General features: G+C 74.8%; 109 protein-coding genes and 3 rRNA genes (2 of these 112 cut by a window edge). 65 read left to right on the top strand and 47 right to left on the bottom strand.

Features of this window, described 5'->3' with window-relative positions; translation table 11 throughout:
* A protein-coding gene (locus JOD57_RS13505) for an HNH endonuclease signature motif containing protein (protein WP_204692494.1) crosses the window boundary here: on the top strand, positions 1–714 show its 3' portion. It extends 432 nt beyond the left edge of the window; the window shows 714 of its 1,146 coding nt (coding positions 433–1,146); its start codon lies beyond the left edge, outside the window; the stop codon is at positions 712–714.
* Between the two features lie 24 nt (positions 715–738).
* On the opposite strand, the gene JOD57_RS13500 is transcribed toward JOD57_RS13505, so the two are convergent.
* The 3 genes from JOD57_RS13500 to JOD57_RS13490 form a co-directional block, all read right to left on the bottom strand.
* Positions 739–1,527 (bottom strand): SDR family oxidoreductase, encoded by a 789-nt coding sequence (locus tag JOD57_RS13500; protein WP_204692493.1) that lies wholly within the window; start codon positions 1,525–1,527, stop codon positions 739–741.
* Entirely contained in the window at positions 1,524–3,857 is a 2,334-nt protein-coding gene (locus tag JOD57_RS13495; protein ID WP_204692492.1) for a glycoside hydrolase family 65 protein, read from the bottom strand. Before JOD57_RS13495 ends, JOD57_RS13500 begins: the two co-directional genes overlap by 4 nt.
* A 325-nt stretch (positions 3,858–4,182) precedes the next feature.
* Complete coding sequence (locus JOD57_RS13490; protein WP_204692491.1) at positions 4,183–5,763, bottom strand: glycerol-3-phosphate dehydrogenase/oxidase; 1,581 nt, start codon at positions 5,761–5,763, stop codon at positions 4,183–4,185.
* A gap of 38 nt (positions 5,764–5,801) precedes the next feature.
* Here JOD57_RS13490 and JOD57_RS13485 point away from each other — a divergent pair, with 38 nt between their 5' ends.
* Together JOD57_RS13485 and JOD57_RS13480 are read left to right on the top strand one after the other, a co-directional pair.
* Positions 5,802–7,505 (top strand): FAD-binding oxidoreductase, encoded by a 1,704-nt coding sequence (locus tag JOD57_RS13485; RefSeq protein ID WP_204692490.1) that lies wholly within the window; start codon positions 5,802–5,804, stop codon positions 7,503–7,505.
* A gap of 357 nt (positions 7,506–7,862) precedes the next feature.
* Positions 7,863–11,243 (top strand): ATP-binding protein, encoded by a 3,381-nt coding sequence (locus JOD57_RS13480; protein ID WP_204692489.1) that lies wholly within the window; start codon positions 7,863–7,865, stop codon positions 11,241–11,243.
* Between the two features lie 48 nt (positions 11,244–11,291).
* On the opposite strand, the gene JOD57_RS13475 is transcribed toward JOD57_RS13480, so the two are convergent.
* The gene (locus JOD57_RS13475) at positions 11,292–12,059 is read right to left on the bottom strand and encodes an SDR family oxidoreductase (protein ID WP_204692488.1); all 768 of its coding nucleotides are present in this window, start codon (positions 12,057–12,059) and stop codon (positions 11,292–11,294) included.
* Positions 12,060–12,186: 127 nt separating this feature from the next.
* Between JOD57_RS13475 and JOD57_RS13470 the strand changes: the two genes are divergently transcribed.
* Positions 12,187–13,407, top strand: a complete 1,221-nt coding sequence (locus tag JOD57_RS13470) for an arginine deiminase (protein WP_204692487.1) — start codon at positions 12,187–12,189, stop codon at positions 13,405–13,407.
* Between the two features lie 158 nt (positions 13,408–13,565).
* Here the strand turns inward: JOD57_RS13470 and JOD57_RS13465 are convergent, their stop codons facing one another.
* On the bottom strand, positions 13,566–14,501 hold the full coding sequence (locus JOD57_RS13465; protein ID WP_204692486.1) for a DUF5926 family protein: 936 nt from the start codon (positions 14,499–14,501) through the stop codon (positions 13,566–13,568).
* 56 nt (positions 14,502–14,557) lie between these two features.
* Here JOD57_RS13465 and JOD57_RS13460 point away from each other — a divergent pair, with 56 nt between their 5' ends.
* Genes JOD57_RS13460 through JOD57_RS13450 form a run of 3 tightly spaced genes read left to right on the top strand, consistent with a single transcriptional unit; the run spans position 14,558 to position 18,064 of the window.
* On the top strand, positions 14,558–15,754 hold the full coding sequence (locus JOD57_RS13460) for a cytochrome P450 (RefSeq protein ID WP_204692485.1): 1,197 nt from the start codon (positions 14,558–14,560) through the stop codon (positions 15,752–15,754).
* Entirely contained in the window at positions 15,754–16,422 is a 669-nt protein-coding gene (locus JOD57_RS13455) for a DNA alkylation repair protein (RefSeq protein WP_204692484.1), read from the top strand. The genes JOD57_RS13460 and JOD57_RS13455 overlap by 1 nt, the downstream gene beginning before the upstream one ends.
* Positions 16,423–16,447: 25 nt before the next feature.
* Complete coding sequence (locus JOD57_RS13450; RefSeq protein WP_204692483.1) at positions 16,448–18,064, top strand: long-chain fatty acid--CoA ligase; 1,617 nt, start codon at positions 16,448–16,450, stop codon at positions 18,062–18,064.
* Positions 18,065–18,091: 27 nt separating this feature from the next.
* On the opposite strand, the gene JOD57_RS13445 is transcribed toward JOD57_RS13450, so the two are convergent.
* Complete coding sequence (locus tag JOD57_RS13445; RefSeq protein WP_204692482.1) at positions 18,092–18,421, bottom strand: rhodanese-like domain-containing protein; 330 nt, start codon at positions 18,419–18,421, stop codon at positions 18,092–18,094.
* 68 nt (positions 18,422–18,489) lie between these two features.
* Here JOD57_RS13445 and JOD57_RS13440 point away from each other — a divergent pair, with 68 nt between their 5' ends.
* Both JOD57_RS13440 and JOD57_RS13435 read left to right on the top strand, forming a co-directional pair.
* Positions 18,490–19,005 (top strand): PH domain-containing protein, encoded by a 516-nt coding sequence (locus JOD57_RS13440; RefSeq protein WP_204692481.1) that lies wholly within the window; start codon positions 18,490–18,492, stop codon positions 19,003–19,005.
* Positions 19,002–20,531, top strand: coding sequence for a PH domain-containing protein (locus tag JOD57_RS13435; protein WP_307824668.1), 1,530 nt, complete (start codon positions 19,002–19,004; stop codon positions 20,529–20,531). Before JOD57_RS13440 ends, JOD57_RS13435 begins: the two co-directional genes overlap by 4 nt.
* A gap of 104 nt (positions 20,532–20,635) precedes the next feature.
* On the opposite strand, the gene JOD57_RS13430 is transcribed toward JOD57_RS13435, so the two are convergent.
* A complete protein-coding gene (locus JOD57_RS13430) occupies positions 20,636–21,328 on the bottom strand; it encodes a response regulator (RefSeq protein ID WP_307824667.1) in 693 nt (230 codons plus the stop codon).
* Positions 21,329–21,390: 62 nt separating this feature from the next.
* Here JOD57_RS13430 and JOD57_RS13425 point away from each other — a divergent pair, with 62 nt between their 5' ends.
* The 3 genes from JOD57_RS13425 to JOD57_RS13415 all read left to right on the top strand — a co-directional run bounded on the left by JOD57_RS13425 (position 21,391) and on the right by JOD57_RS13415 (position 23,493).
* Entirely contained in the window at positions 21,391–22,134 is a 744-nt protein-coding gene (locus tag JOD57_RS13425; RefSeq protein WP_204692480.1) for a sensor histidine kinase, read from the top strand.
* A gap of 134 nt (positions 22,135–22,268) precedes the next feature.
* Positions 22,269–23,129 (top strand): manganese catalase, encoded by an 861-nt coding sequence (locus tag JOD57_RS13420; protein ID WP_204692479.1) that lies wholly within the window; start codon positions 22,269–22,271, stop codon positions 23,127–23,129.
* Between the two features lie 97 nt (positions 23,130–23,226).
* Positions 23,227–23,493, top strand: a complete 267-nt coding sequence (locus JOD57_RS13415; RefSeq protein WP_204692478.1) for a hypothetical protein — start codon at positions 23,227–23,229, stop codon at positions 23,491–23,493.
* A gap of 254 nt (positions 23,494–23,747) precedes the next feature.
* On the opposite strand, the gene JOD57_RS13410 is transcribed toward JOD57_RS13415, so the two are convergent.
* The gene (locus tag JOD57_RS13410; protein WP_204692477.1) at positions 23,748–25,391 is read right to left on the bottom strand and encodes a monocarboxylic acid transporter; all 1,644 of its coding nucleotides are present in this window, start codon (positions 25,389–25,391) and stop codon (positions 23,748–23,750) included.
* The gene (locus JOD57_RS13405; protein WP_307824666.1) at positions 25,384–25,800 is read right to left on the bottom strand and encodes a DUF485 domain-containing protein; all 417 of its coding nucleotides are present in this window, start codon (positions 25,798–25,800) and stop codon (positions 25,384–25,386) included. Before JOD57_RS13405 ends, JOD57_RS13410 begins: the two co-directional genes overlap by 8 nt.
* 163 nt (positions 25,801–25,963) lie before the next feature.
* On the opposite strand from JOD57_RS13405, the gene JOD57_RS13400 reads away from it, so the two are divergent.
* Positions 25,964–27,250, top strand: coding sequence for a Rieske 2Fe-2S domain-containing protein (locus JOD57_RS13400; protein ID WP_204692476.1), 1,287 nt, complete (start codon positions 25,964–25,966; stop codon positions 27,248–27,250).
* 126 nt (positions 27,251–27,376) lie between these two features.
* Here JOD57_RS13400 and JOD57_RS13395 read toward each other — a convergent pair whose 3' ends face one another.
* Positions 27,377–27,967: a MarR family winged helix-turn-helix transcriptional regulator gene (locus tag JOD57_RS13395; protein WP_204692475.1), complete on the bottom strand. Its 591-nt coding sequence runs from the start codon at positions 27,965–27,967 to the stop codon at positions 27,377–27,379.
* A gap of 80 nt (positions 27,968–28,047) precedes the next feature.
* On the opposite strand from JOD57_RS13395, the gene JOD57_RS13390 reads away from it, so the two are divergent.
* On the top strand, positions 28,048–28,617 hold the full coding sequence (locus JOD57_RS13390; protein WP_204692474.1) for a copper chaperone PCu(A)C domain-containing protein: 570 nt from the start codon (positions 28,048–28,050) through the stop codon (positions 28,615–28,617).
* Between the two features lie 58 nt (positions 28,618–28,675).
* The gene (locus JOD57_RS13385; RefSeq protein WP_307824665.1) at positions 28,676–29,896 is read left to right on the top strand and encodes an MBL fold metallo-hydrolase; all 1,221 of its coding nucleotides are present in this window, start codon (positions 28,676–28,678) and stop codon (positions 29,894–29,896) included.
* Between the two features lie 41 nt (positions 29,897–29,937).
* Here JOD57_RS13385 and JOD57_RS13380 read toward each other — a convergent pair whose 3' ends face one another.
* On the bottom strand, positions 29,938–30,792 hold the full coding sequence (locus JOD57_RS13380; protein WP_204692472.1) for an Fpg/Nei family DNA glycosylase: 855 nt from the start codon (positions 30,790–30,792) through the stop codon (positions 29,938–29,940).
* A gap of 151 nt (positions 30,793–30,943) precedes the next feature.
* Here JOD57_RS13380 and JOD57_RS13375 point away from each other — a divergent pair, with 151 nt between their 5' ends.
* A complete protein-coding gene (locus JOD57_RS13375) occupies positions 30,944–31,120 on the top strand; it encodes a hypothetical protein (RefSeq protein WP_204692471.1) in 177 nt (58 codons plus the stop codon).
* Positions 31,121–31,153: 33 nt separating this feature from the next.
* On the opposite strand, the gene JOD57_RS13370 is transcribed toward JOD57_RS13375, so the two are convergent.
* Positions 31,154–32,662: an NAD-dependent malic enzyme gene (locus JOD57_RS13370; RefSeq protein WP_307824664.1), complete on the bottom strand. Its 1,509-nt coding sequence runs from the start codon at positions 32,660–32,662 to the stop codon at positions 31,154–31,156.
* Positions 32,663–32,725: 63 nt separating this feature from the next.
* Here JOD57_RS13370 and JOD57_RS13365 point away from each other — a divergent pair, with 63 nt between their 5' ends.
* Complete coding sequence (locus tag JOD57_RS13365; protein WP_204692470.1) at positions 32,726–32,869, top strand: hypothetical protein; 144 nt, start codon at positions 32,726–32,728, stop codon at positions 32,867–32,869.
* Between the two features lie 15 nt (positions 32,870–32,884).
* Here the strand turns inward: JOD57_RS13365 and JOD57_RS13360 are convergent, their stop codons facing one another.
* A complete protein-coding gene (locus tag JOD57_RS13360; protein ID WP_204692469.1) occupies positions 32,885–33,325 on the bottom strand; it encodes an SRPBCC domain-containing protein in 441 nt (146 codons plus the stop codon).
* 79 nt (positions 33,326–33,404) lie between these two features.
* A complete protein-coding gene (locus JOD57_RS13355; RefSeq protein ID WP_204692468.1) occupies positions 33,405–33,866 on the bottom strand; it encodes a DUF309 domain-containing protein in 462 nt (153 codons plus the stop codon).
* Between the two features lie 173 nt (positions 33,867–34,039).
* Between JOD57_RS13355 and egtA the strand changes: the two genes are divergently transcribed.
* From egtA to egtE, 9 genes are all read left to right on the top strand, one after another.
* Positions 34,040–35,302 carry an ergothioneine biosynthesis glutamate--cysteine ligase EgtA gene (egtA, locus tag JOD57_RS13350; protein WP_204692467.1) on the top strand — a complete coding sequence of 421 codons (1,263 nt, stop codon included), beginning with the start codon at positions 34,040–34,042 and terminating at the stop codon, positions 35,300–35,302.
* Positions 35,299–36,582 carry an ergothioneine biosynthesis protein EgtB gene (gene egtB / locus JOD57_RS13345; protein WP_204692466.1) on the top strand — a complete coding sequence of 428 codons (1,284 nt, stop codon included), beginning with the start codon at positions 35,299–35,301 and terminating at the stop codon, positions 36,580–36,582. Before egtA ends, egtB begins: the two co-directional genes overlap by 4 nt.
* A gap of 1 nt (position 36,583) precedes the next feature.
* Positions 36,584–37,288: an ergothioneine biosynthesis protein EgtC gene (gene egtC / locus JOD57_RS13340; protein ID WP_204692465.1), complete on the top strand. Its 705-nt coding sequence runs from the start codon at positions 36,584–36,586 to the stop codon at positions 37,286–37,288.
* Positions 37,289–37,296: 8 nt separating this feature from the next.
* Positions 37,297–38,268 carry an L-histidine N(alpha)-methyltransferase gene (gene egtD, locus JOD57_RS13335; protein ID WP_204692464.1) on the top strand — a complete coding sequence of 324 codons (972 nt, stop codon included), beginning with the start codon at positions 37,297–37,299 and terminating at the stop codon, positions 38,266–38,268.
* Between the two features lie 72 nt (positions 38,269–38,340).
* Entirely contained in the window at positions 38,341–39,153 is an 813-nt protein-coding gene (locus tag JOD57_RS13330; RefSeq protein ID WP_204692463.1) for a DUF4397 domain-containing protein, read from the top strand.
* A gap of 13 nt (positions 39,154–39,166) precedes the next feature.
* Positions 39,167–39,814 (top strand): class F sortase, encoded by a 648-nt coding sequence (locus tag JOD57_RS13325; RefSeq protein ID WP_204692462.1) that lies wholly within the window; start codon positions 39,167–39,169, stop codon positions 39,812–39,814.
* A 50-nt stretch (positions 39,815–39,864) separates the two neighbouring features.
* On the top strand, positions 39,865–40,464 hold the full coding sequence (locus tag JOD57_RS13320) for a sigma-70 family RNA polymerase sigma factor (RefSeq protein WP_307824663.1): 600 nt from the start codon (positions 39,865–39,867) through the stop codon (positions 40,462–40,464).
* Positions 40,445–41,263 (top strand): anti-sigma factor, encoded by an 819-nt coding sequence (locus tag JOD57_RS13315; RefSeq protein WP_204692461.1) that lies wholly within the window; start codon positions 40,445–40,447, stop codon positions 41,261–41,263. The genes JOD57_RS13320 and JOD57_RS13315 overlap by 20 nt, the downstream gene beginning before the upstream one ends.
* Positions 41,264–41,286: 23 nt before the next feature.
* Positions 41,287–42,417 (top strand): ergothioneine biosynthesis PLP-dependent enzyme EgtE, encoded by a 1,131-nt coding sequence (gene egtE, locus JOD57_RS13310; RefSeq protein WP_204692460.1) that lies wholly within the window; start codon positions 41,287–41,289, stop codon positions 42,415–42,417.
* Here the strand turns inward: egtE and JOD57_RS13305 are convergent.
* Complete coding sequence (locus JOD57_RS13305) at positions 42,414–43,847, bottom strand: 8-oxoguanine deaminase (RefSeq protein ID WP_204692459.1); 1,434 nt, start codon at positions 43,845–43,847, stop codon at positions 42,414–42,416. The genes egtE and JOD57_RS13305 overlap by 4 nt on opposite strands.
* 157 nt (positions 43,848–44,004) lie before the next feature.
* Here JOD57_RS13305 and JOD57_RS13300 point away from each other — a divergent pair, with 157 nt between their 5' ends.
* Genes JOD57_RS13300 through pucD form a run of 3 tightly spaced genes read left to right on the top strand, consistent with a single transcriptional unit; the run spans position 44,005 to position 47,772 of the window.
* The gene (locus JOD57_RS13300) at positions 44,005–44,880 is read left to right on the top strand and encodes an FAD binding domain-containing protein (protein WP_204692458.1); all 876 of its coding nucleotides are present in this window, start codon (positions 44,005–44,007) and stop codon (positions 44,878–44,880) included.
* Position 44,881: 1 nt separating this feature from the next.
* The gene (locus tag JOD57_RS13295; protein ID WP_204692457.1) at positions 44,882–45,376 is read left to right on the top strand and encodes a (2Fe-2S)-binding protein; all 495 of its coding nucleotides are present in this window, start codon (positions 44,882–44,884) and stop codon (positions 45,374–45,376) included.
* Positions 45,373–47,772: a xanthine dehydrogenase subunit D gene (pucD, locus tag JOD57_RS13290; protein ID WP_204692456.1), complete on the top strand. Its 2,400-nt coding sequence runs from the start codon at positions 45,373–45,375 to the stop codon at positions 47,770–47,772. Before JOD57_RS13295 ends, pucD begins: the two co-directional genes overlap by 4 nt.
* Positions 47,773–47,823: 51 nt before the next feature.
* Here pucD and map read toward each other — a convergent pair whose 3' ends face one another.
* Positions 47,824–48,618, bottom strand: coding sequence for a type I methionyl aminopeptidase (gene map / locus JOD57_RS13285; protein WP_204692455.1), 795 nt, complete (start codon positions 48,616–48,618; stop codon positions 47,824–47,826).
* 63 nt (positions 48,619–48,681) lie between these two features.
* Here map and JOD57_RS13280 point away from each other — a divergent pair, with 63 nt between their 5' ends.
* Positions 48,682–48,984: a helix-turn-helix domain-containing protein gene (locus tag JOD57_RS13280; RefSeq protein WP_204692454.1), complete on the top strand. Its 303-nt coding sequence runs from the start codon at positions 48,682–48,684 to the stop codon at positions 48,982–48,984.
* Positions 48,985–49,023: 39 nt separating this feature from the next.
* On the opposite strand, the gene JOD57_RS13275 is transcribed toward JOD57_RS13280, so the two are convergent.
* Together JOD57_RS13275 and alc are read right to left on the bottom strand one after the other, a co-directional pair.
* Positions 49,024–49,776, bottom strand: coding sequence for an SDR family NAD(P)-dependent oxidoreductase (locus JOD57_RS13275; RefSeq protein WP_204692453.1), 753 nt, complete (start codon positions 49,774–49,776; stop codon positions 49,024–49,026).
* 9 nt (positions 49,777–49,785) lie between these two features.
* A complete protein-coding gene (gene alc / locus JOD57_RS13270) occupies positions 49,786–50,796 on the bottom strand; it encodes an allantoicase (RefSeq protein ID WP_204692452.1) in 1,011 nt (336 codons plus the stop codon).
* A gap of 81 nt (positions 50,797–50,877) precedes the next feature.
* On the opposite strand from alc, the gene JOD57_RS13265 reads away from it, so the two are divergent.
* Positions 50,878–51,033, top strand: a complete 156-nt coding sequence (locus JOD57_RS13265; RefSeq protein ID WP_204692451.1) for a hypothetical protein — start codon at positions 50,878–50,880, stop codon at positions 51,031–51,033.
* A 1-nt stretch (position 51,034) separates the two neighbouring features.
* On the opposite strand, the gene allB is transcribed toward JOD57_RS13265, so the two are convergent.
* Genes allB through JOD57_RS13225 form a run of 8 tightly spaced genes read right to left on the bottom strand, consistent with a single transcriptional unit; the run spans position 51,035 to position 57,976 of the window.
* Positions 51,035–52,363: an allantoinase AllB gene (allB, locus tag JOD57_RS13260; RefSeq protein ID WP_204692450.1), complete on the bottom strand. Its 1,329-nt coding sequence runs from the start codon at positions 52,361–52,363 to the stop codon at positions 51,035–51,037.
* On the bottom strand, positions 52,360–53,043 hold the full coding sequence (locus tag JOD57_RS26305) for an urease accessory protein UreD (RefSeq protein WP_204692449.1): 684 nt from the start codon (positions 53,041–53,043) through the stop codon (positions 52,360–52,362). Before JOD57_RS26305 ends, allB begins: the two co-directional genes overlap by 4 nt.
* On the bottom strand, positions 53,040–53,717 hold the full coding sequence (ureG, locus tag JOD57_RS13250; protein ID WP_204692448.1) for an urease accessory protein UreG: 678 nt from the start codon (positions 53,715–53,717) through the stop codon (positions 53,040–53,042). The genes JOD57_RS26305 and ureG overlap by 4 nt, the downstream gene beginning before the upstream one ends.
* Before the next feature lie 18 nt (positions 53,718–53,735).
* Positions 53,736–54,470 carry an urease accessory protein UreF gene (locus JOD57_RS13245; RefSeq protein ID WP_204692447.1) on the bottom strand — a complete coding sequence of 245 codons (735 nt, stop codon included), beginning with the start codon at positions 54,468–54,470 and terminating at the stop codon, positions 53,736–53,738.
* Positions 54,470–56,191 carry an urease subunit alpha gene (locus JOD57_RS13240; protein ID WP_204692446.1) on the bottom strand — a complete coding sequence of 574 codons (1,722 nt, stop codon included), beginning with the start codon at positions 56,189–56,191 and terminating at the stop codon, positions 54,470–54,472. Before JOD57_RS13240 ends, JOD57_RS13245 begins: the two co-directional genes overlap by 1 nt.
* Positions 56,191–56,493 (bottom strand): urease subunit beta, encoded by a 303-nt coding sequence (locus tag JOD57_RS13235; protein ID WP_204692445.1) that lies wholly within the window; start codon positions 56,491–56,493, stop codon positions 56,191–56,193. The genes JOD57_RS13240 and JOD57_RS13235 overlap by 1 nt, the downstream gene beginning before the upstream one ends.
* A complete protein-coding gene (locus tag JOD57_RS13230; RefSeq protein WP_204692444.1) occupies positions 56,490–56,792 on the bottom strand; it encodes an urease subunit gamma in 303 nt (100 codons plus the stop codon). Before JOD57_RS13230 ends, JOD57_RS13235 begins: the two co-directional genes overlap by 4 nt.
* Before the next feature lie 59 nt (positions 56,793–56,851).
* A complete protein-coding gene (locus tag JOD57_RS13225; RefSeq protein WP_307824662.1) occupies positions 56,852–57,976 on the bottom strand; it encodes an epoxide hydrolase family protein in 1,125 nt (374 codons plus the stop codon).
* A gap of 109 nt (positions 57,977–58,085) precedes the next feature.
* Here JOD57_RS13225 and JOD57_RS13220 point away from each other — a divergent pair, with 109 nt between their 5' ends.
* From JOD57_RS13220 to JOD57_RS13210, 3 genes are read left to right on the top strand one after another with little or no spacing between them, the layout of a single operon-like run.
* The gene (locus tag JOD57_RS13220; RefSeq protein ID WP_204692443.1) at positions 58,086–58,448 is read left to right on the top strand and encodes a GntR family transcriptional regulator; all 363 of its coding nucleotides are present in this window, start codon (positions 58,086–58,088) and stop codon (positions 58,446–58,448) included.
* Complete coding sequence (locus JOD57_RS13215; RefSeq protein ID WP_204692442.1) at positions 58,445–59,362, top strand: ATP-binding cassette domain-containing protein; 918 nt, start codon at positions 58,445–58,447, stop codon at positions 59,360–59,362. Before JOD57_RS13220 ends, JOD57_RS13215 begins: the two co-directional genes overlap by 4 nt.
* Positions 59,359–60,057 (top strand): hypothetical protein, encoded by a 699-nt coding sequence (locus tag JOD57_RS13210; protein WP_204692441.1) that lies wholly within the window; start codon positions 59,359–59,361, stop codon positions 60,055–60,057. The genes JOD57_RS13215 and JOD57_RS13210 overlap by 4 nt, the downstream gene beginning before the upstream one ends.
* A gap of 117 nt (positions 60,058–60,174) precedes the next feature.
* Here the strand turns inward: JOD57_RS13210 and rrf are convergent.
* The 5 genes from rrf to JOD57_RS13185 all read right to left on the bottom strand — a co-directional run bounded on the left by rrf (position 60,175) and on the right by JOD57_RS13185 (position 68,930).
* Positions 60,175–60,291 (bottom strand): 5S ribosomal RNA (rrf, locus tag JOD57_RS13205).
* A gap of 148 nt (positions 60,292–60,439) precedes the next feature.
* A 23S ribosomal RNA gene (locus JOD57_RS13200) occupies positions 60,440–63,597 on the bottom strand.
* Positions 63,598–64,151: 554 nt separating this feature from the next.
* Positions 64,152–65,676, bottom strand: a 16S ribosomal RNA gene (locus JOD57_RS13195).
* Together the 16S, 23S and 5S rRNA genes form the textbook arrangement of a ribosomal RNA operon.
* A 365-nt stretch (positions 65,677–66,041) precedes the next feature.
* Positions 66,042–66,665: an alpha-ketoglutarate-dependent dioxygenase AlkB gene (locus JOD57_RS13190; RefSeq protein ID WP_204692440.1), complete on the bottom strand. Its 624-nt coding sequence runs from the start codon at positions 66,663–66,665 to the stop codon at positions 66,042–66,044.
* A 39-nt stretch (positions 66,666–66,704) separates the two neighbouring features.
* The gene (locus JOD57_RS13185) at positions 66,705–68,930 is read right to left on the bottom strand and encodes a RecQ family ATP-dependent DNA helicase (protein WP_204692439.1); all 2,226 of its coding nucleotides are present in this window, start codon (positions 68,928–68,930) and stop codon (positions 66,705–66,707) included.
* 79 nt (positions 68,931–69,009) lie between these two features.
* On the opposite strand from JOD57_RS13185, the gene JOD57_RS13180 reads away from it, so the two are divergent.
* From JOD57_RS13180 to JOD57_RS13155, 6 genes are all read left to right on the top strand, one after another.
* Positions 69,010–69,828, top strand: a complete 819-nt coding sequence (locus tag JOD57_RS13180) for a PHP domain-containing protein (RefSeq protein ID WP_204692438.1) — start codon at positions 69,010–69,012, stop codon at positions 69,826–69,828.
* A 91-nt stretch (positions 69,829–69,919) separates the two neighbouring features.
* On the top strand, positions 69,920–70,876 hold the full coding sequence (locus JOD57_RS13175; RefSeq protein WP_204692437.1) for a carbamate kinase: 957 nt from the start codon (positions 69,920–69,922) through the stop codon (positions 70,874–70,876).
* 10 nt (positions 70,877–70,886) lie between these two features.
* Positions 70,887–71,990: a barbiturase gene (gene bar / locus JOD57_RS13170; RefSeq protein WP_204692436.1), complete on the top strand. Its 1,104-nt coding sequence runs from the start codon at positions 70,887–70,889 to the stop codon at positions 71,988–71,990.
* A gap of 105 nt (positions 71,991–72,095) precedes the next feature.
* Positions 72,096–72,308, top strand: a complete 213-nt coding sequence (locus JOD57_RS13165; protein ID WP_204692435.1) for a hypothetical protein — start codon at positions 72,096–72,098, stop codon at positions 72,306–72,308.
* Positions 72,309–72,376: 68 nt separating this feature from the next.
* On the top strand, positions 72,377–73,045 hold the full coding sequence (locus JOD57_RS13160; protein WP_204692434.1) for a 3-oxoacid CoA-transferase subunit A: 669 nt from the start codon (positions 72,377–72,379) through the stop codon (positions 73,043–73,045).
* Complete coding sequence (locus JOD57_RS13155) at positions 73,042–73,713, top strand: 3-oxoacid CoA-transferase subunit B (protein WP_204692433.1); 672 nt, start codon at positions 73,042–73,044, stop codon at positions 73,711–73,713. Before JOD57_RS13160 ends, JOD57_RS13155 begins: the two co-directional genes overlap by 4 nt.
* Here JOD57_RS13155 and rpsD read toward each other — a convergent pair.
* Positions 73,701–74,303, bottom strand: a complete 603-nt coding sequence (gene rpsD / locus JOD57_RS13150) for a 30S ribosomal protein S4 (protein ID WP_204692432.1) — start codon at positions 74,301–74,303, stop codon at positions 73,701–73,703. The two genes, JOD57_RS13155 and rpsD, sit on opposite strands and share 13 nt — an antisense overlap.
* Before the next feature lie 66 nt (positions 74,304–74,369).
* On the opposite strand from rpsD, the gene JOD57_RS13145 reads away from it, so the two are divergent.
* Entirely contained in the window at positions 74,370–75,152 is a 783-nt protein-coding gene (locus JOD57_RS13145; protein ID WP_204692431.1) for a DUF2470 domain-containing protein, read from the top strand.
* A gap of 31 nt (positions 75,153–75,183) precedes the next feature.
* On the opposite strand, the gene JOD57_RS13140 is transcribed toward JOD57_RS13145, so the two are convergent.
* Together JOD57_RS13140 and JOD57_RS13135 are read right to left on the bottom strand one after the other, a co-directional pair.
* Positions 75,184–76,587 (bottom strand): YlbE family protein, encoded by a 1,404-nt coding sequence (locus JOD57_RS13140; protein ID WP_204692430.1) that lies wholly within the window; start codon positions 76,585–76,587, stop codon positions 75,184–75,186.
* Entirely contained in the window at positions 76,584–78,083 is a 1,500-nt protein-coding gene (locus JOD57_RS13135; RefSeq protein WP_307824661.1) for an AllF/FdrA family protein, read from the bottom strand. The genes JOD57_RS13140 and JOD57_RS13135 overlap by 4 nt, the downstream gene beginning before the upstream one ends.
* A 168-nt stretch (positions 78,084–78,251) precedes the next feature.
* On the opposite strand from JOD57_RS13135, the gene JOD57_RS13130 reads away from it, so the two are divergent.
* The 5 genes from JOD57_RS13130 to JOD57_RS13110 are packed head-to-tail and all read left to right on the top strand — an operon-like array spanning position 78,252 to position 84,235.
* Positions 78,252–79,772, top strand: a complete 1,521-nt coding sequence (locus tag JOD57_RS13130) for a uracil-xanthine permease family protein (RefSeq protein ID WP_204692429.1) — start codon at positions 78,252–78,254, stop codon at positions 79,770–79,772.
* Positions 79,769–80,647, top strand: a complete 879-nt coding sequence (locus JOD57_RS26890) for an FAD binding domain-containing protein (protein ID WP_204692428.1) — start codon at positions 79,769–79,771, stop codon at positions 80,645–80,647. Before JOD57_RS13130 ends, JOD57_RS26890 begins: the two co-directional genes overlap by 4 nt.
* Positions 80,644–81,165, top strand: coding sequence for a (2Fe-2S)-binding protein (locus tag JOD57_RS13120; protein ID WP_204692427.1), 522 nt, complete (start codon positions 80,644–80,646; stop codon positions 81,163–81,165). The genes JOD57_RS26890 and JOD57_RS13120 overlap by 4 nt, the downstream gene beginning before the upstream one ends.
* A complete protein-coding gene (cutA, locus tag JOD57_RS13115; protein WP_204692426.1) occupies positions 81,162–83,579 on the top strand; it encodes an aerobic carbon-monoxide dehydrogenase large subunit in 2,418 nt (805 codons plus the stop codon). Before JOD57_RS13120 ends, cutA begins: the two co-directional genes overlap by 4 nt.
* Entirely contained in the window at positions 83,576–84,235 is a 660-nt protein-coding gene (locus JOD57_RS13110; RefSeq protein ID WP_204692425.1) for an SRPBCC family protein, read from the top strand. Before cutA ends, JOD57_RS13110 begins: the two co-directional genes overlap by 4 nt.
* 57 nt (positions 84,236–84,292) lie before the next feature.
* Here the strand turns inward: JOD57_RS13110 and JOD57_RS27285 are convergent, their stop codons facing one another.
* The 4 genes from JOD57_RS27285 to JOD57_RS13090 all read right to left on the bottom strand — a co-directional run bounded on the left by JOD57_RS27285 (position 84,293) and on the right by JOD57_RS13090 (position 88,894).
* Positions 84,293–84,796, bottom strand: coding sequence for an ASCH domain-containing protein (locus JOD57_RS27285; protein ID WP_372440301.1), 504 nt, complete (start codon positions 84,794–84,796; stop codon positions 84,293–84,295).
* Positions 84,796–86,292, bottom strand: coding sequence for a GNAT family N-acetyltransferase (locus JOD57_RS13100; protein WP_204692423.1), 1,497 nt, complete (start codon positions 86,290–86,292; stop codon positions 84,796–84,798). The genes JOD57_RS27285 and JOD57_RS13100 overlap by 1 nt, the downstream gene beginning before the upstream one ends.
* Positions 86,293–87,179: 887 nt before the next feature.
* Positions 87,180–87,980, bottom strand: a complete 801-nt coding sequence (locus JOD57_RS13095; protein ID WP_204692422.1) for a hypothetical protein — start codon at positions 87,978–87,980, stop codon at positions 87,180–87,182.
* A 41-nt stretch (positions 87,981–88,021) separates the two neighbouring features.
* Positions 88,022–88,894: an ATP-binding cassette domain-containing protein gene (locus JOD57_RS13090; protein ID WP_204692421.1), complete on the bottom strand. Its 873-nt coding sequence runs from the start codon at positions 88,892–88,894 to the stop codon at positions 88,022–88,024.
* A 187-nt stretch (positions 88,895–89,081) separates the two neighbouring features.
* Here JOD57_RS13090 and JOD57_RS13085 point away from each other — a divergent pair, with 187 nt between their 5' ends.
* Positions 89,082–90,224, top strand: a complete 1,143-nt coding sequence (locus tag JOD57_RS13085) for a sensor histidine kinase (RefSeq protein ID WP_204692420.1) — start codon at positions 89,082–89,084, stop codon at positions 90,222–90,224.
* The gene (locus JOD57_RS13080) at positions 90,221–90,889 is read left to right on the top strand and encodes a response regulator transcription factor (protein ID WP_204692419.1); all 669 of its coding nucleotides are present in this window, start codon (positions 90,221–90,223) and stop codon (positions 90,887–90,889) included. The genes JOD57_RS13085 and JOD57_RS13080 overlap by 4 nt, the downstream gene beginning before the upstream one ends.
* 24 nt (positions 90,890–90,913) lie before the next feature.
* Here the strand turns inward: JOD57_RS13080 and JOD57_RS13075 are convergent, their stop codons facing one another.
* From JOD57_RS13075 to JOD57_RS13065, 3 genes are read right to left on the bottom strand one after another with little or no spacing between them, the layout of a single operon-like run.
* The gene (locus tag JOD57_RS13075) at positions 90,914–91,852 is read right to left on the bottom strand and encodes an oxidoreductase (protein ID WP_204692418.1); all 939 of its coding nucleotides are present in this window, start codon (positions 91,850–91,852) and stop codon (positions 90,914–90,916) included.
* 9 nt (positions 91,853–91,861) lie between these two features.
* A complete protein-coding gene (locus JOD57_RS13070) occupies positions 91,862–92,419 on the bottom strand; it encodes a hypothetical protein (RefSeq protein ID WP_204692417.1) in 558 nt (185 codons plus the stop codon).
* A gap of 19 nt (positions 92,420–92,438) precedes the next feature.
* Complete coding sequence (locus tag JOD57_RS13065; protein ID WP_204692416.1) at positions 92,439–93,572, bottom strand: serine hydrolase domain-containing protein; 1,134 nt, start codon at positions 93,570–93,572, stop codon at positions 92,439–92,441.
* Between the two features lie 169 nt (positions 93,573–93,741).
* On the opposite strand from JOD57_RS13065, the gene JOD57_RS13060 reads away from it, so the two are divergent.
* Positions 93,742–94,572, top strand: a complete 831-nt coding sequence (locus JOD57_RS13060; RefSeq protein ID WP_204692415.1) for an SDR family oxidoreductase — start codon at positions 93,742–93,744, stop codon at positions 94,570–94,572.
* A 63-nt stretch (positions 94,573–94,635) separates the two neighbouring features.
* Here the strand turns inward: JOD57_RS13060 and JOD57_RS13055 are convergent, their stop codons facing one another.
* Entirely contained in the window at positions 94,636–95,007 is a 372-nt protein-coding gene (locus JOD57_RS13055; protein ID WP_204692414.1) for a PPOX class F420-dependent oxidoreductase, read from the bottom strand.
* Between the two features lie 144 nt (positions 95,008–95,151).
* Between JOD57_RS13055 and JOD57_RS13050 the strand changes: the two genes are divergently transcribed.
* The gene (locus JOD57_RS13050) at positions 95,152–95,583 is read left to right on the top strand and encodes a MarR family winged helix-turn-helix transcriptional regulator (protein WP_204692413.1); all 432 of its coding nucleotides are present in this window, start codon (positions 95,152–95,154) and stop codon (positions 95,581–95,583) included.
* 68 nt (positions 95,584–95,651) lie between these two features.
* Positions 95,652–95,804, top strand: a complete 153-nt coding sequence (locus tag JOD57_RS13045) for a hypothetical protein (RefSeq protein ID WP_204692412.1) — start codon at positions 95,652–95,654, stop codon at positions 95,802–95,804.
* Positions 95,805–95,877: 73 nt separating this feature from the next.
* Here JOD57_RS13045 and JOD57_RS13040 read toward each other — a convergent pair whose 3' ends face one another.
* Positions 95,878–96,954 carry an alkene reductase gene (locus JOD57_RS13040; RefSeq protein ID WP_204692411.1) on the bottom strand — a complete coding sequence of 359 codons (1,077 nt, stop codon included), beginning with the start codon at positions 96,952–96,954 and terminating at the stop codon, positions 95,878–95,880.
* A gap of 129 nt (positions 96,955–97,083) precedes the next feature.
* Here JOD57_RS13040 and JOD57_RS13035 point away from each other — a divergent pair, with 129 nt between their 5' ends.
* Positions 97,084–97,956: an HTD2 family dehydratase gene (locus JOD57_RS13035; protein WP_204692410.1), complete on the top strand. Its 873-nt coding sequence runs from the start codon at positions 97,084–97,086 to the stop codon at positions 97,954–97,956.
* Complete coding sequence (locus tag JOD57_RS13030; RefSeq protein ID WP_204692409.1) at positions 97,953–99,107, top strand: acyl-CoA dehydrogenase family protein; 1,155 nt, start codon at positions 97,953–97,955, stop codon at positions 99,105–99,107. The genes JOD57_RS13035 and JOD57_RS13030 overlap by 4 nt, the downstream gene beginning before the upstream one ends.
* A 45-nt stretch (positions 99,108–99,152) precedes the next feature.
* Here the strand turns inward: JOD57_RS13030 and JOD57_RS13025 are convergent, their stop codons facing one another.
* From JOD57_RS13025 to JOD57_RS13010, 4 genes are all read right to left on the bottom strand, one after another.
* A complete protein-coding gene (locus JOD57_RS13025) occupies positions 99,153–99,779 on the bottom strand; it encodes a dihydrofolate reductase family protein (RefSeq protein WP_204692408.1) in 627 nt (208 codons plus the stop codon).
* 163 nt (positions 99,780–99,942) lie between these two features.
* Positions 99,943–101,241 carry a right-handed parallel beta-helix repeat-containing protein gene (locus JOD57_RS13020; protein ID WP_204692407.1) on the bottom strand — a complete coding sequence of 433 codons (1,299 nt, stop codon included), beginning with the start codon at positions 101,239–101,241 and terminating at the stop codon, positions 99,943–99,945.
* A 319-nt stretch (positions 101,242–101,560) separates the two neighbouring features.
* The gene (locus tag JOD57_RS13015) at positions 101,561–102,211 is read right to left on the bottom strand and encodes a response regulator transcription factor (RefSeq protein ID WP_307824660.1); all 651 of its coding nucleotides are present in this window, start codon (positions 102,209–102,211) and stop codon (positions 101,561–101,563) included.
* Positions 102,212–102,596: 385 nt separating this feature from the next.
* Positions 102,597–103,319 (bottom strand): LuxR C-terminal-related transcriptional regulator, encoded by a 723-nt coding sequence (locus JOD57_RS13010; RefSeq protein WP_204692406.1) that lies wholly within the window; start codon positions 103,317–103,319, stop codon positions 102,597–102,599.
* A gap of 390 nt (positions 103,320–103,709) precedes the next feature.
* Between JOD57_RS13010 and JOD57_RS13005 the strand changes: the two genes are divergently transcribed.
* From JOD57_RS13005 to JOD57_RS26300, 12 genes are all read left to right on the top strand, one after another.
* Positions 103,710–104,036 carry a TcmI family type II polyketide cyclase gene (locus JOD57_RS13005; RefSeq protein ID WP_204692405.1) on the top strand — a complete coding sequence of 109 codons (327 nt, stop codon included), beginning with the start codon at positions 103,710–103,712 and terminating at the stop codon, positions 104,034–104,036.
* 28 nt (positions 104,037–104,064) lie between these two features.
* Positions 104,065–105,825, top strand: coding sequence for an acetyl-CoA carboxylase carboxyl transferase subunit alpha (gene accA / locus JOD57_RS13000; RefSeq protein WP_204692404.1), 1,761 nt, complete (start codon positions 104,065–104,067; stop codon positions 105,823–105,825).
* Positions 105,825–106,358 carry an acetyl-CoA carboxylase biotin carboxyl carrier protein gene (gene accB / locus JOD57_RS12995; protein WP_239568438.1) on the top strand — a complete coding sequence of 178 codons (534 nt, stop codon included), beginning with the start codon at positions 105,825–105,827 and terminating at the stop codon, positions 106,356–106,358. The genes accA and accB overlap by 1 nt, the downstream gene beginning before the upstream one ends.
* Positions 106,355–107,872 carry an acetyl-CoA carboxylase biotin carboxylase subunit gene (locus tag JOD57_RS12990; protein ID WP_307824659.1) on the top strand — a complete coding sequence of 506 codons (1,518 nt, stop codon included), beginning with the start codon at positions 106,355–106,357 and terminating at the stop codon, positions 107,870–107,872. Before accB ends, JOD57_RS12990 begins: the two co-directional genes overlap by 4 nt.
* A complete protein-coding gene (locus JOD57_RS12985) occupies positions 107,839–108,102 on the top strand; it encodes an acyl carrier protein (protein ID WP_204692403.1) in 264 nt (87 codons plus the stop codon). The genes JOD57_RS12990 and JOD57_RS12985 overlap by 34 nt, the downstream gene beginning before the upstream one ends.
* Before the next feature lie 106 nt (positions 108,103–108,208).
* Positions 108,209–108,706 (top strand): SRPBCC family protein, encoded by a 498-nt coding sequence (locus JOD57_RS12980; protein ID WP_204692402.1) that lies wholly within the window; start codon positions 108,209–108,211, stop codon positions 108,704–108,706.
* Positions 108,703–109,671 carry an ACP S-malonyltransferase gene (locus JOD57_RS12975; protein WP_204692401.1) on the top strand — a complete coding sequence of 323 codons (969 nt, stop codon included), beginning with the start codon at positions 108,703–108,705 and terminating at the stop codon, positions 109,669–109,671. The genes JOD57_RS12980 and JOD57_RS12975 overlap by 4 nt, the downstream gene beginning before the upstream one ends.
* Positions 109,668–110,090, top strand: a complete 423-nt coding sequence (locus JOD57_RS12970) for a cupin domain-containing protein (RefSeq protein ID WP_204692400.1) — start codon at positions 109,668–109,670, stop codon at positions 110,088–110,090. The genes JOD57_RS12975 and JOD57_RS12970 overlap by 4 nt, the downstream gene beginning before the upstream one ends.
* The gene (locus JOD57_RS12965; protein WP_204692399.1) at positions 110,087–111,382 is read left to right on the top strand and encodes a beta-ketoacyl-[acyl-carrier-protein] synthase family protein; all 1,296 of its coding nucleotides are present in this window, start codon (positions 110,087–110,089) and stop codon (positions 111,380–111,382) included. The genes JOD57_RS12970 and JOD57_RS12965 overlap by 4 nt, the downstream gene beginning before the upstream one ends.
* Positions 111,383–111,432: 50 nt before the next feature.
* Positions 111,433–112,782, top strand: a complete 1,350-nt coding sequence (locus JOD57_RS12960) for a beta-ketoacyl synthase N-terminal-like domain-containing protein (RefSeq protein ID WP_204692398.1) — start codon at positions 111,433–111,435, stop codon at positions 112,780–112,782.
* Positions 112,779–113,120 (top strand): putative quinol monooxygenase, encoded by a 342-nt coding sequence (locus tag JOD57_RS12955; protein WP_307824658.1) that lies wholly within the window; start codon positions 112,779–112,781, stop codon positions 113,118–113,120. The genes JOD57_RS12960 and JOD57_RS12955 overlap by 4 nt, the downstream gene beginning before the upstream one ends.
* Positions 113,117–113,452, top strand: partial view of an FAD-dependent monooxygenase gene (locus tag JOD57_RS26300; RefSeq protein ID WP_204692397.1) — the 5' end (the start) only. The gene runs 2,574 nt beyond the window's last position; 336 of the gene's 2,910 nt are visible here — the first part of the coding sequence; the start codon lies at positions 113,117–113,119; the stop codon falls past the right edge of the window. The genes JOD57_RS12955 and JOD57_RS26300 overlap by 4 nt, the downstream gene beginning before the upstream one ends.

The raw sequence follows: 113,452 nt of genomic DNA, 5'->3' as shown, positions 1-113,452 counted from the left end.
CCCGACCCGACCGGGGGCCGGGCGCTGACCCTGGCCCGGCACGCCGACGGATCACTGTCCATCCGCGGCCACCTCGACGCCGTCGGCGGCGAGAAGCTGCAGGCCGCGCTGGAAGCCCACGTGCAGGCCGACCGGCCCGCCGGCGACGACCGCACCCGCGCCCAGCGCCTCGGCGACGCCCTGGTGCAGCTGTGCGACAACCGACTGGCCGCCAGCGACCTGCCGGTGCTGCGCACGGTCAAGCCGCACGTCGCCGTCGTCATCGACCTCGAGGACCTGACCGACCCCGCCACCGGGCACGGGACCGGGCGGATGGAGTTCGGCGCGGTCGTCTCCGCGGCCCGCGCCCGCTGGCTGGCCTGCGACGGCGCGGTCAGCCGGGTGGTGTTCGGCCCCGACGGCGCACCGCTGGACCTCGGCCGCGAGCACCGGCTGGCCGACCGCCACCTGCGGCGGGCGGTGGAGCTGCGCGACGGCGGCTGCGTGTTCACCGGCTGTGCTGCGCCGACGTGGTGGGCCGAGGTGCACCACCTGGTGCACTGGCTCGACGGCGGCGAGACCAACCTGCAGAACTCCGCGCTGCTGTGCGAGCGGCACCACAGCAAGGTCCACCACGGCTTCCGCGTCGAACGACAACCGACCGGCACCTGGCGCACGTACATACCGGACGGCACCGAGATCACCGTCCCGGCACCACTGGCCCCTGGTGCCTGACCCGGGGAAGCGGGTCGTCGGCGGTCAACCGACGGCCGACCAGCCTCCGTCCGAGGCGATGGTCTGGCCGGTGACCCACTCGGCCTCGTCGCTCACCAGCCAGGCCACCAGCTTGGCCGTGTCCTCGGGGGTGCTCCAGCGCCGACCGGGGTTGCGGGCGGTGACGGCGGCGCGGGTCGCCTCGTCGGCGTAGCCGGTGTCGTTGGGGCCGGGGTCCACACAGTTGACCGTGATGCCCCGGGGCATCAGGTGTGCGGCGAGGGACGGGGTCAGCTCGTGCAGCGCGGCCTTGGAGGCGATGTAGGGCAGCTCGCCGGGCATCGCACCGTGGTACTGGCCCGACGTGAACAGCACCACCCGTCCTCCCGGGCGACCGTCGTGCTGGGCGGCGAGGGCCTGCGTCAGCAGCAGCACCGCACGGGTGTTCACGGCGTAGCAGAGGTCGATCTCCTCGGCGGTCACCTGCTCCAGGGACTGGGCGCTGGAGCGGGCGTGGTTGGCGATCAGCACGTCCAGGTGCCCGAACGCCTCCCGGGCCGCCGCGACCAGCCGCGCCGGAGCACCGGGGTCGGCGAGGTCCACGGACACGTGCTCCGCCCGTCCGCCACCGGCACGGATCTCGTCGACCAGCGACGCGGGGCCCTCGGGATCGGCACCCCACGGCTGCTCGGCGTCGTGCGGCGACCAGGAGTGCACCAGCACCGCGGCGCCCTCGGCGGCCAGCCGGCGCACGACGGCCGCTCCGATCGCGATCCGGCGGCCCGCGCCGGTCACCAGGACGGCGCGGCCCCGCATCGACCCGGCCGCCGTCACGTGTGCGGTTCGCGGCCGGCCGGCTGCCGGGGCTCGCCGAGCAGCGGGGCCGGGGCGCGCAGCGGCGCGGACGCCGGTGCGGAGGCCGTGACCTGCAGGGCTGCGCCGTCCACGACGACGGTCACCGGCCCCTCGCCGCGCACCAGCGTCACCGTGGTGCCCTCGCGCGTCGTCTCGACGCGGAGCAGCCGGCCGCGCCAGGTGACCGACCAGGCGGTGCGCGAGAGCGAGGAGGGCAGCAGCGGCGCGAGCTCGAGGTCCTCGCGGTCCTCCCGCAGCCCGCCCAGGCCGGCGACGAGTGCCAGCCACGACCCCGCCACCGCGGCCAGGTGCAGGCCCTTGGCGGTGTCGCCCTGGACGTCGCGGAGGTCCACGAGGGCGCACTCCCGCAGGTAGCGCAGGGCGAGGTCGGGGTGCTGCGCGTGGGCGCACACGACCGCCTGGACGGCGGCCGACAGGGAGGAGTCCCGGACGGTGCGCGCCTCGTAGTAGTCGAGGTCCCGCGCCACCTGCTCGGCGGTGAACTCGTCACGGCACCACCACAGCGCCTGGACGAGGTCGGCCTGCTTGACCACCTGGCGTCGGTAGAACGTCGCGTAGTGCTGGTGCTCCTGCACCGGGTAGGCGTCCCGCTGGTCCTCGAACGGCCACTCCCGGTAGGCGGTGAAGTTCGCGTTGGCGGGGTGCACGCCCAGGCCCTCGTCCCACGGGACGTGCACGGCGTCGGCCGCGGACCGCCACGCGGAGGTCTCGGCGTGGTCCACCCCGAGCTCCGCCGCGCGCGCCTCCAGCCGCCGGCACGCGTCGGCGGCGCGCAGGAGGTTGCCCCGGGCCATGAGGTTGGTGAAGACGTTGTCGTCGACGACGCCGGTGTACTCGTCCGGCCCGGTCGTGCCGAACAGGTGCCAACCGCCGGCGGCGTCCTCGTGGCCGACGGACATCCACAGTCGCGCCGTCTCGACGAGCACCTCCAGGCCGCCGACGGAGTCGAGCTCCTCGCCGGTGACGTCCCGGTAGAGCCAGAAGGCGCGGGAGACGTCGGCGTTGACGTGCAGCGCCGCCGTGCTCGCGGGCCAGTACGCGGACACCTCGCGCCCGCTGATCGTGCGCCACGCGAAGGACGCGCCGGCCAGCCCCAGCGTCCGGGCCCGCTCGCGGGCGAGGCCGAGGGTGGCGGCGCGCCAGCGCAGCAGCCGGGCCGCCGAGTCGGGGCGCAGCAGCGTCAGGGCGGGCACGACGAACCCCTCGACGTCCCAGAAGGTGTGGCCGCTGTAGCCCACGCCGGTCAGCCCCTTGGCGCCGACGGGGGCACCGGAGATGCAGGCGGCCGAGCAGTGGAGCTGGAAGGCGGCGTAGCGCAGTGCCTGCTGGAGCTCGGGGTCGCCGTCGATCTCGACGTCCGCCGTCGCCCACAGCTCGTCGAGCGCCGCACGCTGGGCGGCGAGCAGGCCGTCCCACCCGAGGTCGGAGGCCGAGGCCACGGCTGCCGTGGCCTGCTCGAGGAGGGAGTCGGCGCCGGCGTCGTCCGACCAGGCGTAACCGACGGCCTTGACGAGCGCGAGGCCCTCCCCGGACCTCAGGTCGGCGGCGACCGTGGTGACGACCTGGTGCCGGCCGGCGTCCGTGCTCACCCGGCCGCCGTCGACCTCGTGGCCGACGGCGGCGGCGACCGTGAGGCCCGACCGGTGCGTCCGTGACACCAGCGCTCCGCCGGTCGCCCAGCCACGGTGGTCGAGCGCCTCGAAGGCGTCGTCCAGGGCCTCCTCGACGCGCGGGTCGTCGTTGTACACGCCGGTGGGCGTGATGTCCGCGGTGGCGAGCTCCGACCGGACGACGACGTGCGCGGGCCCGTCCAGGGCGCGGACCTCGTACCGCACGGCGCAGACCGCCCGCTCCACGAGGGAGACGACCCGTTGCGAGGTCACCTCCAGCGACGTGCCGGACGGCGCCGTCCAGCGGACGCGGCGGTCGAGGGTGCCGGTCCGCAGGTCCAGCGTGCGTTCGTGGACCTGTGGGCAGGCCTCGCGCACGTCGAACGGGATCCCGTCGACCAGCAGGCGCAGCGGCGTGCCGTCGGCGACGGTGAGCAGCGCCTCCCCCTGCTCGGGCTGGCCGTAGCCGCCCTCGGGATAGGACAGCGGGTGGAACTCGTAGACCCCGGACAGGTGGGTGCCGCGCGCGGCCTGCGGCTCGACCTCGTCGAGCGTCCCCCGGATCCCGACGTAGCCGTTCGAGAGGCTGAAGACGGACTCGCTGACGGCGAGCGCCTCGGGGTCGACGCGCGGCTCGCGGACCGTCCACGGGTCGACGTCGAGGGTCGGGGCGGTCACGTGGGGTCCTCGCGTCGTCGGTGGTCGGGCGCCCGGGACGGCGTCCCTCCTCCCGTCCTACCGGTCGGCACGCTCCGACGCGACACCAGCGGGTGGACGCCGTCCCCGGACCGCCGCTGGCGCGCCGACCACGCCGGGAGGCGGTCCGCCGGCTCAAGGGGGTGAGGGCCGCATGGAACGGCCGGGCGACTGGCCGGTGGGCGGGCTCCTGGTCCACGCCGCGGGACAGGCCCGGACGGCTTCCGGGTCGTCGACGTCCGGGGATCCGAGGAGTCGTGCCGGCGCTCCGGGGAGCAGCTCGGACCCGTGATGCCGGGGATCGGCATCACCGACCCCCCCGGAGGTCTACCCGGCGCACGCCTTCGTCCCCGCGGCCCTCGGCCACGCCTGACCTGCCCCACGCCTCCTCGAGGACCGCCTCGGCGGCGGGGACGGCGGCGGCGCGGTCGGCGGGCACCAGGCCGAGGCGCACCCGGCGGTCGAGCAGGTCGGACACGCTGCGGGCACCCTCGGCCAGCACCCCGAACCGCAGCTCCCCCACCGTCTCCGGCCGGCCCTCGACCAGCGCCTCGGTGCCCAGCGCGGCCACCCGCGGCGCCTCGGTGCCGTAGCGGGCGACCAGCCGGGCGGGGGCGTCCACCCGCGCCAGCGCGGCGGGCGACGCCGCGCCCACCAGCGGCAGCCGGGCGGTCGGGGAGCGCCGGGCACCCCGGCCCAGGCGCGTGACGACGGCGTCCACCGTCTCCTCGGCCATCGCCCGGTAGGTGGTCAGCTTGCCGCCGACGACGGACAGGACCGGTCCGTCCTCCCGCAGCAGGTGCCGGCGCGAGAGGTCCGCGGTGGCGTCCCCGGGCCCGGCGCCGGCCGGCTCCGGCAGCACCAGCGGGCGCAGCCCCGCGTACGCGCCGACGACGTCGTCCCGGGTCAGCGGCTCGGCCAGCACCCGGTTGACCGTCGTCAGCAGCTGCTCGACCTCGGCGTCGCCGGGCAGCGGGTCGTCGTCGGGCACCGGCCCGGTCACCGGCTCGTCGGTGAGGCCGAGGTGCACCAGCCCGCCGGGCTGGGGCAGCGCGAAGACGAACCGGGACCGCGAGCCGGGCAGCGGCACGGTGAGCGCGGCGGCCGGGTCCCCGAGCCGGCCCGCGCGGACGACCAGGTGCGAGCCGCGCGAGGGCGCCAGCCGGATGCCCGGCGCGAGCGCCTGCGCCCAGACGCCGGTCGCGTTGACCACCGCGCCGGCCCGGACCACCACGGGCGAGCCGTCGACGAGCGCGGCCACCTCCCGCCCGTCGACGCCGGTGACGCGGGCCCCGGTCAGCACCCGCGCGCCGTGTGCGGCGGCGGTGCGGGCCAGCGCGACCACGAGCCGGGCGTCGTCGGCGAGCTGCCCGTCCCAGAACACCGCTCCCCCGCCGCCGGGCCGCACCGCCGGGGTCAGCCGCGCGACCTCCGCCGGCCCGACCCGGCGGGTGCGCGGCAGCGAGCGCCGGCCGCCGCGCACCGAGGAGCGCACCGCGTCGCCCAGCCGGCCGCCGAGCGCGCCGAGGGCGCTGACGTCGCGGCCGGCGGCGTCGGGCACGAGGAAGGGCAGCGGCCGCACCAGGTGCGGCGCCGTGGCGGTCATGAGGACGGCGCGCTCGCGGGCGCTCTCCCGCGCCAGGCCGACCTCGCCGTGCGCCAGGTAGCGCAGCCCGCCGTGCACCAGCTTGCTCGACCACCGGCTGGTGCCGCTGGCGAGGTCGGCCCGCTCGAGCAGCACCACCGACAGCCCGCGGGCCGCCGCGTCGAGGGCGACGCCCGCGCCGGTCACTCCCCCGCCGACCACCACCACGTCGACGTCCCCGCCGGTCAGCGCCTCGAGGTCGGCCGCGCGGCGGGCCGCGGTGAGATCGGCACCACCGCTCACGGAACGGCTCCGGAGCGCAGCACCGGCAGACTGTAGCCGTGCCCGAGCAGCCCGAACTGACCATCCAGGGGTGGGGGCCCGGCAGCTCCCGCGTGGCCACCGTCCGCGCGGACGGGGACTCCGGTGACGGCGGTCTCGAGCTCGCGCCCGACCCCGACCTGGGCACCGCGCTGCCCAAGGCCGCCCGCCGCCACCTGGTCAGGGAGCTGGGCTGGACGCCGCGGCCCACGCCGCCGATCGCCGTCCCGGAGATCCGGCTGGCGCCCTCCCGCCTGCCCGGCGACGTCCGCGCGGCGCTGGCCGGCCTGCTCGGCGAGGAGCACGTGCACACCGACCGCGAGACCCGGCTGCGGCGCACCGGCGGCAAGAGCTACCTCGACCTGCTCCGCCGGCGGGCGGGCGACGCCTCCGACGCACCCGACGCGGTCGTGCTGCCCGGGACCACCGAGGAGACCGCCGCCCTGCTGCGGCTGTGCAGCGAGCACGACGTCGTCGTCGTCCCGTTCGGCGGCGGCACCAGCGTCGTCGGCGGCCTGTCGGGCACCGACCCCGACGACCGGCCGTCGGTGTCGGTGGACCTCGGGCGCATGGCGTCGGTCGTCGACGTCGACATCGCCTCCTCGCTGGTCACCGTGGGCCCCGGCCTGCGCGGCCCGGCCCTGGAGGAGACGCTCGGCCGGCAGGGCCTGACGCTGGGGCACCTGCCGCAGAGCTGGGAGTTCGCCACCCTCGGCGGCTACGCGGCGACCCGCTCGGCCGGGCAGGCCTCCACCGGCGTCGGCCGCTTCGACGACCTGGTGGCCGGGCTGACGCTGGCCACGCCGTCCGGGGTGCTGGAGCTGGGCTCCCCGCCGGCGTCCGCGGCCGGGCCCGACCTGCTCGGCCTGGCGCTGGGGTCGGAGGGCGCGCTCGGCGTCGTCACCGAGCTGCGGCTGCGGGTGCGGCCGCAGCCGCAGGTCACCCGCTACGAGGGCTGGTCGTTCCGCACCTGGGCCGACGGGCTGGCCGGCCTGCAGCGGCTGGCGCGGCACGACCTGCTGCCCGACGTCGTCCGGCTGTCCGACCCCGACGAGACCCGGGCCAACCTGCTCAACGCCGGCGGCACCGGCGCCCGGCTGCTGCGCGGCTCGCTGCGCGCCCGCCGCCGGGCCGAGGGCTGCCTGCTCGTCGTCGGCTGGGAGGGGCTGCCGCCGCTGGTGCGCGCCCGCCGCCGGGCGGCGGTGCCGGTGCTGGGCGAGCACGGCGCCGTCCCGGTCGGCCGCCGGGTCGGCGAGTCGTGGCGGGCGCACCGGTACGCCGCCCCCTACCTGCGCGACCGCCTCCTGGACGCCGGCCTGCTGGTCGAGACGCTGGAGACCGCGGCCACCTGGACGGCGCTGCCGACCGTGTACGACGCCGTCCGCGCGGCACTGCGCCGGTCGCTGGGCCGCCCGGGGAGGGAGCCGCTGGTGATGAGCCACGTCTCGCACGGCTACGCCACCGGGGCCTCCCTGTACGTCACCGTGCTCGCCGACCGCGACGACGACCTGCCGCTGCAGCAGTGGCTCACCGCCAAGCGGGCGGCCACCGACGCGCTGCTGGCCGCCGGCGGCACGCTGACCCACCACCACGCCGTCGGCGCCGACCACCGCCCGTGGCTGGAGCGCGAGGTCGGGCCGCTCGGCGTCGAGGTGCTGCGGGCGGTCAAGCAGCGCCTGGACCCGCGCGGCATCTGCAACCCCGGCGTCCTGCTGCCCGACTGAGCCCCGCCGCGATCAGGGGACCTGATCGTGGCGCGTCCTACCGGACCGTGGGACGTCGGGGAGGACGCTCGACGATCAGGGAGGCTGATCGTCGCGCGGGCACGCGGTGGGTCGGGGCGTCCAACCCGACGGGGGCGCGGCCGGTGGGACGGCGGCGCGCCGGCGCAGGTTCCGGGGCAGCCGGCGCCGCATCGGGTCGGCGGGAACGCTCATGCGGGAACCCCTCGGACGGGACGGCGGCCGGGACGACGCCGACCCTGGCGGCGGCCGCTTGACCTCGGCTTGCGGGCGGCTTGGCACCTCCCGCCGACCCCGGCCCCCTCCCGCTCCCCGTGCGGACCTGCCAGGATCCGGCCCGTGCGGTACCGCGTCCTCGGACCCCTCGAGGTCACGGGCCCCGACGGGCGACCCCTCGACCTCGGGGGCGCCAAGCCCCGCGCACTGCTCGCCCTGCTGCTCGCCGAGGCCGGCCGGGTGGTGCCGGTCGACCGCATCGTGGCCACCCTCTGGGGCGACGAGCCGCCGCCCACGGTCACCGGCACCCTGCAGGCCTACGTCTCCCACCTGCGCCGCGTGCTGGAGCCCGAGCGCGGGCCGCGGCAGGCCGCCCGCGTCCTGCTGACCCGCGCGCCGGGCTACCTCGTGCAGGTCGACGCCGCCGACCTCGACAGCCTGCGCTTCGCCGCGCTCGTCGAGGACGGCGACCGCGCCCTCGACACCGGCGACCCCGCCCGCGCCGTGTCCGTCCTCGACCGCGCGCTGGAGCTGTGGCGCGGCGAGCCGCTGCCCGAGCTCGGTGACGGCCCGGGTGCCGCCGAGCGGCTGCGGCTGGCCGAGCTGCACGTGCACGGCCGCGAGCGCCGCGCCGAGGCGCTGACCGGGGTGGGCCGCGCCGACGCCGCCGTCCCGGAGCTGCAGCGCCTCGTGGCCGAGCACCCGCTGCGCGAGCGGCTGTGGGCCCGGCTGGTCACCGCCCTCTACGCCGCCGACCGGCAGGCCGACGCGCTCGACGCGCTGCGCCGCTGCACCGCCCTGCTGCGCGACGAGCTGGGCATCGACCCCGGCCCGGAGCTGCGCGACCTGGAGCAGGCGGTGCTGCGGCAGGACCCGGGGCTGACCCACCGGACGCCGCGGCCGGTGCTGTCGGTCGCGCCCCCGCCGGCCCCGGCGCCGCTGGCCGTCCCGGACGACGCGACGCTGGTCGGCCGCAGCGCCGAGCTGTCCCGGCTGCGGGCGGTCGCCGAGCAGGCCGCCGCCGGCCGGGCCGCCGTCGTCGTCGTGGGCGGGGAGGCCGGCATCGGCAAGACCCGGCTGGCCGAGGCCGTGGTCGCGATGACCCGCGCCGCCGGCTGGTCGGTGGCCGAGGGCCGCTGCGCCGACGACGGTGGCGCCCCGCCGCTGTGGCCCTGGACGCAGGTGCTCGAGCAGCTCGGCCAGGACCCGGTCGCGCCCGCGGACGGCGGGACCGACGCCGACGCCGCGCGTTTCCGGCTGTTCCAGGACGTGCGCGCCCGGCTGGTCGCCGCCACCTCCCCCCGCCCGGCGCTGGTCGTGCTGGAGGACCTGCAGGGCGCCGACGCCACCTCGGTGCAGCTGCTCGGCCTGCTGGCCCGCCACCTGCCGCGGGTGCCGCTGCTGGTGCTCGCCACGGTGCGCAGCGTCGGGGAGGACCTGCCCGCCGCGGTCGCCGACGGCCTGGCCCGGCTGGCCCGCGAGCCCGCCGTCACCACGCTGACGCTGGGCGGCCTGGACGCCGGCGACGTCGGCCGGCTGCTCGCCGCGCAGCCGGGTGCGGACGGCGACCCGACGCTGGCCGCGGCCGTGCACGACCGCACCGCCGGCAACCCCTTCTTCGTCGTCGAGCTGTCGCGGTGGATGCGCGGCACCGGCGACGTGACGCGGGTGCCGGTGCCGCCGTCGGTGGTCGAGGTGCTGCGCACCCGCCTCGCCCGGCTGCCCGCGGGCGCGCGCCCGGTGCTGGAACTGGCCGCCCTGGCCGGCCGCGAGGTCCCCCTCGACCTGCTGGAGGCCGCCGGGGAGCCGGCCGAGACGGCGCTCGGGGCGCTGGACGCCGCGGTCGCCGCCGGTCTGCTCGTCGAGGGCGGCGCCCCCTGGAGCTGGCGGTTCCCGCACGCCCTCGTGCAGGAGGTGCTCGCCGACGGCCTGCCGGCGCTGCGGCGGGCCCACCTGCACGCCCGGCTGGCCGCCGCCCTCGAGCAGCGCGCACCCGGCGGCCGCGCCGACGACGCCCTGGTCGAGCGGCTGGCGCACCACGCGGTCGCGGCCGCGCCGGTGACCGGGCCGGGGCCGGCGCTGCGCTGGTCGACCGCCGCCGCCGCGGTGGCCCGCGCCCGGCTGGCCGACGGCGAGGCGGCCGCGCACACCCGGCGGGCGCTGCGGCTGCTCGACCCGGCGCAGCCGGGCGCGGCCCGCACGCGGCACGACCTGCTCACCGCGCTGGGCAACGACCTGCTGCGCAGCGGCCGGCGCACCGAGGCACAGGAGGTGGTGGCCCAGGCCGTCGCCGTCGCCCAGGAGCTCGGTGACCGGCGCCGCCTGCTGGAGTCGGCGGCCGTCTGGGGGTCGGTCACGCTGGAGAACTGGCGGCCGCACGGCGTGGTCGACACCGGGATGGTGGCGCTGCTGGAGGACCTGCTCGAGCACCGCGACGAGATCGCGCCGGACTCCGACGACGCCGAGCGCGACCGGCTCACCGCGCGGCTGCTGGGCACCCTCGGGGTGGAGCTGGCCTTCAGCGAGGACCCGCGGCGCGGCGTCCGGTACGCCGAGCGGGCGGTCGCGCTGGCCCGCGGCGTCGGCGACCCGGAGCTGCTGGGCCGGGTGCTGAACAACTACTCGCTGGCGGTGTGGGGCCGGCCGGGCGCCGCGGAGCTGCGGCTGGCCGCCACCGACGAGGCGCTGGCGCTGGCCGGCCGGGGGCTGGCGCGGCGCACCGAGTTCTACGCCCGCCTGCACCGGGCGGCGATCCGACTGCACCTCACCGACCGGGCCGGCTTCGAGGCCGACCTGGAGGCGGGGCGGCGGCTGGCGTCCGCCCTGTCGGGACCGGAGGTGCGCCCGCACGTGCTGTGGCAGCAGGCCGGCGCGGCCTGGCTGGCCGGCGACGCCCCGCGCGCCGAGGAGCTGACCACCGAGGCCCACGAGCTCTACCGCCGGGTCACCCCGCACGCGCGGCACGCCCACGCCGCGCACCTGTTCGCGCTGCGCCGCGCGGACGGCCGGCTGCCCGAGGCGGTCGACCTGCTCGTCGCGGCCGGCGACGAGGGCAACCCGCTGCCGCAGCTCATGGCCGTGCTGGCCGCCGCGGAGTCCGGCGACCCGGCCGAGGCCCGCCGGCTGCGCGCCCGCTGGGGCCGCACGCAGATCCGCGACTGGGCCAGCGACGTGCTGGTCCTGCTGCAGGCCGAGACGGCGCTGCACCTCGGCGACGAGGCCGAGGTGACGACGGCCACGGTGCGGCTGCTGCCCTTCCGCGGCCGGCAGGCGGTCCTCGGGACGGCGGCCTTCAGCCTGGGCGCCTACGACGAGCTGCTCGGCCGGATCGCCGAGCAGACCGGCGACACCGTGGCCGCGCGCGACTGGTGGGCCGCCGCCCGCGAGCAGGGCCGCCGGGTCGGCTCGCCGTGGCAGGTGGCGCTGGCCGAGGCACACCTCGCCCGGGTGCCCGCGCAGACCGCGCAGCGCCCGCCGCGCCGCCGTCCGGCCCACTCGGCCTGAGGCGGGTCCTCGGCGCAGCCGCAGCGCCCGAACCGCAGGGGTCGTGTCTCAGAGGGTGGTGGCGCGGCCGCCGTCGACCGGGATGACCGCGCCGGTGACGTACGCGCCGGCCCGGCTGGCCAGGTAGACGACGACTCCGGCCATGTCGTCGGGACGGCCGATGCGGCCCAGGGGCGAGCTGGCGGCGATCTCGTCGCCGCGGGCGGCCAGCGTGGCGGCCATCATCTTCGACTCGAACGGCCCCGGGGCGACGGCGTTGACGGTGATCCGCCGCGGTCCGAGCTCCTTGGCCAGGTGCCGGGTCAGCTGGTGCACCGCGGCCTTGCTCGACGAGTACGAGTAGGTGGGCAGCTGTGGCACGTGCAGTCCGTCGATGCTGCCGACGTTGACCACGCGCGCCGGGTCGTCGTCGCCGGCCGCGGCCTCGAGCAGCGGGAGCATCGCGCGGGTGAGGAAGAAGGGCGCCTTGACGTTGAGGTCGAGCACCTTGTCCCACGCCGAGGCCGGGAAGGTCTCGAACGGCTCGCCCCAGGTGGCGCCGGCGTTGTTGACCAGCACGTGCACCCGCTCCTCGCGCCGGCCCACCTCCTCGGCCAGGCGGAGGCACTCGGCCTCGGTGGAGACGTCGGCCGGGATGGACTCGACCCGGCCGAACTGCGCCAGCTCCGCGGCGGCCTGCTCCCCGGCGTCGGGCTTGCGCGAGGAGACGTAGACCGAGGCGCCGGCCTGCAGCAGGCCGCGGGCCATCATCAGGCCGATGCCGCGGGTGCCGCCGGTGACGACGGCGACCTTCCCGGTGAGGTCAAACAGGTCCACGCGGAGCCTCCTGGGAGCGACGTGTGACGGCTGGGGGCGGTGCGGGCCCCGGCCCGGCACCCTAGCCAGGCCCGATCGGGTGGTCCCGACCGGCAACGGGGCCCCGGCTGTGCCAGCCTCGGGTGCCGTGGACCCCCGGCGCGTGGGCGCGACCAGCGAGGTCGGCCGGCTGCGGACGGTCGTCCTGCACCGGCCGGGCGCGGAGCTGCGCCGGCTCACCCCGCGCAACAACGACCAGCTGCTCTTCGACGGCGTCCCGTGGGTGGCCCGCGCGCAGGAGGAGCACGACGCGTTCGCCGCCGAGCTGACCGGCCGCGGCGTGGAGGTGCTCTACCTCGACGCGCTGCTCACCGAGGTGCTCGCCGAGCCGGCGGCGCGCGAGGAGCTGGTGGCCGCGGCCGTCGACGACCCGCGGCTGGGCGCCACCCTGCAGCGCGCCGCCGTGTCGCACCTGTCCGGGCTGGCGCCGCAGGACCTGGCCACCACGCTGATGGCCGGCCTGGCCCACGACGAGCTGCGCGGCGGGCGCGGGCTGGCCTACCAGATCATGGGCCGCGGGGACTTCGTGGTGCCGCCGCTGCCCAACCTGCTGTTCACCCGCGACTCGTCGGTGTGGGTGGGCGACCAGGTGGCCATCACGTCGCTGGCCATGCCCGCGCGGCACCGGGAGAGCACCATCACCCGGGCCGTCGCGACCCACCACCCGCGCTTCGCCGGCACCGGGCAGCTCTACGACGCCTCGCTGGAGCACCTGGAGGGCGGCGACGTCCTGCTGCTGGCCCCCGGGGTGCTGGCCGTGGGCGTCGGCGAGCGGACGACGCCGGGCGGGGCCGAGCGGCTGGCCCGCCGCGTGTTCGCCCGCGGCCTGGCGCACACGGTGCTCGTCGTCCCCATCGCGCAGGAGCGGGCGACCATGCACCTGGACACCATCGCCACGATGGTCGACACCGACGCCATGGTCATGTACCCGGCGGTCGCGGACTCCCTGGTGGCCTGGACGGTCACCGTCGGCGACGAGCTCCCGGACGACGCCGACACCGTCGAGCTCGCCGTCTCCGGGCCGCGGCCGTTCGTGCTCGCGGCGGCCGAGGCGATGGGGATCGACCGGCTGCGGGTGATCGACACGGGTCTGGACCCGGTGACCGCCGAGCGCGAGCAGTGGGACGACGGCAACAACACCCTGGCGCTGGCCCCGCGCCTGACCGTGGCCTACGAGCGCAACACCGTCACCAACGCCGCGCTCGAGGCGGCCGGCATCGAGGTGGTGCCGATCCCGGGGTCGGAGCTGGGCAGCGGCCGCGGCGGACCCCGCTGCATGTCCTGCCCGGTGTCCCGCGACCCGCTGTAGGCACTCCGCCCGGTAGGCACTCCGCCCGCCTCCCCGGCCGGCCCGTGCCCCGGGAACCCACAGCGGAGCACAGTCGTGCCCTGCCCACAGTGGTGGGCAGAGCACGAGGACGGCGGAGGTGACGCGCACTGCCGACCCCCGCCACCGGGGTCAGCCGGTCAGCGGAGCGTGACCTGGCGGGAGAGCAGGCCGGCGCGGGCGCGGCGCTCGTCGGCGCCGAGCTCACCGGTCGCGGCCAGCGCCTGCTCCAGCCGGGTGCCGAACTCCGCGGCCGGGCCGGCCCACTCCTGCGCCGGGGTGTCGGCGGGCAGGTCCCACACCGGCACGACCAGCCCGTGGGCGCGGAAGGCCCCGGCGTACCGGGTGCCCTCGCCGAGCAGCAGCTGCTCGGACGCGGAGAGCCGGGCGAGCGCGTCCAGCAGCCGCTCCTCGGCCTCGGGGCGCACCCAGCGCAGGTGCGCGCGCTCGTTGCCGGGCCGCACCCAGTAGGCGGCTCCGAGCCCCTCGAGCCGCTCGGTGGGCAGCACCGCCTCGTTGGCGCGCTGCAGCCCGGCCCGGGCGGCGGCGCCGGCGTCGGTGCCCTCCAGCCAGAAGCCGAAGTCCTCGTGCACGGTCACGTCGAGCGGCGCGGAGAGGTCGAGCAGCTCCTGCAGCCGCGGGCCGGCCGAGCCGGCGGCACCGATCGGGCCCGGGTCCACCGGCGCACCGGCCGGGGACTGCAGCGCGGCGGCCAGGGCGGTGCCGATGTCGCGGCTGACGTCGTCGGAGGAGGCCTGCAGCTGGACGCCGAGCAGGATCTCGCCGTTGCTGCGCACCAGCGCCGGCGCGCCGCCGGGCAGCACGCTGGCCAGCGTCACCTCGCGGCCGTCCGCCGTCCTCAGCGGCGCGGTGGCGGCGGGCACCAGCTCGCGCAGGGCCACCCAGTCGGCCTCGCCGGGCAGGCCCTCGAACGGGCGGGTCACCGGCGGCGCGTAGCCCGAGCCGTGGCAGTGCTTGTAGCGGCGGCCCGACCCGCACGGGCAGGGGGCCTTGGGGTTGGTCGTGCCGTCGGTGGCGGCGGGCGCGGGACGGCGGCGGGTCGCGGATCGGGCCATGCGGCCCAGCGTAGGTGGGGCCCGGTGGCGGTCCGTGCCACCTAGGCTCGGCAGCCGTGACGCCGCTGGACCTCACCGACCCGGCCGTCGTCGCCGACCCCTACCCGGCCTTCGCGCACGCCCGGACGCGGGCACCGGTGCAGTGGCACGAGGAGCTGGGCCTGTGGCTGGCGTTCACCCACGCGGAGAGCAACGCCGTGCTGCGCGACCGGCGGCTGGGCCGGATCTGGCGGGACCGGGAGCCGGCCGAGCGCTTCGGCAGCTTCAACCTGATCCACCGCAACGCGATCCTCGAGATGGAGCCGCCCGACCACACCCGGCTGCGGCGCCTGGTGAGCGCCGCCTTCGCCCGCGGGCACGTCGAGCGGCTGCGGCCGTGGGTGCAGGCGTACGCGCGGGACCTGGTCGACGGCCTCGTCGAGCGCTCCGCCGGTGGGCAGCCGGTCGACGTCCTGTCGGGGATGGCCGAGGAGCTCCCGGTCGGCGTCATCGCCGAGCTGCTCGGGGTGCCGCAGGCCGACCGGCCGCTGCTGCGGCCGTGGTCCAACGCGATCGTGAAGATGTACGAGTACGGCCGGACGGCGGAGGTCGAGGACGCCGCCGAGCGCGCGGCCGCGGAGTTCGTCGCCCACCTGCGCGGGCTGGCCGCCGAGCGGCGCCGCGCGCCGGGCGAGGACCTGCTCACCCACCTGGTCACCGTGCGCGACGCCGAGGGCGACCGGCTCACCGAGGACGAGCTGGTCACCACCTGCATCCTGCTACTCAACGCCGGCCACGAGGCGACGGTCAACGTCAGCGGGAACGGCCTGCTGGCGCTGCTCGAGCACCCGGACCAGCTGCGGCGGTTGCGCGAGGACCCCGGCCTGCTGCCGACGGCGATCGAGGAGCTCATGCGCTTCGACTCGCCGCTGCAGCTGTTCGAGCGCACCGCCACCGCGGACGTCGAGGTCGGCGGCGTGACCGTGCGCCAGGGGCAGAAGGTCGCGGCCCTGCTCGGGTCCGCCAACCGCGACCCCGCCGTCTTCGCCGACCCCGACACCCTCGACGTCGGCCGCACCGACAACCCGCACGTCTCCTTCGGCGCCGGCGTGCACTTCTGCATCGGCGCCCCGCTGGCCCGCGTCGAGCTGCAGGCGTCCTTCGGCGCGCTGCTGGCGCGGACGTCGTCCATCGAGCCGGCCGCCCCGGCACGGCGCCGTCCGGAGTTCGTCATCCGCGGCCTGGCCGAGCTGCCCGTCGTCCTGAACCGGTAGTGGCCGACGTCGCCGACGTGCTCGGCCGGCTGCGCGGGCTGGCCGACCCGGCACGGCTGGAGGGGATGGCCCGCCACGGCGTCGGCGGCGCGGACGTGCTGGGCGTGACGGTCGCCGAGCTGCGCGCGCTGGCGGAGGAGCTGGGCCGCTCGCACGAGCTCGCCGCGGGGCTGTGGCGCTCCGGCGTCCACGAGGCCCGCATCCTGGCCGGCCTGGTCGAGGAACCGGCAGCGGTGGACGAGCGGCAGCTCGACGAGTGGACGGCCGGGTTCGACTCGTGGGACGTGTGCGACCAGGTGTGCCAGAACCTGGTCCGGCACACCCCGTTCGCCTGGGCCCGGGCGCTGGCGTGGAGCGGGCGTCCGGAGCCGTTCGTCAAGCGGGCCGGGTTCGCCGTCATGGCCGGGCTCGCGGTGGCGGACAGGGGGTCGGACGACGACCGGTTCGAGCCGTTCCTGCGCGCGGTCGCCGAGCGGGCGGACGACGACCGGCCGGTCGTCCGCAAGGGCGTGAGCTGGGCGCTGCGGCAGATGGGCAAGCGCAGCCCCGGCCTGCACGCCCGCGCCGTGCAGACGGCGCAGGGGCTGAGGTCGGGGGGCCGGGGCGCCCGCTGGGTGGGTGCCGACGTCCTGCGGGAGCTCGAACGACGGCGCCCCGCTGGAGAGTGAGCGGCGTCACTGGCACGATGCGGCCATGCGCGGCCTCATGCAGGACTTCCCTCTCACCATCGACGCGATCTTCCGGCACGTCGAGCAGCACTACGGCGACGGGACGATCGTCACCGGCAGCCCGACCGGCCCGGTGCGCAGCAACTACGCCGAGTGGGCCGACCGCACCCGCCGGCTCGGCGGCGTCCTCGACACGCTGGGCATCAGCGCCGACGGCCGGGTGGGCACGTTCGGCTGGAACAGCCAGCGCCACCTCGAGCTGTACTTCGCCGCGCCGTCCAGCGGTCGCGTGCTGCACACCCTCAACATCCGGCTGTTCCCCGAGCAGCTGACCTACATCGCCAACCACGCCGAGGACGAGGTCGTCTTCGTCGACCGCACGGTGCTGCCGCTGTTCTGGCCGCTGGTCGACACGATGAAGACCGTCCGGCACGTCGTGGTCATGGACGACGGCGGGGACAACGAGATCCCCGACGACCCCCGCGTCTCGGACTACGAGGTGCTGCTCGCCGAGGCGTCCCCGGTCGACTTCCACGTCACCGACGAGAACAGCGCCGCCTCGATGTGCTACACGTCGGGCACCACCGGCAACCCCAAGGGCGTCGTCTACTCGCACCGCTCGACGTTCCTGCACACGATGGGCGTGCTGATGCCCAACGCCTTCGGGCTGGGCATCCGCGACGTCGCCATGCCGGTCGTGCCGATGTTCCACGCCAACGCCTGGGGCATCGCCCAGGCCGCCCCGGCCGCGGGCGCCTCGCTGGTCATGCCCGGCCCGATGATGCAGCCCGAGGCGCTGGCGAAGCTCATCGTGGAGGAGGGCGTCACCTTCACCGCCGGCGTCCCGACCATCTGGCAGGGCGTGCTGCCGCACCTGGCCGGCAAGCCGCACAAGCTGCGCGACATCGGCTGCGGCGGGTCCGCGGTGCCCAAGGCGCTGTCGGAGGCCTACCGCGAGCAGGTGGGCCTGCCGATCCTGCAGGCCTGGGGCATGACCGAGACCCACCCGGTCGCCTCCTCGGGCATCCTGCCGCCCCGCTTCGACGACCTCGACGACGAGGGCAAGGCCGCGCAGCGCGCCCGCGCCGGCATCCCGTTCCTCGGCGTGGAGGCCCGCATCGTCGACGCCGACTCCCTCGAGCCGCAGCCGTGGGACGACAAGGCCACCGGCGAGCTGCAGGTCCGCGGCCCGTGGTGCGCGCAGGACTACTACAACCCCGACGCCGGCGTGGAGCTGACCACCGAGGACGGCTGGATGCGCACCGGCGACGTCGCGGCGATGGACGCCTTCGGCTCCATCCGCATCGCCGACCGCACCAAGGACCTCATCAAGTCCGGCGGCGAGTGGATCAGCTCGGTCGACCTCGAGAACGCGATCATGAGCCACCCGAAGGTCAAGGAGGCCGCCGTCGTCGGCATCCCGCACCCCAAGTGGGACGAGCGGCCGCTGGCCTGCGTCGTCCTCCGGGAGGGCGAGACGATGACGGAGGAGGAGGTCCTCGACCACCTCCGGCCACAGGTGGCGAAGTGGTGGATGCCCGACGCCGTCGAGTTCATCGACGAGGTGCCCAAGACCAGCGTCGGCAAGTTCTCCAAGAAGGACCTGCGCAACCGCTTCGCGGACCACCCGGTCAGCCAGTAGCGGAGACCGTCCCGGGGACGCGGGGTCTCAGACGACGGTCGGGGGCCGGCCGGTCTCGCTCACCAGGGGCCGGCCGGCCGCCTCCCACTCGCCCATCCCGCCGCCGACGTTCACCGCGTCGTAGCCGTTGTGGTTGAGCCAGGCGGCCACCCGCGCCGAGCGGCCACCGCTGCGGCAGACGACGTAGAGCGGGTCGGCCTCGGGGACCTCGTCGAGCCGCGCCGGGACGTCGCCCATCGGGATGTGGGTGGCGCCCTCGGCGTGGCCGGCGACCCACTCCCCGTCCTCGCGGACGTCGAGCAGCACGGCGTCCTCGGGCACCTCGGCGGCGGGCACGGTCGGCACCTGCTGGGGCATCACGTCCCCATCCTCGCAGCCCGGCAGGCGCGCGCCACCCCTCGTGCGGGCTGGGAGGATGGACGGCGATGTCCGCTCCCCCCGCGCCCCCGGTCCGCGAGCCGGCCTGGTCGGTGTCCCGCTCGGCGATCTGGCTCTGGGTCACCGAGGGCGTGATCGGCACGCTCGTCTACGGCGCCCTCGTGGCGGTCGCGGTGCTGGCCGTGCCGACGTCGGCGGGCGGCCCGGTGCCCGTGCTGCGCTGGCTGCTGCCCACCCTCGTCGCCGTCTACGCGGTGGTGGCCATCGGCGTCCGGCCGTGGATCCGCTACCGGGTGCACCGCTGGGAGGTCACCGCGGAGACGGTGCACGCCCTCACCGGCTGGCTGACCCGCACCTGGACGCTGGTGCCGGTCGCGCGCATCCAGACCGTCGACGTCACCCGCGGCGTCCTCCAGCAGATGTACGGCCTGGCCAGCGTCGCGGTGCTCACCGCCTCCTCGCAGGGCACCGTGCGGGTGCCGCACCTGGAGATCGCGGTCGCCGAGCGGGTGGCCGACGACCTCGCCCGCCGGGCCGAGCAGGTCCGCGACGAGGCCACGTGACCGCTCCCGGCACGCCACTGCCCCCCGCCCCGGTGAGCGCCCCGCCGCCCGCGGCCCGCCGCAGCTCGCCGCTCGTCGTGCTGGTGCACACGGTGACGTTCCGGCAGGCCCGGCAGGTGGTGCCCGCGGCGATCCCGATCATCGCCGCGGTCGGGCCCGACGGCCCGGGGGTGGTCGTCGCCCTGGTCGGGGTGGTGACGGCACTGTCGCTGCTGTTCGCCGCGCTGTCGTGGTGGCGGACCACCTACGCCGACACCCCGGCGGCGGTCGTGGTCACCCGCGGCCTGCTCGCCCGCTCGGTGCGCACGGTGCCCAACGACCGCATCCGCGGCGTGGAGGTCGAGGCGCCCGTGCTGCACCGCCTCTTCGGCCTGGTGCGGGTGCGCGTCGACGCCGCCGCCGGGTCGATGACCGGCGGTGACGAGGAGGTCGTCGTCGACGGCGTCCCGCGCGCCGAGGGCGACCGGCTGCGGGCCTCGGTCCTCACCCACCGGCGGTCGGCCGGGAGGGGCGGAACGGACCCGTCCGCCGCGGTCCTGCCGGAGGAGGCGCCGGCCGAGGTGGAGCTGGCCCGCTTCTCCCCGCGCTGGCTGCTCTACGCGCCGCTGGTGGCCGGCTACCTCGCGGTGCCGCTGGCCGCGGTCGGCGCGCTGTCCCGGCTGCTGCAGGAGCTGCCGCGCGGCCTGCAGCCCGACCTCACCGGCCCCGACCTGTCCGACGCCCGCGTCCTCGCCGTCGCCGTCGTCGCCGCGCTGCTGCTGCTCGCCGCGGGGGCCGTCCTGGGCGCCGCGGTGGTCAACTGGGGTTTCCGGCTGGTGCGCCGCGGGGGCTCGCTGGTCGCCGTCCGCGGGCTGGTCACCCGCCGGCACACCGAGCTCGAGGTCGACCGCGTCCGCGGCGGCACGCTGGCGGAGGGACTGGGCATGCGCCTGGTGCGCGCCGCCCGCGTCAACGCGCTGGTCACCGGGCTGGGCGCGGCCAACCGCCGGGGGCAGGTGCTCCCGCTCGGGCCGCGCGTGGAGGCCGTGCGGCTGCTGGGGGTGCTGGTCGACGACCCCGGCCCGCTGCGCCCGCACCCCCCGGCCGCCCGGCGCCGGCGGCTGGCCCGCGCGGTGGGCTCGGGCCTGGTCGTGACGGCGGCCGGTGCGGCGCTGACCGCGGCCACCGGCTGGTGGGGGCTGCTGGCAGCCGGCGTGGTCCTCACCGTCCTGGGCGTGCCGCTCGGGCTCGGGCGGTACGCGGCACTCGGCCACGCGGTCGGGCCGCGGTCGTTCACCGTGCGCAGCGGGCTGCTGGTACGGGAGCAGGCCGTGCTGCAGCGGCGGGCCGTCGTCGGCTGGCAGGTCCGGCAGAGCGTCGTCCAGCGGCGCGCGGGCCTGGCCACCGTCGTGGCCTGCGTCGGCGCCGGTGTGGGCGGCTACGCGGCGGTGGACATGGCCGCCGCCGACGTCGGCCTGTTCACCCAGGCGGCGTCGGGCCGGTGGGCCACCGCGCCCGGCGGCGAGGGCACCGTCCCCGCGGGCTGACCGCCGCTGGCCCGTCGGGGCCAGATCAACGGAACTGGAGCGTGTCGATCTCCGGGCCGGGTAGCGGGCCCGCGATGCCGACCGCTCCGCGGCGCGTCCGCCGCTCAGCCCGGCCCGCCGGTCCCCTTCCCCAGGCCGACGCGGCCGGCGAGCGCCGCGGCCTCGACGCGGGTGGCCACCCCGAGGCTGCGCAGCAGCGCGGCCACCAGCCGCTTGGCGGTGCGCTCGGAGACGTGCAGCGTGGTGGCGATGTCGACGGTGCTCGTGCCGTCGGCCACCAGCCGCCACAGCCGCCGCTCGTCGCTGGTCAGCCGGTCGGCGACGGTCTGCTCACCGGTCGGCGCGGCCTCGTCGAGCAGCTGGCGCAGCAGCGACTCGGGGACCACCGACCAGCCGTCCAGCACCGCCAGCAGCGGGCGGACCAGCGTCTCGGGATCGGCGGTCTTGGGCAGGAAGCCGGCCGCCCCGGCCCGGAGCGCCTCCAGGGCGGCGTCGGCCTCGGCCAGCCCGGAGAGGGCCACGACCCGCACCATCGGGTCGGCCCGGCGGATCGCCGCGATCGCCCGGACGCCGCCCGGCGGCGGCATGTGCAGGTCCACGACGGCGACGTCGGCGTGGTGGCGGCGCACCAGCGCCGCGGCGGCCGACGCGTCGTCGGTGGTGGCCACGACGCGCACCCGGCCCTCGCTCACCCCCGGGAGCAGCAGGGACAGCCCCCGGCTGAACAACGGGTGGTCGTCGACGACGACCACGTCCACGTGCGTCTGGCGCTGAGCCCCGGCGTCGGTCGACCCCACGACCCTCCTCGTCCGGCCCGTCGCGCCCGGCGGAGCTGGCCGAGTGCACCCAGGAGGTGCCCGTGACCCTGGCTCCCGACACCCCCGCAGCCGACCGGCCCGGCGGACTGCTCACCGACCTGGCCCGCGTGCTGCGCACCCACCTCGCCCGCGGACCCCGCCCCGAGCAGGAACCGCAGCCCACACCCGAGAGCGCGCTCCTGCGGGCGATGTGCCACGACATGCGCAGCCCGCTGGCCTCGCTCGAGGCCGTGCTGCGGACGCTGGACCCCTCCGCGCCCGACCCCGCGGCCGGGCGCGGTGAGTTGCTCGACCTGGCCCGCGCGCAGACCGCCCACCTGTCCTCGATGCTGCGTACCGCCGACGCGAGTGGCGGTGCGGTGCGCCGCGGCCCGTCCCGGAGGCTGCTCGGCGACGTCCTCCGCGCCTCGGCGGCCGCCGCCGGCCTGCCCGCGGACCGGCTCACGGTGGCGGTGCAGGACTGCGCCTCCGACGTGACCGTGGGCGACGCCCGGGTGCAGCGGATCCTCACCAACCTGCTCGAGAACGCCCACCGGCACGGCGACGGCGCCCCGGTGCTGCTGACGGCGACCTGCCGGGGCGGCCTCGTCCGCCTGGCGCTCACGCAGGACGTCGCCCGTCCCGAGCGGGTGGTGCAGTACCTCCGCGACGACACCCCGCCGGTCGACCTGACCGGCCTGGGCCTGTGGTCGGTGCAGCGGCACGCCCGCGACCTCGGGGGCCGGGTGTCCTGGGCGGTGAGCGACGCCGGCCTGACGCTGACGGTCACCCTCCCCGACCGCTGAGGATGGCCTGGGGGGGCCACGGGACGGCACGGGTGGGCCACCGGGCGCGGGCAGATCCGGGGTGTCACCGCAGCAGGCGGTGGCCGCGACGACAGCGCAGCGCCCGCCGTACCCGACTCCCCGAGGGAGAGCCCGTGTTCACCCACACCCACGCCCTGCAGTACGAGGCCAAGCCCGACGGCCCCGACCCGGACTTCGCCCGCAAGATGCAGGAGATCCTCGGCGGTCAGTGGGGCGAGATGACCGTCGCCACCCAGTACCTGCTGCAGGGCTGGAACTGCCGGCTGCCCGGCAAGTACAAGGACATGCTCCTCTCGATCGGCACCGAGGAGCTGGCCCACGTCGAGATGATCATCACGATGATCGACCGGCTGCTCGACCACGCGCCGCTCAAGCCCGACTCGGCCGACCGCACCAAGGAGGCCGCCGCCGGCTACGGGCAGCACAACCCGCAACACCTGATCGTCAACGGCCAGGCGGCGTCCTACATGGACAGCATGGGCAACCCGTGGACCGGCGCGTACGTGACCGCCAGCGGCAACCTCATGGCGGACTTCTACTACAACGCGACGGCGGAGATGCAGGGCCGGCTGCAGGTGGCCCGCATCTACAACATGACCGACGACCCGGGCGTCAAGGACATGCTCCGCTTCCTCATCACCCGCGACCACATGCACCAGCAGCAGTGGCTGGCCGCGGTGGAGCAGCTCAAGGAGGACGGCCTCGAGGGGCTGCCCGTGCCCGAGGCCTTCCCGCTCGACGAGGAGGTCGGCGACCTGGGCTACACCTTCATCCAGGCCTCCGACGGCCCCGAGGCCGCCAACGGCCGCTGGGCCTCCGGTCCCTCGATCGACGGGCGCAGCCAGTTCCGTGCCGCGGCGATCGAGGCCACGGCCGACGGCCCGACGCTGCCCCCGGGCGACCCGCGGCTCTACAGCACGCCGCAGACCGAGGCGCACACGCTGCTGCAGAAGGCCAAGGACCTCCTGAAGTGAGGCACTGACCCTCGCCCACCCGCGCCGTCGCCGCGCCGGTGGCCGGGCTCCCGCAGCCCGGCCGCCGGCCCGGCGGGCGCCTCCCCCGGAGGTCCCCGTGCACCTGCCCGTCCCCGCCGTCCTGCTCACCGCCGTCTACGCCGCGGCCGTCGCCGTCGCCGTGGCCACGACCGTCACCGCTCCCGGACCGCAGACCCTGGCCGGTCTGGTCGTCCTCGCCGCCCTGGTCGCCCGCTGGGCCGTGCGCCGCTCGCGCCGGACCGTCCCGACCACCGCCGCCGCCGTCCGCGCTGTCGACGCGGCGCTCCCCACCGAGGCCGCGCTGGTCCCCGAGGCCCCGGCTCCCGCCGTCCGCACCGCCTGAGACCGCCGCGCCGCCGCGCCGCCGCGCGACGATCAGGGGACCTGATCGTCGCGCGTCCTCCCCGACGTCCCACGGTCAGGGAGGACGCGCTGCGGTGAGGGAGGACGCGCCCGGACCGGCGACCGCGCCCGGCCGTCGAACGCGCCAGGCGCGCGCCCCGGTGGGGGACGCGCGCCTGGCGACGTGCTGGAACCGGCCCCTGCGCAGGGCCCCGCCGCGAGCGTGCGAGCGGTGGGGGGCGCAGGGGTCCTTCCTCAGTGCTGGACGGCCTTCTCCGCCCCGATGCCGGTGAGGGAGCGCACCTCGAGCTCGGCGTTCTTGTCGAGGTCGGGCTTCTCCTTGGACAGGATCGTGCCGAGCCAGCCGAGGAAGAACGACAGCGGGATCGACACGATGCCGGGGTTGTTCAGCGGGAACCAGTGGAAGTCCACGTCCTGGAACAGCGACGGGGACAGGCCCGTGGCCGGGTTGACCGGCGCACCCGACACGACCGGCGAGAAGATGATCAGCACGAGGCAGGTGATCAGCCCGCCGTACATCGACCACAGCGCGCCCTGGGTGGTGAACCGCTTCCAGAACAGCGTGTAGAGGATGGTCGGCAGGTTGGCCGACGCCGCGACGGCGAAGGCCAGCGCCACCAGGAAGGCGATGTTCAGCCCGGCCTGCAGCGCCAGGATGCCCAGGCCGATCGAGATCGCGCCGATCACGACGGCGGTGATGCGGGCGACCCGCACCTCGCCGTTGGGCGACACCTGCCCCTTCTTGATCACCGACGCGTAGACGTCGTGCGCGAAGGAGGCCGACGCGGTGATCGTCAGGCCGGCGACCACCGCGAGGATCGTGGCGAACGCGACGCCGGCGATGATGCCGAGCAGCACCGTGCCGCCCAGCTCGAAGGCGAGCAGCGGGGCGGCGGAGTTGACCGCACCGGGGGCGCCGAGGATGGTCTCCGGCCCGACCAGTGCGCCGGCGCCGTAGCCGATCACCAGGCTGAACAGGTAGAAGATGCCGATCAGCCAGATCGCCCAGACCACCGAGCGGCGGGCGTCCTTCGCCGTCGGCACGGTGTAGAAGCGCATCAGCACGTGCGGCAGGCCCGCCGTCCCGAAGACCAGGGCCAGCGCCAGCGAGATGAAGTCGAGCTGGGAGATGCTGGTCGCGCCGTACTGCGCACCCGGCGCGAGGACGTCGCGGCCCTCCACGGCGTTGGCCACCGAGTCGCCGAGCAGCGCCGAGAGGTTGAAGCCGTACAGCGCCAGGACCCAGAGCGTCATCACCAGCGCGCCGGCGATGAGCAGCGTGGCCTTGATGATCTGCACGTACGTGGTGCCGCGCATGCCGCCGACCAGCACGTAGACGATCATCAGCGCGCCGACCAGGACGACGACCAGCGCCTGCGCGGCCTCACCGGTGACGCCCAGCAGCAGCGTGACCAGACCGCCGGCGCCGGCCATCTGCGCCAGCAGGTAGAACAGCGAGACCGCCAGCGTCGAGATCGCCGCGGCCGTGCGCACCGGGCCCTGCCGCATCCGGAAGGCCAGGACGTCGGCCATTGTGTACCGGGCCGTGTTGCGCATGAGCTCGGCGACCAGCAGCAGCGCCACCAGCCAGGCGACGAGGAAGCCGATCGAGTAGAGGAAGCCGTCGTACCCGTAGACGGCGATGGCCCCGGCGATGCCGAGGAACGACGCCGCCGAGAGGTAGTCGCCGGCGATGGCCAGACCGTTCTGGGTGCCGCTGATGTTGCGGCCGGCCGCGTAGTAGTCGGCGGCGCTGGTGTTGTTCCGGCTGGCCCGGAAGGTGATCACCAGCGTGATCAGGACGAAGACGCCGAAGATCGAGATGTTGACGGCCGGGCTGCCGATGGTCGCGTCGGCGGCGAGGAGTTCGTCAGGCACGCGTGGCCCCCTTGCCGAGGTCCGCGCCAGTGGTGCCGGTGCCCGCGGAGGTCCCGTGGCGACCGGCGGCGTACTCGTGGTGCTCGAGCCGCTCGCGCATCTCGTCGGCGATCGGGTCCGTGCGCCGGTTGGCGTGCGCCACGTAGAGGTGGGTGATCACGAACGTCGAGACGAACTGCGCCAGCCCCAGCAGGATGCCGAGGTTGACGTTGCCGAAGACCCGGGTCGCCATGAAGTCCGGGGCGTAGGTCGAGAGCAGGACGTAGAGCAGGTACCAGGCCAGGAAGGCCACCGTCATCGGGAACGCGAAGCGGCGGAAGCGCCGTCGCAACTCGGTGAACTCCGGTGAGTCCTGCGCCTGCCGGTACTCCTCCGGCGTCAGCAGCCGCCGCTCGGCGGGTGGTGTCACGGGTCGCTCCCTCGTCGTCGTGGACGTGTGTCGAACTGTTGCCATGGTGAGCGGAGTCACTATAGGGCGCCGAGTCGTCCGATTGTGCACAACGGGATGAATACGTGACCTGACCTTCCACCAGGCGTAACGCCGCGGTAGCGCACCGGCGCTGCAATGGGTCATGGGCACGACGGGGACGACGACCGCACGGTCGACGGGCTGGTTCCCGGTGGCGCGCGCCACCGAGGTCGGGACGACGCCGGTGCCGGTGGGCGCCGCCGGTCGCGCGTACGTCGTCGTCCGGCTGCGGCCGGGCGCGGAGGTCAGCGCCTTCCCGGCCCGCTGTCCGCACCGGCTGGTGCCGCTGGCGGCGGCCACCGTCGTCGAGGGCCGCCTGCAGTGCCCGTACCACGGCTGGCGGTTCGACGGCGAGGGCCGCTGCGTCGACGTCCCCTCCCTCGGTCCCGACGGGACGGCGCCGCCACGGGCGGACCTCTCCGTGCCGTGGGCGGTGGAGGAGCGGCACGGGTGGGTCTGGCTGGCGCCCGAGCGCACCGCCGCCACCCTGCCGGCGACACCTGCGGGCGACCCGCTGCCGGAGCCGGCGCCGGACCCCGAGCCGCCGGCGGGACCGGTGTTCGGCAACCTCGACCCCTCGCTCGAGCACGCCTGGCACCCGGTCGCGCTCGCCCGTGAGCTGCGCCCGGGCGGCTGGCTGCAGGTCCGGCTGCTCGGGCGCACCTGGTCGCTCCGCCGCACGCGGGAGGGCTTGTCCGCCGACCCGCCGGCGTGGGGCGTGCGCGAGCGGTTCGGCGTCGTCTGGCTGGCGCCGGCCGAGCCGCGCGACGTCCCCCTGGAGCTGCCCGAGGACGAGGACCGGAGGTTCGTCCGCGGCTGGCTCCCGCCCACCCGCTCACCGGGCCCCGCCGGGCCGCTGGCCGACGGCTTCCTCGACGTCGCGCACGCCCCGTTCGTGCACGCGGCCACCTGGGGTGCGGGCGGGCGGGTGGAGGTCCCCGCCCCCGACGTCGCCCCGGAGCCGGGCGGGTTCACCAGCGTGCAGGAGCCGTGGTCGGACGACGTCGGGGACCCCGGGGAGCGACCGCCGCGGCAGCGGGCCACCTACGTGTACCGGGCGCCGTTCCAGCTGCGGCTGCGGCTGGACCTCCTCGACTCGGGGGCGGCGACGACGATCCTGTTCCTGCTGCAGCCCGAGGACCCCGACTCCACGCGCGTCTACACCTGCCTGCTGCTGTCGGCCGGACCCGGGCGGCCGCTGCCCTCCCCCGACGCCGTGGCCGTGGCCGTCGCCGCCGAGCAGCGGGTGCTCGCCGAGGACCTCGAGCTGCAGGCGCAGATGGCCAGCACCGGCCTGCCGCTGACCCTGCGCGACGAGCTGCACGTGCGCGCGGACCGGCCGGGTGTGGCGCTGCGCCGCGCCCTGGCCGACTTCGCCGCCGCCCGCTGAGGCGCGCCACGATCAGGTGACCTGATCGTGGGCCGTCCTCCCCGACCGCCCACGGTGAGGGAGGACGCGCTGCGGTGAGGGAGGACGCGCGGCGGGGCGGTGGGACGACGGCGGTGCGGTCCGTGCTCAGTCGACGGCGAGCTCCTCGCCGCACGCGGCGCAGCGGGTCGGCGGGTCCTCGTCGGCGAGACGACCGCAGGCCGGGCAGACCCGGTGCAGCCAGCACGCCGGGTCACCGCCGCCCCCGCCCCCGCCCTCGTGCACGGCGGGCCGGACGTCGTCGGCCGGGACCGGCGTCGGGGCCGCCGCGACACGGCCGGCGGCCGCGGTGAACTCGCCGAGCGCCGCCAGCACCGCGTCCCGGCGGTCGCCGGGCACCTCGGCCAGGACGGCCCGCAGCTCGGTCAGCCGCAGCCGGTCGTAGCGGTCGAGCAGGTCCTCGCCGGCCGGGGTGAGCCGCAGACTGACCGATCGCCGGCTGGCCGGGGAGGGACGGCGGTCGGCCAGGCCCGCGGTGACCAGGCGGTCGACGAGCCGGCTGGTCGTCGAGACGCTCCCGCCCACCCCCCGGGCGAGCTCGGCCAGCGACGCGTCGGGACGCTCGTGCAGCACGGTCAGGGCGCGCAGCTGCACCAGCGAGACCCCGCCGAGCCGGGCTGCCGCGCGGGTGGACACCCCGACGGCGGTGCGGACCAGCCCGAGCAGCACGTCGTCCACCCCGACCTCCTCGGTGTTGCATCACGGCAACAGTTGGCATCGCTCAAGAGCAGGGGGTAACCGTACGGCACCGCTGCCCGATGCCGAGGAGGACGAGCACGTCCCGCACGCCCCACCGCCGTCGCGCCCGGCTGGCCGCGCCGGCCGCTCTGGCCCTGGCCCTGCCCGTCTGCGCCGCGGAGGAGCCGCTGTCGGTCCCCGGACCCGAGGTCCGAGGCGGGGCGGTGGGCCCGGACGAGGCGGTCACCGGCGACCTGTCGGTGCTGCAGGTCCAGGTCGAGTACCCGCTGGACGGGGTCCACGAGGAGAGCGAGGACGCCCGGCTCTTCCTGGGCATCGCCAACAGCGGTCCCACCGAGGACGTGCTGGTCGACGTCACCGGGCCCTTCGCCGAGGCCGTCGACGGGGACGGCGGGGACTTCGCGATCCCCGTGGCCGCGGACGACAACGTCTACGTCGGCGCGGAGGGCGCCCCGACGATCACCCTCACCGGCCTGGAGCGGTCGCTGCGCTCGTCCCAGTCGATCCCGGTCACGTTCACCTTCGAGCAGGCCGGCGAGGTGACGATCGACGCCGTGGTCGCCGCCGAGGGGCAGGACCCGACGCCGCCCTTCGACTCCCCCGACCCCGCCGAGGACCCGACGCCGTGACCGCCGCCTCACCCGCGCTCCCGGCCGCCCTCCGGCCGCGACTGGGATGCTGGTGGGCGTGCCGTCCCCCGCTCAGCCCCCCGGCCGGGTCCGCCGCGCCGCCCTGACCGCCGCCGCCGTCGCCCTGCCCGCGGGCTGGATCGCCCGTGCCGCCTGGGGACTCCCGACCGCCATCGGCGCCGGCCGGCGCGAGCTCCGGCCGACCGTGGCCGGGTCGCCCCAGTGGTCGGAGGGCCGGTTCCACAACACCCTGCCCACCCCGTCGGTGCCGCCGCCCAACGCCCGGCGCGGCCTGCTGCGGCAGTGGCACGACGACCGGCACGTCGGGCTGCCCGCGCGGCCCATCCCGCTGGCCCGGCCGGAGCTGCCCGCCCAGCCCGGGGAGCTCGCCGTCACCTGGTTCGGGCACTCGAGCGCGCTGCTCGAGGTCGACGGCGCGCGCGTGCTGGTCGACCCGGTGTGGGCGCACCGCGTCTCGCCGTCGCCGGTGTTCGGGCCGACCCGGCTGCACGAGCCGCCGGTGCCGCTGGAGACCCTCCCGCGGGTCGACGCGATCCTGGTCAGCCACGACCACTACGACCACCTCGACCTGCCCACGGTGCGGGCGCTCGTCGAGCAGCAGGACGCGCCGTTCGTCGTGCCGCTCGGGGTGGGCGTCCACCTGCGGCACTGGGGCGTCCCCGAGGACCGCGTCGTCGAGCTGGACTGGGACGGCGCCACCCGGGTCGGCGACCTCACCGTCACGTGCACCGAGGCGCGGCACTTCTCCGGCCGGTACCTCACCCGCGACACCACGCTGTGGTCGTCGTGGGTGGTGGCCGGGCCGCGGCACCGCGTCTTCTTCGGCGGCGACACCGGGTACACGCCGGCCTTCGCCGGGATCGGCGCCCGGCTGGGCCCCTTCGACCTCGCCCTGCTGCCGATCGGCGCCTACAACGAGGCGTGGCGGACCATCCACATGGACCCCGAGGAGGCGGTGCGCGCGCACGGCGACCTCGGCGGCCGCGTGCTGCTGCCGGTCCACTGGGCCACCTTCAACCTGGCCTTCCACCGCTGGGCCGAGCCGGTGCAGCGGCTGCTGGCCGCCGCGGAGCGCTCCGGCGTCCAGGTGGTCGTGCCGCGGCCGGGGCAGCGGGTCGACGTCCTCGCCCCGCCCCCGCTGGAGGACTGGTGGACCGCCGTCGGGTCCGCCGAGGCCGGCACCGTGGACGACGGCGGTTCCGGCAGCGCGGCGATCGCCCGCCTGGCGGCCTGGCGGGCCTCCCGCGCAGCACGCTGAGCGTCGGCCCTCCTGCGGGGTGGGGGGCAGGAGGGGCGCCCTCAGCGCAGGAGCTTCGACATCCGCCGGTCGGCCAGCGGCTTGCCGCCGGTCTGGCAGGTCGGGCAGTACTGCAGCGAGGTGTCGGCGAAGCTGACCTCGCGGACGGTGTCGCCGCACACCGGGCACGGCAGGCCGGTGCGCGCGTGCACCTGCAGCCCGGAGCGCTTCTCGCCCGTGAGCGTGGCCGCCCGCTGCCCGACCTGGCGCTCGAGGGCGTCGGTGAGCGTGGCCCGCACCGCGTCGTGCAGCCGGACCAGCTCGGCGTCGGTGAGCTTGTCGGCCGTCTTGAACGGCGAGAGACGGGCGGTGTGCAGGATCTCGTCGGAGTAGGCGTTGCCGATGCCGGCGATCAGCGTCTGGTCGGTGAGGGCGCCCTTGAGCTGGCCGGACCGCCCGGCCATCAGCCGGGCGAGGGTCTCCCGGTCGACGGCGAGGGCGTCGGGACCCAGCCGGGCGATGCCGGGGACGTCGGCCGGCGTCCGGACGACGTAGACCGCCAGGCCCTTGCGGGTCCCCTGCTCGGTGAGGTCGAAGCCGTTGCCGTCGTCGAGGTGCACGCGCAGCGCCAGCGGCCCCCTGCCCGGCTTGGGCGGCGCGGCCGGCAGGCCGGTGCGCCAGTGCAGCCACCCGGCGCGGGCCAGGTGCACCACCAGGTGCAGCCCGGAGACGTCGAGGTCGAGGAACTTGCCCAGCCGCGCGGCGCCGGTGACCTCCAGGCCGGCCAGCGCCGACAGCGGCGGGTCGAAGGTCTTGATCGCCTGGACGGCGGCCAGGTCGGCGCGCGCGACCACGCGGCCGACGGCGTTCTCGCGGAGGAACGCCGCCAGCGCCTCCACCTCGGGCAACTCGGGCACGCGGCCATGATCCCCGCCGCGCCCGCGCCCCGCCCTCCCCGATCGGGTGGAGCCGCCGCGCCGGCGGCACGGACGGCGGCGCGGCCCCGCCTTGCCCCGGGCGCCCGCCGTGCCTAGCGTCCGGGCCAGTCGTCGTGGGGGAGGCTCGGACATGACCGAGAGCGCGCAGGGCCGGCCGCCGGTGGACGAGACCCGTCCGTCGGCGCCCGAGCAGGACCAGGGCGGCGGACCGTCGGTCCCGACCGACAGCGGCGTCGGCGTGGGCCTCGGCGAGGCCGACACCTTCGAGCCGGAGGAGTCGGGACCGGCCGAGCCGGAGACGGAGTAGCCCTGCCGGTCCCCGACGGGACCGGCGGGGACCTCAGTCGATCAGCCCCGTCCGGTCGGTGACCTCCACGGTCGCGCCGGGCTCGGTGCGGGCCTGCTCGGCGACGGCGGCGGCGACGGCGGGCGTGACCGCCGGGTCGAACACGCTCGGGATGATGTAGTTGGCGTTGAGCTGGTCGTCGCGGACCACGGCCCCGAGCGCCTCGGCCGCCGCCAGCAGCATCCCGTCGCTGATCTCCGTGGCCCGGGCGTCGAGCAGGCCGCGGAAGACGCCGGGGAAGGCCAGCACGTTGTTGATCTGGTTGGGCAGGTCCGACCGGCCCGAGGCCACGACGGCGGCGTGCTGCCGCGCCCGCACCGGGTCGACCTCCGGCGTGGGGTTGGCCATCGGGAAGACCACCGCCCGCTCGGCCATGCCCGCCAGCGCCTCGACCGGCAGCACGTTGCCCGCGCTCACGCCGATGAAGACGTCGGCGCCGACCAGCGCGTCGGGCAGCTCGCCGCGCACGCACGCGGGGTTCGTCAGCTCGGCCAGCGACCGCTTGGCCGGGGACAGCCGGTCGTCGTCGGGCGAGAGGACGCCCTCGCGGTCCCACACCAGCACCTGTCCGGCGCCGGCCTCCAGCAGCAGGTGCACGATCGCCGTCCCGGCCGCGCCGGCCCCGGCGACGACGATCCGCACGTCCGGCAGCTGCTTGTCGACCACCCGCAGGGCGTTGCGCAGCGCGGCCAGCGCCACGATCGCCGTCCCGTGCTGGTCGTCGTGGAAGACCGGGATGTCGAGCTTCTCGCGCAGCCGGGCCTCGATCTCGAAGCAGCGCGGCGCGGCGATGTCCTCGAGGTTGATCCCGCCGAAGCCGGGGGCCAGCAGCTCGACGGTGCGCACGATCTCGTCGACGTCCTGGGTGTCGAGGCAGATCGGCCAGGCGTCGATGTCGGCGAACCGCTTGAACAAGGCCGCCTTGCCCTCCATCACCGGCAGGGCCGCGCCCGGTCCGAGGTCGCCGAGGCCGAGGACCGCCGACCCGTCGGTGACGACGGCGACGGTGTTGCCCTTGATGGTCAGCCGGCGCACGTCCTCGGGGTGCTCGGCCAGCGCCAGGCAGACCCGCGCCACACCCGGCGTGTAGGCCATCGAGAGGTCGTCGCGGGTGCGCAGCGGGACCTTCGAGGCCACCTCGAGCTTGCCGCCCAGGTGCAGCAGGAACGTGCGATCGCTGACCTTGCGCACGGTCACGCCGGAGACGGCGCGCAGCGCGGCGACCATCTCCTCGGAGTGCGTGGCGTCGGCGGCCGAGCAGGTGACGTCGACGGTCAGCCCGTCGGACCGCGACTCGACGACGTCGATCGCGGTCACCGCCCCGCCGGCCTGGCCCACCGCGGTGGCGATGCGGCCGATGCTGGCCGGGTCGCCGTCGGCGGTGAGCCGGACGGTGATCGAGTAGGACGCCGAGGTGACCGGCCCGCGGGGCACGGCGGCCGGGTCGCCCGGTGACGCGTCGCCGCTGGCAGGTGCGGGGCCGGTGCTCGTGACGGTGCTCACGGGTTCCCATCCTGCCCTGGGCACGTCCCGGCGGCGTGGTTGCGGTCACAGTGTTCGCGCACGGTGCGGCGCAACGCCCCGGTCAGGGACCCGCGGACCGGCCGGTCCCTGACCCCCGGCCGGGGTCGGGTGGTGCTCGTCACGACCCTGTTCCTGGCGGCGCTGATGGCGGTCGCCTTCCTGCTCGCCGCGCTGACCAACGCCTGAGCGGGTCTCCGGCGCTCAGCCCGCGGAGCGCGCGGCGCCGGCCTCGGCGCGGGCCTTGATCCCGGCGCAGAACTGGCGGAACGAGGGGTTGAGGTCGGGTGTGGCACGCTCGGTCACCCAGGCCAGCGGGCCGGTCTGGTCCTCGCGGATGGTCAGCACCGTCGAGCCGTCCTCCTGCGCGTCGAGGCCGTACGTGCGCTCGATGACCGCCAGCCCGAGCGGCAGGCCGGCGCGCCAGCGCATCGCCTCCCGCGGCCGGAGCTCGGTCACGGTGACCGTGAACGGCCGGCTGCGGATCATGGTCGCGTAGAGGGTGAGCCGCTCGCCGAGGGCGACCCGGCCCTCGACCCGGTCGACGCCGGAGTCCCAGTCCCGCCAGGTGCCGACGTCGACCAGGTGCCGCCAGACCTCCTCCGCGCTCGCGTCGATGCGCGTGACCGCCTCGTAGCTCCTCATCGTTCCCCTCCCGTGGGCCCGCTCCGCAGTCTGCTCCGGGTCGGCGGGCCGGGGCCAGGGTCAGCGGGCCGGGTCGGGGTCACCGGGCGGGCCGGCGCAGTCGCGGCGGCGCGGCGGCGTCGGCCCGCGCCGGCCCGGTCGCCCAGGCCACCAGCCCGGCGACGTCGAGACCGTGCGGCGGCGCGCCCGCGTAGGGCGCCACGTTGCCCGCCCCCCGCTCCAGCAGCCGGGCCGCGCCCCGGGCGTTGCCGCGGGCGGCGTGGGTCAACCCCACGGCCAGCTGGGCCAGCCCGCGCCACAGCTGCCGCTCGGGCTCCGGCGCGGCCTTCCAGGCGTCCTCCAGCACCTCGTGGGCGTGGAAGGGGCGGCCGGCGTCGAGCAGCCGCTGGGCCTCGGCCAGCGCCTCGTCCGGCGTCCGCGGCACGCCCTCCGGCGCCCGCTCCTCCCCCTGCGCACCGTGCGGCAGCGGCCGGCCCAGCGCGTCGCGCGGGCGGGCGTTGCGCGCCCGCCCCTCGGCGTCCCGGTCGCGGAGGGGATCCACCCGGTGATCCTCTCCCGAACACCTCGGGACGGCACGGGACCGGCCGCCGGCGGGGGTTGTCAGCGGCGCCGTGACGTGCATTGATGGAGACGAGGACGGCCCCGCACGAGGAGTCGCCCCCGCACCGACCCGCGGTCGACGTCGACCGGTCCGGACCTGGAGGGGGTGGACCCGTGGCGCCTGCCGTGGAGGAGCGCACGGTGCTCGACCTGGACGCCGCCGTCACCGCCGTCACCGCCGCCGCGCTGCGGCCGGGACCCCTGGGCAGGGTCGGGCTGGAGCTCGAGGCGCACCTGGTCGACCTCGACACCCCCGCCGCCCGCGTGCCCTGGGCCCGGGTGACCGCCGTCCTGGAGTCGCTGCCGGCGCTGCCCGGCGGCAGCCGGGTGACCCTGGAGCCCGGCGGGCAGGTGGAGCTGTCCGGGCCGCCGGCGCCGGACGCGGGCGGCGCGGTCGCCGCGCTGCGCGCCGACCGCGCCGTCGTCGCCACCGTCCTGGCCGGCGCCGGGCTGGGCCTGGCCCCGGTGGGCGCCGACCCGCTGCGGCCACCGGCGCGGGTGTGCCCGGCGCCGCGCTACCGGGCCATGGAGCGGCACTTCGCCGCCGTCGGCTGCGGCGGGCCCGGGACGGCGATGATGACCGCCACCGCGTCCCTGCAGGTCAACCTGGACGCCGGCCCGCCCGGCGGGTGGAGCCGCCGGGTGGCGCTGGCCCACCAGCTCGGCCCGGTGCTGGTGGCCGTGTCGGCCTACTCCCCCCTGCTCGGCGGGTCGGCCACCGGCTGGCGCTCGTCGCGGCAGCGCGTGTGGGGCGCGCTGGACCAGGCCCGCTGCGGCCCCCTGCTCGGCGGCGCCGACCCGGCCGGTGAGTGGGCGGCCTACGCCCTCTCCGCGCCCGTGATGCTCGTGCGCGACCCCGACACCGGCGCGGCCGAGCCCGTCCTCACCCGCACCACCTTCGCCGACTGGGTGACCGGCGCGGCTCCGCTGGCCGGACGCCGGCCGACGGCGGCCGACCTCGAGTACCACCTGTCCACGCTGTTCCCCCCGGTGCGCCCCCGCGGCTACCTGGAGATCCGCTACCTCGACGCCACCCCCGAGCCCTGGTGGCCGGCGCTGGCCGCGGTCACCGCCGCGCTGCTCGACGACCCGGTGGCCGCCGACGCCGCGGCCGACGTCACCGCCCCGGTCGCCGGCGCCTGGGACCGCGCCGCCCGTGACGGGCTGGCCGACGCCGGCCTGCGGACGGCGGCGCTGCGCTGCCTGGCCGCCGCCCTCCCCGCCGTCGCGGCGACCCTGCGGCCGGCGGTGGAGGCGCTGGCCGAGCTCGCCGCCGCCGGCCGCTGCCCCGGGGACGCCCTGCTCGCCGCCGCCCGCGCCGGCGGCCCGGAGGCCGCCCTCCTGTCCGCCACCGAGACCCCGGAGGTGTCCCCGTGACCGCTCTGCGCGAGCAGCTGGCCCGGGAGCTGGAGGCCGCCCGGCAGCGGACCCTGCTGCTGACCGACCACGACGACCCCGACCTGCTGCGCCAGCACAGCCCGCTGATGAGCCCGCTGGTGTGGGACCTCGCGCACGTGGGCCAGCAGGAGGACCTGTGGCTGCTGCGCCGCGGCGACGGCCGCCGCCCGGGACTGCTGCCGCCGTCGGTCGAGGCGCTCTACGACGCCTTCACCTACCCGCGCGCCGTCCGCGACCGGCTGCCGCTGCTGCCGCCGGTGGAGGCCCGGGCGTTCTGCCGGGAGGTCCGCGGCCGGGTGCTCGACCGGCTCGACTCGTCCGGCGCGGACGACGACCCGTTCGACGTCGCGATGGTCGTCAGCCACGAGCAGCAGCACGACGAGACGATGCTGCAGACCCTCCAGCTGCGCGTGGGCCCACCGCTGCTCGGCGAGGGCACCCCGCTGCCGCCCGGCCGGCCGGGGGTGGCCGGGACGTCGGTGCTCGTCCCCGGCGGCCCCTTCGTGCTGGGCGTGGACGCCGAGGACGAGCCCTTCTCGCTGGACAACGAGCGGCCGGCGCACGTCGTCGACGTCCCCGCCTTCCGCATCGGCCGGGTGCCGGTGACCAACGCCGAGTACGCGGCCTTCGTCGCCGACGGCGGCTACGACACCCCGCGCTGGTGGTCCGACCGCGGCTGGGCCCACCGGCAGGAGGCCGGCCTGGAGCGGCCGCTGTACTGGGGTCCCGACGGCACGGTGCGCACCCGCTTCGGCGTCCTCGAGCAGCTGCCGCCCGACGAGCCGGTGCAGCACGTCACGTTCTTCGAGGCCGAGGCCTACGCCGCCTGGGCGGGGGCCCGGCTGCCCACCGAGGCCGAGTGGGAGAAGGCCGCCGTCTGGGACCCGGCCACCGGCCGCCGGCGGCGCTGGCCGTGGGGGTCGGCCGACCCGACGCCGGCGCTGGCCAACCTGGACGGGACGGCGCTGCGGCCCGCCCCCGTGGGCGCCTACCCGGCCGGCGCCTCGGCCTGCGGGGCCGAGCAGATGGTGGGTGACGTCTGGGAGTGGACGTCGTCGGGCTTCGAGCCGTGGCCGGGGTTCACGCCGATGCTCTACGCCGACTACTCCGCGCCCTTCTTCGGCGGCGACTACCGGGTGCTGCGCGGCGGGGCGTGGTCGGTGGCGAGCTCGATCCTGCGGCCGAGCTTCCGCAACTGGGACCACCCCGTGCGCCGGCAGGTCTTCAGCGGCGTCCGGCTGGCCTGGTCGGTGGACTGAGGTGTGCCGCCACCTGGCCTGGCTCGGCCGGCCGCGGTCCCTGGCCGAGCTGGTGCTCGAGCCGCCGTCCTCGCTGCTCGTGCAGTCCTACGCGCCGCGGCGGCAGCGGTACGGCACCGTGAACGCCGACGGCTGGGGGGTCGGCTTCTTCGCCGCCGGCCGGCCGCAGCCGGCGCGCTGGCGCTCGGCCCGGCCGCTGTGGGGCGACCCGTCCTTCGCCTCGGTGGCGCCGGTGCTGCACTCGGGCTGCGTCGTCGCCGCCGTCCGCTCGGCGACGGTGGGCATGCCGCTGGAGGAGAGCGCCGTCGCCCCGTTCACCGACGGCCGCTGGCTGCTGTCGCACAACGGCCGGGTCGACCGGGCGGTGCTCCCCGCCGTGCGCGACGCCGAGTCGACGGTGGACAGCGCGCTGCTGGCGGCGCTGGTGTTCGCCCGCGGCGCCGACCGGCTCGGCGACGTCGTCCGCGAGGTGGGCGCCGCCGACCCCGCCGCCCGGCTCAACCTGCTCGCCGCCGACGGCACCCGGCTGCTGGCCACCACCTGGGGCGACACGCTGTCGGCCCTGGTCACCGACGAGGGGACCGCGCTGGCCAGCGAGCCGTGGGACGACGACCCGGCCTGGACCGACGTCCCCGACCGCTCGCTGGTCGAGGTGACCCCCGACGGCCTGACCGTCACCCCGCTGGACCGACCTGCCCGCCGCTGAGGAGCTCCGTGACCGACTCGCTGACCTCGTACCTGGCCCCGGACGACGCCGCGGCCGCCCTGCGCGCCGACGCGCTCGCCGGGCTGACGGCGACGCCGAAGTCGCTGCCGCCGCGCTGGTTCTACGACGCCCGCGGCAGCGAGCTGTTCGACGCGATCACCCGGCTGCCCGAGTACTACCCGACCCGCGCGGAGCGGGCGGTGCTGGAGGCGCACGCGGACGAGATGGCGCGGGCCTCGGGCGCCGACGTCCTGGTGGAGCTCGGCAGCGGCACCTCGGAGAAGACCCGGCTGCTGCTCACCGCGCTGTCGCGGGCCGGCACGCTGCGGCGGTTCGTGCCCTGCGACGTCGACCCGTCGGTGCTGGAGGCGGCCGGCGCGGCGATCACCGCCGAGTACCCGGGCGTGTCCGTCGACGCCGTCGTCGGGGACTTCACGCAGCACCTGGGCCTGCTGCCGCGCTCGGGCCGGCGGCTGGTGGCCTTCCTCGGCTCGACGATCGGCAACCTCGAGCCCGGCCCGCGCGCGGACTTCCTGCGCGACCTGGCCGCCACCCTGCAGCCCGGCGACTCGTTCCTGCTGGGCACCGACCTGGTCAAGGACCCGGCCCGGCTGGTGCGGGCCTACGACGACGCCGCCGGCGTGACCGCGGAGTTCAACCGCAACGTGCTGGCCGTGCTCGACCGCGAGCTGGGCGCCGACTTCGACCCGGCCGCCTTCGACCACGTCGCGGTGTGGGACGCCGAGGCCGAGTGGATCGAGATGCGGCTGCGCTCGCGGGTCGAGCAGGTGGTGCGGGTGGCCGCGCTCGACCTCGAGGTCGCCTTCGCCGCCGGCGAGGAGATGCGCACCGAGGTGTCGGCGAAGTTCCGCCGCGAGCGGGTCGAGGCCGAGCTGGCCGGCGCCGGCCTGCGGCTGACGCACTGGTGGACCGACCCCGACGGCGACTTCGGCGTCTCCCTGTCGCGCAAGGACGTCTGAGGGGCCTGCATCCGGACCTGCGGCGACGCCGGAAGAGGGGGTGTCAGCACGTCCCCGATCCCGGAGGAACTCGTGACCAGGACCCGCACCCTCGGCCTCACCGCCGTGGCAGGAACCGGCGCACTGCTCGCGCTCGGCGCCGCCCCGGCCGCCGCGGCCGACACCGCCACCGTCTCGGTGCTGCACGCCGTGCCCGACACCCCCGTCGACGTCTACGCCAACGGCGAGCGGCTGATCGACGACTTCCAGCCCGGCACGCTCACCGACCCGCTGTCGCTGCCGGCCGGCTCCTACGACCTGGCGCTGTTCCCCGCCGACGCCGCCGACGGGTCGGGCACGCCGCTGCTCTCCGCGGACGGCGTCGCGGTCCCGGCCGGTGCCGACGCCACCGTCGTCGCGCACCTCACCGAGGCAGGCCAGCCGGCGCTCACGCCGTTCGTCAACGACACCTCGGCGGTGCCGGCCGGTCAGGGACGGGTCGTGGTCCGGCACGCCGCGGCCGCACCGGCGGTCGACGTCCGCGCCGGCGGGCAGGTCGTCGCGCCGGGCCTGACCAACCCGGACGAGGCGACGCTCACCGTCCCGGCCGGCACGGTCAGTGCCGACGTCGTCCTCGCCGGGACCGGCACCGTCGCGCTCGGCCCGGCCGACCTGACCGTGACCGAGGGCGCCACCACCGTCGTCTACGCGTGGGGCTCGGGGGACGCCGGCTACGAGCTCGCCGTCCAGACGATCAGCGGCTCGGGCTCGGCGCCGTCCGGCGTCCCGGGCGGCACCGCCGGCCTGGCCGACGACGGCCTGCCCCTGCCGCTGCTCGGCCTGTCCGCCCTGGGCCTCGTCGGCGCCGGGCTGGCCGCCCGCCGGCTGGCCGCGACCCGCGCCTGACGGGCTGACCGACGTGCGACCCGCCGCCGCCGGCGTGGCCCTGGGCCTGGCTCTCGCCGTGGGCGTGCCCACCGCGTGGGAGCTGACCCGGCCCGCCGCGGCGGCGGGCGCACCGGTCGAGCAGGTCCTGGGGACCGCGCCCGTCCCGACCGCACCGCCGGCGCCAGGCCCGGAGGTGACCGCCCGCGACGCCGCACCGGCGCCCGCGGCCGAGGTCGCGCCGCCGGTCCGGCTCGCCGTCCCGGCGCGGGGTGTCGACGTCGCCGTCGACGCGGTGGGCGTCACCGACGACGGGCAGATGGCGCTGCCCGGCGACGTCGACCGGGCCGGCTGGTACCGCTTCGGCCCGGTCCCCGGGGCGCCCGGCTCGGCGGTGGTCGCCGGACACGTCGACGACGTCGAGCAGGGCCTCGGGGAGCTGGCGCCGCTGCGGGAGGCCGCACCCGGCGACGAGGTCGTGGTGACCGACGCCGCCGGGGCGAGCACCCGCTGGGTGGTGGTCGGCCGCGAGCTGGTCGACAAGCAGGCGCTGCCGGTGGACGCCCTGTTCCGCCGCGACGGGCCCCCGCGGCTGACCCTGGTGACCTGCGGCGGACCGTTCCTCCCCGAGGTCGGCGGGTACCGCGACAACGTCGTCGTCGTGGCGGAGCCGACACCGTGACCGACCTGCTCGGCCGCCGCACCGGCCGTGGGCGTCCTATGGTCGATCGGGTGACCACCGAGGCCGAGCGGGCGCCCCAGGGCCCGGCCGGGCCCGACGACGCCGAGGTCGCCCGGCGCTTCGCCGCCGGCGAGGAGCAGGCGATGGCCTGGGCCTACGAGCGGTGGGCCGCCCAGGTGCACGGCATGGCGGTGCGCGCCTTCGGCCCCGGCCCCGACGCCGAGGACGTCACCCAGCAGACCTTCGTGTCGGCCTGGACCGGCCGCGCCGGGTTCCGCCCCGAGCAGGGCCCGCTGCCGGCCTGGCTGGTCGGCGTGGCCCGCCACAAGATCGCCGACACGTGGGCGCGGCGGGACAGGCAGCGCCGCGCCGCCGAGGCCGCCGCGGCCGAGGCGCGGCGGGCGCCCGCCACCGGACCGGCCCCCGTCGACGCCACCGTCGCCGACCGGGTGCTGCTGCTCGGCGAGCTGGACCGCCTCGGCCAGCCCCAGCGCGGCATCATCGAGCTGGCCTTCTACGCCGACCTCACGCACACGCAGATCGCCGAGCGCACCGGCCTGCCGCTGGGGACCGTCAAGAGCCACATCCGGCGCACCCTCGAGCGCCTGCGCGACCGGTTGGAGGTGGACGGTGCAGCACTGCACGCCTGAGGAGCTGGCGCTGGCCGCCCTCCGCGAGCCGCTCGCCGACGACGACGCCGCGCACCTGGCCGGCTGCGCGCACTGCCGCGCGGAGGTCACCCGGCTGCGCCGCCCGGTCGAGGCGCTGTCGGTGCCGGAGCTGGCCGACCCCGGCCCGCCGGTCGCCCCGCCGCCGGGACTGTGGGCCGGCATCGCCGCGGCCACCGGGGTGGGCGCCGTCCCCCGCCCGGACGTCGTCGCCGCGTCGGCGCTGCCGGCCGGACCGGTGCCCGACGTCCCGCCCGTGCCGCAGTCACCCGTGCCGGAGTCACCGGAGCGGGCCGTGACCCCGGCCGGTGCGGGGGTCGCCCCGGTGGTGCCGCTGCGGCCGCGCCGGTCGCGGCTGCTGCTCGCCGCCGCGGCAGCGCTGGTGGCCGGGCTGGCCATCGGCGCCGGCGCGGTGGCCCTGGGCGGGGACGACCCCGAGGACGCAGGCGTGCCCGTGGCCGACGCCGTCCTCGACCCGCTGGAGGGCAGCGGCGCCTCCGGCCGCGCCGCGGTGGTGGAGCGCCCCGACGGCACGCTGGTCCTCCGGGTCGAGCTGGATGCCGACGCGCCGCGCGAGGGCTACCTCGAGGCCTGGCTGCTCGACGAGTCGGTGTCCGGGCTGATCCCGCTCGGCGTCGTCCGGCCCGGCACCGAGGAGTTCGAGCTGCCCGCCGGGGTGGACATCGGGGAGTACCCGGTCGTCGACGTCTCGGTCGAGCAGCTGGACGGCGACCCGACGCACTCGGGCCTCTCGGTGGCGCGCGGCCAGCTCGACACCTGACCCGCGTCGCTACCGTCGGGGGCGTGACCACGCTCGACGTGCTGCTCCCCCACGAGGACCTCGGCGACTCCTGGCGCGCCGCGCGCCCCCGGCCGGCCGGGCGGCACCTGGACACCGCCGCTTGCAGCCGGCAGAGCAACCGGGTGCTGGAGGCCGTGGCGCACCACGCGCGGCACGAGGCCGAGCTCGGCGGCTACGTCGCCGAGGCGACCGCCGGCGACCTGCTGCAGCAGGGCCGCAGCGTGCTCGGCGGCCTGGTCGGGATGGCCGCCGCCGACGTCGTCTTCGTCGAGTCGGCGCAGGCCGCGCTCGGGGCACTGCTGGCCGCCTGGCGGCTGCCCGCCGGTGCCCGGGTGGCCCGCCTCCCCGGCGAGTACGCGCCCAACGCCGCCCAGCTGCGCGACGCCGGCCTCGAGGCGGTGCCGATGGCCGTGGACGGCGACGGCCGGGCCGACGTCGGGGCGCTGGGCCGGCTGCTGGCCACCGACCCGCCGCGGCTGGTGCACCTCACGCACGTGGCCAGCCACCGCGGCGTCGTCCAGCCCGCCGCGGAGGTCGCCGCGCTGTGCCGCGAGCACGGCGTGCCGCTGGTGCTGGACGCCGCCCAGTCGCTGGGGCACGTCGACGTCGACCTCGGCGCCGACGTCGTCTACTCGACCTCGCGCAAGTGGCTGGCCGGGCCCCGCGGCGTCGGCGTGCTGTGCGTGCGCCCGTCGGTGACCGCGCAGCTGAGGCCGGTGCTGCCCGGCCCGGCCGACCTGCCGCCGCTGCGCGCGCTGGAGAGCGGCGAGGCGCACGTGGCCGGCCGGGTGGGGCTGGTGCTCGCCGTCGGGGAGCACCTGGCCGCCGGACCCGACCGGGTGCGGGCCCGCCTGGCCGCGCTGGGCCGCGCCACGCGCGAGGTGCTCGACGGCGCGGCGGGCTGGCGGGTGGTCGAGCCGCGTGACGAGCCGACGGCCACCACCACGCTGCGCCCGCCGGACGGCGTCGACGTCGTCGCCACCCGCGCCCGGCTGCTCGGCGAGCACGGCATCGTGACGACCGCGATCGGGGTCGAGCGCGCGCCGGAGGAGATGACCGGCCCGGTGCTGCGGGTGTCGCCGCACCTGGACGGCACCGTCGAGGACCTCGATGCCCTCGCCGCCGCCCTCTAACGGCCCCGCTGCAGGGGCCCGCCGCGAGCTCGCGAGCGGTGGGGGGCAGCGGGGTCCTCCAGCTGGATGCGCTGCGACACCCGGCGGTGGACGGCGAGCTGCTCGTCGAGGCCCGGGTGCACCGGGACGCCGTCCTCCACCACCAGCCGCCCGCCGACGACGGTGTGCCGCGCGGCCACCGGCCCGCACCGCAGCCAGGCCTCCACCGGGTCCGACAGCGCGCCGGCGAAGGCCGGCCCCGTCAGCGGCCAGACGGCGAGGTCGCCGCACGCCCCGACCGACAGCTGCCCGATCTCGCCGGTCCGCCCGAGGCAGGCCGCGCCGCCGCGGGTGGCGATCTCCAGCGCGTCCCGGGCGGTGAACGACCCGGCGCCGTGCCGGAGCTTGCCCTGCAGCATCGCCGTGCGGGCCTCCAGCCACAGCGACGCGGCGTCGGCCGACGACGACCCGTCCACGCCCAGCCCCACCGGCGCCCCGGCCGCCCGCAGCTCGGCCACCGGCGCCAGCCCGCTGCCCAGCACCATGTTCGACGACGGGCAGTGCGCCGCCCCGACCCGCGCGGCACCGAGCCGGCGCACCTCGTCGGGCGAGGGCCAGACGACGTGCGCCAGCCACACCCGGTCGCTCATCCACCCGACGTCGGCCAGGTAGTCGACCGGACGGCGGCCGAAGCGCTCCAGGCAGAACGCGTCCTCGTCCTGCGTCTCGGCGAGGTGGGTGTGCAGCCGGACGTCGAGCTGCTCGGCCAGCTCCGCCGTCCGCGTCATGAGCGACGTCGACACGCTGAACGGCGAGCACGGCGCCAGCGCGATGCGGGTCAGCGCCGTCGGCGAGCGGTCGTGGTGGGCGGCCACCAGCCGCTGCGACTCGGCCAGGATCTCGTCGTCGTCCTGGACGACGGTGTCCGGCGGCAGCCCGCCGTCCTTGGCCGACAGCGACATCGAGCCGCGGGTGAAGTGCGACCGCACCCCCAGGTCCTGGGCGGCCCGCACCTGCGCGCCGATCAGGTCGCCGGCCCCGCGCGGGTGCACGTAGAGGTGGTCGGTCGAGGTGGTGCAGCCGGCCAGCGCCAGCTCGGTCAGGCCCACGTACGCCGAGACGTGGGCGGCCTCCTCGTCCAGCCGCGCCCACAGCGGGTAGAGGGTGACCAGCCAGTCGAACAGGCCGCCGGTCAGCGCGGGGGCGAAGGAGCGGGTGAGGTTCTGGTAGAGGTGGTGGTGGGTGTTGACCAGCCCGGGCGTCACCAGGCAGCCGCGCGCGTCGACCGTGCGGACGGCGGCCGGCCGCGGGTCACCGGGTCCGCCGATCCCGCTGACCACGCCGCCGGTCACCGCCACCCAGCCGCCGGCGACCTCCCGCCGGTCGTCGTCGACGGTGGCCACGAGGTCGGCGTCGGTCACGAGCAGGTCGGCGGGCGCGGTCGTCTCCACGCGGGCATCCTGCCCAGGCCGGGTGGACGGCACGTGCCGCCACACCCGCGCGCGCAACCTCCCCGTGACGATCCGGGGCTACCGTGACCGTCCCCGGCACCCCGCGGACCTGCTGCTGCGGCGGGGGCGGCGGCCGGCCCACCGACGAGGAGCGACGATGCACTTCCTGCAGCCCGCGACGTGGGCGGAGGCGCTGGAGGCCAGGGCCGCCCACCCCGACGCCGTCGCGATCGCGGGGGGCACCGACGTCATGGTCGCGGTCAACTTCGGCCGGCTGCGGCCCGCGCGGCTCCTGGACCTCACCCGGGTCGAGGACCTCCGGCAGTGGGGTCCCGAGGACGGCGCCGTCCGGCTCGGTGCCGGCGTCCCCTACGCCCGGGTGATCACCGAGCTGGGCGACCGGCTGCCCGGCCTGGCGATGGCCGCCCGCACCATCGGCTCGCCGCAGATCCGCAACCGGGGCACCGTCGGCGGCAACCTGGCCACCGCCTCGCCGGCCGGCGACGCGCACCCGGCCCTGCTGGCCGCCGACGCCGAGGTCGAGGTGGCGTCGGTCCGCGGCAGCCGCCGAATCCCGGTCGCCGACTTCTACACCGGCGTCAAGCGCACGGCGATGGCCGACGACGAGCTCATCGCCGCCGTCCGGATCGTCCCGCCGAGCGGCCCGCAGCAGTACAGCAAGATCGGCACCCGCAACGCGATGGTCATCGCCGTCGCCGCGTTCGGGCTGGCGCTGCACCCCGCCCGGCGGGCCGTCGGCACCGGCATCGGGTCGGCCGCGCCGACGCCGCGCCGCGCCCCCGCCGCCGAGGAGTTCCTCGCCGCCGAGCTCGACGGCCTGTGGGACTCCCGCGCCGAGCTCCCGGCCGCCACCGCCACCCGCTTCGGCGAGCTGGTCGCCGCGGCGGCGGCACCGATCGACGACGTCCGCGGCACCGCCCGCTACCGCGTCCACGCGCTGTCGGTCATGGCCCGCCGCGCGCTGACCTGGGCCTGGTCCGACTACCGCAACGACTCCGTGAGGGAGGCCTGAGGTGCGCCTGACCTGCACCGTCAACGGCACCGAGCAGCAGGTGGACGACGTCTGGGAGGGCGAGAGCCTGCTCTACGTCCTCCGCGAGCGGATGGGCCTGCCCGGGTCGAAGAACGCCTGCGAGCAGGGCGAGTGCGGCTCGTGCACCGTCTACCTCGACGGGCTGCCGGTCTGCGCCTGCCTGGTCGCCGCGGGACAGGCCGAGGGCCGCGCGATCGGCACCGTCGAGGGCCTGACCGACGGGGACACCGGTCAGCTGCACCCGGTGCAGCAGGCCTTCCTCGACGCCGGCGCCGTCCAGTGCGGCTTCTGCACCCCCGGGCTGCTGGTGGCCACCGACGACCTGGTCGGCCGCTCCCTGGCCGAGGGGCGCAAGCCGGCGGACGCCGAGATCCGCGAGGCGCTGGCCGGCAACCTCTGCCGGTGCACCGGCTACGAGAAGATCCTCGACGCCGTCCGGCTCGCCGCCGACCGGATGAGCGAGGCCGGGCGGTGAGCGCCCCCACCCGCACCCCGAGCGGGGCGCCGGCCCACCTCACCGGCGCGGGCGGCGGACGGGTCGGCGACGACGCGCAGCGCCCCGACGGCGTCCTCAAGGTCCGCGGCGAGTTCGCCTACGGCAGCGACCTGTGGATGGAGGACATGCTCTGGGGCGTCACGCTGCGCAGCCCGCACCCCTACGCCCGCATCCGGTCCGTCGACCTCGGCGCGGCGCTGGCCGTCCCCGGCGTGCACGCCGTCCTCACCTCCGACGACGTGCCGGGCGAGAAGGTCTACGGCCTCGAGCTCGCCGACCAGCCGGTCCTCGCGGTCGACGTCGTCCGCTACCAGGGCGAGCCGGTCGCGCTGGTCGCCGCCGACCACCCGGAGACCGCCCGTCTGGCCGCCTCCCGGATCCAGGTCGACTACGAGGTGTGGGAGCCGGTCACCGACGCGCGTGTGGCCCTGGGTCACCCGACACCCGACCGCCCGGACACGTCCCCACCCAGGGACCAGGTGCACGACGCCCCGGCGGAGGTCACGGAGCTGAGCCGGGAGAGCGCCCACCTGCACCCGCAGGGCAACCTGGTGCGCCACCTCAAGGTCCGCAAGGGCGACCCGGAGCCGGCCGCCGACGTCGTGGTGGTAGGCGAGTACGAGGTCGGCATGCAGGACCAGGCGTTCCTCGGCCCCGAGTCCGGGCTGGCCGTCCCCGCCGAGGACGGCGGCGTCGAGCTCTACGTCGCCACCCAGTGGCTGCACGTCGACCAGCGCCAGATCTGCTCGGCCCTCGGCCTGCCGCCCGAGCGGGTGCGGCTGACCCTGGCCGGCGTGGGCGGGGCCTTCGGCGGCCGCGAGGACCTCTCGATGCACGTGCACGCCTGCCTCCTGGCGCTGCACACCGGCCGGCCGGTGAAGATGTCCTACAACCGCGAGGAGTCCTTCTTCGGCCACGTGCACCGCCACCCGGCGACCATGCGCTACGAGCACGGCGCGACCCGGGACGGCGACCTGGTCTACGTGCGGGCGGCGATCTACTTCGACGGCGGGGCCTACGCCTCCAGCACCCCGGCGGTCGTGGGCAACGGCGGCACGATGGGCGTGGGCCCCTACGTCGTCCCGAACGTGCACGTCGACTGCTACGGCGCCTACACCAACAACCCGCCGTGCGGCGCCATGCGCGGCTTCGGGTCGGTGCAGACCGCGTTCGCCTACGAGTCGCAGATGGACGCGCTCGCCGCCGAGCTGGGCATGGACCCGGTCGAGCTGCGCTGCCGCAACGCCATGGAGGAGGGGTCGCCGACCCCCACCGGCCAGGTGATCGACAGCCCGGCCCCCGTCGCCGAGCTGCTCCGCCGGCTGCAGGCCATGCCGCTGCCGCCGGAGGCCGCGACCGGCGACGACGTCGACCTGCGCGACATGCCGGGTGGGGTCTCCAACACCACGCACGGCGAGGGCGTGCGGCGCGGCGTCGGGTACGCCGTCGCGTACAAGAACGTGGCCTTCTCCGAGGGCTACGACGACCACTCCACCGCGCGGGTGCGCCTGGAGGTCGTCGGCGGCGAGGCGGTCGCGACCGTGCACACCGCCGCGGCCGAGGTGGGCCAGGGGCTGGTGACCGTCGAGCAGCAGATCGCCCGCACCGAGCTGGGCGTCGAGCAGGTCACCGTGCACCCCAAGGACACCTCCGTCGGGTCGGCCGGGTCCACCTCGGCGTCCCGGCAGACCTACGTCACCGGCGGGGCGGTCAAGGCCGCGTGCGAGGCGGTCCGCGCCCGGGTGCTGGAGCGGGCGCGGACCGTCGTCGGGCGGCCGGTGGCCGACCTGCGGCTGGACGGCGGCGAGGTGGTGTCCGACGCCGAGGGCATCGCGGTCCCGCTGGCCGACGTGCTCGGCGACGAGGCGGTCGAGGAGACCCTGGAGTGGCGGCACCGCCCCACCGAGGCGGTCGACCCCGAGACCGGCCAGGGCTTCGCGCACGTGCAGTACGCGTTCTCCGCGCACCGGGCGGTGGTCGACGTCGACACCGAGCTCGGGCTGGTCAAGGTCGTGGAGATGGCCTGCACCCAGGACGTCGGCAAGGCGATCAACCCGCAGGCGGTCGTCGGCCAGATCCAGGGCGGCACCGCGCAGGGGCTCGGGCTGGCGGTCATGGAGGAGATCCTGATCCGGGACGGCCGGGTGCAGAACCCGTCGTTCACCGACTACCTGATCCCGACCGTCCTCGACATGCCGCCGATGCGCATCGAGGTGCTGGAGTGCGCCGACCCGCACGCCCCCTACGGCCTGCGCGGGGTCGGCGAGGCGCCCAACATCTCCTCCGGCCCGGCGGTGCTGGCCGCGATCCGCGCCGCGACCGGCCTCCCGCTCACCCGCGTGCCGGTCCGCCCGGAGCACCTGACGGGGACGTGAGGGCGGACCTCCGCCCGAGGTCGCGGGAGGCGTCCGGACCGGGGACGTCGGTCATCGCGTGGCGGACGGCCGCGCCCGCTCCGGCGAGGTGAGGACCTCGGCCCCGTCGTCGGTGACGGCGATCGTGTGCTCGCTGTGCGCGGTCCGGCAGCCCGTTGCGCTCCGCAGCGTCCAGCCGTCGGGATCGGTGACGAGCTCGGCGGTGTCGGCCATGACCCACGGCTCCAGCGCCAGCAGGAGCCCGGGGCGCAGCCGGTACCCGCGACCGGGTCGCCCGGTGTTCGGGACGTGCGGGTCCTGGTGCATCGTCGAGCCGACGCCGTGACCGCCGAACTCGGTGTTGACCCGGTACCCCGCCTCGCCGAGGACCGCGCCGATGGCGGAGGAGACGTCCCCGATGCGGGCTCCGGGGCGGGCCGCGGCGATCCCCGCGCTCAGCGCGCGCTCCGTCGCACCGATCAGCGCGACGCTCTCCGGGGACGCCGACTCCCCCACGACGAAGCTGATGGCGGAGTCCGCGACGACCCCGCCCAGGGAGACGGCGAGGTCCAGCGTCAGCAGGTCACCGTCGGCGAGCGCGTAGGGGTGGGGCAGCCCGTGCAGCACGGCGTCGTTGACCGACGTGCAGACGTGGTGACCGAACCGCCCGCGCCCGAAGGACGGCGCGTAGTCGACGTAGCAGGACTGCGCTCCGGCCTCGGTGATCATGGCCCGGGCCCACGCGTCGATCTCCAGCAGGTCGGTGCCCACCTCGCAGCGGCTCCTCAGCGTCTGCAGGATGCCGGCGACGAGGGCACCCGCCTCCCTCGCCCGGGGCAGCTCCGTCGGGTCGAAGACCTCGATCACCGTGCATCCTCCTTCGACCGACGACCACCCCGGTAAGACTATCCCGGTACTAGAATCGGCACCGTGGTCCGGTTGCCGCTCACCCCCGCCGAGGTCGAACGCGGACGGCGCCTCGGCGCCCTCCTGCGACGTGCCCGGGGACAGCGGTCGATGCTCCACACCGCACTGGAGGCGGGGGTCTCCCCCGAGACGCTCCGGAAGATCGAGTCCGGGCGCGTGGCCACGCCCGCCTTCCCGACCGTCGCGGCGATCGCCGGCGTCCTCGGCCTCTCCCTCGACGCGCTGTGGGCGGAGGTCGACCAGCGGGACGGCGGGGTCGGACCCGCGGGACCTGCTCGCCACGCAGGTGAGCGGTGGGTCTCGTAGGGCTCGACGCCGTGGCCCCGTCGGAGGGCGCGGACGCGCTCAGCCCGTGAGCCCGGCCAGACGGTCCATGGCGGCCACCACCCGGTCCTGCAGCCCGGGGTCCTCCAGCGCGCGCGGGATCCGCGCCCGGGAGCTCCCGGCGGTGTAGCCGCCGGCCCACTCACCGGCCGCGGCCCGCGCCACCCGCCCGCCACCGTCCTCGACGTCCCCCGGCGCCCCCGGTGAGGCCAGCTTGGTGCGCACCCAGCCCGGGTCGACCGCGCCCACGCGCAGGGAGGGCAGGCGGCGGGCCCAGGCCAGCGCCAGGACGACGTCGAGCGCCTTGGAGTCGGCGTAGGCGCGCCGCGGCGGGCGCGGGCTGCCGAGGTCGTCGGCGTCGACGCGGCCCGAGCCGACCATGCCGCTGCCGAGGAAGACCAGGCGCTCGCGCACCCGCTCGTGCAGCAGCGCGGTGAGCAGGTGCGGGGCGAGCGCGTTGACGGCGAAGGCGAGCTCGTGTCCCTGCCGGCTGGGCGGCGCCCCCTCCGGCGGCCACACGCCGGCGTTGTGGACGAGCACGTCGAGGTCCCCCTGCCGCCCCAGTGCACCGGCGAGCGAGCGCACCTGGTCGAGGTCGGCCAGGTCGCCGGTGACCAACCGGACGCTGCCGAGCCGGCCGAGCTCGTCGGCGACCGGCGCGCCGCGGGCCTCGGTGCGGGCGTGCAGGACGACGGTGTGCCCGCCGGCCACCAGCCGCCGCGCGGCCGCGCGGCCGATGCCGTCGGTGGAGCCGGTGATCGCGATCGTCGCCACGGACGGGACCTACCCGCTCCGGCGCGACCCGAGCGCGGTCTCCTCCCAGCGCCGGTGCAGCGCGGCGCGGCCGGCCCCGGTCGGGCGGCCCCACAGCCGCAGCCGGGCCATGCCGCCGTCGGGGAAGACGTCCATGCGCACCCGGGTGACGCCGGGACCGCCGGGCAGCAGGAAGCGGTGGCGGGTGTCGGGCTGCAGCGGCGTGCGCGGCAGCAGCCCGACCTCCGCACCGCCGGCGGTGGTGCCGGTCAGCGACGCCGCACCGGGCGCGTTGCCCAGGAAGTAGGAGGTGTCGAGCTCGGCCAGGGTCACCTCGCCCTCGCAGGCCAGCGCCACCTCGACCCAGTCGTTGCCGTCGTCGCGGCGGCGGGCGTTCTCCCAGCCCTCGCCCATGGACCGGGCCACGCCGCGGCCGATGAGCTGGTGCGGGCTGCCGTAGAAGTCGTTGCTCACGCCGGTGACCACGCCGCCGTTCTCCAGCGCCGCGAGGTCGAGCGGGCCGGCGTCGAGCAGCCGCGGGTCGGGCACCACCTCGCCGTGCACCCGCAGCCGCGCCACCCCGCCGTCGGGGTGGATGCTCAGCCGCACGTGGGTCACCCGCGGTCCCGCCTCGACGGGGAAGGCGTTGGCCGTGCCGCCCTCCAGCGGGGAGAGCGGCAGCAGCGGCACCCACTCGGTGTCCGCCAGTGCCGAGGCCGGCGGGTGCCCCTCCACCGAGGCACCCTCCAGCGACGCCTGCAGCGGGTAGTTGCCGAGGAAGAACGCGGTGTCGACGACGACGCCGCGCACGACCCCGGGCATCCCGAGCCGCACGACCGCCCAGTCGCTGCCCGGCTCGCGGCGCCGGCGGGTCTCCCAGCCGTCGTACTCCTTGCCGCGGTGCCCGAAGTCCGGGCGCGCCTGCGCCGGCCCGGGCAGCACGAGGTTCTCCTTGGCGGCGAAGGACTCGTCGTTGGCGCTGACGACGGCGCCGCCCTGCGTGCGGACGGCCAGGTCGGCCAGGCGCAGGAAGTCGGTCACGGGGCTCCTCGGGGTCGGCGCGGGTCACTGTCGCACGGGCGGGTAGGGCAGCCGGTGTCCGTCGCCGATCGAGGAGGACCCGTGTCCGAGCCCACTGACGACCTGCGCGAGCGCGCCCGCGAGCACGTGCAGCAGATGCCCGCCGAGACCGCGCTGGGCAACGCCGACCCCGCCGGTGGCTCCACCGACGACCCGGAGATCATGGACCAGGCCGCCCGGGAGGAACCCCAGAGCTGACCTAGCGGCCCCCTCGGCGCAGCAGCCGGCCGAGGGGGCTGCCGTCGGCCTCCCGGCCGCCCAGCCAGGTCCGCCGGACGACGCCGGTGAGCTCGCGGCCCGCGTAGGGCGTCACCGGGTTGCGGTGCTCGAGCCGGCCGACCGTGAAGCGCTCGTCGGGCGCGAACGCCACCAGGTCGGCGTCCTTCCCGACGGCGATCGCACCCTTGCCCGGCAGCCCGGCCAGCCGCGCCGGCGCCGCGGACATCCAGCGGGTCAGGTCCACCAGCCCGATCCCGCGCGCCCGCGCGCCGGTCCACACCGCCGGCAGCGCGACCTGCAGTCCCGCGATGCCGCCCCAGGCCAACCCGAAGTCGCCGACGTCGAGCCGCTTGAGCTCCGGCGTGCACGGCGAGTGGTCGCTGACCACCATGTCGATCACGGGCCGGCCGCCGTCCCCGGCCTCCAGCGCGGCCCACAGCGCCTCGCGGTGCGCCGCCTCGCGGATCGGCGGGCAGCACTTGAACGCGGTGTCGCCGTCGGGCACGTCCTCGGCGGCGAAGGTCAGGTAGTGCGGGCAGGTCTCCACGGTGATCCGCACGCCGCCGGCCCGCGCCGCCCGCAGCAGCGGCAGGGCCTCGCCGTCGGCCAGGTGGACGACGTGGCTGCGCGCGCCGGTGTCCCGCGTGGCCGCGACCAGCCGGCCGATCGCCGTCTCCTCCGCCGCGGGCGGCCGCGAGGCCAGGAACGCCGCGTAGCTCGCGCCTCCCGGTCCCGGCGCCGCCTCGATGACCGCCTCGTCCTCAGCGTGCGCGACGAGCAGCGCGTCGAAGGACGCCAGCTCGGTCAGGGCCGTGCGCAGCCCGGCGTCGTCCAGCGGCGGGAACTCCGGCACCCCGGAGTCGAGCAGGAAGCACTTGAACCCGACGACGCCGGCCTCGTGCATCGCCCACAGCTCACCGGCGTTGCCGGGGACGGCGCCGCCCCAGAACGCCACGTCGACGGCGACCTGCCCGGCGGCGACCGCCCGCTTGACCTGCAGCGCCTCGAGCGTGGTGGTCGCCGGGACGGAGTTCAGCGGCATGTCCACGATCGTGGTGATCCCGCCGGCGGCCGCGGCGCGGGTGGCGGTGGCGAAGCCCTCCCACGCGGTGCGGCCGGGCTCGTTGACGTGCACGTGGCTGTCGACCAGGCCGGGCAGCAGCACCTCGTCGTCGGCGAGGGTGACCGCGCCGGCCGGGACGTCGTCGAACCCGGTGACCGCGGTGACCACGCCGTCGGCGGTGTGCACGGCGGCCGCGCGCTCGCCGTCGGGCAGCACCACCCGCCGGGCACGGACGACGAGGGTCACGCGACCGCCTCCGCCGCCCGCACGACCCGGTGCAGCTCGGCGCCCCACGCGGTGGCCACCCAGCCGCCCTCCAGCGGCAGGCGGACGGCGTCCTCCCCGGTCAGCACCCCCGCAGCCTGCCCGACGTGCACGGTGGACGCGTAGGCGCGCGGCGCCACCGGCGGCAGCCAGGCCGGCGCCCCGGGGCCGAGGCCGACGGTCGTGTGCAGCAGCGGCCGACCGTCGACCACCACCCGCGTCGTGCCGGTCCAGCGCCCGGGCTCCTCGCCGCTGCGGCCGAGCAGCACCTGCTCGCTCGCGGTGAGGACGGCGCCGGCCGCGAGCGTCGCCGAGAGCTCCGCCCGGTGGTGCGCGCCGCGCGCGACGACGGTGGGCTCCGGGCGCAGGTCGAGCCCCCCGGCCACCTCGGCGACGACGCGCTGCACCGAGGGGCGGTCGCCGTCGCGGGCGGGCAGCGCCACGGCGGCGGCCACCGAGCGCACCGCCAGCGTGGCGCCCTCCTCCACCACGAGCCGGACCTCGGCGTCGTCGCCGCCGAGCGGGCCGAACGCCGTCGCCACCAGGTGGACCGACGCCGGGCCGGTGCGCCGCACCGCCAGCTGCCCGCTCGCCCGGACCACCGGCAGCACGGTGCGCCCGCCGGGCCCGCGCCGCGCGACGACCTCGACCCGGGTGATCACGCCTGCTGCAGCGCCCGCGCCCGCACCTGCTCGCGCACCCACCCGGCCACCTCGGTGGCGGCCGGGTCCTCCCGCAGCGAGATGAGCAGCGTCGGCTTCTCCCCGCGGACCGTCGCCGAGTCGCGCCGCATGACGTCGAGGTCGGCGCCCACCAGTGGCGCGAGGTCGGTCTTGTTGACCACCAGCAGGTCCGAGGCGGTCACCCCGGGGCCGCCCTTGCGCGGCACCTTGTCCCCGCCGGCGACGTCGACGACGAACACCTGCACGTCGACCAGGCCGTAGCTGAAGCTCGCCGTCAGGTTGTCCCCGCCGGACTCGACGAACACCAGCTCCAGTCCCGGGTGGCGGGCCTCGAGCAGCTCGACGGCGTCGAGGTTGGCGGTGATGTCGTCGCGGATGGCGGTGTGCGGGCAGCAGCCGGTCTGCACCGCCTCGATCCGGTCGTCGGGGAGGACGGCGTTGCGGCGCAGGAAGTCGGCGTCCTCGGTCGTGTAGATGTCGTTGGTGACGACGGCGAGGTCGTACTCGGCGCCCAGCGTGCGGCACAGCGCCGCGGCCAGCGCCGTCTTGCCCGAGCCGACCGGGCCGCCGAGCCCGACGCGCAGCGGCCCACCGTGCCGGTGCCCGTGCTCGTACGGGTCCACGTAGTCGTCCAGGCGGTGGTCAGGTGGCATGAGGACTCCCGGTGACGGTCACGAGGCGAAGAAACGGTCCTTCCGTGCGGCGTGCACCTCGGCGAGGAGGTCGAGGAGCGGGTCGGTGTCGGCGGGCAGTCCGTCCCGGGTCGCGGCCGCGGCGACGGCGTCGACCTCGGGGGCCAGCCGCGCGGTGACGGCGGCGACGGTGAGCGGGTCCATGGCGAGCAGCCGCTGGGCCGCCGTCGCCGGGCCGCTGACCGACAGGTAGGCGGCGGCCGCGGCGGCGTCCCGGGGCGTCAGGCCCCCGGCGGCCGCGGCGACGCCGAGCGCGACGGGGTGGTGCGGCGCGGCCGGCAGCGCGTCCCACAGCGGGGACGGCCAGGCGCGCCGGCCCACCCGCACCAGCCCGCGGCCCTGCTGCCGGGAGGCCGCCCGCAGCGCCGGCGACGGCGTCCGCGCGTCCGCCTCGTGGTCCAGGTGGCCGAGCGCAGCGACGAGCTCTGACGAGGCGGGGGCCGGAGGCTCCCCCGAGGAGGAGCTGGCAGGGCTGCACGCTCCAGGGGACGGCACGTGGCCGCGGTGTCGTCCGGAGGACGACAGTGTGGTCGCGGCAGCAGCGAGACCGGCAGCGACGGCACCGGAGGTCGTGAGCCGGCGCAGCAGGAACCCCGCCAGCGAGGACGGGTCGGACACCAGCCCGGCCGCGATCGCCTGCTCCACCCCGCCGGAGTGCGTGTGCCCGCCGGCCGGCAGCCGCGAGTCGGCCAGCGTGAGGAGTGCGGCGGTCATCAGAAGAGGAAGTACCGCTGCGCCATCGGCAGCTCGCGCACCGGCTCGGGCTCCCACACCTCGCCGTCCACGGTCACCGTGAAGGTGTCCGGGTCGACGCGGATCTCCGGCAGCGCGGTGTTCTGCGGCATGTCCGCCTTGGTCAGCCGGGTGGTGTCGGTGACCGCGGCCAGCCGCCGGTCGACCGCCAGCCGGTCGCCCAGCCCCGCCTCGAGCGCCACCGGCGCGACGAAGTGCAGCGAGGTCCGCGCGGGGACGCGACCGTACGCGCCGAACATCGGCCGCGGCAGCTGCGGCTGCGGGGTGGGGATGGAGGCGTTGGCGTCGCCCATCTGCGCCCAGGCGACCATCCCGCCCTTGAGCACCGCGTGCGGCCGGACGCCGAAGAACCGCGGGTCCCACAGCACCAGGTCGGCGAGCTTTCCCGGCTCCACCGAGCCGACCTCGCCGTCGATCCCGTGCGCCACGGCCGGGCAGATCGTGTACTTGGCGACGTAGCGGCGGGCCCGCAGGTTGTCCGCCGCGCCGTCCCCGGCCAGTGACCCGCGCTTGCGCTTCATCACGTGCGCCGTCTGCCAGGTGCGCAGCACGACCTCGCCCACGCGGCCCATCGCCTGCGCGTCGGAGCCGATCATCGAGATGGCGCCGAGGTCGTGCAGCAGGTCCTCCGCGGCGATCGTCGTCGGCCGGATCCGGCTCTCGGCGAAGGCGAGGTCCTCCGGCACGGAGGAGTCCAGGTGGTGGCAGACCATGAGCATGTCGAGGTGCTCGTCGAGGGTGTTGACCGTGTGCGGCCGGGTCGGGTTGGTGCTGCTCGGGAGCACGTTCGGGTGCCCGGCGACGGTGATGACGTCCGGCGCGTGACCGCCCCCGGCCCCCTCGGTGTGGTACGCGTGGATGCTCCGCCCGGCGATGGCGGCGAGGGTGTCCTCGACGAAGCCGGCCTCGTTGAGGGTGTCGGAGTGCAGCGCCACCGGGACGCCGTTGCGCCCGGCCACCGTCAGGCAGGCGTCGATCGCCGCGGGCGTGGAGCCCCAGTCCTCGTGCAGCTTGAACCCGCTGGCGCCGCCGCGCAGCTGCTCCTCCATCGACTCCTGCGAGACCGTGTTGCCCTTGCCCAGCAGCGCCACGTTCACCGGCCACGGGTCCATCGCCTCGAGCATCCGGGCCAGGTGCCAGTCGCCCGGGGTGATCGTGGTGGCCTTGGACCCCTCGGCGGGGCCGGTGCCGCCGCCGATGAGCGTGGTGACGCCCGAGCCCAGCGCCGTCGGCACGATCTGCGGGCAGATGAAGTGCACGTGGCAGTCGATGCCGCCGGCGGTGACGACCTTCCCGTTGCCGGCCATCACCTCGGTGCCGGGGCCGATGACCAGGTCCGGGTGGACGCCGTCCATCGTGTCGGGGTTGCCGGCCTTGCCCAGCGCGACGACCCGTCCGTCGCGGACGCCGACGTCGGCCTTCACGACCCCCCAGTGGTCGAGGACGACGGCGCCGGTGATCACCAGGTCGGGCGCGCCCTCGGCGCGGGTGGCGCGGCCCTGGCCCATCGACTCGCGGATGACCTTGCCGCCGCCGAACACCGCCTCCTCGCCGGCGCGGCCCGGGCCGCCGCAGCGGTCCTCCTCGACCTCGATCAGCAGGTCGGTGTCGGCCAGCCGGACCCGGTCGCCCGTCGTCGGGCCGTAGAGCTGGGCGTAGCGCTCGCGGGACAGCCGGACCACTAGGAGAGTCCCCCCTCGGCGGTCAGACCGGGGACGACGCGCGCGCCGGCCAGCGGCACCAGCGTCACGGTGCGGGTGATGCCCGGCTCGAAGCGGACGGCGGTGCCGGCGGCGACGTCGAGCCGGTGCCCGTGCGCGGCCGCCCGGTCGAAGTGCAGCGCCCGGTTGGTCTGCGCGAAGTGGAAGTGGGAGCCGACCTGCACCGGCCGGTCGCCGGTGTTGGTCACCTCGAGCTCGACCCGCGGCGCGCCCTCCAGCGTCTCGATGACCCCGTCGCCCGGGATGACCTCGCCGGGGGTCACGGGATGGGCTGGTGGACCGTGACCAGCTTGGTCCCGTCCGGGAAGGTCGCCTCCACCTGCACCTCCCCCAGCAGCTCGGGGACGCCGTCCATCACGTCGTCGCGGGTGAGGACCGTGCGGCCGGACTGCATCAGCTCGGCCACCGGGACGCCGTCGCGCGCGCCCTCGAGGACGTGGTCGGTGACGATCGCCGTCGCCTCCGGGAGGTTGAGCCGCAACCCCCGCGTGCGCCGCCGGCGGGCCAGCTCGGCGGCGTAGGAGAGCAGCAGGCGTTCCTGCTCGTGCGGGGAGAGGTGCACGCGGGGTCCTCCGGGGGTCGGCCGAGCCCGGACGCTAACCGCCGGATGTGTCCGGGCCGTTACCGGAGCGGGCGGAAGAACTCCCGGACGTCGGCCACCAGCTCCTGCGGCCGCTCCATCGCCGCGAAGTGGCCGCCACTGTCGTGCTCGCGCCACAGCCGGATGTCGGTCAGCTGCCGCTCCACCCACGCGCGGGGCGGCAGGAAGATCTCCTCCGGGAACACCGAGACGCCGGTGGGCACGTCCACCTGCGGTGCTCGCTCCGCGGGCGCCCGCGCCATCTCCCAGTACATCCGCGCCGACGACGTCGCCGTCGCGGTGAACCAGTACACCGAGACGTCGTCGAGGAGCCGGTCGAGGCCGATGACGGCGAGCGGGTCGCCGTCGGTCCACGCGTCGAACTTCTCGAGGATCCACGCGCACTGCCCGGCCGGTGAGTCGGTGAGCCCGTAGCCGAGGGTCTGCGGCCGGGTGCGGTGCTGGTTGCTGTAGGCCGAGCCGGTGTCGCGGAAGGTCCGCAGCCGGTCCATCGCCCGCTGCTCGCGCTCGCCGAACTCCGTCTGCCCCTCGGGCGGCCCGGTCACCACCATGTTGAGGTGCACGCCGACGACCCGGTCGGGGTGACGCGCCCCCAGGTTGGCCGACACGAACGAGCCGATGTCCCCGCCCTGGGCGCCGAAGCGCTCGTGGCCGAGCCGGCGCATGAGCTCGGCCCACGCGTCGGCCGTGCGCCCGGGCCCCCAGCCGGGGGCGGTGGGCTTGCCGCTCCAGCCGTAGCCCGGCAGGGAGGGGACGACGACGGAGAAGGCGTCGCGCGGGTCCTCGGGCTCGGTGAGCGGGCCGAGGAGGTCCAGGAACTCGACCACCGACCCGGGCCAGCCGTGGGTGAGCACCAGGGGCAGGGCGTCCTCGTGCGGCGAGCGGACGTGCAGGAAGTGGACCGGCAGGCCGTCGACCACCGTCGTCGCCTGCGGGATCGCGTTCAGCCGCGCCTGGAGCGCCGCCCAGTCGTACTCCTCGGCCCAGTACCGGCAGACCTCCTGCAGCCAGTCGAGCGGCACGCCCTGCGACCAGTCCTCGACGGTCGCCGGCCCGGGCCATCGGGTGTCGCGCAGCCGGCGGCGCAGGTCGGCGACCGCCCCGTCCGGCACGTCGACGGTGAAGGGCGTGATGACGTCGTCCACGGCGTCACCGTAGCGGCGCTTGACGCCCGGATCCGCCAGCCTCTACGGTTCACTACATGAGTAATGAACCCAGGGACCGGGACGGCCCTGGCGGAGTCCGGCGCCCCCGGTGAACGAGGACGCCGGCCCGATCTTCCGGCAGGTCGCCGCGCAGATCGAGAACGCGATCGTCGACGGCTCCCTCCCCGAGGAGGGCCAGGCGCCCTCGTCCAACGAGCTCAGCGCCTTCCACCGCATCAACCCCGCCACCGCGGCCAAGGGCCTCAACCAGCTGGTGGCCGACGGGGTCCTCTACAAGAGACGAGGAGTCGGGATGTTCGTCGCCACCGGCGCCCGCGAGCAGCTGCTCAAGCGGCGGCGCAGCGAGTTCGCCGACCAGTACGTCCGCCCCCTGATGGCCGAGGCGCAGAAGCTCGGCATCTCCGTCCGCGAGCTGGCCTCGATGATCGACCGCTGGGAGGACGAGCGATGACCGCCGCCGCCACGCTCACCGACGTCACCGTCCGCTTCCGGGAGCACACCGCCCTCGCCGGCGTGACCGCCTCGTTCGCGCGCGACGGCATCACCGGCCTGCTGGGTCGCAACGGCGCCGGCAAGACGACGCTGCTGCAGCTGCTCACCGGGCACCGGGTGCCGACCAGCGGCCGGGTGGAGGTGCTCGGCGCGGCCCCGTACGAGAACGACGACGTGCTCCGGCGCGTCTGCTTCGTCAAGGAGGGGCAGCGCTACCCCGACCACTTCCGGGTGCGCGACGCCCTCACGGCGGCAGCCACGCTCTTCCCCGAGTGGGACGAGGACCTGGCCCGCTCGCTGGTCGCCGACTTCGACCTGCCGCCCCGGCGGCCGGTCAAGAAGCTGTCGCGCGGCATGGTGTCGGCGGTCGGCATCACGATCGGCCTCGCCTCGCGGGCGCCGGTGACGCTCTTCGACGAGCCCTACCTGGGGCTGGACGCCGTCGCCCGGCAGCTCTTCTACGACCGGCTCCTGGCCGACTACGCCGAGAACCCCCGCACCGTCGTCCTCTCGACGCACCTCATCGAGGAGATCAGTGGCCTGCTCGAGCACGTCCTGGTCCTCGACTCCGGCCAGGTCCTCCTGGACGACGACGCCGACGGCCTGCGTGCCACGGCGTTGACGGTGACCGGTCCGGCCGACCGCGTCGCGGCACTGGCCGCCGAGCACGAGGCGCTGTCCGTCGAGACGCTGGGCGGCGCCGGCCGCGCGGTCCTGCGCCTGCGCCGGCCGGTCGAGCCCGCCGAGCTCGCCCCCGCGGGGCTGACGGCCGAGCCCACGCCCCTGCAGCAGCTCGTCGTGGCGATGAGCCTGCGCCGTCCACCGGCCGCCGCGGTCCGCACGGCCGACCCGCTCGAGGAGGTCTCCCGATGAACCGCGTCGCGGCCGCCGGCCGCCTGCACCTGATGAACCCGCTGCTCACCTTCGGGGTCCCGTGGGCGATCGTCGCCTCGAGCTTCGGGATCAACCTCGCGGTCTGGGTGCTCACCGACGCCGGGCAGCAGCCGCGCGGCGGCGTCGCCGGAGGCGTGGCGTCGCTGTACTTCACCGTCCTGGTCATCTACGTGCAGTCGGTGACCCAGGTGCTGCCGTTCGCGATGGGCATGAGCCTCACCCGCCGGACCTTCTGGTCGGGCACCGCGCTGGTCGCCGCCGTCCAGGCGCTCGGCTACGGCATCGTCCTGTCGGCGCTGACGGCGATCGAGGGCGCGACGGGCGGCTGGGGCGTGCGCCTGCACTTCTGGGCACCCGGCCCCCTGGACGTCGACAACGCTGCGCTCCAGGTCCTGGTGTCCGGCGCGCCGATGCTCGCCTTCGCCTTCCTCGGCGTGGGCATCGGTGTGGTGATGAAGCGCTGGGGGCCGGCCGGGACGTGGACCCTCGCCCTGACGACGCTCCTGGTGACCGGTGGCCTGGCCATCCTGGTCACCTGGCGCCGGGCCTGGGGCGACCTCGGCGCCTGGCTGGGCGACCAGTCCGTCGTGACCCTCGCCGTCGCCCTCCCGCTGGCACTGGCGGTGGTGATCGCAGGGTTGTCCCTCGCCGGCCTGCGCCGGCTGGTCCCGTAGCGCTCGCGACGCGTCACGGGGACGCTCGCCCCGGGCGGGTGTCGGCGGCGAGTGCATCGTGGCGGGAATGCCTGAAGGGCCCCGGCCGTGGTGGCGGGGGCCCTTCAGGGAATGGTTGTCCGGCGGTGTCCTACTCTCCCACCCCGTCTCCAGGGCAGTACCATCGGCGCTGAGAGGCTTAGCTTCCGGGTTCGGAAAGGGACCGGGCGTTTCCCTCTCGCCATGACCGCCGTAACACGACGAACGACCAACCGTCCGCCCCCGGGCCGCCACCGGGAAGGCGGGGGGGGGTGGTTGGGTGCGTTCAGAACCGCACAGTGGACGCGAGACACCCTCGATGAGCCTGTCCGGCCCATGAGTCTGCTTGACAGGAGTGGTGTGTGTGGTCAAGCCCTCGGCCTGTTAGTACCGGTCAGCTCCACACCTCGCGGTGCTTCCACTTCCGGCCTATCAACCCGCTGGTCTGGGCGGGGGCCTTACCCCATTGACTGGGTGAGAGACCTCATCTCGAAGCGAGCTTCCCGCTTAGATGCTTTCAGCGGTTATCCCTGCCGAACGTAGCCAACCAGCAGTGCACCTGGCGGTACAACTGGCACACCAGAGGTTCGTCCGTCCCGGTCCTCTCGTACTAGGGACAGCTCTTCTCAAGTCTCTTACGCGCACGGCGGATAGGGACCGAACTGTCTCACGACGTTCTAAACCCAGCTCGCGTACCGCTTTAATGGGCGAACAGCCCAACCCTTGGGACCTACTCCAGCCCCAGGATGCGACGAGCCGACATCGAGGTGCCAAACCATCCCGTCGATATGGACTCTTGGGGAAGATCAGCCTGTTATCCCCGGGGTACCTTTTATCCGTTGAGCGACACCGCTTCCACCTGCCGGTGCCGGGTCACTAGTCCCAGCTTTCGCTCCTGCTCGACCCGTCGGTCTCACAGTCAAGCTCCCTTGTGCACTTGCACTCGACACCTGATTGCCAACCAGGCTGAGGGAACCTTTGGGCGCCTCCGTTACATTTTGGGAGGCAACCGCCCCAGTTAAACTACCCACCTGACACTGTTCCTGATCCGGATCACGGACCGAGGTTAGACATCCAATTCGACCAGAGTGGTATTTCAACGGCGACTCCACGAACACTGGCGTGCCCGCTTCACGGTCTCCCACCTATCCTACACAAGCCGAACCGAACACCAATATCAAGCTGTAGTGAAGGTCCCGGGGTCTTTCCGTCCTGCCGCGCGTAACGAGCATCTTTACTCGTAGTGCAATTTCGCCGAGCCTGTGGTTGAGACAGCTGAGAAGTCGTTACGCCATTCGTGCAGGTCGGAACTTACCCGACAAGGAATTTCGCTACCTTAGGATGGTTATAGTTACCACCGCCGTTTACTGGCGCTTGAGTTCTGAGCTTCGCACACCCGAAGGGCGCACTAACCCGTCCCCTTAACGTTCCAGCACCGGGCAGGCGTCAGTCCGTATACATCGTCTTACGACTTCGCACGGACCTGTGTTTTTAGTAAACAGTCGCTTCTCACTGGTCTCTGCGGCCGGCCGGTGCTGCCCACTGCAAGAGTGTTCACACCCACCGGCCCCCCTTCTCCCGAAGTTACGGGGGCATTTTGCCGAGTTCCTTAACCACAGTTCGCTCGATCGCCTCGGTATTCTCTACCTGACCACCTGAGTTGGTTTGGGGTACGGGCCGCTCGGAACTCGCTAGAGGCTTTTCTCGGCAGCATAGGATCATCGGATTCGCCTCATTCGGCTATGCGTCAGGCCTCACCCTGCGTGCGGCGCGGATTTACCTACGCCACGGGCCACACCCTTGCACCGGTACTACCACTCACCGGCCCGACTACCTTCCTGCGTCACCCCATCGCTTGCCTACTACCAGTCCGGGTCCCCAGCTACTCCCACCCCACACCCGAAGGCGTGGAGCGGTTTCGGTGGGTCAGCATCGCTGGCCTGAGCATGGGCGTTCCTTCGCGGGTACGGGAATATCAACCCGTTGTCCATCGACTACGCCTGTCGGCCTCGCCTTAGGTCCCGACTCACCCTGGGCGGATTAGCCTGGCCCAGGAACCCTTGGTCTTCCGGCGGGGGAGGTTCTCACTCCCCTCTCGCTACTCATGCCTGCATTCTCACTCGCATGGCGTCCACGGCTGGATTCCTCCGCCGCTTCACCCGCCACACGACGCTCCCCTACCCACCCCACCACCTGGCCTCCGGTCCGAAGACAGAAGACGGGTGCACGGCGGAGTGCCACGGCTTCGGCGGTGTGCTTGAGCCCCGCTACATTGTCGGCGCGGAACCACTTGACCAGTGAGCTATTACGCACTCTTTCAAGGATGGCTGCTTCTAAGCCAACCTCCTGGTTGTCTCTGCGATCCCACATCCTTTTCCACTTAGCACACGCTTAGGGGCCTTAGCCGATGATCTGGGCTGTTTCCCTCTCGACTACGAACCTTATCGCCCGCAGTCTCACTGCCGCGCTCTCACTTACCGGCATTCGGAGTTTGGTTGACGTCAGTAACCTTGTGGGGCCCATCGGCCATCCAGTGCTCTACCTCCGGCAAGAAACACGCGACGCTGCACCTAAATGCATTTCGGGGAGAACCAGCTATCACCGAGTTTGATTGGCCTTTCACCCCTACCCACAGCTCATCCCCCAGGTTTTCAACCCTGGTGGGTTCGGTCCTCCACGCGGTCTTACCCGCGCTTCAACCTGGCCATGGGTAGATCACTCGGCTTCGGGTCTAGGACACGCGACTGTCGACACCGAAGTGCCACCGCCCTGTTCGGACTCGCTTTCGCTACGGCTACCCCCCACGGGTTAACCTCGCCACGTACCACTAACTCGCAGGCTCATTCTTCAAAAGGCACGCAATCACCGCCGCACACCCCAAGGTGCGCGCTTCACGGCTCTCACGGCTTGTAGGCACACGGTTTCAGGTACTATTTCACTCCCCTCCCGGGGTACTTTTCACCTTTCCCTCACGGTACTCGTCCGCTATCGGTCACCAGGGAGTATTCAGGCTTAGCGGGTGGTCCCGCCAGATTCACACCGAATTCCACGGGCTCGGTGCTACTTGGGATACGACTCGGGAGACGCAGCGTTTTCGGGTACGGGGCTCTCACCCTCTGCGGCGACCCCTTCCAGAGGCCTTCCCCTAACACTGACGCTTTCTCACTCCCCGCCCGGGCGGCAGCCCCGACAGAATCGTCCCACGACCCCGACCACACAACGCCTGCCGGCTATCACATGCGATCGGTTTAGCCTCATCCGCTTTCGCTCGCCACTACTCACGGAATCACGGTTGTTTTCTCTTCCTGTGGGTACTGAGATGTTTCACTTCCCCACGTTCCCTCCACACGCCCTATGTGTTCAGGCGCGGGTCACACCACATGACTGGTGCGGGGTTCCCCCATTCGGACACCCTCGGATCAACGCTCGGTTGGCAGCTCCCCGAGGCATATCGCAGCCTCCCACGTCCTTCATCGGCTCCTGGTGCCCAGGCATCCACCGTGTGCCCTCAACATCTTGGCCACACAAAAACCCACTCCAACCACCCACGAGGGGCAACCGGAGCGGGACACCTACAAGAAACTCGACCCCGCACGGACACTCCGGACGAACCGGAACCCCCGCGCGGGTCAAAAGATGCTCGCGTCCACTGTGCAGTTCTCAACGACCAACCAGTCACCTTCCGCACGACCCCACCAGACCCCACCCCACCGACCCGCCCACCGGCGGACCAACGAGACGAGCGATGTGAGACCAGGAAGGCCCCGGACCAGAGACAACCACCCCCCGCCCGCACCCGGCACACACCGGACACGACCACGGGGGCCCGTTCCCTCAGGACCCAACAGCGTGCCTACGACCGACCCACCCGCACCCACCCCGTTCCTCACCCCGTCCCCCCGCCAGGGGGCACGACGCCGTACTAGGAGCAGCCACCGGCTGCCGGCCGAACTGGTCAGCGTTCCACCCTCGAGCACCACCCCAACCACCCGCGGTTCCCCACAGTCGAGGACCCGTCGCGGGCCGGGCGCGGCTCTGCACCCACCGGCACAACCGATGAGCGAGATGCTCCTTAGAAAGGAGGTGATCCAGCCGCACCTTCCGGTACGGCTACCTTGTTACGACTTCGTCCCAATCGCCGATCCCGCCTTCGACGGCTCCCTCCCACGAGGGGTTGGGCCACCGGCTTCGGGCGTTACCGACTTTCGTGACGTGACGGGCGGTGTGTACAAGGCCCGGGAACGTATTCACCGCAGCGTTGCTGATCTGCGATTACTAGCGACTCCAACTTCATGGGGTCGAGTTGCAGACCCCAATCCGAACTGAGACCGGCTTTTTGGGATTCGCTCCACCTCGCGGTATCGCAGCCCTTTGTACCGGCCATTGTAGCATGTTTGCAGCCCTAGACATAAGGGGCATGATGATTTGACGTCATCCCCACCTTCCTCCGAGTTGACCCCGGCAGTCTCCCATGAGTCCCCACCATCACGTGCTGGCAACATGGAACGAGGGTTGCGCTCGTTGCGGGACTTAACCCAACATCTCACGACACGAGCTGACGACAACCATGCACCACCTGTGCACGACGCCAAAGGCACCCCGTATCTCTACGAGATTTCCGTGCATGTCAAGCCTAGGTAAGGTTCTTCGCGTTGCATCGAATTAAGCAACATGCTCCGCCGCTTGTGCGGGCCCCCGTCAATTCCTTTGAGTTTTAGCCTTGCGGCCGTACTCCCCAGGCGGGGCGCTTAATGCGTTAGCTGCGGCACGGAGACCGTGGAATGGCCCCCACACCTAGCGCCCAACGTTTACGGCGTGGACTACCAGGGTATCTAATCCTGTTCGCTCCCCACGCTTTCGCTCCTCAGCGTCAGTATCGGCCCAGAGACCCGCCTTCGCCACCGGTGTTCCTCCTGATATCTGCGCATTTCACCGCTACACCAGGAATTCCAGTCTCCCCTGCCGAACTCCAGTCCGCCCGTATCGACTGCAGGCCTGAGGTTGAGCCTCAGGTTTTCACAGCCGACGCGACGAACCGCCTACGAGCTCTTTACGCCCAATAATTCCGGACAACGCTTGCACCCTACGTATTACCGCGGCTGCTGGCACGTAGTTGGCCGGTGCTTCTTCTGCAGGTACCGTCACCTTCCGGCTTCGTCCCTGCTGAAAGAGGTTTACAACCCGAAGGCCGTCATCCCCCACGCGGCGTCGCTGCGTCAGGCTTCCGCCCATTGCGCAATATTCCCCACTGCTGCCTCCCGTAGGAGTCTGGGCCGTGTCTCAGTCCCAGTGTGGCCGGTCACCCTCTCAGGCCGGCTACCCGTCGTCGCCTTGGTAGGCCACTACCCCACCAACAAGCTGATAGGCCGCGGGCCCATCCCCAGCCGGAAACCCTTTCCACCACCAGACCATGCGGCCAGCAGAGGACATCCGGTATTAGCCCCAATTTCTTGGAGTTATCCCAGAGCCGGGGGCAGGTTGCCCACGTGTTACTCACCCGTTCGCCACTCATCACCACCCGAAGATGGATCAGCGTTCGACTTGCATGTGTTAAGCACGCCGCCAGCGTTCGTCCTGAGCCAGGATCAAACTCTCCGTAGATGATTTGACACCAGGCCGAGAACCGAGACCTGACAGATCTCGGACACACAACCTCAAAGAAACCCACAGCCCGACCGGACAAACCGACCAGACCACGAGGATTGTTACTTGGCACTGACTTTCGGCACGCTGTTGAGTTCTCAAGGAACGGACGCGCTCGTACTCCGGCCTTGTGGGCCGTTGTCCGAGGCGGTGTCCTCACTGTACACCCGCTCCGCAGCAGTCGGGCCTCGAGGGCCTGTCCGGCGGTTGACCAGGCTGGCGGCCCGGTCCGTTCTCGCGTGGTGCAGAGAGAAAGATACACGCTCCCGGAGGGGTCGTGCAGGGGGGTCCCCTGGCACCGTCCCGAGCCTCCCCGATGCCCGTCAGGCCACGCCCGCTGGACGGAACTGCACGCTCACCCGTGGCCCCACCGGCTTCGCCGTCTTCGGGATGCAGTGCTCCCACGTGCGCTGGCAGGAGCCGCCCATGACGACGAGGTCGCCGTGGCCGAGGGGGAAGCGGAGCGTCTCCCCGCCACCGACCGGACGCAGCAGCAGCGGCCGCGGGGAACCGAACGACACGATGGCGACCACCGTGTCCTGCGTCCGGCTGCGCCCCAGCCGGTCCCCGTGCCAGGCGACGCTGTCCCGGCCGTCCCGGTACAGGCACATGCCGGCCGTGACGAAGGGCTCGCCCAGCTCCGGTGCGTAGTGCGCGCCGAGCGCCTCGCGGGCCTGCGTCAGCAGCGGGTGCGGGAGCGTCTCCTCACGGCCGTACCACCGCAGCAGCCGGGGCACGGCCACCTCGCGGTCGTACATCTGCCGCCGGTCGGCCCGCCAGCCGATGTCCCCGAGCAGCACCTCGAGGACGGCGTCGGAGCCCTGCACCCACCCGGGCAGGTGGTCCACCCACGCCCTCCGGCTCAGCCGGTGCCGGGTGGGGGTGAGCGGTGCCAGCGAGGGCTCCTCGGCGACGTCCCACATCGACGGCTGGTGCGCGAGCGTCATGGCGGCAGGCTACGCGGGATCGAACGTGTGTACGACCCCTCAGGCGGTGAGGGCCAGGGCGAAGGGCAGCACCCGCGAGGCGCCGGCCAGCCGCAGCTCCCGGCCGGCCACCGTCATCGTCCAGCGTGAGTCGGCGAGGTCGTCGACCAGCAGCACCGGCACCGGGCCGAGCTCGTCGAGGCGGGCCCGCAGCTCGGGGCCGACGACGATCCGCTGCCACACCCCCGCCAGCCGGAAGGCGCTGTTGCCGCCGGGTCCGCCGGTCGGTCCCCCGTGGGCGAGCGACAGCTCGCCCAGGTAGGGCAGCCGGCCCAAGCGCGCCAGCCCCTGCGCGACCCCGGCCACCAGCCGCGGCCGGCGACGCGAGGGGACCCCCACCACGGCGGCGGGCCGCTCGGCCCAGTCCCAGGCGGCGAGCACCCGCCCGCACGCCCGCAGCAGGTCGTCGTCCGGGGGGACGTCGGAGACCGAGCGCTGGACCGGGACATCGAAGGCGGCGTCCGGGTCCTCCTCCAGGCCGGGGGCCTCGAGGTCGAGGGTCACCGTGCCGCCCACGCCGTCGTCACCGAGCAGGGTGCGCAGCCGCTGGCCCCAGCCGAGGTCGGTGAGGCGGGCGACGGCCCGGCCCGGGTCGAGCTGCTCGCCCGGCGCGATCCTGCCCTTGACGGTGACGCCGAGGCGGTCGGCACCGGTGGGCCACTGGGCGCGCGGCGCCAGCTCGACGCCGGGGCGGTCGAGGACGGCGGAGGCGGCCTGCGCGGCACCCTCCGGGACCTCGGTCGGGTACCAGGGGCCGGCGCAGACGTCGCAGCGGCCGCAGGGCGCGGCGGTCGGGTCGTCGAGCGCCTCCTGGAGGAAGGCCATGCGGCACCGCGCCTCGTCCACCGGCCTCGCGTAGGCGATCATCGCCCGCTGCTCGGCCTCCCGGGTGCGGGCCACCCGGGCGTAGCGGTCGGCGTCGTAGACCCACGGCCGTCCGGTGGACCGCCAGCCGCCCTGCACCCGCTCCACCGCGCCGTCGACGGCGAGCACCTTGAGCAGCAGCTCCAGCCGGGAGCGGCGGACGTCGGCAACGGTCTCCAGCCGGGCCACCGACCACGCCCTGCCGTCGGCCATCGCGGTGAGGACGGCGGCGGCGTGGTCCTCCCGCGGCATGGAGGAGGTGGCGAACCACTGCCAGATGGCGAGGTCCTCCGGCCCGGGCAGGAGCAGCACGTCGGCGTGCTCGACGGCGCGGCCGGCGCGGCCGACCTGCTGGTAGTAGCTGACCGGCGACGACGGCGCGCCCAGGTGGACGACGAAGCCGAGGTCGGGCTTGTCGAAGCCCATGCCCAGCGCCGAGGTGGCGACCAGCGCCTTCACCCGGTTCTCCCGCAGCGCCTCCTCGGCGTCCTTGCGGTCGGCGTCGTCGAGGCGGCCGGTGTAGGCGCGCACGTCGTGACCGGCGTCGCGCAGCAGGGACGCCGTCTCCTCGGCCGCGGAGACGGTGAGCGTGTAGACGATGCCGCTGCCCGGCAGGTCGCCGAGGTGGGCGGCCAGCCAGGCCAGCCGCGCCCGGTCGGTGGGCAGGCGGAGGACGCCGAGGCGCAGCGAGTCGCGCGCCAGCGGCCCGCGGACCGTGGTCACCCCGACGCCGCCCGCGCCGAGCTGCTCGGCGACGTCGGCGACCACGCGCTCGTTGGCCGTGGCCGTCGTCGCCAGGACCGGTGTGCCGGCCGGCAGCGTGCCGAGCAGGTCGCGGATGCGGCGGTAGTCGGGGCGGAAGTCGTGCCCCCAGTCGGAGACGCAGTGCGCCTCGTCCACGACCAGCAGGCCGCAGCGGGCGACCAGGCCGGGCAGCTGCTCCTCGCGGAAGCGCGGGTTGGTCAGCCGCTCGGGCGAGACGAGCAGGACGTCGACGTCGTCGGCGGCCAGGCGCGCGGCGACGTCGTCCCACTCGGTGGCGTTGGCGCTGGAGATCTCCACCGCCCGGATGCCGGCGCGGGCCGCGGCGGCCACCTGGTCGCGCATCAGCGCCAGCAGCGGGCTGACCAGCAGCGTCGGCCCGGCGCCGCGGCGGCGCAGCAGCGCGGTGGAGACGAAGTAGACCGCCGACTTGCCCCACCCGGTGCGCTGCACGACCAGCGCGCGCTCGGAGCGCTCGACGAGCGCGGCGACGGCGGCGTCCTGCCCCTCGCGGAAGCCCGCGTCGGGCCGGCCGGTCAGCTCCCGGAGGACGGTGAGCGCCTCGACGGCGAGGTCGGACGTCGGCGCGGCGGTGGTCATGGGTCCCGACAGTAGGTGCGGCCGCCGACAGCGCGGCCCTCGCGCGCGGGAGCTGGGGACGGCGGGCAGGATGGGGACGATGCGGCCGCCGGACAACCACGTGCACACCGGGTGGTCGTGGGACACGCCCAGCTCGGTGACGATGGCCCGCGCCTGCGAGAAGGCGGTGGCGCTCGGGCTGCCGGCGATCGCCTTCACCGAGCACCTCGACTTCACCGTGTGGGGACCCGACGACCGCGCCACCACGCTCGGGCTGGTCGACCGGCACGCCTCCCGCCACCAGCCGATCGACACCGAGGGCTACTGGGCCGAGCTGGCCGAGGTCCGCGAGCGGTTCCCCGAGCTGCGCGTCTGGTCCGGCGTCGAGGCCGGCGAGCCGCACCTGTTCTCCGCCAGCGTCGCCGCCCACCTGCGCGACGCCCCGGTGGACCGCGTCCTCGGCTCGCTGCACTCCCTGCACGACGGTGACCGGCTCTACGGCGTCGGGCAGCTGCTCTACCAGGACGCCGACGGCACGATGCGCCGCTACCTCGCCGAGGTCGTGGACATGGTGGAGAGCAGCGACGTCTTCCAGGTCCTCGCGCACGTGGACTTCCCGCGGCGCTACTGGCCCGGCGGCTCGCACCGGTACGTGGAGAAGGACTACGAGGAGGAGTACCGGGCGGTGTTCCGCGCCCTGGCCGGCACCGGGCGGGCGCTCGAGGTGAACACCAGCAGCCCGCTGGCCTCGGCCGACCAGGTGCGCTGGTTCCGCGAGGAGGGCGGCGAGGCGGTGAGCTTCGGCAGCGACGCCCACCAGTCGGCCGCGGTGGGCCAGCGCTTCGACCTCGCGGTCGACGTCGTCGAGGCGGCCGGCTTCCGCCCGGGCCGGGACCGCTTCGACTTCTGGCGCCGCTGAGGCCCCCGGCGCCGCCGGTCTCCGCGGTGCACCTCCGCGGACGTGCACACGGGTACTTCAGCGCTGAGACATCTCCCGCTACCGTGCGCGGGTGACCTCCCGCCGCGTCGTGATCGCGCTCGGGGGCAACGCCATGACCGGCCCGGACGGATCGGCGACGCCGGTCGCCCAGCGGGAGGCCATCGCCGTCGCCGCGCAGCACGTGGCCGAGGTCGTGGCGACCGGCGCGCACGTCGTCCTCACCCACGGCAACGGGCCGCAGGTCGGCAACCTGCTGGTCAAGAACGAGCTGGCCGCGCACGAGGTCCCGCCCGTGCCGCTGGACTGGAACGTCGCCCAGACCCAGGCGACGATCGGCTTCACGCTGGCCGACGAGCTCGACGCGGCGCTGGCCGCCCGGGGGCTGCCGCAGCGCACGGCGGCGCTGGTCACCCGCACGCTGGTCGACCCCGCCGACCCCGGGTTCGCGTCCCCGGCCAAGCCGGTCGGCCGCTACCTGCCCGCCGAGCAGGCCGCCCGCTTCGTCGCGCTCGGCCAGACCTGGGAGGACCGCGGCCCGCGCGGGTGGCGTCGGGTGGTCGCCTCCCCCGAGCCGCGGTCGGTCGTCGACACGCCGGCGATCGCCGCCCTCGCCGGCGCCGGGTTCGTCGTCGTCTGCGCCGGTGGCGGCGGCGTGCCGGTGGTCGACGACGGTGCCGACGGCGCGGCCCTGCGCGGGGTGGAGGCCGTCGTCGACAAGGACCTGACCGCCGCGCTGCTGGCCCGCGAGCTGATCGCCGACACCCTGGTCATCGCCACCGACGTCGCCTCCGTGATGGTCGACTTCGGGACGCCGTCGGCCCGGCCGCTGCGCCGGGTCACCGCCGCCGAGCTGCGGGGGCACGCGGCGGCCGGCCAGTTCGCCCGCGGCAGCATGGGCCCCAAGGTCGAGGCCGCGCTGCGCTTCGTCGACGGGCACCCCGGCGGCCGCGCCGTCATCACCTGCCTCGAGTCCATCTCCGACGCCGTCCGCGGTGACGACGTCGGCACCGTCATCACCGCCAGCTAGAGGAGTACCCGTGCCCGCACCGATCGAGGTCCGCAAGGTCCCGCTGCACAACGTCAGCGACGCCTCCGAGCTGGCGAAGCTCGTCGACGAGGGCGTCATGGAGGCCGACCGGGTCGTCGCCGTCATCGGCAAGACCGAGGGCAACGGCGGGGTCAACGACTACACCCGGATCATCGCCGACCGCGCCTTCCGCGAGGTGCTGCTGGAGAAGGGCAGCCGGTCGAAGGAGGAGGTGGGGGAGATCCCGATCGTGTGGTCGGGCGGCACGGACGGCGTCATCAGCCCGCACGCGACGGTCTTCGCCACGCTGCCGGGGGACGCCGTCGAGGAGACCGACGAGCCGCGGCTGACCGTGGGCTTCGCGATGAGCGACGTGCTGCTGCCCGAGGACATCGGCCGGATCACGATGGTGGAGAAGGTGGCCGAGGGCGTGCGGCGGGCGATGGCCGAGGCGGGCATCACCGACCCGGCCGACGTCCACTACGTGCAGACCAAGACGCCGCTGCTGACCATCGAGACGATCCGCGACGCCAGGGCCCGCGGCCAGCAGACCTACTACGACGAGCCGCACGGCTCGATGGACCTGTCCAACGGGACGACGGCGCTGGGCATCGCGGTGGCCCTCGGCGAGATCGAGATGCCGAGGCAGGAGCAGGTCATGCGCGACCTGTCGCTGTTCAGCGCGGTGGCGTCGTGCTCGTCGGGCGTGGAGCTGGACCGGGCGCAGATCGTCGTCGTCGGCAACGCGCGCGGGCACGGCGGGGCCTACCGGATCGGCCACTCGGTGATGCGCGACGCCCTGGACCAGGACGGCATCTGGAACGCCATCCGGGACGCCGGCCTCGAGCTGCCCGAGCGGCCGCACCCCTCCGACCTCGGCGACCGGCTGGTCAACGTCTTCCTCAAGTGCGAGGCCGACCCGACCGGCTACGTCCGCGGCCGGCGCAACGCGATGCTCGACGACTCCGACGTCTTCTGGCACCGGCAGATCAAGGCCACCGTCGGCGGGGTGGCGGCCTCGGTGACCGGCGACCCGGCGGTGTTCGTCTCGGTGGCCGCGGTGCACCAGGGCCCCTCGGGCGGCGGCCCGGTGGCCGCGATCGTCCGGGCCTGAGGGAGGCCGCCCGGCTCAGTAGCGGAAGCGGCCGACCAGGGCGGTGAACTCCCCCGCCATCCGGGACAGCTCCTCGGCGGCCTGCGCGGTCTGCCCCGCCCCGCCGTGGGGCACCACGCCGTCCGTCCTCGGCCGGGCCCGCACCCGCGGCACGCCGGGCCGACACGCTGGACGCTGGACGACGGCAGCACCTGGCTGGTCGGGGAGCTCGGTCGGCGGGCGGGGGTCCCGCCGGACGACCTGCGCGACGGCCTCGCCGAGCTCGCCGGCACGGGCCACGACGACGTCGCGGTGCTCGCCGTCCGCGTGCCGGGCTGACCGGTCGCCGAGGACGAGCCGCGCGCCCGCCACCCGGTTAGCGTCAGGCCGACCGATCGGAGGTGCGGATGATCGACAAGCGGGTCGCGTCGCTGGCCGACGCCGTCGCGGGCATCGAGGACGGCGCCACCGTGCTGGTCGGCGGGTTCGGCGCCTCCGGCGTCCCGGTCGAGCTGGTGCACGCGCTGCTCGACCAGGGCACCACCGACCTCACCGTCGTCACGAACAACGCCGGGTCCGGCGAGACCGACGTCGCCGCGCTGCTGCGCGAGCGGCGGGTGCGCAGGATCGTCTGCTCGTACCCGCGGTCGGCCGGCTCGATCTGGTTCGAGGAGCGCTGGCGGGCCGGCGAGGTGGAGCTGGAGCTGGTGCCGCAGGGGACGCTGAGCGAGCGGATGCGGGCCGCGGCGGCCGGGCTGGGCGGGTTCTTCACCCCCACCGGCGCCGACAGCCGGCTGGCCGAGGGCAAGGAGGTGCGGGTCATCGACGGACGACGGCACGTGTTCGAGGAGCCGCTGCCCGGCGACGTCGCGCTGGTCAAGGCCGCGCGCGCCGACCGCTGGGGCAACCTCGTCTACCGCACCGCGGCGCGGAACTTCGGCCCGACGATGGCCGCGGCCGCCGCGCTCACCGTCGTCCAGGTCGACGAGTTCGTGGAGCTCGGCGAGCTGGACCCGGAGGCGATCGTGACGCCGGGGATCTTCGTCGACCGCGTCGTCCGGGTGAGTGCGGCGTGAGCCTGGACCTGCGGGACGTCGCCCGCCGGGTCGCCCGCGACATCCCCGACGGCGCCTACGTCAACCTCGGCATCGGCCTGCCGACGCTGGTCGCCGACTGCGTGGGCCACGACAAGGAGGTCGTCTACCACTCGGAGAACGGCATCCTCGGGATGGGCCCGGCGCCCGCGCCGGGCGAGGAGGACCCGGAGCTGATCAACGCCGGGAAGCAGCCGGTCACCCTGCTGCCCGGCGGGGCGTTCTTCCACCACACCGACGCCTTCCTGATGATGCGCGGCGGGCACGTCGACGTGACGGTGCTCGGCGCCTTCCAGGTGTCGGAGACCGGCGACCTCGCCAACTGGGCCACCGACGACGCCACGCACCCACCGGCCGTCGGCGGCGCGATGGACCTCGCCGTCGGCGCCAGGCGGGTGCTGGTGCTGACGACGCACACCACGCGGGCCGGCGAGCCGAAGCTGCTGCCGCGCTGCACCTACCCGCTGACGGCGGCCGGCGTGGTCGACCGCGTCTACACCGACCTCGCCGTCCTCGACGTCACCGGCAGCGGGTTCCTGGTGCGCGAGATGGTGGCCGGGCTCTCTCGCGAGGACCTGCAGGGCCGCACGGCCGCGCGGCTGGCCTTCGCCGACGACCTGGCCGTGCTGGAGCCGGGTCAGCGGGAGTAGTACTCCACGACCAGCTGCTCCTCGCACACGACCGGGACCTCGTCGCGGGTGGGCACGCGGTCGACGCGGCAGGTGAGGTCGGCCAGGCGGACCTCGAGGTAGCCCGGGGCAGTGGCGTGCGCGCCGGCGGCGGCGACCCGGAACGGCTCCTTCGTGCGCGACCCCTCGGCGACCTGCACGACGTCGCCGGGGCGCAGCCGGTAGGAGGGCCGGTCGACCCGCCTGCCGTTGACCAGCACGTGCTGGTGGGTGACGAACTGGCGCGCCTGGTAGACGGTGCGGGCGAAGCCGGCGCGCAGCACCGTGGCGTCCAGCCGCGACTCCAGGTCCTGCAGCAGCGCCTCGCCGGTCTTGCCGCCGGTCCGCCGGGCCCGGTCGAAGGCGGCGCGCAGCTGGGTCTCGCTGACGTCGTACTGCGCGCGCAGCCGCTGCTTCTCCAGCAGCCGGGTCGAGTAGTCGCTCTGCTGCTTGCGCTTGCGGCCGTGCTCGCCCGGCGGGTAGGGCCGCCGCTCGAAGTAGCCGACCGCCTTGGGGGTGAGCGCCAGGCCGAGCCGGCGGCTGAGGCGGACCTTCGGGCGCGGGGTGTTCACACGGACCTCCGTTGTTTGGTTAGGCTCACCTTACAATCCCCTCCACGGTCTCCCTGAGGTGATCCGATGAGCACCGGCCGCCCCTCCCGTGCCGAGTCCGGTCCCGGATCCGGAGCCGGCGGCACCGGCATCCCGCAGCCTCCGCCGGCCGAGCGCGCCCGCACGGTGGCCGCCCGCGCCTCCGCGACGCTGCACGCGGTCGGCGTGGGCGCGGTCGCGCTGTCCGTCGCCGGCACGACGGCCGCCGGGCAGGTGCTGGTCGTCGTCCCGGCGGACGGGCGGCTGGCGGCGGCGCTGCGGACCTCTCCGCTCGGCGACCTGCCGGCCCGCCTCACCGTGGTCGACCGCTCGCCGTTCGCCGTGCGGCACCCGGTGCGCGGGCAGGTGGAGCTCTCCGGCTGGCTCACGCCGGTGCACCCGGCCGACGTGCAGCGCTGCCTGCTCGACCTCGCCGACGTCCACCCCTCCGACGTCCTGCTCGACGTGGGGCTGCGCGCCGTGCTGCTGCGGCTCGACCTGGCCGAGGTGCTGCTCACCGACGCCGGCACGACGTCCGAGGTCGACCCCGACGACTTCGCCGCCGCCCGGCCGGACCCGCTGGGCCCGGGCGAGGTGGACCTGGCGACCGGCCACGGGGAGCCGCTGGACCGCCTGCTCGGGCGGGTGCAGGCCTGGGCCGGCCGCCGCGACGACGTCCGCCTGCTCGGCCTGGACCGCTTCGGGGTGCGGTTCCGCGTCGAGGGCCACGGCAGCTGCTACGACCTGCGCGTGCCCTTCGCCGAGCCGCTGACCACGGGCACCGGCCTCGGCGCGGCGCTGGACACGCTGCTCACCCGCGGCCCCGCCTAGCGCTCGCCGGCCGCTCCCCGCGCCGCCGTCGTCAGCGGGGGGTGCGGGCCTCCTGGGCCAGGGCGGCCAGCGCCTGCTCGAAGCACTCCCGCGGCGGCTGCACCAGCCCGGCGCCCACCTGACCGGTGCCGGCGACCCGCCCGGCCATGCCGGTGTTGATCTGCGGCAGCCAGCCGGTGCGCGCGACCGACAGCACGTCGATGCCGGTCGGCGCGCCGCGGAAGCCGAGGACCGGGATCGCCATCGCCGGGTTCTCGGCCAGCGTGAGCTGGTACATCCGCTCCGTGGTGGCCAGCGCGTCGGGCACCGTGCCACCGACGAACCGCACGATCGCCGGGGCCGCGGCCATGGAGAACCCGCCGACGCCGTAGGTCTCCATGATCGCCGAGTCACCGATGTCGGGGTTGGCGTCGTCGGGGCCGTAGTCGCCGAGGAACAGGCCCACCGGCGTCTGCGCGGGGCCGGTGAACCAGCGGTCGCCGGTGCCGGCGGTCTGGACGCCGAACTCCGTGCCGTTGCGGCTCATCACCGTGACCATCGTCGAGCCGGGGACGTCGCGGGCGGCGTCCATCGCGAGCTTCGCCGTCGGCATGCCGAGGTTGAGGAAGAAGTGCTCGTTGCCGCCGATGAACCGCAGCGCGGCGGCGACGTCGTCCCCCGGCGCGTGCAGCGCGACGAGGGCCGGCGCGAGGTCCCGCAGCGCCATGAGCGAGCCGGCGCGGTTGCGGTTGTGCCCCTCGTCGCCCATCTGCAGCATCTGCGCGAGCACCGCCTTGACGTCGAGCGGCTCGGGCATCGAGCGCACCGCCCGGGCGAGCAGCGGGCCGAGGACGTCGCGCATCCAGGCCAGCCGGGTGAGCACCTCCTCGTCGAAGGCGCCCATCCGCAGCACCTTGCCCAGGCCCTCGTTGAGGTTGCAGTACGCGCGACCGCCGCCGACCGGGTCCTCGAGGCACCACGTCCACATCGAGGGGCTGGTGACGCCGGCCATCGGGCCCACGGCCGAGCGGTGGTGGCAGGGGTCGAGCGCGACCCCGCCGGAGGCGAGCAGCCGCTCGGCGTCCTCGACGTCGGCCGCCCACCCCTCGAACAGGCAGGCGCCGACCAGCGCGCCGCGCATCGGGCCGGAGGCGGCCGCCCAGGTCAGCGGCGGCCCGGAGTGCAGCAGCGTGCGGTCGTCCAGACCGAGCACCTCCCGGGCCGGCCGGACGTCGACCAGCTGCGACCCCGCGGCCAGCACCCGCTCGACCGCCGTCCGGTTGGCCGCCGCGCGCCGCGGGTCGAGCGCCAGCGCGGCGAGGTCGCCGGGGTCGCCGAAGGCCGGTGGCCGCCAGTCGACGTCGGCCACCCGGGTCCCCTGCTCCCGCAGCGCGGCGGAGAAGACGTCGACCCCGGCGGCGACGACGGCCGGAGGCCCCGACAAGAGGTCCCTCATCGCGCGGCTCCCAGCAGGTCGAGGGCGTGCCGCGTGGCCGCGGCGTTGGAGGCGAAGACGGCGGCACCGGCCGCGGCGAGGGCGTCGGCCTGCCGGCTCCAGCCCTGCGGGTCGGCGTCGGTGCCGACGAGCGCGACGACCGTCGGCAGGCCCGCCGCCGCCAGTGCCGGCGCCAGCGAGGCGGCCGGGTCGGGGTCGGCGCCGTACCCGAGGACCACGTCGAGCAGCAGCACCGCCGGCTCCCCGGACGCGGCCAGCCGGGCGATCGCCTCGAGCCGCAGCGTCGGGTCGATCATCGGGTGCGCGCGCCCCACGGTGAGCGCGTCGTCGCCGAAGTCGACCACCACGTGGCCGGGTGCGGACAGGTCCGGGGCGGACGGGTCGACGGCGATGCCGAGCTCCGGTCGCAGCGGGGTGTTGGACCGGACGTCGCCGAGCGCCGGCGCGGCCACGAGCATCGCCTCGTCGGCCAGCGTGCCGCCCGAGTAGCAGCCCTTGAGGACGGCGCCGGCCGCGGGCGTGGCGCCGTTCCCCTCTCGCAAGGGCCAGGCCGGGACGGGCACGCCCATGTCGGCGAGCAGCGCCTCGACGGCGGCGGTGAGGTCGGGCGTCTCGGGCGAGAGCACCGCCGAGCGGACCGGGGTGGTCAGGCGGGACGCCGCGTCGGCCACCGCGTCGGCCACCGCCGGGGCGGGCGGCTTGGACACCACGAGCACCCGCTCGGTGGCCGGGTCGGCGTCCAGCGCCGCCAGCGCGTCGAGCGTGGCCAGCCCGCCGACCGCCTCGGACAGATCGCGCCCGCCGACGCCGAGCACGTGCGAGACGCCGACGCCGGCCATGTCGAGCAGGCAGGACACCTGCTGCGCGCCGGTGCCCGAGGCCGCGACGACGCCCACCGGGCCGGGGCGGACGACGTCGGCGAAGCCGAGCGCGACGCCGGAGACGATCGCCGTCCCGCAGTCGGGTCCCATGACCAGCACGCCGGCCGCGCGCGCGGCCCGCTTGAGCGCGACCTCCTGCTCGACCGGGACGCCGTCGGAGAAGACCAGCACGCTGCGGCCGGCGGCGATCGCGTCGGCGGCCTCGAGGACGGCGTACTGCCCGGGGACGCTGACGATCGCCAGCGTCGGGACGTCGGGGGCCTCGTCCAGCGCGGCGCCGGTCGTGCGGGCGGGCTGGGCGTCGGCGGTGGCGCGGGAGCGCTCGCGCTCGGCCAGGGCGGCGTCGACGGCGGCCACCGCGGCGGCCAACGCGTCGTCGTCGACGGCCCGGATCCCGATGAGCAGCTGCTCGGCCGAGGCATCGGCGTCGGGCGCCAGGCCCATGCCCGCGGCGAGGTCCACGTTGAGCGGCGTCGCCATGGCGACGAGGACGGCGGTGACGCCGTCGCGGGCGCCGACGTCCCGGCTGACCTGCATCAACCGGACCGAGTCGGCGTAGACGCCGCCGCGCAGGGACACGTGCCGGACGCCCGGTCCGGCGGCGGGTGCGCTCACCCGGCCGACCGTACCGGGATGCCTCAGCGCTGAGGTATCGGATCGGGACCGTCACGACGATTTAGCGCTGAGGCACTTCCGCGTGTCGGGACCCCGTGACACATTGACGCCTCCCGCGGTCACGGCACCCGCCGGAAGCGCCGGCGTGCTCGTCGAGGAGGCACTCGGATGGCGTTCAGCTGGAAGCTCTACGGGGACGGCAAGACCCCGCCGCTGGGTGAGGCGGTGGCCCCCGACGAGCGGCTGTCGTGGCCACGGACCGTCGGCATCGGCGCGCAGCACGTCGTCGCCATGTTCGGCGCGACCTTCGTCTTCCCGCTGATCATGGGGCTGGACGCCAACCTCGCGATCATGATGAGCGGCATCGCGACGATCGTCTTCCTGCTCATCGTCAAGGGCCGCGTGCCCAGCTACCTGGGCACCAGCGCCGCCTTCGTCGGTGGCGTCGCGGCGATCCGGGCCAACGGCGGTGGGTCCAGCGACGTCGTCGGCGCGATCCTCGTCGCCGGCGTCGCGCTGGCCCTCGTCGGTGTGCTCATCCACTTCGCCGGGCTCGGCGTCATCAACAAGGTGCTGCCCCCGGCCGTCACCGGCGCGGTGGTCATGCTGATCGGGTTCAACCTGGCCCCGGTCGCGGCCGGCATCTACTGGCCGCAGGACCAGTGGGTGGCCCTCGCCACCATGGCGTTCGTCATCGTCGCGTCCCTGGCGCTGCGGGGCTTCATCGCCCGCATCTCGATCCTGCTCGGGCTGGTCTTCGGCTACCTGCTGTCGGTGCTGCTGGACGTCACGGCCGGGGACATCACCTCGCCCGACGGCACGGGCGAGATCAGCACCCGCGAGCGGATCAACTTCGACTCCGTGGGCGAGGCCGACTGGTTCGGCCTGCCCCAGTTCACCTTCCCCACGTTCTCGCTGAACTTCAGCCTGCTGGTGCTGCCCGCCGTCATCGCCCTGGTCGCGGAGAACGTCGGGCACGTGAAGGCGGTCGCGGAGATGACCAAGCGCGACCTCGACCCGGTGATGGGCCGTGCGGTGTTCGCCGACGGTGTGGGCACGGTCCTCGCGACGTCGGTGGGCGGCTCCCCCACCACGACCTACGCCGAGAACATCGGCGTCATGGCCGCCACCCGCGTCTACTCGACCGCGGCCTACTACGTGGCCGCCGTCGTGGCGATCCTGCTGGGCCTGATCCCCAAGTTCGGCGCGCTGATCAGCATCGTCCCGGGCGGGGTGCTGGGCGGGATCACCGTCGTCCTCTACGGGATGATCGGCCTGCTGGGCGCCAAGATCTGGAAGGAGAACCGGGTCGACTTCGCCAACCCGATCAACCTGGTGCCGCTCGCCGCGGGCATCATCATCGGCATCGGCAACGTCACGCTCACCATCACCGACGACTTCTCCCTGCAGGGCATCGCGCTCGGCTCGATCGTCGCGGTGGTCGCCTGGCACGTGGCCCGGGCGCTCGCCCCCGCGGACATGAAGGCCGCGCTGCTCCGCGAGGGGAGCGTCCCGGAGAGCGGCTCCTCACTGGGGCACCACGGTGGCCCCGCGGGCGGCTACGCCGACGAGCGGGGCGGTTCCGACCCGTCGTCGGTCGACGAGGTCGGTCGCGCCGGCATCGACACCCGCCCCGGCATGGACACCCGGGCCGGCGTCGACACCACCAAGGGGACGCGCGACCGGTGAAACCGGCGCCCTTCCGCTACGCGGACCCCCGCTCGCTCGACGAGGCGCTCGACGTCCTCGCCGCGGAGGGGCCCGGCGCCAAGGTGCTCGCCGGCGGGCAGTCGCTGCTGCCGCTGCTGTCCATGCGGCTCGCGGCGCCGACCACGCTGGTCGACGTCAACCGGGTGCCCGACCTCGACGGGGTCGGGGCGAGCGCGGACGGCGTCCGGGTGGGCGCGCTGGTGCGGCACGCCGCGCTGCTGCGCGACGGGCCCGCCGCCCGGGTGCAGCCGCTGCTGGCCCGGGCGACGGCGAACGTGGCGCACCCGGCGATCCGCAACCGCGGGACGACGGTCGGCTCGATCGCGCACGCCGACCCGAGCGGCGAGATGACCGCGGTGCTCGCGCTGACCGGCGGCTCGGTGACCGTGGCGACGCCGTCCGGCCGGTCGGAGGTCGGCTGGCGGGATCTGTTCGTCGGGCCGCTGGAGACCTCGCTGAGCGGCCCGGCGGTCGTCGTCGACGCCTTCTTCCCCGCCCTGCCGGCGCGGTCGGGGACGGCGTTCGCCGAGATCGCGCGGCGCAGGGGCGACTACGCCGTCTGCGGGGCGGGCGTCGTCGTCACGCTCGACGAGGACCGCCGGGTGGCCGCCGTCCAGGCCGCGTACCTGTCGGTGGGGCCGGTGCCCGAGGTGCACGACCTCACCGAGGCGGTGGCCGGCAAGCCGGTCGACAGCGCGGACTGGGCCGCCGCCGGTGCGCTGGCCCGCTCGCTCGTCGACCCCGATCCCGACCTGCACGCCACCGCCGACTACCGGCGGCTGCTGGTCGGCGTGCTCACTGAACGCACGCTCGCCGACGCCGCCGCGGAAGCGGCCGAGAGGACGACCGCATGAGCACCTCCGTCGACACGGAGCGGACCGTGTCGCTCACCGTCAACGGTGTTCCACGGAAAGCGCAGGTGCCGGTGCGCCGGGTGCTGTCGGACCTGCTGCGCGACGACCTGGGGCTGACCGGCACGCACGTCGGCTGCGCGCACGGCGTCTGCGGCTCGTGCACGGTGCTGGTCGACGGCGAGCCGGTGCGCTCCTGCCTGGTGCTGGCCGTGCAGGTCGACGGCGCCGCGGTGACCACGGTCGAGGGGCTGGCCCGCGACGACCACCGGGGCGGGCAGGTGCTGCACCCGGTGCAGGAGGCCTTCCGCGAGTGCCACGCGCTGCAGTGCGGCTACTGCACCCCGGGCTTCCTGGTGACCATCGCCGCGGGGCTGGAGGCCCGGGACCGCTCCGCGGGGATCACCGAGGAGGAGGTCGACGACCTCGTCGGCGGCAACCTCTGCCGCTGCACCGGCTACGCCAACATCAAGAAGGCCGTCCGCCACGCCGCCGCCGCGATGCGGGAGGACGCCCGGTGACCACCAAGCTGTTCGGGGAGCCGGTCCGCCGCCGCGAGGACGCCCGGCTGATCACCGGCAGGGGGCGCTACCTCGACGACATCGGCGCCGGCGCGCTGGCCGCCGCCTTCGTGCGCAGCCCGCACGCGCACGCCCGCGTCCTCGACGTCGACGTCGAGGGCGCGCTGGACGTCGAGGGCCTGGTCGCGATCTACACCTACGAGGACCTCACCGGGCCGATGGCCGAGCCGCTGCCGGTGCTCATCCCGCACCCGCAGCTGCACGCGCCGCGCACCGGGTACCCACTGGCCAACGGCGTGGTCCACCACGTCGGCGAGCCCGTGGTCATGGTCGTGGCCACCGACCGGTACGTGGCCGAGGACGCCGCCGAGCGCATCGTCGTCGGCTACGAGGAGCTGCCCGTCGTCGTCGGCATCGACACCGCCCGAGAGGCGCGGGCCGCAGTGCACGAGGACGTCCCGGACAACGTCGCCGCGCGGCACCACCAGGAGACCGGCGACGTCGAGCCGGCGCTGGCCGCCTCGCCGCACACGCTGGCCTTCACCCAGACCATCGAGCGCAGCGCCTGCACGCCGCTGGAGGGCAAGGGCGTGCACGCCCGCTGGGACCCCGACGACGGCAGCCTGCGGGTCTACTCGAGCACCCAGGCCTCGACGTCGGTGCGCGCGGCGATCGCGGCGAAGCTCGAGCTGTCGCTGGACCGCGTCGAGGTCATCGCACCGGACGTCGGCGGCGGCTTCGGCGTCAAGATCGTGCACCCGTGGCCGGAGGAGCTGCTGGTGCCGATGGCGGCCATCAGGCTGGGCCGCGAGGTGAAGTGGGCCGAGGACCGCCGCGAGCACTTCGTCTCCAGCGCGCACGAGCGCGGGCAGCGGCAGGAGATCACCGTCGGGTACGACGACGACGGCCGGCTCACCGCGCTCGACGTCCACGTCTGGCACGACAACGGCGCCTACACGCCCTACGGGATCATCGTGCCGATCATCACGGCGACGCAGCTGGTCGGGCCGTACGTGGTCCCCGTGTACCGGGTGGTCGTGGAGAGCCTGTACACGAACACCGTCATCGTCACGCCCTACCGCGGGGCGGGGCGGCCGCAGGGCTGCTTCGCGATGGAGCGGACGATGGACCGGGTCGCCGACGCGCTCGGGCTCGACCGGGCCGAGGTCCGCCGGCGCAACCTCATCCAGGCCGACCAGTTCCCCTACGACCACCACCTGACGTTCCAGGACGGCCGGCCGGTCGTCTACGACTCCGGCGACTACCCGGGGCTGCTCGACAAGCTGACCGCGCTGGTCGGCTGGGAGGAGGCGGAGTCGCTGCGGGCCGAGGCCGCCGGTCGCGGGAAGCTGCTGGGCGTCGGGATGGCGCTGTACGTGGAGGGCACCGGGCCGGGGCCCTACGAGGGCGGGCACGTGCAGGTGCTCGGCAGCGGCAAGGTGCTGGTGTCGACCGGGCTGACCTCGCAGGGGCAGGGCCACGAGACGGTGTTCGCGCAGATCGTCGCCTCCGAGCTCGGGGTGCCGATGGACGACGTCGAGGTGCACACCGGCGACACCCGGCGCTTCGGCTACGCCGTCGGCACCTTCGCCTCGCGGGCGGCGGTGATGAGCGGCAACGCCGTGGCGCTCGCCGCCCGGGGTGTGCGGGAGAAGGCGCTGCGGATCGCCGCCGAGGTCCTGGAGGCCGACCCGGGCGACCTGGAGATCGACGAGGGCCTGGTGCAGGTGAGGGGGACGCCGGGGACGTCGATCCCGCTGCGCACGGTCGCCGTCCTGTCCAACCCGCTGCGGTACGCCTTCGACGAGGCCGCCAAGCAGGCGACGCAGTTCGCGGGGCCGGGCGACGACTCCAAGCCGCCGGTGGCCGCCGGCGACGCGCCGGGGCTCGAGCACCGCGACTACTACTCCCCGATCCGGTCGACGTTCGCCTCGGGCGCGCACGCGGCGGTGGTGGAGGTCGACCCGCGGACGTGGGAGATCGACGTCGTCAGGTACGCGGTGGTGCACGACTGCGGCAACGTGGTGAACCCGATGATCGTCGAGGGGCAGGTGCACGGCGGCGTCGCGCAGGGCGTGGGCGGGGCGCTGTACGAGCGGATGGCCTACGACGCCGACGGGCAGCTGCAGAACGCGTCGTTCATGGACTTCCTCATGCCCTACGCCTCCGAGGTGCCCGACGTGGTGATCGACCACCAGCAGACGCCGTCGCCGCTGAACCCGCTGGGGATCAAGGGCGCCGGGGAGGCGGGGGTGATCCCGGGGTCGGCGGCGCTGGCGTCGGCGATCGAGGACGCGGTGGGACGGCGGGTGGCGGCGATGCCGATCTCGCCGTCGGAGCTGTACGACTTGGTGCGGGACGAGACGGCGGAGCGGACGGCGGCGTCGGCCCGCAGGACGGGAGTGCGTGCGTGAACCTCGACGGCTCGGCGGTGCTGCACGGGTCGCCGGACGACGTCTGGCGGGTGCTCACCGACCCGGACGTGCTGGCGCGGACGATCCCCGGCTGCGGGACGCTGCAGCGGGTCGGCGACGACGAGTACCGGATGGACGTGACCGTCGGCGTCGGTGCGATCCGCGGGACCTACGCCGGCCAGGTGCGGCTGACCGACCAGCAGCCGCCGTCGTCCTACGTCATGCACGCCTCGGGCGCCGGGGCGCCGGGCAACCTGCGGGCCAAGGTGGCGATCGAGCTGGTGCCGTCAGACGCCGGCACGACGACGCTGACCTACTCGGCCGACGCGGTCGTGGGCGGGCCGGTGGCCGGAGTGGGTCAGCGCATGATCACCGGTGTCGCCAAGCGGATGGCCGGCCAGTTCTTCACCGCGATCGACGCCGAGCTGACCGGTTCGGCGGTGCCACGTCCGACGTCGGCCGCGGTGAGCTCGACGGACACCGTTCCCGTGGAGACGCCCGCGGCCGCCTCCGCGGCGCCGCAGGTGTCCACCGGGACGACGACCGCTGTGCCGTCGTCCGACCTGCGGACCCTGGCCGTCGGCGCGGTCGGCGGAGCGGGCCTCACCCTGCTCGGCGTCGTCGTCGGCTACCTCCTTGCCTCTCGGAGGAGATGATCGAGACCCGATGTCCGACCAATCCTTGCCTGCATGTCTTACTGGCAAATGCCGAAGTCAGACTAGCAGCGCACCGTCGCATCGATGACCACGGACAGATAAATTGCTTGCAATCTTCCAAGCCGCAAAGAGTAGCTCGAGGCACTTGTCACAAAGGGAGAGCTGCTGCGGCTGCGCGTCCCGGATTTGACTTAGGACATTCTCGTCAACGTAAGTGAAACTTTGAGGTACAGCTGGACTAGGTATCATTCGGGTCAGCGGCATTGGCTCGCGGTAACGCCATACCTCGCCTACCATTATCCCAGCTGCACTCGCCGAGCCCTCATAATAATTCCGGTACGCGCCGGCCTCAATGCAGCCGACCGAACGATAGGCCTTCCATAGTTCCTGAGGCGTCCCCTGCACAATGCCGCTCACAGAGAACTCACCCACGACACTCTTAAGTGGCGACGTGGCATAGATGACCACCGTCTGCACATCCGGCGCAAGTGGACGCTTGCGAAACTCGATCCTCTTTTTTCCAGCCAAGATGGCCTCCGCATAACGCGGATGAATTGCCATTAGGGCCGTGCGGCCAGTTGCTGATGCACCCATGTCGCGCCCCGCTCTCGTACCTGCGTGATCGACTGCGGCCATGATGTCAACACCTCCTGCTGTTGAAGCTCTTCGAGCCCCCAGGAAGGTTCGATGAAGCGATCCTGCCTGAACAGGATCGCAAGAGCCCCACCGACACGCGAGCACATCTGAGCAATCTCGGACGGAGTGTATACGGTGCGTCTACCCACGAAGCTAGCGACCTCGACACTATCCGCCGACCTGAGCGTTTCTTCTACTACACCTACAGCCGTAATCGACTTATCCGGTCCAGACTGGTAGAACAAGAGAGTGTCGCCTGGCAATATGCGACGGGTCGAACTGTTGCAGATGTAGGCTTTTCTGAGGGCATTGCCCCACGGATGCGTTAGGACCGCTGGGTCGGAAAGAGGCAACAGGAGCTGTTCCCCTCTCTCCTCTTCGGCGTTGGGAGCATCCGGGAATAGCTGTGTATGCCACTTGGGGATGATAGGTACCACGAAGACGTGACCTGCGCCTAGAATGGCGGGGGGGCCAAACATAATGTTGTACCCAAGAGCATCGGTCCATTGCTCTTCTGGCGACGGTCGACGGCGCTTCATCAGCACCAGTTCGTCACCTTCTTTCACTGCACTCTGGATGAAGCCGAAGCTATTCAGCAACGCTACGAGGGCTTGATGTTTTGAGTACACCTCCACATAAAGTGACCCATCCCGGCCGGCCCAATCCTGAAATATCGCCTTAAGTAGCAACTCGCCATACTTACTTCCCGAGTAGTCAGCATCAACCTTAAGAGTAGCGATCTTCGTGATTGGCACGGGAAAGTCATAAGAACTGCTCGCTTCGCGACGCTTAACGATGGCTAGGGCAGCGTACTTGCCGTCGTCAAATACCACATAGCAATCACGATTATCGTTATCCGGGCGGACTTTCTCGTTTAGCCAGTCATCAAACCCCGGATAGTCCTCCCTCAGCGACTCGAAAATCTCCTGCTCTCCGTCGAGCGCATAGCTGGCTACTCGAGACACTTTCGGCGGCGGCGTACTAATCGCGGGCGCCAACTGCTCAAGCATGGACACCGCATCAGAGATGCTAAGGACGCGATCTCCAAGGCCAGCGCGTGCTGCTCTGCGCCTGAGCCTTCCATCCTCGGTTATGAGGTAGACCACCGCTTTGTTGTATAAGGCGGCTAGGAGGCGCAAGTCCCTGTGATCGTTCGATCCGACAGCTACGGCTGGAAGGCGCTCCGAGAGTGACTTCGGTATCGTCCCCTCCTGCAACTCGGGATATTTTTGTAGTTCCGCGAGTCTTTGGGCTAAGCGTGATAAATCAGCTCCTTCGCGCAAGTCATCAGCGGAGGCTGGGTGCACAAAGAGTCGGTGTTGCTGTTCGCTCACCAACCGTACGAGGCGCGCCGCAGGCTCGGTCGCAGCCTCCAGGGCCCCTGCGAACGGTTCGAGCGCGATGAAGACGTTGGTGTCCATGAGGAGGCGCAGAGCCTGCGCTGCACTCACTGACCCTTCCACACAACCAGTATCAACCCAAGCTGTCCGAGCGGCCGCTCGGCAAGCATGACCGAGCGGCCTAGGGGCAATCTCCGGCGTCGTCTAGCGGACGGCCGAACAGTCCCCTTGCTTAGTCGACTACAGGTTGTCGAACCTCGTGGCTGCTCGTAGACTCCTCCTTGCGTGTAGCTGCCGCACGCCAGCCGTGCGGCAGGCGTCGAAAATCAACCACCCGACTCACGTCACCTTGCAGCTGAACAGCCTGCTGACTCACTATGGTTGAGCGCCTCAGCGCATCGACCTTGAAGGGGACGGTTCCAGGGCAGCCGATCCCACCTTGAGCATTGGGGCGCGCCAGTGGCACCAAGTACACCGCCCATGGCGTCCGAAGCAGCGTCGAGAGTATGGCGCAGCACATGTTGGCAGAGGTTGCAGCCGGCTTCGCGTTGGAGGTTGGGGTAGGGCGGGTGGCCGTCAACCAGCTCAAGATGAGCACTAGGCGTTTAGGTTCATTAGTGCGGAATTGCTGACGCTCAGATGACAGTAGCTCCTACGAATACTAGACCCTAGGTATGCCCGCAATTTCAGATTATGGAGTGGTCGAAGATTGCTCCAAGGCCTTCCCGCGGCGGCCATGGAAAACGTGGCTTAATAGAAGCCTTCCATCATGGCGCGCAGCCGGAGCCGCTGGTCTCGTCGATTCGAAACCTCCTCACCGACGGGAATGCGATGATTGGGGAGCTGTCCGACCGTCGCCAAGTGTCGTCGTCGGCTGGCTCCTCGGCCGCCGTAGGGACTGACGAGGACACGCTGAGGGTCCCCTCGATGGGATCGAGGGGACCCTCAGCGCGTGGTGTTGACGCCAGTCAGGCCACCGAGCGGCGGCGGGTGATGAGCACTCCCGCGATGGTGGAGACGACCACCCAGCCGGCGATCACCGCGATCGGCGTCGTCGCCGCCCCCTGCTGGGCCAGCACCGTGATCGCGCCCGCCGGGTCCAGCTTCTCCGCGATCTCCGGCTCCACCGAGTTCAGCACCGGCAGGATGCCGAGCACCGTCAGGTAGGTCCCGGTCATCGCGGCGGCCGAGTTGCCCACCGCGGCACCGATCCCGGCCCCGATGACGGCGAACGCCGCCCCGGAGGCGATCACCGCGGCCACGGCCTGTGCGGTCCCGACCCACGAGACCCCGGCGGTGAAGAGCGCCAGCGCTCCGACGGCGCCGGCGACGCCGAGGGAAGCCAACAGCAGCCCGAGGAGGGCCATGGCCGCGGCCTTCGCGGCCAGCACCCGGCCCCGCTGGGGCACCAGCAGGTACGTCGTCTGCACGCTCTTGTGCGTCCACTCCCCTGCGGTCGAGAGCACACCGAGGGCGAGCAGGACCAGCGCGATCAGCATCCCCATGATGCCGAGGGCCATCGCGGCGACGACCCCGCCACCGCTGGTCACGGTGGCCAGCAGGACGCCGAGCGGCCCCACCAGCACGGCCAGCGCGGCCACCGACCGGCCGGAGCGGGTGGACAGGGACTTGCGGATCTCCAGGCCGGTCAGCGCCGGGAAGGACGGACCGGTCCGCCGGGCGGTCGAGCCGGCGACCGGGACGACGGCAGCCGGGACGACGGCGGTGGGGACGACGGCGGTGGGGGTGGGGGTGAGGGTGGTGCTCATGTCAGGTGCCTCTCGTTGCGACGTGGTCCGGGTGGGGTTCATCAGGCATCGGTGAGCTGGAAGAACAGCTCCTCCAGGCCCTGCTCGGAGGGCCGCAGGTCGATCAGGGCGTGGCCGCCGGCTGCCGCCAGCGCACCGATCCGGTCCGGCGAGGCACCCGGCACGACGAGGACGCCGCCGTCCCGGTGCTGCACCTCGAGCCCGGCGGCCGAGAGCGCCGTCTCGAAGGACGCCGCGTCGGCCGCGCGCACCGCCGTCCCGTCGCCGGCCAGGAGCTCGCCGATGGGACCGTCGGCGACGATCCGCCCCGAGCCGATGACCAGCAGCCGGTCGACGGTGTGCTCGACCTCGCCGAGCAGGTGGCTGGACAACAGCACCGTCCCGCCGCGGGCTGCGTGGCCGCGCAGGAGGTCGCGCATCCAGCGGATGCCCTCCGGGTCCAGGCCGTTGGCCGGCTCGTCGAACATCAGCACCGGCGGGTCGGCCAGCAGCGCCGCCGCGATCCCGAGCCGCTGCCGCATGCCGAGCGAGTAGCCGCCGATCCGGCGACCGCCGGCTGCCGTGAGGTCGACCATCTCGAGCACCTCGTCGACCCGCGGAGCCGGGACGCCGATGGTCGCGGCCAGCAGCCGCAGGTGCGTCAGCCCGGTGCGTCCGGGGTGCACCGCCGCGGCGTCGAGCAGCGTGCCCATGACCGCTCCCGGGTTGGGGAGGGAGGTGTAGGGCCTGCCGGCGACCAGCGCGGTGCCGGACGACGCGGGCACCAGCCCGGTGACCATCCGCATGGTGGTGCTCTTGCCGGCGCCGTTAGGGCCGAGGAAGCCGGTCACCGTGCCGGGCTCCAGCTCGAACGACACCCGGTCGACGACCGTCCGGCCGCCGTACTCCTTGGTCAGTCCGCTGACCGTGATCATCGTGGGCTCCTCGTCGTGTCCGCCGTGGTGGTGATGCACAGAGAACCGCGGCGGGCCCGTCGTCCGTGTCAGCCGGGAGCCTCGAACGTGCTGGTCGGAGGTCTCGTCCCGGTCATCCGAAAGTCGACGTCGGCGGTCATCCCACGGCCGACCCGACGGCGACGACCACCGTCCTACGCTGCTGCGCATGGGGCTCCGCGCGCGGCTGTGGCCGGGCCTCTCGACGCGCAGCGTCTGGTTCGAGGTGCTCATCGCCGTCCTCGGCGGGCTGAGCGTCCGAGCGGTCGAGTGGACACCCGGCCCCGCCCCGGTGCCCGTCTCCGTGACCACCACGGCGTCGATCGGCGTCGGCCTGCTGCTGCTCTTCCTGCGCCGGCGGGCCCCGCTGGTCCCCTTCCTCGCGGCCGCTGCGGTGGGCGCGGTCGCCCCGGCTGTCGGCGGCGCCATCCCGCTGGGCGCCTACGCCGTGGGCCGCTACACCGACCGCTGGCCGGTCCGGGCGGTCGCGGGGGTCGCCGGATCGGTCGCGGTCAGCCAGTTCTGGACCGAGCCCTCGCTCGGCGAGGTGGTCGGCGGTCTCGCGGGCGTCGCGTTCGTCGTCCTGCTCCCCGGCGCCATCGGCGCGTGGGTGCGCGCCCGCGCCGACCTGATGACGGCGCTCACCGAGCGGGCCGAGCGGGCCGAGGCCGAGCGGGAGCTCCTGGCGCGCGAGGCCATCGCCGCCGAGCGCGCCCGCATCGCCCGGGAGATGCACGACGCCGTCGGCCACCGGGTGAGCCTCATGGTGCTGCAGGCCGGCGCCATCGAGATGGCCGCGGCCGACCGCGAGCGGGTCGAGCAGCTCGCCTGCCACGTGCAGCGCGCCGGCCGGCAGGCCCTCGACGAGCTGCGGCAGGCGGTCGGCGTGCTCCGCGCCGGCGAGGACGACGGTGCACCCCTCACCCCGCAGCCGGGACTCGACGACCTCGAGCGGCTGGTCAAGGAGTGCCGCGCCGCCGGGATGTCGGTCGAGCTGACCGGTCCCCCGGCCGACGCGGCCCCGGTCGAACCCGCCGTCTCCCGGGCGGCCTACCGCATCGTGCAGGAGGCGCTGACCAACGCGGGCAAGCACGCGCCCGGCGCTCCGGTGCACGTCGACGTCGCCCGCGAGCCCGGGCAGCTCGTCGTCCGCGTGGTCAACGGGACGCCCGCCGAGTCCGCCGGCCCCGGCTCCGGCGGGGGCTTCGGTCTCGTCGGGCTCAGCGAGCGGGTGCGCACGCTGGACGGCCGGCTGCGCACCGAGCCGCGCCTGGACGGCGGCTTCCTCGTCGAGGCGGTGCTCCCGGCATGACGGGGACGCCGATCCGGGTGCTGCTGGTCGACGACGAGGAGCTCGTGCGCTTCGGGCTGCGCACCGTGCTGGAGTCGACGGGCGGCTTCGAGGTGGTCGCCGAGGCCGCCAACGGCGCCGAGGGGGTGCGGGCGGCGGAGCAGCTGCGCCCGGACGTCGTCCTCGTCGACATCCGCATGCCGATGATGGACGGGCTGACGGCGACCAGGCGGATCCTCGCGCTGCCGCACCCGCCGCAGGTCGCCGTCCTCACGACGTTCCACGTGGACGAGTACGTGTACGCGGCGCTGGCCGCCGGGGCCGCCGGCTTCCTGCTCAAGGACACCCCACCCCGGGAGATCGCGGCCGCGGTGCGGGCGGTCGCCGACGGGACGGCGACCCTCTCGCCGAAGGTCACCGCCGCGCTCATCGAGTCCTACGTGGACAAGCGGGCCGCCCCGCGCAAGGCCCAGGCGCTGCGCCGGGTCGCGGGCCTCTCCGACCGCGAGCGCGAGGTGCTGCAGCTGCTGGGCAGCGGCGGGTCGAACGCGGAGCTGGCCGGACGCCTCTTCGTGAGCGAGGCGACGGTGAAGACCTACGTCTCCCGGTTGCTCGCCAAGCTCGACCTGGCCAACCGCACGCAGGCCGCCATCCTCGCCCACGAGGCCGGCCTGCTCGAGGACTGAGACGTCCCGCGGCTGCACCGGGGTTCAGGGGGTGGCCGCGGCAGCGACGTCCAGCGGGGTGCCGGTCTCGCGCTCGGAGACCTGCCACAGGACGTCGATCCGCTCCTGCAGGTGGAGCCGACGCAGGACCGGCCGCCGCACGGCCGGGCCGTGCGAGCCGTACCGCGGCGCGTACAGCTCCCCGCCGCGGGCCCGCGGGTCGGTCGCGGCCCGCAGCTGCGGCCGGGCGCCCTCGAACGGCGACGTCCCCGACCGCGCGGTCACCAGCTCGAAGACCGGACCCAGCCGGCCGGCGCCGCCCTCGCGCACCGCGCGTGCCTGCAGGTCGGTGTTCGACAGTCCCGGGTGCGCCAGCAGGCTGCTCGCCGCGACACCGGCGGCGGAGAACCGCTGCTGCAGCCCCAGGCCGAAGTGGAGGTTGGCGGCCTTCGACCGCGCGTACGCCGCCCACGGCCCGTACCCCTGCCGCATGTGCGGGTCGGCCGGGTCCAGCCGCCGGGCCCGGTGCCGCGCCGTGCTCGTCACCGTCACCACCCGCGCGGCCGGCGCCCGCAGCAGCGCCGGCAGCAGGTGCGCGGTCAGCGCCCAGTGCCCCAGGTGGTTGACGCCGAGCTGCAGCTCGAACCCGTCGGCCGTCGTCCGCTGCGGCACCGCCATCACGCCGGCGTTGTCGACCAGCAGGTCCACGCGCTCGTGCCGGTCCAGCACCTCCCGCGCGGCCGCGGCCACCGACGACAGGTCGGCCAGGTCCAGCGGCACCACCTGCAGGGACGCCGAGGCGTGGGTCAGCCGGATCCGCGCCTCGGCAGCCGCCGTCTTCTCCGGGTCCCGAGCGGCCATCACCACGTGCGCGCCCGCACCCGCCAGCGCCAGCGCCGTCTGCAGGCCCAGCCCACCGTTGGCCCCGGTCACCACCGCCGTCCGCCCGCTCAGGTCGGGGATGTCGCGCTCGGTCCAGGCCACGCACGAGTCCTACCCGGCGCGCGCCTCCGCCCGCATGGCGACGGCGGTCAGCAGCTCCCACCGGATGGCCGAGCTGCCCGGCCGCACCGCGAGCCAGTAGAGGCCGAAGCGCCGCCGCGTCGCGGCATCGGTCGAGACGACCCGGGTCTCGCAGCTCAGCCGCGTGCCCCCGAGGGCCGGCGTCAGCCGGAACTCCATGCCGACCTTCACCCAGCCCGGCTCCGACCACTCCCGGACACCCGAGGCGTCCAGCACGGGCAGTCGCCTGCCCCCGGTCAGCCGCCAGGCCTGCAGCACGCCGCCGAACACGACGTGCGAGGGCGGGTCGGAGGCCAGCTCCGGGATCGGCACGACGTCGAGGAAGGTCCGGTCCAGCCCGCCGCGGCGGCGCCCCCGCCCGGACAGCACCACCGGCAGGGCCCGCGCCGCGCTGAGCAGGAGCGTGACCGGCAGGGACGAGACCCGCAGCCGGTGCAGCTCCTCCCACACCACCGACGGCGGCGCGTCGATCACCCGCGACTGGCGGGTCACGTGATCGGCCACCGGCACCACGTCGTCGAGGTCCATGCCGCACCTCCCCCGGGCCTCAGCCGAGCGCGCCGTACACCGCCCGGGTGTAGGCCTCGCTGCGGTCCGAGCCCAGGATGCCCGGTGCCATCCGGTTCATCACGTAGCCGATCGTCAGCCGGCGGTCGAGGTCCATGACGATCATCGACCCTCCCCAGCCGCCCCAGAAGAAGGTCCGCCCCTCCGGCACGTACGGGACGATCGGCGACCCGAGGCAGTAGCCGATGCCGAAGCGGAACGGCACCCCGAGGACGAGGTCCACGCCGTCGGACTGCTGGTCGAAGACCAGGTCGATCGTCTCCGGCGACAGCAGCCGCACGCCGCCGGCCTCGCCGCCGAGCGACATCACCCGCAGCACCCGCACCAGCCCGCGGGCGTTCGTGTGCCCGTTGAGCGCGCCCAGGTCGGCGCGGCGCCACTCCGGTGAGTTGGCCGCCCTCGCCGAGGCGACCGGGCCGGTGAAGGTCTTGACCATGACCGACTCCGGGTCCTGGGTCCGCGGGTCGTCGTCCGAGGGCCGCGGGGGGACGACGGGCGCGATCCGGTCCCAGTCCGACTCGCGGGCACCGATCTGGTAGTCCGCACCCAGCGGCCGGGCGATCTCGGTGGCCACGAACTGCTTGAACGTGGTGTTGGTGATCCGCCGGACGACCTCGCCGACCAGGTGTCCCTGGTTGTTCGCGTGGTAGCCCGACGCCGTCCCCGGCTCCCACCAGGGCGCCTGCTGCGCCAGCCGCTCGGTCGCGGTCTGCCAGTCGTACATGTCCCTGATCGAGAACGGCGGGTCCCAGCCGGAGACGCCCGACGTGTGCGACATCAGGTGCCGCACCCGGACGTCCTTCTTGCCCCTGGCCGCGAACTCCGGCCAGTAGTCGGCGACCGGCGCGTGGACGTCGAGCTCGCCGCGCTCCACCAGCACCAGCGCGGCGAGGGCGAGCACGGTCTTCGTCGTCGACCAGCCGTTGACGATCGTGTCCTCGGTCCACGGCGTCGTCCGCTGCTCGTCGCGGTACCCGCCCCACAGGTCGACGACGGTCTCCCCGTCGAGGTCGACGGCGATCGACGCCCCCAGCTCGTCGCCGTCCAGCTGCCGCTCCAGCTCCTCCCGCACCCCGGAGAACCGGTCGTCGCAGCTGCCGTGCACCTCGGCCATGGAACCTCCTCGTCCCGCGCGACCCCGGTGTCGCGCCCCAGGGGATCAGACCACGACACGCAGCCGGCACGGCCGCGGAACAGATCCCCGGTCGTCGTCCTTCGTCCGGTCAGCGGCCCGCGACGTCGTCCGCGGGCGTTCCGCCGTCCCCCGTGCGAGGAGAGCACCCGTGCCCAAGACCTGGTTCATCACCGGCGCGTCCCGCGGCTTCGGCCGCGAGTGGACCATCGCCGCCCTGGAGCGCGGCGACACCGTCGCCGCCACCGCCCGCGACACGACGACCCTCGACGACCTGGTCGCGCGGTTCGGCGACGCCGTCCTCCCCATCGCGCTCGACGTGGACGACCGGGACGCCGTGTTCGCCGCCGTCGCCCGGGCGCACGAGCACCTCGGCCGGCTCGACGTCGTCGTCAACAACGCCGGCTACGGCCAGTTCGGGATGATCGAGGAGGTCTCCGAGGCCGAGGCGCGTGCCCAGTTCGACACCAACGTCTTCGGCGCGCTGTTCGTCACGCAGGCCGCGCTGCCGTACCTGCGCGCGCAGGGCTCCGGCCACGTCCTGCAGGTGAGCAGCATCGGCGGGATCAGCGCGTTCCCGAACATCGGCATCTACAACGCCTCGAAGTGGGCGCTGGAGGCCCTCAGCCAGTCCCTCGCCGCCGAGGTCGCCGACTTCGGCATCAGGGTGACGATCATCGAGCCCGGCGCGTACGCCACCGACTGGGGCGGCGCCTCGGCCAGGACCGCCACCCCCGACCCGGCCTACGACACCTTCCGCGAGAAGGCCGCCGAGCAGCGCAGGGCCCGGGCCGGCGACCCGGGTGACCCGGTGGCGACCCGCGAGGCGGTCCTCCGGGTCGTCGACGCCGAGGACCCGCCGCTGCGCGTCTTCCTCGGCGACGGCCCGCTCGCCATCGCGACCCGCGACTACGAGTCCCGCCTGGCCACCTGGCGCGAGTGGGAACCGGTCTCCGTCGCCGCCCACGGCCGCAGGACCTGACGCTCGTCGACGGGGGTCGCGCAGGTCACGCCACCGCACCCTCGGGCGTTCCCGCAGGGACGTTCAGGCGTCGAGACCCCAGGACACGATCGAGCGCGGGTGGATGCGGATCACCGCCTCGCCGTCCGGCGGCTCGACGAGCTCCACGTCCCCCTGCACGGTCACGCACCGGGGGTGCCACGGCGGCAGGACGTCGTCCACCACGAACGCCGCCCTCGGGTTGGCCTGCGCGTTGCGGTACTTGCGCGTCGAGGAGAAGGACCGCCCGCTGACGTCGATGGTCCCCAGCTCGGCGTCGTAGCTCCACCCGACCGGCACCACGTGCGGCTGCCCCGACGCGTCCGCCGTCGCCAGGCGGCCGAGCCGCCGCTCGCCCAGCAGGTACGCCTGCTCGGCCTCGCTGAAGCGGACCCTCGCCCCGGCCGGCGTCGTCATGCCCGCACCGCCGTCGGGAGGAGGACGACGGGGGCGGGTGCGGACGTGGTCACGGGACACCTCTCTCGGTAGAGTTCGTTAGCCGCCTAACGACCCATCAGGAGGTTAGGCGCATAACCATCGACGCCGCAAGAGGAGCCGCCCGTGGACCCCACCCGCGCCAAGCAGGTCAACGACGCCGTCCGCGCCCTGGCGATGCGCCACCGTGCCGCCGCGGCGGAGCTGCTGGCCCCGCTGGGTCTGCACCCCGGCCAGGAGGTCCTGCTGCTCGAGCTGCACGCGCACGGTGAACGGACGCAGGTCCAGCTGGCGGCGGCCAGCGGCTGCGAGCCCCCCACCATCACCGGCAGCGTGCGCAAGCTGGAGAGCGCCGGGCTGGTCGTCCGCTGCCCGTCGCCGACCGACGGGCGGGTGACCATCGTGGAGCTCTCCGACCGCGGCCGGTCGCTGGTGCCGGCGCTCGAGGCCGCGTGGTGCGAGCTCGCCGAGCGGACCCTGTCCGGGCTGTCCGGCGACCGCGACCGGGCTCCCGCCCTCCTCGGCGAGATGGCGACCGGGCTGGCCACCCGCGGCTGAGCGACCCGCTGGACCACGCGGCGGCGGTTGCGTGATGAGGGCCTTCCGTGAACGTACCGCCACCTGCTGTGAGTGATGAGCGGAACGGATCCGTCTGTCTGCAGGCCCTCGGGGTGGACGGCGGCCAGGGCTGGTACTTCGGCCGCCCGGCACCCGCCGACACCCTGGTGGACGAGGGCCCCGGCCTCGCCCCGCCGGCCGCGGCGTCGCTGGCGGGGTGAGAGACCCTGCGCGGCGGCCCCCTCCGGGGCACCGCACCGTGCGTGGGAGGGGTGGGGAGGAGGGGGTCCTTCCTCAGCTGGCGCGCAGCGCCGGGTAGTCGGTGTAGCCCTCGGCGCCGGGCGCGTAGAACAGGTGCGGCCTCGGCTCGTTCTCCGGGTGCTCGCCGGCCCAGCGCTCGACCAGGTCGGGGTTGGCGATGACCGCCCGGCCCACGGCGACGACGTCGGCGTGCGCGGCCTCGACGAGGGCGATCGCCTCGTCGCGGGTGGTCACCGAGCGGAAGCCGCTGTTGACCATGAGCGGCCCGCCGAAGCGCTCCCGCAGCTCCTGCACCAGGTCGCCGGCCGGCTCGGCGTGCAGCACCGAGAGGTAGGCCAGCCCGAGCGGCCGCAGCCGGTCGACCAGCGTGCCGTAGGTGGCGCGGACGTCGTCGCGGTCGGTCTCGTACGCGTCCTGGATGTCGTGCTCCGGCGAGATGCGCAGGCCGACGCGGCCGGCACCGATCGCCTCGGCGACCGCGGTCACGACCTCGACGACGAACCGGGCGCGGTTCTCCGGCGAGCCGCCGTACTCGTCGTCGCGCACGTTGGACGCCGGCGACAGGAACTCGTGCAGCAGGTAGCCGTTGGCGCCGTGGATCTCCACGCCGTCCAGACCGGCCTCGACCGCGCGCTCGGAGGCTCGGACGAAGTCCTGCACGGTGGCGCGGACCTCGTCGGTGGTGAGCGCGTGCGGCACCGGGTAGGGCTGCTTGCCCTTCTCGGTGTGGCCCGCGCCGTCGATGGCGATCGCGCTCGGGGCGACGACGCGGTGGCCGCCGTTGACGTCGGGGTGGGTCACCCGGCCGCCGTGCATGACCTGCACGACGACCCTGCCGCCGCGGGCGTGGACGGCGTCGGCGACGCGGCGCCAGCCGGCGACCTGCTCGTCGGTGACGATGCCGGGCTGGCCGACGAAGGCCTTGCCCTCGATGGTCGGGTAGGTGCCCTCGGTGACGATCAGGCCGATGCCGGCCCGCTGCGCGTAGTAGTCGACGACGAGGTCCCCGGGCACGCCGGACGCACCGGACCGCATGCGGGTCAACGGCGCCATGGCGACGCGGTTGGCCAGCTCGACGTCGCCCAGGGTCACGGGGGAGAAGATGTCCACGGGGGTTCCGACACCCGACCGCGCCGCACCATTCCGGGGTGCGACCGGCCTCACGCCGCCGCCCCTCGTTGCCCCGGCGGCCCCGGTGGACGACGGTCGTGGTGTCCACCGCCGTCCGAGAGGGGTCCCGTGACGCTGCTGTCCGCCGTCGAGGGCTGGGCGCCCGGCCCGGTGACCGAGTCCGCCCGCGTCGAACCCGGTCCCGCGGCCGCCTTCGCCGCGCTGCTCGACCAGCCCTCCCCCGTCCGGGACGACGGCGACCCGCTGCCGCCGGGCTGGCACTGGTTCACCTTCCTCGACCGCCCGGCCACCGCCGACCTCGGCGAGGACGGCCACCCGCGCGACGGGCACTTCCTCCCGCCGGTCCCCCACCGCCGCCGCATGATCGCCGGAGGGCGCACGGAGGTCACCGCGCCGCTGCGGGTCGGCGCCACCGTCGTCCGGACCTCGTCGCTGGTGCGCCGGGAGGCGAAGACCGGGCGCAGCGGCGAGATGCTGCTGGTCACCGTGCGCAGCGAGTACCGCGAGGACGGCCGGCTGCTGCTCACCGAGGAGCAGGACGTCGTCTACCGCTCCCAGCGGGCGGGCTCGTCACCGGCGCCGGCCGGCGCGGGGACACCGGTCGCCGGGCACGGCACCGGCCCCGCCGTCGAGCTGGTCCCCGACGCGCCCCTGCTGTTCCGGTTCAGCGCGCTGACCTACAACGCGCACCGCATCCACTACGACCACCCCTACGCCACCGGCGTCGAGGGTCATCCCGGACTGGTCGTGCACGGCCCGCTGCTCGCCCTGCTGCTGCTCGAGGTCCCGCGCCGCGCGCACGCGGACCGGTCCGTCACGTCCTTCGCCCACCGGCTGACCCGCCCGGCCCACGCCGGCACGCCGGTGCGCGCGACCGGCCGGCTCGACGGCGACCGCCTCGAGCTGACCGCCGCCGCACACGGCTCGGCCGCGTCGATCACCGGCTCGGCGCACCTGTCCCCCGGGAGGACCCCCCGATGACCGAGCTGAGCACCGAGGAGCGCGACGTCGTCGCCGCCGTCCGGGAGTTCGTCGACCGCGAGGTGCGGCCGGTCGCCCGGGAGCTCGAGCACGCCGACACCTACCCCGAGGCGCTGATCGAGCAGATGAAGGCACTCGGCGTCTTCGGCCTCGCGGTGCCCGAGCCGTGGGGCGAGGCGCCGGTGTCGATGCCCTGCTACGCGCTGGTCACCGCCGAGCTCGCCCGCGGCTGGATGTCGCTGGCCGGCGCGATGGGCGGGCACACCGTCGTCGCCAAGCTGCTGGTCGCCTTCGGCACCCGCGAGCAGCAGGACCGCTGGCTCCCGCGGATGGCCACCGGCGAGGTGCGCGCGACGATGGCGCTCACCGAGCCCGGCGGCGGCTCGGACCTGCAGGCCATGACCACCGTCGCGCGGCGGGACGGCGAGGGCTACGTCGTCGACGGCGCCAAGACCTGGATCACCAACTCCCGCCGCTCGCAGCTGATCGCCCTGCTCTGCAAGACCGACCCGGGCGCGCGGCCGCGGCACGCGGGGGTGTCGATCCTGCTGGTCGAGCACGGGCCGGGGCTGACCGTGTCGAAGGACCTGCCCAAGCTCGGCTACAAGGGCGTCGAGAGCTGCGAGCTCACCTTCGACGGGTACCGGGCGCCGGCCGACGCGGTCCTCGGCGGGGTGGAGGGCCACGGCTTCGCGCAGATGATGAAAGGCCTGGAGACCGGCCGGATCCAGGTGGCCGCCCGCGCGCTCGGGGTCGGCCGGGCCGCGCTGGACGACGCGCTGCGCTACGCGCAGGAGCGGGAGAGCTTCGGCAAGCCGATCTGGCGGCACCAGGCGGTGGGCAACCTGTTGGCCGGCATGGCCACCGACCTGACCGCCGCCCGCCAGCTGGTCCTCTACGCCGCGGAGCGGTACGAGACCGGCCGGCGCTGCGACATGGAGGCCGGCATGGCCAAGCTGTTCGCGTCGGAGGCGGCGATGCGGATCGCACTGGACGCCATCCGCGTGCACGGCGGGCACGGCTACTCGACCGAGTTCGACGTCGAGCGCTACTTCCGCGACGCCCCCCTCATGATCGTCGGCGAGGGCACCAACGAGATCCAGCGCGACGTCATCGCCCGGCAGCTGGTCGCCCGCGGCGGGCTCGACTGAGGCAGTGGCCACGGAGGCGTTCCCACGGGAACGCCGGACGTCCGGTCAGGCCTGGTCCTCCAGGGCGTACGAGCCGGTGGTCACCTCACCCGTGCGCCGGTGCGCGCACATGAGGGCACCGGTCGAGGTGGTCGCGGAGGAGAGGAGCTGCCAGGTCCGCGGCACCGTCCCCTCCGCGAACAGCCGCCTGCCCTCCCCGAGCGTGACCGGGAAGACGATGGTGCGGATCTCGTCGACCAGGTCCTCGGCCAGCAGGGTCTGCACCAGGCCGATCGAGCCGTGCACCTGCAGCTCGCCGCCGTCGGCGGCCTTCAGCGCGCGGACGGCGGCCGGCACGTCGTCGCCGAGCAGCCGGGCGGTGGACCAGTCCAGCGAGGTCAGGGTGCGCGAGGCGACGTGCTTGGTCTTCGTCTGCAGCGCCTGGGCGACCGGGTCCTCCCCGGCGTCCACGTGCGGCCAGTGCGCCGCGAAGATCACGTAGGTCCGGCGGCCGAGCAGGAAGTCCTCCGCGCCGGCGAACCAGGCGTCCATCTGCTGCCCGAACGCCTCGTCGGCGTGCGGGACGAGCCACCCGCCCCAGCGGAAGCCGCCGGAGGGGTCCTCCTGCGGCCCGCCGGGGGCCTGCGCGACCCCGTCGAGCGTGGTGAACGTGGTGACGACGAGCGGGCGCATCGGGCTCCTCCTGATGAGATGGGCGCTGTCGAGGTGCAGACGGCGCCCGGCGGCGTTCCTCATCGGTCCGGGACGAGCGTGGGCCGGCCACCGCGCGGTCCGGGACCGGCACGGACCGAGGGCCCCCTCCCGGATCGGGAGAGGGCCCTCGGGGGGAGCAGGGTCAGCTGCCGCAGGTGCCCGGCGGCAGGCTGGTCCCGCAGGTGTTGCCGCGGAACACGATGTCCTCACCCACCGCCAGGAGCGGGCCGAACCCGGGCTGGCTGAGGAAGACGTCGAACGGCACGTTGCCGGTGATGGTGTTGTCCTCGACCGTCACGTCCTCGACCGGGCCGGGGTCGATCCCCAGCGGGTTGTTGAACGGCGGCAGCGTGATCAGCGCCAGGCCACCCGCCGGGTTGTCCAGCGAGAACGGGTCCGCCGACGGCACGTTGTCGGTGATCGTGTTGCCCCGGATCACGATGTCGTCGCCGTTGGTGACCTGCACCCCGGTGCCCGAGACCCGGAGAGCCGCCTCGACCTCGCCGACGCCGGCCAGGCAGAACCGGTTGTTGGCGCTCACGGTGTTGCCGCTGACGCGCCAGTCCCCGCCCTCGACGTTGCGGTCGGCCGCGGGGACCTCGGTGAGCGCGTCGTCGAACACGAGGACGCCCACGCAGTTGCCGGTCAGCGTGTTCCCGCTGATGCGGCCGCCGCGCGCCTCGCGGGCGAAGACCCCCAGGTTGTAGCCCTCCACGTGGTTGCCGACGACGTCGGCGTCGGCCTCCTCCGAGTCCCCGACCGAGATCCCGGCGGTGCCGCTGTCGGGGACCTCGTCGGTGCCCCGGTCGACGCCGTGGTGCTCGGTGCCGACGACGCGGACGTCCGTCGAGTCCGCGGCCAGGACGCCGTAGCGACCGTGACCGACACCCTTGGTCCCGTACACGGAGAAGCCGTCGGCGCCCCAGGCGACGATCCCGCTGGCCGGGTGGTCGACGGTCCCCAGGTGCGACACCCGCACCCTGCTGTCCGGGTCCAGGAAGAAGAAGGCGGAGACGTTGTCGGACACGTCGCCGGGGGTCCGGTCCTCGGCGTCGACCCGCTCCTGCTCGGTCCAGCACGGCAGGTCCGCGACGTCCGGCGGGTCCGCCGGCGGCCACTCGACGACCGTCTCGTCGCGGCCCTCGCCCCGGATGGTGAGTCCCTTGCCGTCGACGCAGACGGCCTCCCGGTAGGTGCCCGCCTCGATGAGGATGGTGTCGCCGGACCGGGCCGCGTCGACGGCGTCCTGGATCGACTCCCCCTCCTGGACGACCCACGTCTCCCCGCCCCCGTACCAGGCCCCGTACCCGCCGCCACCGGGGTGGGCGCCGGCGACGCCCGCCGGCAGGGCGGCGAGGGCCAGGCCGGTCGCCGCGGCGACCGTCAGGCCCCGACGTGGCCCGCGGCGCCGCGGGTCCGTCCTCGCGCTGGTGGGTCGCATCGTCGTCCTCTCCGCGTGCGGGCCGCGACCCGCTGACGTGCCGGGCCGGACGCCGGGACGGCAGGGGACCCTGCCTCGGTGACCGCACCCTGACCAGGCCACCCACCCTCACGGGACGCGACCGGCGCGTCGACGCGCCATCGGTGTGGAGATGGGCGCTCCCCAGGTAGCCACCCCCGACCCGGGGAGGGGACGTCACACGACCTGCGGATGAGGTCGGCACCCTCCTCCGGGTGCAGGCGGCGACCCCCGGTGACCGGGCCACCTCCCGGCGGACGAGGTCACCCGCTGCCCGGAGGGGCGAGGCGGCCCAGGCGGCTCAGGCGGCCGGTGAGTGGTCCCGGTTGACGAGGATGGCCAGCTGGGTGCGCGTCCGGACGTCGAGCCGGCGCATCGACGCGGTGAGGTGGCTCTTGACCGTCGCCAGGCTGAGGAACAGCCGGCGGGCGATCTCCTCGTTGCTCATCCCCTGCGCCACCAGCTCGGCGACCTCGCGCTGCCGGTCGGTGAGCCGGTCCAGGACGCGCACCGCGCGCTCCTGCTGCTCGTGGGGCGCGGTCAGGTACTGCACGAGCCGGCTCGTCGCCGTGGGGTCGAGCGCCGCCTCGTGCCGGGCCAGCGCCCGCACGCCGTCGACCAGCCGCTGGGCGTCGGAGCGGCGGGGCAGGTAGCCGCGCACGCCGGCCTGCAGGATCTCCACGAGCTCCGGCTCGGGCACCGTCCCCGGCTCCGCGAGCACGAGCACGGCCGCGTTCCGCTGGCAGAGGGTCCGCAGCAGCGGCAGGGCGGTGCCGGCGACCAGCCCCTGCCGGACGACGACGACCACCTGGGCCCGCACGCCGTCGGCGGCCTCGAGCGCGTCGTGCAGGTGGCTGGTCTCCGCGACGACCGCGATGTCGGGCTCGGCCTCGAGCACCTCGCGCATGCCGATCCGGAAGACCTCCTGGTCCTCGCAGAGCAGGACGCACACGAGCGTGGTCGGCGGCCGGGTGCCGTGCGGCCCGATCGGAGCCGGACGCACCGGCCCCCGGGGCGCCGGCGGCCGCGTCGCGCCTGCCGGGTGGGAACGGCCTCCCGTCTCTCCCGGGCCTCGCTGGTGCAGCGTCCTCATCCCGGGCCCCGTGCCGAACACCTCGTTCCCCATGTCGTCCCCCTGGCTCCGGATCACCCGCGCTCGCGCGGTGACCCGGCCGTTCCGACACCCGTCCGTCTACTCCGGACGCGACCGACTGTAGTGGTGCACGAGCGGGTTGCGCCCAGTCGACCGGCGGCGTCGTCTCCGCCGAGAACTGCAGAGTTCCCCCACCGGGCCCGGACCGGAACCCCTTTTCGCGTGGTGAGAGCCACGGCGGCGCTCAGCCCTCGACCGGCAGCGCCCTCGGCCCGCCGCCGGGCCGGGTGGCGCGGTGCACGTGGATGGCCAGCTGCGTCCGGTCCCGCAGGTTCAGTCGGCGCAGCGCGACCGTGATGTGACCCTTCACGGTGGCCCGGCTGACCTGCAGGCGGGCGGCGATCTCGGCGTTGCTCAGCCCCTCGGCCACCAGCTCGGCCACGGTCTGCTGCCGGGCGGTCAGCGCGTTGGGCACCGGGCGGTCGCCGTCCCCCGACCGGTCGCCGTCCAGCCGGCTCAGGAGCTCGCCGGTGACGCTGGGGTCGAGCACGGTCTCCCCGCGGGCCACCGCGCGCACGTACTCGATGAGCAGGTGCGGGCTGACGGCCACGTGCACGTAGCCCCGCGCCCCGGCCTTGAGCGCCTCGACGGCGTCGCTGCCGACACAGGCCTCGCCCAGCAGGACGACCCGGATCCCCTTCGCGCTCAGCACCCGCACGAGGTCCCGGACCCCGGGGCCCCGCGCCTCGAGGCCCAGCAGGGCGACGTCCGGGCGGACGCTGCCGGCCAGCGACAGTGCCTCGTCGACGTCGGCGGCCTCGGCCACGACGGTCAGGTCGGGAGCCCCGCGCAGGACCGTGCGCAGCCCGTGCCGCAGGACCTCGTGGTCGTCGCACACGAGCACCCGGACCGACGAGCCGGATCCGGTGGCGGCCCCACCGCCGACGCCCCCGTCCGGTGCCCCCATGTGCATCTGCTCCGCTCCGCTCCCGCACCCGGGTGCGAGTCGCCAGGTCAGACCGGCGAAGTTAGGCCGTCCGGCCCTCCGGCCGCCACCACCTGCGGCGGGGCATCGGTGCACCGACCGGCGAGTTCATACCCAGGTAGGGGCCCGGGACCCTCCTGAGGCGGGGGGTCGGCATCCCGGAGGTCCGGGGAGGCGCTCCCCGCGGAGGTGCCGGACGGTCCCTGCGGAGGGCGTCGCGGTCCCCGCGAGGGGGGGTGGTCGCACGCCCCCGTCCCCCTACGGACCTGCCCGCGAAGGCGACGGATGGCCGGTGTCCAGGGCCGGTGCGCCGACCTAGCGTCGTCGGTACCCCCTCCGCCCTCCCAGGGCCGTGACGACGCTGGAGAACCCGTGCACCAGACGATGATCATCGCGAAGATGGCGCCGGCCGACGCCGACACGGTGGCCGACATCTTCGGCCGCTCCGACGCCACGTCGATGCCGCACGAGATCGGGGTGCGAGCCCGCTCGCTCTACCGCTTCCACGAGCTCTACGTGCACCTCATCGACTTCGACCGGCCCGCGCCGGAGGCGATGCGCATCGCCCAGTCGCTGCCGTCCTTCCGCTCGGTGAGCGAGGAACTGCGGCCCTACATCGAGGCCTACGACCCGAACTGGCGCTCACCGCAGGACGCGATGGCGCAGCGCTTCTACCACTGGACGGCGTCCCCCGAGTGATCACGCACGGGTGGACAGGAGGCACGCCATGACACGTTCGTCCGCGACCCCGGCCCCGGCCGTCCCGGCTCCGCCCGGACAGGCGGGCTGGGTCTCCTGCCCGGCCTGCGGGTGGCTGCTCTACCGGCGGCGGCTCGACCGGGACCTCAACGTCTGTCCCGAGTGCGACCACCACCTCCGGCTGAGCGCGCGGGCCCGCATCGACCTGCTCGTCGACCCCGGCAGCTTCGACGAGGCCGCGTTCCCGCCCGGCGAGCCCGACCCGTTGTCCTTCAGCGACCTGCGCGACTACCCCGACCGGCTGGAGGAGGCCGCGCGCCGCTCCGGCGAGTCGGAGGCCGTCGTCGTCGGCACCGCGCGCATCGGAGGCGCCGAGACCGTCGTCGCCGTCATGGACTTCGCCTTCCTCGGCGGCAGCATGGGCGTCGAGGTCGGCCGCCGGATCAGCGGAGCCGCCGAGCTCGCCCTCGAGCGGGGCCTGCCCCTGGTGTGCGTCTGCGCCAGCGGCGGGGCCCGCATGCAGGAGGGCGTGTTCTCCCTGTTCCAGATGGCCCGCGTCAGCCAGGCGTTCGGCCGGCTGCGCGAGGCCGGGCTGCTCTCGGTGTGCGTGCTCACCGACCCCACCTACGGCGGCGTGTCGGCCTCCTTCGCCACCCTGGCGTCCGTCCTGGTCGGCGAGCGCGGCGCACACGTCGGCTTCGCCGGCCCGCGCGTGGTGCAGGAGACGATCCGCGCCGAGCTGCCCCCCGACTTCCAGACCGCCGAGTTCCTCCTGGCCCACGGGCTGGTCGACCGCGTGGAGAGCCGCGGGGAGATCCGTCCGCTGCTGGTGCGCCTGCTCGCCCTGCACGCGGCCGGCACCGGGGAGCCGGCGGACGACGGCCCGCCCGACGCCGCAGCACCCGGGGCGACCGAGGAGGCGACCGACGGGACCGACGACGACCGGACCGCCGACGGCGCCGGCGAGGGGGCCGACCCCTGGGACGTCGTGCAGCGGGCGCGGGTCACCGAGCGGCCCACGACGCTGGACTACCTGCACACGGCCTTCGACGACTTCATCGAGCTGCACGGTGACCGCGCCTTCGCCGACGACCGCGCGGTCGTCGGCGGAGTGGCCTCGATCGGCGGCCGCACGGTCGTCGTCATCGGCCACGAGAAGGGGCACACCGTCCGCGAGCGGGTGGCCCGGGACTTCGGGATGCCGCACCCCGAGGGCTACCGCAAGGCCATGCGGCTGTTCGACCACGCCGAGACCTTCGGCCTGCCGGTCGTGACCCTCGTCGACACCCCCGGCGCCCACCCGGGGCCGGAGGCCGAGGAGCGCGGCCAGTCGCACGCCATCGCCGAGACGATCATGCGCAGCAGCCGGCTGCGGGTCCCGGTCGTGGCCGCGGTCACCGGCGAGGGCGGCAGCGGCGGTGCGCTGGCGCTGTGCACCTCCGACCGGCTGCTGGTGCTGGAGAACGCCTACCTGTCGGTCATCAGCCCCGAGGGGTGCGCTGCCATCCTGTGGCGGACGGCGGTGGCCGCACCGACCGCCGCCCGCGCGATGCGGCTGGGCGCGGCCCACCTGCAGGCCTCCGGGATCGCCACCGCGGTGGTGCCCGAGCCCCCGGGCGGGGCGCACACCGACCCCGCCGCCGCAGCCCGCCTGCTGCGCGGGGCGCTCATCCGCGAGCTCGACGACGTCTGCCGGCTGGACGTGGCCACGCTGCTCGACACCCGCTTCCGGCGGCTGTCGCGCATCGGCGGGGACGACGCCCGGGCGCTGCAGCCGGTGGGGAGCTGATGGTGTCCGCCAGCGAGCTCACCCCCCGCACCGGCGCACCGGGCCCGGCGCCGGAGACCGACCTGCGCGACGAGGTCGTCGCCCTCGCCCGCGCCCTGCCCGGCGAGCTGCGCCGGCTCACCGTGCGCGACGGCGACCGCGCGATCGAGGTCGAGTGGGCGCCCGAGCCGGCCGCCACCGGGGTCGCCCGGCCGGCGGCCGCGTCCCCCGCCCGGTCCGCGGCCGCCGGCGCGGCGGACCCGAACGACCCGGACGACGCGGCCGCCGACGCCGCGGAGGGCACCACCGCCGTCCGGTCGCCCCTGGTCGGCACCTTCTACGCGGCGCCGTCGCCGGGAGCAGACCCGTTCGTCCGCGTGGGTGACGAGGTCGAGCCCGGTCAGACCGTCGGGATCGTCGAGGCGATGAAGCTGATGAACCCCATCGTGGTGGACGACGCCGGCGTGGTGGCCGAGGTCCTCGTGGCCGACGCCGAGTCGGTGGAGTACGACCAGGTCCTGCTGCGCCTGCGGCCGGCGGGGTGGGTCCGGTGATCAGCCGCCTGCTCATCGCCAACCGCGGGGAGATCGCCGTCCGCATCGCGCGGGCCTGCCGCGAGCTGGGCGTCGAGGTGGTCGCCGTCCACTCGACCTCGGACCGGAACTCCGCCGTCGTCGCGCTCGCCGACGAGAGCGTGCACATCGGTCCACCCGCGCCCCGGCGCAGCTACCTGCACGTGCCGAACATCGTCGAGGCGGCGCTGCGCTCCGGCGCCGACGCGATCCACCCCGGCTACGGCTTCCTCTCCGAGGACCCCGACTTCGCCGAGATCTGCGCCGCCGAGGGGCTGACCTTCGTCGGCCCGCCGCCGGCGGTCATGCAGCAGATGGGCAACAAGGCGACCGCGCGCCGGCTCATGGCCGACGCCGGCCTGCCGCTGCTGCCCGGCGTCGTCGAGCCGGTCCGCACGGCCGAGGAGGGCCGGCAGATCGCGGCGCGGATCGGCTACCCGGTGATCATCAAGGCCGCGGCCGGGGGCGGTGGCCGGGGCATGACCGTCGTGTCGGCCGAGCGCGACTTCGACTACGCGTTCACCGCCACCCGCGCCACCGCCCGCGCGGTGTTCCGCGACCCCACCGTCTACGTCGAGCGCTACCTCCCCCGGGCGCGGCACGTGGAGGTGCAGGTCCTCTGCGACAGCCACGGCAACGGCGTGTCCCTCGGCGAGCGGGACTGCTCCCTGCAGCGGCGGCACCAGAAGCTGCTCGAGGAGGGCCCGGCCGCCCACCTCACGCCCGAGCAGCGGACCGAGCTCGGCCGGCTCGCCGTCCACGGCGCGCTGTCGGTGGGCTACACCGGCGCCGGGACGATGGAGTTCCTGGTCGACGGCTCCGGCGCCGCCTACTTCATGGAGATGAACGCCCGGATCCAGGTCGAGCACCCGGTCACCGAGCTGCTCACCGGCATCGACCTCGTCCGTGAGCAGATCCTCGTCGCCGCCGGCCGGCGGCTGCCGTTCCGGCAGGAGGACGTCGTCCCGCGCGGCGCGGCGATCGAGTGCCGGATCAACGCCGAGGACCCCACCCGCGGCTTCGCGCCGGCACCGGGCCGCCTCGACGTCCTGCAGGTGCCCGACGGGCCGTGGACCCGCTTCGACACCGGCTACCGCCAGGGCGACACGGTCAGCCCCGACTACGACTCGCTGCTCGGCAAGCTCGTCGTCTGGGCGCCCGACCGCGACCAGGCCATCCGCCGCATGGACCGGGCGCTGGCCGAGATGCGGGTCGAGGGCCCCGGCGTGCACACCACCATCGCCCTGCACCGGGCGCTGCTGCGCGACCCCGACGTCGTCGCCGACCGCCACGACGTCCAGTTCCTCGACCGGGCGCTGCCCGAGGTCCTCGCCTCCGCGGCGGACCTCTCCGACTCCCTCGCGCCCGGCCTGCCGACCGCGCGCGGCTCCCTCCAGCTCGTCCAGACACCGGCCGAACCGACCCGGCCGGACAGCCCCACCCCAACGGAAGGACAGATCCCGTGTCAGACACGACCTTCACTCTCGCCGACCTGATGGCCCTGCTCAGCGAGAAGACGGGCCTGCCGCAGAGCGCGCACACCACCGACCCGGACGCGCACTTCGCCGACATCGGCCTGGACTCGCTGGCCTTCCTGTCCATGCAGACCGAGCTGCAGGAGCGCTTCGGCGCCGAGATGTCCAGCGAGAACCCGGACGACCACACGCTCGGCGACATCGTCGCCACGGTCAACGCCGCGCTCTCGCGGCCGGCCGGGATGGCCTGAGGAAGGACCTCCCTGCTCCCCACCGCCCGCACGCTCGCGGCGGGGCCCTCCAGGGAAGCCGCCCCCGTCCCCGCCACCACCGACCACCTCCCGAGGAGGGACCCCCGTGAGCAGCACCACCGAACCGGGCACGCAGACCGCCGGGCACACCGAGAACTCCATCCACATCGACGCCCCGATCGACCACGTCTGGCAGATGACCAACGACCTGCCCTCGTGGCCGGACCTGTTCACCGAGTACGCCGAGGTCGAGATCCTCGAGTCGACCGACACGTACTTCAAGTTCCGGCTCACGATGCACCCGGACGAGGCCGGGCGGGTCTGGAGCTGGGTGTCCGAGCGCACGCTCGACCCGGCGGCCCGCGAGGTGAAGGCCCGCCGGGTCGAGCCCGGGCCGTTCGAGTTCATGGACATCCGGTGGACCTACGCCCCCGAGGGCAGCGGCACCCGGATGAACTGGATCCAGGACTTCCGGATGCGTCCCGAGGCGCCGATCGACACCGCGGGCATGACCGAGCGGATCAACGGCAACTCCAAGATCCAGATGGCCGTCATCAAGGACAAGGTGGAGGCCGCCGCCGGGCGCTCGGGACCGACGACGTGAACGTCCGTCCCGGGGTCGCCGTCGTCGTCGCGGGCGAGAGCGGCGCCCTCGCCGGCACGGTCGACGCCTGGCTCAGCGAGGAGCCGGCCCGGGACGTGGTGGCCGAGGCCTCCGCGGTGGTCGGGCGCGACGTGGCGGAGTGGTGGCGCGACCCGCTCAACCTCTCCGACCCGGTGGCGGCGCACGTCGAGGTCGTGGTCAGCGGGGTCGCGGGCTACCGCAGCCTCGCCGCCCGCGGCCTGCGGCCGGTCGTCGTCGCCGGGCACGGCGTGGGCGAGTACGCCGCCCTGGTCGCCGCCGGCGCCCTGCCGCTCGACCAGGTCGTCGAGCTCGTCCACTGGCGCGCCGAGCTGCTCGCGCTGTCGCCGCGCCCGTCGTGCGCGGGCATGTCCGCCGTCGTCGGCGCGGGCGCCGGGGACGTCGCCCGCGCCGTCGTCGCGGACCTCGGCGGCACCGGCACGCTGTCGGTGGCGTCGTGGGACGGGCCCGCGCAGGTCCTGCTCTCGGGCACCTGCGAGGAGCTGGCCCGCGCGCGGGAGGCCGTGCTCGCCGCCGGGCTGGACATGGTCCGGCTGCCGGGCCGGGCCGCCTGCCACGGCCCGCTCATGGAGCCGGTCGCCCGGCACCTCGCCCCGGCGTTCGCCGACCTCGAGTGGTCCGTGCCCGACGTGCCGGTGGTGCCCAACGCCGCCGGCCGGCCCACCCGGGACCCCGACCAGCTGGCCCGGTGCCTGCGCGACCACCTGACCTCGCCGGTGCAGTGGGAGGCCACCTGCCGCGCGCTGACCGACGCCGGTGCGACCGCCGTCGTCGAGATCGGGCCCGTCCCCGTCCTGGGCCCCCTGGTCCGCCAGGTCCGCCCCGACCTCCCCGTGCAGCTCGCCGCGGGACCCGGCGCACCGCTGCCGACCGACCGACCGGAGCCCGCGACCGCGGGCCCGGCCCCCACCGGAGGGAAGACATGACCACCATCCAGCACGCCCCGTCCGCCGTGCGCATCGGGCCCACGGTGTCCCGTGCGGAGGCGCCGCCCAACCGCCGGCGCGGCGGCGACATCCGCGTCCTGCTCTCGCCCACGAGCGTCGGCTCCACCGCCGGCTTCATGGGCACGCTCACCCTCGAGCCGGGCGAGATCGTCACCGAGCACTGGCACCCGTACTCGGAGGAGTTCCTCTACTGCCAGAGCGGGGACGTCCTGGTCACCCTGAACGGCGAGGAGCGGCGGCTGACCGCCGAGTCCGCCGTCCACATCCCCATCGGGGTGAAGCACCGGATCGTCAACGACACCGCCACGACGGCCTTCTTCGTCTTCCTGTGCGGCCCCCTGGCGCCGCGGCCGGAGCTGGGCCACGTCGACACCGAGCTCCCCCCGGGCGTGCGGTGAGCGCCGACAGGCGGCGGGTCGTCGTCACCGGGATCGGCGTCGTCGCGCCGGGTTCCGTCGGCCGCGAGGCGTTCTGGGACATGATCACCGCGGGGCGGACGGCGACCCGGCGGATCACGTTCTTCGACCCCAGCCGCTTCCGGTCGCAGGTGGCCGCCGAGGTGGACTTCCACCCGCGGGACCTCGGCCTGAGCGCCCACGAGGTGTACCGCAACGACCGCTTCGTCCAGTTCGCGATGGTCGCCGCCGACGAGGCGGTCGCCGACAGCGGGCTGCGGCTGGGCGTCGGCGACGCACCGGACGCGCCGGAGCCCGAGCGGGTCGGGGTCACTCTCGGCACCGCCGTCGGCGCGACCATGCGGCTGGAGAACGAGTACGTCAACGTCAGCGACGCCGGCAGCCACTGGCTGGTCGACCCGCGCTACGCCTCGCGGTTCCTGCACCACGCCCTCGTGCCCAGCTGCGGGGCCACGGAGCTCGCGGTGCGCTTCCGGGCGCAGGGCCCGGCGACGGTGGTCTCCACCGGGTGCACCTCGGGCATCGACGCGATCGGCTACGGCAGCCAGCTGGTCGAGGACGGCGACGCCGACGTCGTGATCGCCGGCGCCAGCGACGCGCCCATCTCGCCGATCTCGATGGCCTGCTTCGACACCATCCGCGCGACCACCGCCAACAACGCCGACCCCGAGCACGCCTCGAAGCCGTTCGACGCCCGTCGCGACGGCTTCGTGATGGGCGAGGGCGCCGCGGTGCTGGTCCTGGAGGAGCTCGAGCACGCCCAGCGGCGCGGCGCGGAGATCTACTGCGAGGTCACCGGCTACGCCAACCGCTGCAACGCCTTCCACATGACCGGGCTGCGTCCCGACGGCGTGGAGATGGCCGAGGCGCTCGACCAGGCGCTGGCCCAGTCGCGGATCGACGGCGACGAGGTCGGCTACGTCAACGCGCACGGCTCGGGGACCAAGCAGAACGACCGGCACGAGACCGCCGCGGTCAAGCTGAGCCTCGGCCAGGCCGCCTACAAGGTGCCGATGAGCTCGCTGAAGTCGATGGTCGGGCACTCCCTCGGCGCGATCGGCTCCATCGAGATCGCCGCCACCGCCCTGGCCGTGCAGCGCCAGGTCGTCCCGCCGACGGCCAACTACGAGGTGCCCGACCCCGAGTGCGACCTGGACTACGTGCCCAAGGTCGCCCGCGACCACAAGGTCGACGTCGCCGTCTCGGTGGGCAGCGGCTTCGGCGGGTTCCAGTCGGCCATCGTGCTGGCCAAGCCCGACAGGAGGGCCTCGTGACGGCGGAGGGCACCGTGACACCGGAGGGCACCGTGACAGCGGAGGGCGCCGTGACCGAGCCGACCGTCCTCAGCGAGGAGGGGGTCGTCGCGGAGGTGGCCGGCCCCGCCCGCGAGACCGCCCCGACGGGTCGGGCCATCACCCCGGACCGGCGGGGCCGCACGGCGCGGCTGCTGGTCACCGGCATCGGCGTCGTCGCCCCCAGCGGCATCGGCGTCGAGGAGCACTGGCAGTCGCTGCTGCGCGGGGAGCTGCAGGTGCGCCCGATCGAGGGGTTCGACCCGTCGCTGTACGGCATCACGCTGGCCGGGCAGGTGCGCGACTTCGACCCCGACCGGTTCGTCGCCTCGCAGCTCAAGGTGCAGACCGACCGCTGGACCTGGATGTCGCTGGCGGCGGCCACCCTGGCCGCCGAGGACGCCGGCTACGTGCCGCCCGAGGAGGCCTACGCGACCTCGACCTTCCTGGCCGCCGGCTCGGGGGGCAACGAGTTCAGCCAGCACGAGATCCAGGGGCTGTGGGCGAAGGGACCCCGCTCGGTCGGCGCCTACCAGTCGATCGCCTGGTTCTACGCGGCCAGCACCGGCCAGGTGTCCATCCGCGACGGGTACAAGGGCCCCTCGGGCGTCGTCGTCAGCGAGGGCGCCGGCGGCCTGGACAGCATCGGCTGGGCGCGGCGCGTGGTGCGCCGCGGCACCCCCGCCGTGCTCGTCGGCGGCACCGAGGCCGGCGTGACGCCGTACGCGCTGCTGTGCCAGGCGACCAGCGGGCGGCTGTCCACCGCCACCCGCCCGGAGGACGCCTACAAGCCCTTCGACCGGCGGGCCAACGGCCACGCCATCGGCGAGGGCGGCGCCATCCTGCTGGTCGAGGAGGCCGACGCCGCCCGCGCCCGCGGTGCGCGGCACGTGTGGGGCGAGGTGGTCGGCTACGGCGCCACGCACGACGCCCACCACCACGAGGACGCCGCTCCCGACGCCACCCAGTACGCGCGGGCCATCCGGATCTCGCTGGCCGACGCCGGGGTGTCGCCGGAGGACGTCGACCTGGTGGTCGCCGACGGCGCCGGCGTCCCCGAGCTCGACGCGCTGGAGGCGCAGGCCGTCACCACCGTGTTCGGCGAGCGCAGCGTGCCGGTGACCGCGCCGTCGAGCTGGACCGGGCGGCTGATGGCCGGCGGGTCGGCGCTCAACGTGGCGACCGCCCTGCTCGCCATGCGCGACGGGCGGATCCCGGCCACCGGCAACCTCGACGAGCCGGTCGAGGCCTACGGGCTGGACCTGGTCCGCGAGGTGCGCGAGCGCGACCTCGAGGTCGTCGTCGTCCTCGCCCGGGGGTACGGGGGCTTCAACAGCAGCCTCGTCCTGCGCCGGCACCACGGCTACGAGGAGGGGGCGTGACGGCCGGGGACGCCGGCATCCGGACCATGCTGCGGATGCGGACCCGGGAGGGCTGCGAGGAGGCGTTCGAGGCCGCCTGGCGCCGGGCCGCCGCCGAGATCTCCCACGTGCCGGGCAACCTGCGGCAGGAGCTCGTCCGCGACGCCGACGACCCGCGCACGTTCGTCATCACCAGCGACTGGACCGACCGGGCCGCCGTCGACGCCTTCGGCCGCAGCAGCGCCCGCGAGACGCTCACCGAGGCCCTGCGCGACCTGCGCGAGGACGCGGCCCGCAACACCTACGAGGTGCTGGCCGTCGTCCCGGGCGCGGGCCGGCCGGAGGAGGCACCCGCATGACGAGTCCGGCGACCGGGCCGGGTGACCGGGCCGTGGTGCGCACCGTCCTGCGGATGCGCGCGCGGGAGGGCTGCGAGGCGGAGTTCGAGGCGGCCTGGCACCGGGCCGCCGCGGAGATCGCCCGGGTCCCCGGCAACCTGCGCCAGGAGCTGATGCGCGACGAGGGCGACCCGCGCTGGTTCGCCATCGGCAGCGACTGGACCGACCGGGCGTCGGTGGACGCCTTCGGGCGCAGTGCCGCCCGGGAGACGCTCACCGAGGCCCTGCGCGACCTGCGCGAGGACGCCACCCGCTCGACCTTCACCGTGCTGGCCACGGTGGAGGCCGAGCGG

The sequence above is a fragment of the Geodermatophilus bullaregiensis genome (assembly GCF_016907675.1).
GTDB classification, from domain to species: Bacteria; Actinomycetota; Actinomycetes; order Mycobacteriales; family Geodermatophilaceae; genus Geodermatophilus; species Geodermatophilus bullaregiensis.
Note: the sequence above shows the minus strand (reverse complement) of the source record. Positions and strands in the feature narration are given on the sequence as shown.

What these genes read in the sequence shown, in the direction of transcription:
- JOD57_RS13465 (WP_204692486.1), bottom strand. Translation starts at nt 14,501, where the DNA reads ATGGCCCGATCCGCGACCCGCCGCCGTCCCGCGCCCGCCGCCACCGAC.
- JOD57_RS13450 (WP_204692483.1), top strand. Translation starts at nt 16,448, where the DNA reads ATGCGCGGCCTCATGCAGGACTTCCCTCTCACCATCGACGCGATCTTC.
- JOD57_RS13445 (WP_204692482.1), bottom strand. Translation starts at nt 18,421, where the DNA reads ATGCCCCAGCAGGTGCCGACCGTGCCCGCCGCCGAGGTGCCCGAGGAC.
- JOD57_RS13440 (WP_204692481.1), top strand. Translation starts at nt 18,490, where the DNA reads ATGTCCGCTCCCCCCGCGCCCCCGGTCCGCGAGCCGGCCTGGTCGGTG.
- JOD57_RS13400 (WP_204692476.1), top strand. Translation starts at nt 25,964, where the DNA reads ATGGGCACGACGGGGACGACGACCGCACGGTCGACGGGCTGGTTCCCG.
- JOD57_RS13390 (WP_204692474.1), top strand. Translation starts at nt 28,048, where the DNA reads ATGCCGAGGAGGACGAGCACGTCCCGCACGCCCCACCGCCGTCGCGCC.
- JOD57_RS13375 (WP_204692471.1), top strand. Translation starts at nt 30,944, where the DNA reads ATGACCGAGAGCGCGCAGGGCCGGCCGCCGGTGGACGAGACCCGTCCG.
- JOD57_RS13360 (WP_204692469.1), bottom strand. Translation starts at nt 33,325, where the DNA reads ATGAGGAGCTACGAGGCGGTCACGCGCATCGACGCGAGCGCGGAGGAG.
- JOD57_RS13300 (WP_204692458.1), top strand. Translation starts at nt 44,005, where the DNA reads ATGCACTTCCTGCAGCCCGCGACGTGGGCGGAGGCGCTGGAGGCCAGG.
- ureG (WP_204692448.1), bottom strand. Translation starts at nt 53,717, where the DNA reads ATGCCACCTGACCACCGCCTGGACGACTACGTGGACCCGTACGAGCAC.
- JOD57_RS13245 (WP_204692447.1), bottom strand. Translation starts at nt 54,470, where the DNA reads ATGACCGCCGCACTCCTCACGCTGGCCGACTCGCGGCTGCCGGCCGGC.
- JOD57_RS13215 (WP_204692442.1), top strand. Translation starts at nt 58,445, where the DNA reads ATGACCGCCGCCGCCACGCTCACCGACGTCACCGTCCGCTTCCGGGAG.
- JOD57_RS13210 (WP_204692441.1), top strand. Translation starts at nt 59,359, where the DNA reads ATGAACCGCGTCGCGGCCGCCGGCCGCCTGCACCTGATGAACCCGCTG.
- JOD57_RS13190 (WP_204692440.1), bottom strand. Translation starts at nt 66,665, where the DNA reads ATGACGCTCGCGCACCAGCCGTCGATGTGGGACGTCGCCGAGGAGCCC.
- JOD57_RS13185 (WP_204692439.1), bottom strand. Translation starts at nt 68,930, where the DNA reads ATGACCACCGCCGCGCCGACGTCCGACCTCGCCGTCGAGGCGCTCACC.
- JOD57_RS13180 (WP_204692438.1), top strand. Translation starts at nt 69,010, where the DNA reads ATGCGGCCGCCGGACAACCACGTGCACACCGGGTGGTCGTGGGACACG.
- JOD57_RS13160 (WP_204692434.1), top strand. Translation starts at nt 72,377, where the DNA reads ATGATCGACAAGCGGGTCGCGTCGCTGGCCGACGCCGTCGCGGGCATC.
- JOD57_RS13145 (WP_204692431.1), top strand. Translation starts at nt 74,370, where the DNA reads ATGAGCACCGGCCGCCCCTCCCGTGCCGAGTCCGGTCCCGGATCCGGA.
- JOD57_RS13140 (WP_204692430.1), bottom strand. Translation starts at nt 76,587, where the DNA reads ATGAGGGACCTCTTGTCGGGGCCTCCGGCCGTCGTCGCCGCCGGGGTC.
- JOD57_RS13130 (WP_204692429.1), top strand. Translation starts at nt 78,252, where the DNA reads ATGGCGTTCAGCTGGAAGCTCTACGGGGACGGCAAGACCCCGCCGCTG.
- JOD57_RS13120 (WP_204692427.1), top strand. Translation starts at nt 80,644, where the DNA reads ATGAGCACCTCCGTCGACACGGAGCGGACCGTGTCGCTCACCGTCAAC.
- JOD57_RS27285 (WP_372440301.1), bottom strand. Translation starts at nt 84,796, where the DNA reads ATGGCAATTCATCCGCGTTATGCGGAGGCCATCTTGGCTGGAAAAAAG.
- JOD57_RS13100 (WP_204692423.1), bottom strand. Translation starts at nt 86,292, where the DNA reads ATGGACACCAACGTCTTCATCGCGCTCGAACCGTTCGCAGGGGCCCTG.
- JOD57_RS13095 (WP_204692422.1), bottom strand. Translation starts at nt 87,980, where the DNA reads ATGAGCACCACCCTCACCCCCACCCCCACCGCCGTCGTCCCCACCGCC.
- JOD57_RS13090 (WP_204692421.1), bottom strand. Translation starts at nt 88,894, where the DNA reads ATGATCACGGTCAGCGGACTGACCAAGGAGTACGGCGGCCGGACGGTC.
- JOD57_RS13085 (WP_204692420.1), top strand. Translation starts at nt 89,082, where the DNA reads ATGGGGCTCCGCGCGCGGCTGTGGCCGGGCCTCTCGACGCGCAGCGTC.
- JOD57_RS13080 (WP_204692419.1), top strand. Translation starts at nt 90,221, where the DNA reads ATGACGGGGACGCCGATCCGGGTGCTGCTGGTCGACGACGAGGAGCTC.
- JOD57_RS13070 (WP_204692417.1), bottom strand. Translation starts at nt 92,419, where the DNA reads ATGGACCTCGACGACGTGGTGCCGGTGGCCGATCACGTGACCCGCCAG.
- JOD57_RS13065 (WP_204692416.1), bottom strand. Translation starts at nt 93,572, where the DNA reads ATGGCCGAGGTGCACGGCAGCTGCGACGACCGGTTCTCCGGGGTGCGG.
- JOD57_RS13055 (WP_204692414.1), bottom strand. Translation starts at nt 95,007, where the DNA reads ATGACGACGCCGGCCGGGGCGAGGGTCCGCTTCAGCGAGGCCGAGCAG.
- JOD57_RS13030 (WP_204692409.1), top strand. Translation starts at nt 97,953, where the DNA reads ATGACCGAGCTGAGCACCGAGGAGCGCGACGTCGTCGCCGCCGTCCGG.
- JOD57_RS13025 (WP_204692408.1), bottom strand. Translation starts at nt 99,779, where the DNA reads ATGCGCCCGCTCGTCGTCACCACGTTCACCACGCTCGACGGGGTCGCG.
- JOD57_RS13020 (WP_204692407.1), bottom strand. Translation starts at nt 101,241, where the DNA reads ATGCGACCCACCAGCGCGAGGACGGACCCGCGGCGCCGCGGGCCACGT.
- JOD57_RS13010 (WP_204692406.1), bottom strand. Translation starts at nt 103,319, where the DNA reads ATGGGGGCACCGGACGGGGGCGTCGGCGGTGGGGCCGCCACCGGATCC.
- accA (WP_204692404.1), top strand. Translation starts at nt 104,065, where the DNA reads ATGACACGTTCGTCCGCGACCCCGGCCCCGGCCGTCCCGGCTCCGCCC.
- accB (WP_239568438.1), top strand. Translation starts at nt 105,825, where the DNA reads ATGGTGTCCGCCAGCGAGCTCACCCCCCGCACCGGCGCACCGGGCCCG.
- JOD57_RS12970 (WP_204692400.1), top strand. Translation starts at nt 109,668, where the DNA reads ATGACCACCATCCAGCACGCCCCGTCCGCCGTGCGCATCGGGCCCACG.